Origin of the sequence: Roseovarius sp. 10 (assembly GCF_033100315.1) — a bacterium.
Taxonomy (GTDB): domain Bacteria; phylum Pseudomonadota; class Alphaproteobacteria; order Rhodobacterales; family Rhodobacteraceae; genus M30B80.
Genome location: NZ_JAWLVH010000001.1, coordinates 171594 through 285432, shown reverse-complemented (window position 1 = coordinate 285432; position 113839 = coordinate 171594). Strand labels below are relative to the sequence as shown.

At 56.5% G+C, this 113839-nt stretch carries 109 protein-coding genes and 2 tRNA genes (2 of these 111 only partly in view); 48 read left to right on the top strand and 63 right to left on the bottom strand.

All coding sequences use genetic code 11. The features are described from left to right. Positions 1-568 carry the 5' portion of an agmatinase gene (gene speB / locus RYZ18_RS01370; RefSeq protein ID WP_317654594.1) on the bottom strand. 404 nt of this gene lie to the left of the window's left edge, so 568 of the gene's 972 nt are visible here — the first part of the coding sequence; it begins with the start codon at positions 566-568; its stop codon lies off the left edge, out of view. A 136-nt stretch (positions 569-704) separates the two neighbouring features. Between speB and RYZ18_RS01365 the strand changes: the two genes are divergently transcribed. The 12 genes from RYZ18_RS01365 (at position 705) to grxD (ending at position 12004) form a co-directional block, all read left to right on the top strand. Continuing rightward, complete coding sequence (locus RYZ18_RS01365; protein ID WP_317654593.1) at positions 705-1232, top strand: flavin reductase family protein; 528 nt, start codon at positions 705-707, stop codon at positions 1230-1232. A gap of 11 nt (positions 1233-1243) precedes the next feature. Next, positions 1244-2056: a nucleoside triphosphate pyrophosphohydrolase gene (gene mazG, locus RYZ18_RS01360; RefSeq protein ID WP_317654592.1), complete on the top strand. Its 813-nt coding sequence runs from the start codon at positions 1244-1246 to the stop codon at positions 2054-2056. Positions 2057-2143: 87 nt separating this feature from the next. Continuing rightward, the gene (locus RYZ18_RS01355) at positions 2144-3040 is read left to right on the top strand and encodes a DMT family transporter (RefSeq protein ID WP_317654591.1); all 897 of its coding nucleotides are present in this window, start codon (positions 2144-2146) and stop codon (positions 3038-3040) included. A 93-nt stretch (positions 3041-3133) separates the two neighbouring features. Next, a complete protein-coding gene (locus RYZ18_RS01350; protein ID WP_317654590.1) occupies positions 3134-4267 on the top strand; it encodes an outer membrane protein transport protein in 1134 nt (377 codons plus the stop codon). Between the two features lie 92 nt (positions 4268-4359). Next, a complete protein-coding gene (locus RYZ18_RS01345) occupies positions 4360-5232 on the top strand; it encodes an ATPase (protein WP_317655781.1) in 873 nt (290 codons plus the stop codon). Between the two features lie 34 nt (positions 5233-5266). Beyond that, positions 5267-6214 carry a homoserine O-succinyltransferase gene (locus tag RYZ18_RS01340; RefSeq protein ID WP_317654589.1) on the top strand — a complete coding sequence of 316 codons (948 nt, stop codon included), beginning with the start codon at positions 5267-5269 and terminating at the stop codon, positions 6212-6214. Between the two features lie 57 nt (positions 6215-6271). Beyond that, the gene (gene ppk2 / locus RYZ18_RS01335; protein WP_317654588.1) at positions 6272-7162 is read left to right on the top strand and encodes a polyphosphate kinase 2; all 891 of its coding nucleotides are present in this window, start codon (positions 6272-6274) and stop codon (positions 7160-7162) included. After that, positions 7155-7769: a TetR/AcrR family transcriptional regulator gene (locus RYZ18_RS01330; protein ID WP_317654587.1), complete on the top strand. Its 615-nt coding sequence runs from the start codon at positions 7155-7157 to the stop codon at positions 7767-7769. The genes ppk2 and RYZ18_RS01330 overlap by 8 nt, the downstream gene beginning before the upstream one ends. Positions 7770-7912: 143 nt before the next feature. After that, a complete protein-coding gene (locus RYZ18_RS01325; RefSeq protein ID WP_317654586.1) occupies positions 7913-8815 on the top strand; it encodes a LysR family transcriptional regulator in 903 nt (300 codons plus the stop codon). A gap of 328 nt (positions 8816-9143) precedes the next feature. Beyond that, positions 9144-11306 carry a phosphoribosylformylglycinamidine synthase subunit PurL gene (gene purL, locus RYZ18_RS01320; RefSeq protein WP_317654585.1) on the top strand — a complete coding sequence of 721 codons (2163 nt, stop codon included), beginning with the start codon at positions 9144-9146 and terminating at the stop codon, positions 11304-11306. Positions 11307-11394: 88 nt separating this feature from the next. Beyond that, positions 11395-11631, top strand: coding sequence for a BolA/IbaG family iron-sulfur metabolism protein (locus RYZ18_RS01315; RefSeq protein ID WP_317654584.1), 237 nt, complete (start codon positions 11395-11397; stop codon positions 11629-11631). A gap of 13 nt (positions 11632-11644) precedes the next feature. Continuing rightward, positions 11645-12004 carry a Grx4 family monothiol glutaredoxin gene (grxD, locus tag RYZ18_RS01310; RefSeq protein ID WP_317654583.1) on the top strand — a complete coding sequence of 120 codons (360 nt, stop codon included), beginning with the start codon at positions 11645-11647 and terminating at the stop codon, positions 12002-12004. A 55-nt stretch (positions 12005-12059) separates the two neighbouring features. On the opposite strand, the gene der is transcribed toward grxD, so the two are convergent. Further along, positions 12060-13520 carry a ribosome biogenesis GTPase Der gene (gene der / locus RYZ18_RS01305; protein WP_317654582.1) on the bottom strand — a complete coding sequence of 487 codons (1461 nt, stop codon included), beginning with the start codon at positions 13518-13520 and terminating at the stop codon, positions 12060-12062. A gap of 81 nt (positions 13521-13601) precedes the next feature. Next, entirely contained in the window at positions 13602-14096 is a 495-nt protein-coding gene (locus RYZ18_RS01300) for a YaiI/YqxD family protein (RefSeq protein WP_317654581.1), read from the bottom strand. 256 nt (positions 14097-14352) lie between these two features. Here RYZ18_RS01300 and RYZ18_RS01295 point away from each other — a divergent pair, with 256 nt between their 5' ends. The 5 genes from RYZ18_RS01295 (at position 14353) to RYZ18_RS01275 (ending at position 19432) form a co-directional block, all read left to right on the top strand. Continuing rightward, entirely contained in the window at positions 14353-15537 is a 1185-nt protein-coding gene (locus RYZ18_RS01295) for an ABC transporter substrate-binding protein (RefSeq protein WP_317654580.1), read from the top strand. Between the two features lie 75 nt (positions 15538-15612). Beyond that, positions 15613-16395, top strand: coding sequence for an ABC transporter ATP-binding protein (locus tag RYZ18_RS01290; RefSeq protein ID WP_317654579.1), 783 nt, complete (start codon positions 15613-15615; stop codon positions 16393-16395). Continuing rightward, positions 16392-17111: an ABC transporter ATP-binding protein gene (locus tag RYZ18_RS01285; RefSeq protein WP_317654578.1), complete on the top strand. Its 720-nt coding sequence runs from the start codon at positions 16392-16394 to the stop codon at positions 17109-17111. Before RYZ18_RS01290 ends, RYZ18_RS01285 begins: the two co-directional genes overlap by 4 nt. 3 nt (positions 17112-17114) lie before the next feature. After that, a complete protein-coding gene (locus tag RYZ18_RS01280) occupies positions 17115-18125 on the top strand; it encodes a branched-chain amino acid ABC transporter permease (protein WP_317654577.1) in 1011 nt (336 codons plus the stop codon). Continuing rightward, a complete protein-coding gene (locus tag RYZ18_RS01275) occupies positions 18122-19432 on the top strand; it encodes a branched-chain amino acid ABC transporter permease (protein WP_317654576.1) in 1311 nt (436 codons plus the stop codon). The genes RYZ18_RS01280 and RYZ18_RS01275 overlap by 4 nt, the downstream gene beginning before the upstream one ends. Before the next feature lie 63 nt (positions 19433-19495). On the opposite strand, the gene RYZ18_RS01270 is transcribed toward RYZ18_RS01275, so the two are convergent. From RYZ18_RS01270 to pyrH, 9 genes are all read right to left on the bottom strand, one after another. Continuing rightward, entirely contained in the window at positions 19496-20089 is a 594-nt protein-coding gene (locus RYZ18_RS01270) for an OmpH family outer membrane protein (protein WP_317654575.1), read from the bottom strand. After that, on the bottom strand, positions 20089-22395 hold the full coding sequence (gene bamA / locus RYZ18_RS01265) for an outer membrane protein assembly factor BamA (protein ID WP_317654574.1): 2307 nt from the start codon (positions 22393-22395) through the stop codon (positions 20089-20091). The genes RYZ18_RS01270 and bamA overlap by 1 nt, the downstream gene beginning before the upstream one ends. A gap of 120 nt (positions 22396-22515) precedes the next feature. Continuing rightward, entirely contained in the window at positions 22516-22650 is a 135-nt protein-coding gene (locus RYZ18_RS01260; RefSeq protein WP_317654573.1) for a hypothetical protein, read from the bottom strand. A 96-nt stretch (positions 22651-22746) separates the two neighbouring features. After that, complete coding sequence (rseP, locus tag RYZ18_RS01255; RefSeq protein ID WP_317654572.1) at positions 22747-24078, bottom strand: RIP metalloprotease RseP; 1332 nt, start codon at positions 24076-24078, stop codon at positions 22747-22749. Positions 24079-24093: 15 nt separating this feature from the next. Continuing rightward, entirely contained in the window at positions 24094-25272 is a 1179-nt protein-coding gene (gene dxr, locus RYZ18_RS01250) for a 1-deoxy-D-xylulose-5-phosphate reductoisomerase (RefSeq protein WP_317654571.1), read from the bottom strand. Positions 25273-25287: 15 nt separating this feature from the next. Then, positions 25288-26076, bottom strand: coding sequence for a phosphatidate cytidylyltransferase (locus tag RYZ18_RS01245; protein ID WP_317654570.1), 789 nt, complete (start codon positions 26074-26076; stop codon positions 25288-25290). After that, positions 26073-26789, bottom strand: a complete 717-nt coding sequence (locus tag RYZ18_RS01240) for an isoprenyl transferase (protein ID WP_317654569.1) — start codon at positions 26787-26789, stop codon at positions 26073-26075. Before RYZ18_RS01240 ends, RYZ18_RS01245 begins: the two co-directional genes overlap by 4 nt. 19 nt (positions 26790-26808) lie before the next feature. Then, positions 26809-27375, bottom strand: a complete 567-nt coding sequence (gene frr, locus RYZ18_RS01235; protein WP_317654567.1) for a ribosome recycling factor — start codon at positions 27373-27375, stop codon at positions 26809-26811. A 69-nt stretch (positions 27376-27444) separates the two neighbouring features. Beyond that, positions 27445-28176: a UMP kinase gene (pyrH, locus tag RYZ18_RS01230; protein WP_317655780.1), complete on the bottom strand. Its 732-nt coding sequence runs from the start codon at positions 28174-28176 to the stop codon at positions 27445-27447. Between the two features lie 128 nt (positions 28177-28304). On the opposite strand from pyrH, the gene miaA reads away from it, so the two are divergent. Together miaA and RYZ18_RS01220 are read left to right on the top strand one after the other, a co-directional pair. Then, complete coding sequence (gene miaA / locus RYZ18_RS01225) at positions 28305-29267, top strand: tRNA (adenosine(37)-N6)-dimethylallyltransferase MiaA (protein ID WP_317654565.1); 963 nt, start codon at positions 28305-28307, stop codon at positions 29265-29267. Positions 29268-29319: 52 nt separating this feature from the next. After that, on the top strand, positions 29320-30195 hold the full coding sequence (locus tag RYZ18_RS01220; protein ID WP_317654564.1) for an AraC family transcriptional regulator: 876 nt from the start codon (positions 29320-29322) through the stop codon (positions 30193-30195). Between the two features lie 12 nt (positions 30196-30207). On the opposite strand, the gene RYZ18_RS01215 is transcribed toward RYZ18_RS01220, so the two are convergent. The 9 genes from RYZ18_RS01215 to pdxH form a co-directional block, all read right to left on the bottom strand. After that, positions 30208-31230, bottom strand: coding sequence for a glycine betaine/L-proline ABC transporter ATP-binding protein (locus RYZ18_RS01215; RefSeq protein WP_317654563.1), 1023 nt, complete (start codon positions 31228-31230; stop codon positions 30208-30210). Further along, positions 31227-32117 (bottom strand): ABC transporter permease, encoded by an 891-nt coding sequence (locus tag RYZ18_RS01210; RefSeq protein ID WP_317654562.1) that lies wholly within the window; start codon positions 32115-32117, stop codon positions 31227-31229. The genes RYZ18_RS01215 and RYZ18_RS01210 overlap by 4 nt, the downstream gene beginning before the upstream one ends. Positions 32118-32216: 99 nt before the next feature. Then, positions 32217-33230 carry an ABC transporter substrate-binding protein gene (locus tag RYZ18_RS01205; RefSeq protein WP_317654561.1) on the bottom strand — a complete coding sequence of 338 codons (1014 nt, stop codon included), beginning with the start codon at positions 33228-33230 and terminating at the stop codon, positions 32217-32219. Between the two features lie 417 nt (positions 33231-33647). Continuing rightward, the gene (locus tag RYZ18_RS01200; RefSeq protein ID WP_317654560.1) at positions 33648-37307 is read right to left on the bottom strand and encodes a vitamin B12-dependent ribonucleotide reductase; all 3660 of its coding nucleotides are present in this window, start codon (positions 37305-37307) and stop codon (positions 33648-33650) included. Further along, on the bottom strand, positions 37297-37623 hold the full coding sequence (locus RYZ18_RS01195) for a hypothetical protein (protein ID WP_317654559.1): 327 nt from the start codon (positions 37621-37623) through the stop codon (positions 37297-37299). The genes RYZ18_RS01200 and RYZ18_RS01195 overlap by 11 nt, the downstream gene beginning before the upstream one ends. A 231-nt stretch (positions 37624-37854) precedes the next feature. Beyond that, a tRNA-Pro gene (locus RYZ18_RS01190) sits at positions 37855-37931 on the bottom strand. Positions 37932-37985: 54 nt separating this feature from the next. Then, the gene (locus RYZ18_RS01185) at positions 37986-38414 is read right to left on the bottom strand and encodes a DUF192 domain-containing protein (protein WP_317654557.1); all 429 of its coding nucleotides are present in this window, start codon (positions 38412-38414) and stop codon (positions 37986-37988) included. Positions 38415-38448: 34 nt separating this feature from the next. Then, entirely contained in the window at positions 38449-38976 is a 528-nt protein-coding gene (locus RYZ18_RS01180) for a cold-shock protein (protein ID WP_317654555.1), read from the bottom strand. A 220-nt stretch (positions 38977-39196) separates the two neighbouring features. Continuing rightward, the gene (pdxH, locus tag RYZ18_RS01175; protein WP_317654553.1) at positions 39197-39808 is read right to left on the bottom strand and encodes a pyridoxamine 5'-phosphate oxidase; all 612 of its coding nucleotides are present in this window, start codon (positions 39806-39808) and stop codon (positions 39197-39199) included. 153 nt (positions 39809-39961) lie between these two features. On the opposite strand from pdxH, the gene fabI reads away from it, so the two are divergent. From fabI to gpt, 3 genes are read left to right on the top strand one after another with little or no spacing between them, the layout of a single operon-like run. Beyond that, complete coding sequence (gene fabI, locus RYZ18_RS01170; protein WP_317654552.1) at positions 39962-40777, top strand: enoyl-ACP reductase FabI; 816 nt, start codon at positions 39962-39964, stop codon at positions 40775-40777. 7 nt (positions 40778-40784) lie between these two features. Then, positions 40785-41405: a LysE family translocator gene (locus RYZ18_RS01165; RefSeq protein ID WP_317654551.1), complete on the top strand. Its 621-nt coding sequence runs from the start codon at positions 40785-40787 to the stop codon at positions 41403-41405. A 19-nt stretch (positions 41406-41424) separates the two neighbouring features. Further along, complete coding sequence (gene gpt / locus RYZ18_RS01160; RefSeq protein WP_317654549.1) at positions 41425-41943, top strand: xanthine phosphoribosyltransferase; 519 nt, start codon at positions 41425-41427, stop codon at positions 41941-41943. On the opposite strand, the gene aroB is transcribed toward gpt, so the two are convergent. Together aroB and RYZ18_RS01150 are read right to left on the bottom strand one after the other, a co-directional pair. Beyond that, positions 41940-43055 carry a 3-dehydroquinate synthase gene (gene aroB, locus RYZ18_RS01155; protein WP_317654548.1) on the bottom strand — a complete coding sequence of 372 codons (1116 nt, stop codon included), beginning with the start codon at positions 43053-43055 and terminating at the stop codon, positions 41940-41942. The two genes, gpt and aroB, sit on opposite strands and share 4 nt — an antisense overlap. After that, complete coding sequence (locus tag RYZ18_RS01150) at positions 43052-43633, bottom strand: shikimate kinase (protein WP_411567066.1); 582 nt, start codon at positions 43631-43633, stop codon at positions 43052-43054. Before RYZ18_RS01150 ends, aroB begins: the two co-directional genes overlap by 4 nt. A gap of 168 nt (positions 43634-43801) precedes the next feature. On the opposite strand from RYZ18_RS01150, the gene RYZ18_RS01145 reads away from it, so the two are divergent. From RYZ18_RS01145 to RYZ18_RS01125, 5 genes are read left to right on the top strand one after another with little or no spacing between them, the layout of a single operon-like run. Continuing rightward, entirely contained in the window at positions 43802-43936 is a 135-nt protein-coding gene (locus tag RYZ18_RS01145; protein ID WP_317654546.1) for a hypothetical protein, read from the top strand. 6 nt (positions 43937-43942) lie between these two features. After that, positions 43943-45493: a hypothetical protein gene (locus RYZ18_RS01140; RefSeq protein WP_317654545.1), complete on the top strand. Its 1551-nt coding sequence runs from the start codon at positions 43943-43945 to the stop codon at positions 45491-45493. Positions 45494-45505: 12 nt separating this feature from the next. Then, positions 45506-46456 (top strand): tyrosine recombinase, encoded by a 951-nt coding sequence (locus RYZ18_RS01135; RefSeq protein ID WP_317654543.1) that lies wholly within the window; start codon positions 45506-45508, stop codon positions 46454-46456. A gap of 8 nt (positions 46457-46464) precedes the next feature. Continuing rightward, the gene (locus RYZ18_RS01130) at positions 46465-47766 is read left to right on the top strand and encodes an HlyC/CorC family transporter (protein ID WP_317654541.1); all 1302 of its coding nucleotides are present in this window, start codon (positions 46465-46467) and stop codon (positions 47764-47766) included. After that, positions 47720-48367 carry a nucleotidyltransferase family protein gene (locus RYZ18_RS01125; protein ID WP_317654539.1) on the top strand — a complete coding sequence of 216 codons (648 nt, stop codon included), beginning with the start codon at positions 47720-47722 and terminating at the stop codon, positions 48365-48367. Before RYZ18_RS01130 ends, RYZ18_RS01125 begins: the two co-directional genes overlap by 47 nt. Here RYZ18_RS01125 and RYZ18_RS01120 read toward each other — a convergent pair. Further along, positions 48364-49020 (bottom strand): Hint domain-containing protein, encoded by a 657-nt coding sequence (locus tag RYZ18_RS01120; RefSeq protein ID WP_317654537.1) that lies wholly within the window; start codon positions 49018-49020, stop codon positions 48364-48366. The genes RYZ18_RS01125 and RYZ18_RS01120 overlap by 4 nt on opposite strands. A 617-nt stretch (positions 49021-49637) precedes the next feature. Between RYZ18_RS01120 and RYZ18_RS01115 the strand changes: the two genes are divergently transcribed. After that, the gene (locus RYZ18_RS01115) at positions 49638-50324 is read left to right on the top strand and encodes a haloacid dehalogenase type II (protein ID WP_317654535.1); all 687 of its coding nucleotides are present in this window, start codon (positions 49638-49640) and stop codon (positions 50322-50324) included. Positions 50325-50339: 15 nt separating this feature from the next. On the opposite strand, the gene RYZ18_RS01110 is transcribed toward RYZ18_RS01115, so the two are convergent. The 5 genes from RYZ18_RS01110 to RYZ18_RS01090 form a co-directional block, all read right to left on the bottom strand. Continuing rightward, positions 50340-50424: transfer RNA gene (locus tag RYZ18_RS01110), tRNA-Leu, on the bottom strand. A gap of 37 nt (positions 50425-50461) precedes the next feature. Then, positions 50462-51301, bottom strand: a complete 840-nt coding sequence (locus RYZ18_RS01105) for a YdcF family protein (protein WP_317654533.1) — start codon at positions 51299-51301, stop codon at positions 50462-50464. A gap of 9 nt (positions 51302-51310) precedes the next feature. Beyond that, positions 51311-51895, bottom strand: a complete 585-nt coding sequence (locus RYZ18_RS01100; RefSeq protein ID WP_317654532.1) for an HNH endonuclease — start codon at positions 51893-51895, stop codon at positions 51311-51313. A gap of 187 nt (positions 51896-52082) precedes the next feature. Beyond that, positions 52083-52754, bottom strand: a complete 672-nt coding sequence (locus tag RYZ18_RS01095) for an alpha/beta hydrolase (RefSeq protein WP_317654531.1) — start codon at positions 52752-52754, stop codon at positions 52083-52085. After that, entirely contained in the window at positions 52751-53377 is a 627-nt protein-coding gene (locus RYZ18_RS01090; RefSeq protein WP_317654530.1) for a DNA-3-methyladenine glycosylase 2 family protein, read from the bottom strand. The genes RYZ18_RS01095 and RYZ18_RS01090 overlap by 4 nt, the downstream gene beginning before the upstream one ends. A 100-nt stretch (positions 53378-53477) precedes the next feature. On the opposite strand from RYZ18_RS01090, the gene RYZ18_RS01085 reads away from it, so the two are divergent. Beyond that, on the top strand, positions 53478-54695 hold the full coding sequence (locus tag RYZ18_RS01085; protein ID WP_317654528.1) for an MFS transporter: 1218 nt from the start codon (positions 53478-53480) through the stop codon (positions 54693-54695). Between the two features lie 2 nt (positions 54696-54697). Here the strand turns inward: RYZ18_RS01085 and RYZ18_RS01080 are convergent, their stop codons facing one another. The 3 genes from RYZ18_RS01080 to cysS all read right to left on the bottom strand — a co-directional run bounded on the left by RYZ18_RS01080 (position 54698) and on the right by cysS (position 58549). Next, positions 54698-55474, bottom strand: a complete 777-nt coding sequence (locus tag RYZ18_RS01080) for a squalene/phytoene synthase family protein (protein WP_317654526.1) — start codon at positions 55472-55474, stop codon at positions 54698-54700. Next, a complete protein-coding gene (cimA, locus tag RYZ18_RS01075; protein WP_317654524.1) occupies positions 55471-57093 on the bottom strand; it encodes a citramalate synthase in 1623 nt (540 codons plus the stop codon). The genes RYZ18_RS01080 and cimA overlap by 4 nt, the downstream gene beginning before the upstream one ends. 88 nt (positions 57094-57181) lie before the next feature. Further along, positions 57182-58549: a cysteine--tRNA ligase gene (gene cysS, locus RYZ18_RS01070; protein WP_317654522.1), complete on the bottom strand. Its 1368-nt coding sequence runs from the start codon at positions 58547-58549 to the stop codon at positions 57182-57184. 194 nt (positions 58550-58743) lie between these two features. Here cysS and RYZ18_RS01065 point away from each other — a divergent pair, with 194 nt between their 5' ends. Further along, the gene (locus RYZ18_RS01065) at positions 58744-59112 is read left to right on the top strand and encodes an MmcQ/YjbR family DNA-binding protein (protein ID WP_317654521.1); all 369 of its coding nucleotides are present in this window, start codon (positions 58744-58746) and stop codon (positions 59110-59112) included. Here the strand turns inward: RYZ18_RS01065 and eda are convergent. The 7 genes from eda to RYZ18_RS01030 form a co-directional block, all read right to left on the bottom strand. Beyond that, on the bottom strand, positions 59109-59750 hold the full coding sequence (gene eda, locus RYZ18_RS01060) for a bifunctional 4-hydroxy-2-oxoglutarate aldolase/2-dehydro-3-deoxy-phosphogluconate aldolase (protein WP_317654519.1): 642 nt from the start codon (positions 59748-59750) through the stop codon (positions 59109-59111). The genes RYZ18_RS01065 and eda overlap by 4 nt on opposite strands. Before the next feature lie 17 nt (positions 59751-59767). Further along, complete coding sequence (edd, locus tag RYZ18_RS01055) at positions 59768-61573, bottom strand: phosphogluconate dehydratase (RefSeq protein WP_317654518.1); 1806 nt, start codon at positions 61571-61573, stop codon at positions 59768-59770. A 71-nt stretch (positions 61574-61644) separates the two neighbouring features. After that, positions 61645-62778: an ABC transporter ATP-binding protein gene (locus RYZ18_RS01050; RefSeq protein WP_317654517.1), complete on the bottom strand. Its 1134-nt coding sequence runs from the start codon at positions 62776-62778 to the stop codon at positions 61645-61647. Positions 62779-62812: 34 nt separating this feature from the next. After that, a complete protein-coding gene (locus tag RYZ18_RS01045; RefSeq protein WP_317654515.1) occupies positions 62813-64465 on the bottom strand; it encodes an alpha-amylase family glycosyl hydrolase in 1653 nt (550 codons plus the stop codon). 9 nt (positions 64466-64474) lie between these two features. Further along, complete coding sequence (locus RYZ18_RS01040) at positions 64475-65653, bottom strand: carbohydrate ABC transporter permease (protein ID WP_317654514.1); 1179 nt, start codon at positions 65651-65653, stop codon at positions 64475-64477. Then, positions 65653-66654, bottom strand: coding sequence for a carbohydrate ABC transporter permease (locus RYZ18_RS01035; RefSeq protein ID WP_317654513.1), 1002 nt, complete (start codon positions 66652-66654; stop codon positions 65653-65655). The genes RYZ18_RS01040 and RYZ18_RS01035 overlap by 1 nt, the downstream gene beginning before the upstream one ends. A 92-nt stretch (positions 66655-66746) precedes the next feature. Continuing rightward, entirely contained in the window at positions 66747-68108 is a 1362-nt protein-coding gene (locus tag RYZ18_RS01030; RefSeq protein ID WP_317654512.1) for an ABC transporter substrate-binding protein, read from the bottom strand. A gap of 337 nt (positions 68109-68445) precedes the next feature. Here RYZ18_RS01030 and RYZ18_RS01025 point away from each other — a divergent pair, with 337 nt between their 5' ends. Genes RYZ18_RS01025 through RYZ18_RS01015 form a run of 3 tightly spaced genes read left to right on the top strand, consistent with a single transcriptional unit; the run spans position 68446 to position 71820 of the window. Then, positions 68446-69465 (top strand): substrate-binding domain-containing protein, encoded by a 1020-nt coding sequence (locus RYZ18_RS01025; protein ID WP_317654510.1) that lies wholly within the window; start codon positions 68446-68448, stop codon positions 69463-69465. Between the two features lie 60 nt (positions 69466-69525). After that, positions 69526-70854 (top strand): GH1 family beta-glucosidase, encoded by a 1329-nt coding sequence (locus tag RYZ18_RS01020; RefSeq protein WP_317654509.1) that lies wholly within the window; start codon positions 69526-69528, stop codon positions 70852-70854. A gap of 15 nt (positions 70855-70869) precedes the next feature. After that, on the top strand, positions 70870-71820 hold the full coding sequence (locus RYZ18_RS01015) for an ROK family protein (RefSeq protein WP_317654508.1): 951 nt from the start codon (positions 70870-70872) through the stop codon (positions 71818-71820). Here the strand turns inward: RYZ18_RS01015 and RYZ18_RS01010 are convergent. Beyond that, the gene (locus RYZ18_RS01010; protein WP_317654506.1) at positions 71817-72290 is read right to left on the bottom strand and encodes an Lrp/AsnC family transcriptional regulator; all 474 of its coding nucleotides are present in this window, start codon (positions 72288-72290) and stop codon (positions 71817-71819) included. The genes RYZ18_RS01015 and RYZ18_RS01010 overlap by 4 nt on opposite strands. A 119-nt stretch (positions 72291-72409) precedes the next feature. Between RYZ18_RS01010 and putA the strand changes: the two genes are divergently transcribed. Beyond that, positions 72410-75892, top strand: coding sequence for a bifunctional proline dehydrogenase/L-glutamate gamma-semialdehyde dehydrogenase PutA (putA, locus tag RYZ18_RS01005; RefSeq protein WP_317654504.1), 3483 nt, complete (start codon positions 72410-72412; stop codon positions 75890-75892). Here the strand turns inward: putA and RYZ18_RS01000 are convergent. The 5 genes from RYZ18_RS01000 to RYZ18_RS00980 form a co-directional block, all read right to left on the bottom strand. Further along, entirely contained in the window at positions 75889-76614 is a 726-nt protein-coding gene (locus RYZ18_RS01000) for a VIT family protein (RefSeq protein WP_317654503.1), read from the bottom strand. The genes putA and RYZ18_RS01000 overlap by 4 nt on opposite strands. Further along, positions 76607-78022 (bottom strand): FAD-binding oxidoreductase, encoded by a 1416-nt coding sequence (locus RYZ18_RS00995; RefSeq protein WP_317654501.1) that lies wholly within the window; start codon positions 78020-78022, stop codon positions 76607-76609. The genes RYZ18_RS01000 and RYZ18_RS00995 overlap by 8 nt, the downstream gene beginning before the upstream one ends. 79 nt (positions 78023-78101) lie before the next feature. Further along, positions 78102-79580, bottom strand: a complete 1479-nt coding sequence (locus RYZ18_RS00990; RefSeq protein ID WP_317654499.1) for a carboxypeptidase M32 — start codon at positions 79578-79580, stop codon at positions 78102-78104. Then, on the bottom strand, positions 79577-80734 hold the full coding sequence (gene ctaA / locus RYZ18_RS00985) for a heme A synthase (RefSeq protein WP_317654498.1): 1158 nt from the start codon (positions 80732-80734) through the stop codon (positions 79577-79579). Before ctaA ends, RYZ18_RS00990 begins: the two co-directional genes overlap by 4 nt. 83 nt (positions 80735-80817) lie before the next feature. Continuing rightward, positions 80818-81585 (bottom strand): RNA methyltransferase, encoded by a 768-nt coding sequence (locus tag RYZ18_RS00980; RefSeq protein WP_317655779.1) that lies wholly within the window; start codon positions 81583-81585, stop codon positions 80818-80820. Between the two features lie 100 nt (positions 81586-81685). On the opposite strand from RYZ18_RS00980, the gene RYZ18_RS00975 reads away from it, so the two are divergent. Continuing rightward, positions 81686-82306 (top strand): thiamine phosphate synthase, encoded by a 621-nt coding sequence (locus tag RYZ18_RS00975; RefSeq protein ID WP_317654496.1) that lies wholly within the window; start codon positions 81686-81688, stop codon positions 82304-82306. Here the strand turns inward: RYZ18_RS00975 and RYZ18_RS00970 are convergent. The 3 genes from RYZ18_RS00970 to RYZ18_RS00960 form a co-directional block, all read right to left on the bottom strand. Continuing rightward, entirely contained in the window at positions 82278-83126 is an 849-nt protein-coding gene (locus RYZ18_RS00970) for a lysophospholipid acyltransferase family protein (protein WP_317654494.1), read from the bottom strand. The two genes, RYZ18_RS00975 and RYZ18_RS00970, sit on opposite strands and share 29 nt — an antisense overlap. A 4-nt stretch (positions 83127-83130) precedes the next feature. Further along, positions 83131-83904 carry a GNAT family N-acetyltransferase gene (locus RYZ18_RS00965; protein ID WP_317654493.1) on the bottom strand — a complete coding sequence of 258 codons (774 nt, stop codon included), beginning with the start codon at positions 83902-83904 and terminating at the stop codon, positions 83131-83133. 160 nt (positions 83905-84064) lie between these two features. Then, positions 84065-84250, bottom strand: a complete 186-nt coding sequence (locus RYZ18_RS00960; protein WP_317654491.1) for a DUF3553 domain-containing protein — start codon at positions 84248-84250, stop codon at positions 84065-84067. 14 nt (positions 84251-84264) lie between these two features. On the opposite strand from RYZ18_RS00960, the gene RYZ18_RS00955 reads away from it, so the two are divergent. Then, a complete protein-coding gene (locus RYZ18_RS00955; protein ID WP_317654489.1) occupies positions 84265-84894 on the top strand; it encodes a histidine phosphotransferase family protein in 630 nt (209 codons plus the stop codon). On the opposite strand, the gene RYZ18_RS00950 is transcribed toward RYZ18_RS00955, so the two are convergent. Continuing rightward, positions 84889-85407, bottom strand: coding sequence for a gamma carbonic anhydrase family protein (locus RYZ18_RS00950; protein WP_317654488.1), 519 nt, complete (start codon positions 85405-85407; stop codon positions 84889-84891). The genes RYZ18_RS00955 and RYZ18_RS00950 overlap by 6 nt on opposite strands. Further along, on the bottom strand, positions 85404-86081 hold the full coding sequence (gmk, locus tag RYZ18_RS00945; RefSeq protein ID WP_317654487.1) for a guanylate kinase: 678 nt from the start codon (positions 86079-86081) through the stop codon (positions 85404-85406). Before gmk ends, RYZ18_RS00950 begins: the two co-directional genes overlap by 4 nt. 238 nt (positions 86082-86319) lie before the next feature. Between gmk and RYZ18_RS00940 the strand changes: the two genes are divergently transcribed. Beyond that, positions 86320-86952: a PAS domain-containing protein gene (locus RYZ18_RS00940; protein WP_317654486.1), complete on the top strand. Its 633-nt coding sequence runs from the start codon at positions 86320-86322 to the stop codon at positions 86950-86952. A 20-nt stretch (positions 86953-86972) separates the two neighbouring features. On the opposite strand, the gene RYZ18_RS00935 is transcribed toward RYZ18_RS00940, so the two are convergent. Continuing rightward, positions 86973-88358: a class II 3-deoxy-7-phosphoheptulonate synthase gene (locus tag RYZ18_RS00935; RefSeq protein ID WP_317654484.1), complete on the bottom strand. Its 1386-nt coding sequence runs from the start codon at positions 88356-88358 to the stop codon at positions 86973-86975. A 226-nt stretch (positions 88359-88584) separates the two neighbouring features. On the opposite strand from RYZ18_RS00935, the gene RYZ18_RS00930 reads away from it, so the two are divergent. Continuing rightward, positions 88585-89583 carry a GlxA family transcriptional regulator gene (locus RYZ18_RS00930; RefSeq protein WP_317654482.1) on the top strand — a complete coding sequence of 333 codons (999 nt, stop codon included), beginning with the start codon at positions 88585-88587 and terminating at the stop codon, positions 89581-89583. 4 nt (positions 89584-89587) lie between these two features. Here the strand turns inward: RYZ18_RS00930 and RYZ18_RS00925 are convergent, their stop codons facing one another. Both RYZ18_RS00925 and RYZ18_RS00920 read right to left on the bottom strand, forming a co-directional pair. After that, positions 89588-89854 (bottom strand): hypothetical protein, encoded by a 267-nt coding sequence (locus RYZ18_RS00925; RefSeq protein ID WP_317654480.1) that lies wholly within the window; start codon positions 89852-89854, stop codon positions 89588-89590. 39 nt (positions 89855-89893) lie between these two features. Further along, the gene (locus RYZ18_RS00920) at positions 89894-92707 is read right to left on the bottom strand and encodes a bifunctional [glutamine synthetase] adenylyltransferase/[glutamine synthetase]-adenylyl-L-tyrosine phosphorylase (protein ID WP_317654479.1); all 2814 of its coding nucleotides are present in this window, start codon (positions 92705-92707) and stop codon (positions 89894-89896) included. Positions 92708-92766: 59 nt separating this feature from the next. Between RYZ18_RS00920 and RYZ18_RS00915 the strand changes: the two genes are divergently transcribed. From RYZ18_RS00915 to speE, 3 genes are all read left to right on the top strand, one after another. Further along, positions 92767-93240, top strand: coding sequence for a YbaK/EbsC family protein (locus RYZ18_RS00915; protein WP_317654477.1), 474 nt, complete (start codon positions 92767-92769; stop codon positions 93238-93240). Between the two features lie 159 nt (positions 93241-93399). Continuing rightward, a complete protein-coding gene (speD, locus tag RYZ18_RS00910) occupies positions 93400-93900 on the top strand; it encodes an adenosylmethionine decarboxylase (RefSeq protein WP_317654476.1) in 501 nt (166 codons plus the stop codon). Positions 93901-93968: 68 nt separating this feature from the next. Continuing rightward, the gene (gene speE, locus RYZ18_RS00905) at positions 93969-94832 is read left to right on the top strand and encodes a polyamine aminopropyltransferase (protein WP_317654475.1); all 864 of its coding nucleotides are present in this window, start codon (positions 93969-93971) and stop codon (positions 94830-94832) included. Positions 94833-94836: 4 nt separating this feature from the next. On the opposite strand, the gene ispG is transcribed toward speE, so the two are convergent. The 3 genes from ispG to hemA all read right to left on the bottom strand — a co-directional run bounded on the left by ispG (position 94837) and on the right by hemA (position 98706). Further along, positions 94837-95964, bottom strand: a complete 1128-nt coding sequence (ispG, locus tag RYZ18_RS00900) for a flavodoxin-dependent (E)-4-hydroxy-3-methylbut-2-enyl-diphosphate synthase (RefSeq protein WP_317654474.1) — start codon at positions 95962-95964, stop codon at positions 94837-94839. A 113-nt stretch (positions 95965-96077) separates the two neighbouring features. Continuing rightward, positions 96078-97331 carry a helix-turn-helix domain-containing protein gene (locus RYZ18_RS00895; RefSeq protein ID WP_317654473.1) on the bottom strand — a complete coding sequence of 418 codons (1254 nt, stop codon included), beginning with the start codon at positions 97329-97331 and terminating at the stop codon, positions 96078-96080. Between the two features lie 151 nt (positions 97332-97482). Beyond that, positions 97483-98706, bottom strand: a complete 1224-nt coding sequence (gene hemA, locus RYZ18_RS00890) for a 5-aminolevulinate synthase (RefSeq protein WP_317654471.1) — start codon at positions 98704-98706, stop codon at positions 97483-97485. A 271-nt stretch (positions 98707-98977) separates the two neighbouring features. Between hemA and parE the strand changes: the two genes are divergently transcribed. After that, positions 98978-100939, top strand: coding sequence for a DNA topoisomerase IV subunit B (gene parE / locus RYZ18_RS00885; protein WP_317654469.1), 1962 nt, complete (start codon positions 98978-98980; stop codon positions 100937-100939). A 30-nt stretch (positions 100940-100969) separates the two neighbouring features. On the opposite strand, the gene RYZ18_RS00880 is transcribed toward parE, so the two are convergent. From RYZ18_RS00880 to RYZ18_RS00860, 5 genes are all read right to left on the bottom strand, one after another. Then, positions 100970-102799, bottom strand: a complete 1830-nt coding sequence (locus RYZ18_RS00880) for an ABC-F family ATP-binding cassette domain-containing protein (protein ID WP_317654467.1) — start codon at positions 102797-102799, stop codon at positions 100970-100972. A gap of 51 nt (positions 102800-102850) precedes the next feature. Further along, on the bottom strand, positions 102851-103402 hold the full coding sequence (locus RYZ18_RS00875) for a peptidylprolyl isomerase (protein ID WP_317654466.1): 552 nt from the start codon (positions 103400-103402) through the stop codon (positions 102851-102853). Continuing rightward, a complete protein-coding gene (locus tag RYZ18_RS00870) occupies positions 103395-103901 on the bottom strand; it encodes a peptidylprolyl isomerase (protein ID WP_317654464.1) in 507 nt (168 codons plus the stop codon). Before RYZ18_RS00870 ends, RYZ18_RS00875 begins: the two co-directional genes overlap by 8 nt. Before the next feature lie 43 nt (positions 103902-103944). Further along, entirely contained in the window at positions 103945-104439 is a 495-nt protein-coding gene (gene coaD / locus RYZ18_RS00865) for a pantetheine-phosphate adenylyltransferase (protein WP_317654463.1), read from the bottom strand. A gap of 76 nt (positions 104440-104515) precedes the next feature. After that, positions 104516-105403, bottom strand: a complete 888-nt coding sequence (locus RYZ18_RS00860) for a LysR family transcriptional regulator (protein WP_317654462.1) — start codon at positions 105401-105403, stop codon at positions 104516-104518. 116 nt (positions 105404-105519) lie between these two features. Here RYZ18_RS00860 and RYZ18_RS00855 point away from each other — a divergent pair, with 116 nt between their 5' ends. From RYZ18_RS00855 to RYZ18_RS00830, 6 genes are all read left to right on the top strand, one after another. Beyond that, positions 105520-107019 carry a CoA-acylating methylmalonate-semialdehyde dehydrogenase gene (locus RYZ18_RS00855; RefSeq protein ID WP_317654461.1) on the top strand — a complete coding sequence of 500 codons (1500 nt, stop codon included), beginning with the start codon at positions 105520-105522 and terminating at the stop codon, positions 107017-107019. Positions 107020-107103: 84 nt separating this feature from the next. Beyond that, complete coding sequence (locus RYZ18_RS00850; RefSeq protein ID WP_317654460.1) at positions 107104-108153, top strand: enoyl-CoA hydratase/isomerase family protein; 1050 nt, start codon at positions 107104-107106, stop codon at positions 108151-108153. Positions 108154-108174: 21 nt separating this feature from the next. After that, positions 108175-109050: a 3-hydroxyisobutyrate dehydrogenase gene (gene mmsB / locus RYZ18_RS00845; RefSeq protein ID WP_317654459.1), complete on the top strand. Its 876-nt coding sequence runs from the start codon at positions 108175-108177 to the stop codon at positions 109048-109050. Positions 109051-109161: 111 nt separating this feature from the next. After that, positions 109162-109563 (top strand): DUF2852 domain-containing protein, encoded by a 402-nt coding sequence (locus RYZ18_RS00840; protein ID WP_317654457.1) that lies wholly within the window; start codon positions 109162-109164, stop codon positions 109561-109563. A gap of 90 nt (positions 109564-109653) precedes the next feature. Beyond that, entirely contained in the window at positions 109654-110085 is a 432-nt protein-coding gene (locus tag RYZ18_RS00835) for an RDD family protein (RefSeq protein ID WP_317654456.1), read from the top strand. Positions 110086-110175: 90 nt separating this feature from the next. Then, positions 110176-111024 carry an arginyltransferase gene (locus RYZ18_RS00830; RefSeq protein WP_317654455.1) on the top strand — a complete coding sequence of 283 codons (849 nt, stop codon included), beginning with the start codon at positions 110176-110178 and terminating at the stop codon, positions 111022-111024. A 92-nt stretch (positions 111025-111116) separates the two neighbouring features. Here the strand turns inward: RYZ18_RS00830 and RYZ18_RS00825 are convergent, their stop codons facing one another. Further along, entirely contained in the window at positions 111117-113474 is a 2358-nt protein-coding gene (locus RYZ18_RS00825) for a TRAP transporter large permease subunit (protein ID WP_317654453.1), read from the bottom strand. Between the two features lie 38 nt (positions 113475-113512). Next, on the bottom strand, positions 113513-113839 hold the 3' end of the coding sequence (locus RYZ18_RS00820) for a TRAP transporter small permease subunit (RefSeq protein WP_317654452.1). The gene runs 573 nt beyond the window's last position; the window shows 327 of its 900 coding nt (coding positions 574-900); the start codon falls outside the window, past its right edge; the stop codon is at positions 113513-113515.

Below are 113839 nucleotides of genomic sequence, written 5' to 3'. Positions count from 1 at the left end.
AACCTTCCTTCACCGCCTTGTAGCAGAAGGTTCCATGATCCACCCGCGCAGGCGCATCATCAGGCCATGTGTCGGTATGGGCATCAAATTGCAGCAGCGCCACGGGCCCGAATTTGGCCACATGGGCGCGCAAAATCGGCAGGGTGATCGAATGATCTCCGCCCAAGCTAATCACATTCGCCCCTTGCGCCAAAATGCCTGCGATATGCGCCTCAATTGCGGCGGGCGTCTGCGCGGGTTGCGCATAATCCAGTGCCATATCGCCGTAATCGGCGATCGCAAATTCCTCAAGCGGCGAGAAACCATCCCACCCAAAGGGCGGATCAAAAGGTTGCAAACTTGAGGCGGCGCGGATGGCGCGCGGGCCAAATCGGGTGCCTGCGCGATGCGTCACCGCCTGATCAAAGGGAATGCCTGTAATAGCCAGGTCCACCCCCGATAGGTCTTTAGACAGTTTGCGGCGCAAAAAAGAAGGCACCCCAGAAAACGCATTCTCAAACGCAAGCCCTTTGAACGATCCCGCCGTAATGGCCAGATCAATTTGGCTTTTGGCATCTTCCAGCGCCATTTTGCGCCTCTCCCTTACTGTCCTTGATCCGTTCTGTTCCAGCTTTGGGAAAAACTCAAGCCAAACCCGCCACGGCGACTGGCCTCAAGGGTGAAATTCGACTAGATCTACCCCAAAGATCAAAAAGGATGGGCAGATGACCGAGCAGACCGATAAATTGCGCCAAGATTTTATTGACGCGATGAGCCTTTGCGCGAATTCCGTCTGCGTGGTCAGCACCGATGGTGTTGCAGGTTTGGGCGGCTTGACCGTCTCAGCCATGAGTTCTGTTTCTGCAGACCCAGACACCCAAGCCGATGGCCCAACCATGTTGATTTGCGTTCATGCCAATTCGACATCGCTGCCCGTCATTCTGGAAAATGGCGTATTTTGCATCAATATCCTCGGCCAAGGATCTGATAAGATAGCAGAAATTTTTGCAGGCCGGCATGGCCTCACAGTGGCTGCGCGCTTTGACGGGGTGGCCTATGCCCCGCTTGCCACGGGTGCGCCTGTTTTCTCAGATGCTTTGGCCGCCTTTGATTGCAGCATATTAAAATCAGACACCATCGGGACGCATCATGTGATTTTCGGCGTGGTGCGCGCCGTGACCCTCTCCGATCAGACCGAGCCGCTGATTTACCACAAACGCCGCTTTCGCGCCCTTGCGCCGGAAACCAAATAAAGGGATGCGCCATGTATGATCGTGATCTGATTGAAAATGGCGGCGGTTCTATGGCCCGCCTTCTAGAGATCATGCGCGCCTTGCGCGACCCAGAGGCGGGCTGCCCTTGGGATATCGAGCAAGATTTCGACAGTATTGCCCCCTACACGATTGAGGAGGCCTATGAGGTGGCCGATGCAATTTCGCGCCGTTCATGGGGCGAATTGCGCGGCGAATTGGGGGATCTGGTTCTGCAATCGGTCTATCATGCGCAAATGGCGGAAGAAGCGGGATATTTCACCTTTGACGATGTTCTGCACGACATTTCCGACAAGATGGTCGCGCGCCACCCACATGTGTTTGGTGCAGAAAATCGCGACAAATCCGCAGACCAACAGGTCGAAGATTGGGAAAAGATCAAGGCCCGCGAGCGCGCCGCCCGTGCGAAAACGGGGGTTTTGGCCGATGTTGCACTCGGCTTGCCCGCCTTGATGCGGGCGGAAAAACTACAAAAACGGGCAGCACGCGTGGGGTTTGATTGGCCACAGATAGATCAGGTGATCGATAAAATCGCCGAAGAATCCGCTGAATTGGCCGAGGCGCGCGCGACCCTCCCCCAAGAGAAAATTGCAGAAGAAATGGGGGATTTGCTGTTTGTGATGGCCAATCTGGCGCGCCATCTCAAGGTAGACCCTGAAACGGCCTTGCGCAAAGCGAATGAAAAATTCACCCGCCGTTTCAATTATATAGAAAACGAACTTCGGGCTGTTGGTCGCAGCGCAGATCAGTCCAACCTCGAAGAGATGGAAGCCCTGTGGCAAGAGGCCAAGACCAAGCGGCTGTAACGCCGCCATCTTGCCAAGCCTGTGATTTTGGCTACCTTCCTGCCTTGGCGCGATTTTGGGGCGCCTAACCTAGGAAAGCGTGCACTGATGAGCCAAGCAAACCAACAGCGCCCCGCATTGGCGGCGCTCTGGATGACAGGGGCAATTGTCGCCTTTACCCTAATGGCCATCGCAGGGCGCGCTGTCTCCTTTGAATTGGACACATTCGAGATCATGACCTATCGCTCGGCTGTGGGGGTTGTGGTGGTTGCGATCCTTGCCACTGTCTTTGGCAAATGGAGTGAGGTCAAACGCGACAAGCTGCCGATGCATATGGGGCGCAATATCTTTCATTTTGCGGGGCAAAATCTGTGGTTTTACGCGATCACTGTGATCCCACTTGCGCAGGTCTTCGCGCTTGAATTCACCTCGCCGCTTTGGGTCATGCTTTTGGCTGCCCTGTTTTTGGGCGAGCATTTGACGCGGCTCAAGCTATTTGTCGCGGTTGTGGGGTTCATCGGCATCCTCCTTGTCGTGCGCCCTTGGGTGGCGCCCCCCTCTGCGGGAATGATCATTGCCGCAGCGGCGGCGCTTTGTTTTGCCAGCACCGCGATTTTCACCAAGCGCCTGACGCAGAGCCAAACCATCACCTGCATCATGTTTTACCTCACCATCATGCAACTGGTCTTTGGACTGGTGTGCAGCCTTGCCGATGGGGATATGGCCTTGCCGACAGGGGGCAATGTGGCGTGGATTGTTTTGATCGGCTTTGCGGGGCTCGTGGCGCATTTTTGCCTGACATCCGCCCTCAGTGTCGCGCCCGCCTCGGTGGTGATGCCACTGGATTTTGTGCGCCTGCCTGTGATTGCCCTGATTGGGGTCATGCTCTATGCCGAACCCCTTGACGCCATGGTTCTTTTGGGGGCAGCCCTTATTTTCGGGGCGAATTACCTCAATATTACAGGCGCCGCGCGGCTAGAACGCCGCAATTCCGCCATCAGCTAAATGTAACTTTTTAGGCATTTTTTATATATACAAGAAGGGTGTGCTTGCGCTTAATGATCACCAAGGGGGATCATTGTAGGAGGGACACCCATCATGACCCGTAAGCGTTGGTTGCTTGCACCCGTTTATTCACTTTTATGCAGCCTTTTCATTGGCCAAGTCGCCTATGCAGGGGGCCTAGATCAAACCACATTCTCACCGCTCATCCTGTTCGAGGATGGCGGTTATGCCGAAATCAGCGCACAGCGCCGCGATATTACAGTGTCAGGCGCACTTGTCGCCGCGCCAAACGTGGGCGCACAAAATGTCCTGCAAAACCGCACCACGCTGAATTTGGGATATAAGCAAGATTTGGGTGATCGCATGGGCGTGGCCTTGCAAATCACCACCCCCTATGCTGCCAACACCGCCTATACTGCGGCGGGCTATCCGCTGAACGGCACCACTGCCACATTGGAAAGCCGTGCGATCACGGCGCTTTTATCCTATGACATCGGCCAAAACGCCTTTGCTTATGGTGGTCTGCGCCTGTTGCAATCGGATGGTGATATTTACGTTTCGCTGAATGCAGGCTTGCCGAATGTCTTTTCCTACCGCTTTGATGGCGAAAGCGATACAGGCCTTGGCTATGTTCTGGGGCTTGCCTATAGCCGCCCTGAATTCGGCACCCGTCTGGCCCTTAGCTATACCAGCCCGATTGATTTGACGTTTTCAGGCCAAGAGGGGCGGGTATTGGGCGCGGCAGGCGCGACCCCTGCCCTCAGCGACACGCGGTTTGGCGTTGAGATGCCCGCAACCCTCAGCCTTGATTTTCAACAGGGCATTGCGACCAACACCGCCCTTTTTGGCCGCATTCAACAAAGCCGTTGGGGGGGATTTGAGATCAGGCCAAACCTCTATCCCGCAGGTGCATTGGTCACCTATCGCGATGATGTCATGCGCTATGATTTGGGCGTCAAGCATCGCCTAAGTGAGGCATGGGGTATATCGGCCCTGTATTCGCAAGAACCGCAAACGGGCGGCCTATCAAGCAACCTTGCCCCTGTTGATGGCCTATGCGGCTTCACGCTTGGGGCCGAATATACACGCGGCGGCGCGGCCATCGGCTTTGCCCTCTCTGAGGTGCGATTTGACGACACAACAACGGGGCTTGGAACCACGCCCTTTGCGCGGTTCAACGGAAACAGGGCAAGGCTTGTCACGATCCGTCTCAGCCATCGCTTTTAAGGCGGCGCGCAAAATCGCCATTGGAATTTGGCAGGTTTTCGGGATAGACCTGCCAAAACAAGGCTTTGGCAAAGGCGGCAGGCCCTATGGAAATGCTTTATAAATCCGCAAGCGATTGGCGTGCAGCGGCGCAAAAACAGGTTCTTTTTTTCGGGATGTCAGGCCTTGGCAAGACACGGCTTGCCAATTTGCTACGCGATGCAGGGGATTGGTTCCACTATTCCATCGATTACCGCATTGGCACCGCCTATATGGGCGAGCATATTGTCGACAATCTCAAACGTCAGGCAATGCAAGTGCCGTTTCTGGCAGATTTGCTGAAGTCGGATTCGATTTATATCGGTTCGAACATCACGTTTAACAATCTCGCGCCGCTCTCTACCTTCCTTGGAAAACCTGGTGATCCTGCCAAGGGAGGGGTCGGGTTTGACGAATATATGCGCCGTCAGGCGCTGCATCGGCGCGCTGAGATCAACGCCCTTTTGGACACGCCCAGCTTTATCATCCGCGCGCGCGACCTTTATGGATATGCCAATTTCGTCTGCGACACCGGCGGCTCTATTTGCGAGGTGGTTGACCCCAATGACCCGCAAGACGAGGTGCTGCGCACGCTTGCGCAAAATTGCCTGATGATTTGGATTGAAGGCAGCGAAGATCATACTGAGGAATTGATCCGCCGCTTCACCCGTGCGCCAAAGCCCATGTATTACCAACCGCAATTTCTGAACGCGCGATGGGCTGACTATCTGGCAGAAACAGGGCTGTCGCCCGATGCGGTCAATCCAGATGACTTTATCCGAAACACCTACGCGGCGGCCTTGCATCATCGCGCGCCGCTCTATCGCGACATGGCGAAAAACTGGGGCCTGAGGGTCAGCGCCGAAGATGTGGCGCGTGTGTCCGATGCCCAAGATGTGATTGATTTGATCGCCTCTGCCCTTGAGGCGCGCGGCGAGATCACCTAAATCCCCTGCTCGCGCGGAAGATACGGATCAACAAATGCCGATAACCCTGCCAACCAGCCTGCCTGCATTCTCCATCCTTCGGGATGAGGGGGTGATGGTCATGGGGCGCAGCGCGGCAGAAAGCCAAGATATTCGGCCATTGAAAATTGGGCTTTTGAACCTGATGCCCAAGAAAATTCAGACCGAGACGCAATTTGCCCGCCTGATTGGCGCATCGCCGTTGCAGACGGAATTTTCGCTGATCCGTATGAGCGAACATGAAACCAAGAACACCGCCGCAGAACATATGGCCGAATTTTATCAGCCATTTCGTGATGTGCGCGACCAAAAATTTGATGGCCTAATCATCACAGGCGCGCCGATTGAGCATCTGGATTTCGAAGATGTGACCTATTGGTCCGAGCTGTGCGAAATCTTCGAATGGACGCAAACCAATGTCCATTCCACCTTTGGCATTTGCTGGGGCGGGATGGCGATGATCAATTATTTCCACGGCGTCAAAAAACATATGCTGCCCGCAAAGCAATTCGGGTGCTATCGGCATCGCAATCTGCAATCAGACAGTCCCTATTTGCGGGGGTTCTCCGATGATTTGGTGATGCCCGTCAGCCGTTGGACGGAAATGCGCCGCCCCGAGATCGAGGCCGCGGGTCTGCCCGTTTTGCTCGACAGTCCCGAGGTTGGCCCTGCCTTGGTCGAAGATAGCGCACATCGCGCGCTCTATATTTTCAATCATCTTGAATATGATAGCACCACCTTGGCCGAAGAATATCAACGTGATCTGGGCAATGTGCAGGTGGACGGGGCCAGTATCGCCCTGCCCGTCAATTACTTCCCTCACGATGATCCAAGCCAAAAGCCACTCAACCGCTGGCGCAGCCATGCCCATCTTCTATTCGGCAATTGGATCTCGGAAATCTATCTGACGACACCCTTTGATATGGCGCGCATTGGTCAAGACAGCACCGATCTGCGGCGGTGATAGACGGGCGCAAGATGCGTCCCTATATTCACCCCAGTCTGCACTGGGAAATTGGCCATGATTGATAGAAAACCATTTGATGGCGCCATTACGCGCTATTTTGAAGACGATGCGCCCGAGGCGATCCGCGCGGCCCTAAAGACGGCCGAGACTTCCGACATTCTTGATCCGACTTATCCCTATGCTGCGCGGATGCAGAATAGTCTCTACATGGCTGGAATGACCGCCTTGCAAATTGAACTGGCAAAATTTCACGCATGGGTGCGCGAAACAGGGCAACGGATTGCCGTGATTTTCGAGGGGCGCGATGCCGCAGGCAAGGGTGGCGCGATTGCGCGCGTCATGGAAAACCTAAACCCGCGGGTGGCGCAAATTGTGGCCTTGTCGAAACCCAGCGAAACCGAAGCGGGGCAATGGTATTTCCAACGCTATATTCAGCATCTGCCAAGCCGCGGGCAAATTCGGCTCTTTGATCGCTCATGGTATAATCGGGGCGTGGTGGAACATGTGTTCGGGTTTTGCACGCCCGCGCAACGTGAGGCCTTTTTTGCCCAAGCCCCACGGTTCGAGGATATGCTGCTTGAGGATGGGATCAGCCTGACGAAAATCTGGCTCAATCTGGGCCGTGCCGAACAACTGCGCCGCTTTTTGGCGCGTGAAAATGACCCGCTCAAACATTGGAAACTGTCGCGTATCGATGTCGATGGTCTGGCGAAATGGCACGAATACAGCGCCGCGATCCGCGAAACCTTGACCCGCACCCATACCGCGACAGCGCCGTGGCATGTGATCCGTGCCGATGATAAACGCCGCGCGCGTTTGGCGGTGATCCGACAGATTCTCAGCCAGTATGACTATCCAGAAAAAGACCCCAACCTTGCGTCCGCCCCCGATCCTGCCATAAGTGGCGGGCCTGAGGCTTGGACAGATCAAGGGGACAATGCGTAAACAGGGCTATCATCACGGCAATTTGCGTCAAGCCTTGGTTGAGGCCGCTTTGCGGCTGATCACCGAAAAAGGCCCTGCAGGTTTTACCTTGGCCGAGGCGGCCAAGGATGCGGGCGTGACCCCTGCCGCCGTGTATCGCCATTTTCAAGGCCGTGAAGAATTGATCACCGAGGCAGCCTTGCAAGGTCACGCGATCTTTCGCGAGGCGATGGAGGCCGCGTTCAACAGCAAATCTGCCCCTCTGGCCGCATTCGAGGCCACGGGCCGCGCTTATTTGCGTTTTGCGCAATCTTATCCTGGTCACTACATGGCCATGTTTGAAAGCGGCCTTTCGGCCAATGCCCATCCTGATTTGGCCCGTGCATCAGAAAGATCCCGCGCGATTTTGGAACGGGCCGCCGAGGCACTTAGCGCACAATTGCCCGCCGATAGACGCCCGCCTGCATCTATGTTTACCGCACATATCTGGGCCATGAGCCACGGGGTGGTCGAACTCTTTGCGCGCGGTCGCGAGGGCGGCAATGCCCCCTTCCCCGCCGAAGACCTTCTTGAGGCAGGGATCGGGATTTATCTGCGCGGTCTTGGCCTGCTCGACAAAGACTGTTAGCGCAGGACACAGGCGGCGTCACGCAGTGCCAAAAAAAATGGCACTGGCCCGTAAAATTTACACAAATGTGACGATCTCTCTTTAAGGAACGCAAGAAAACCCTTATAGTCCAACTACTTGGATATGCGCGCAGGATAAATGCAATGGATTGGGATCGTTTACGCATCTTTCACGCCGTGGCGGATGCTGGCAGTTTGACCCATGCGGGGGACGTGCTGCATCTCAGCCAATCGGCGGTGTCGCGCCAAATTCGATCCTTGGAAGACGAATTAAACGCAACCCTGTTCCATCGTCACGCGCGCGGTTTGATCCTGACCGAACAAGGCGAATTGCTATTCGATGCCACGCGCCATATGGCAAAGCGTCTTGATGCTGCCGCCGCCCGCATTCGCGACAGCGAAGAAGAGGTATTCGGTGAATTGCGCGTGACCACCACCATCGGCTTTGGCTCGCTATGGTTGGCACCGCGCCTGCCCGCGCTTTATGAAAAATATCCCAATCTCAAGATTGATTTGATGCTTGAGGAGCGGGTGCTGGATTTGCCAATGCGCGAGGCCGATGTGGCCATCCGCATGAAGGAACCCAGCCAAGCGGATCTCATTCGCAAGCGTTTAATGAATATTCGCATGCGGCTTTACGCATCGCCCCAATATCTCGAACAAAACGGCGTCCCCCAAACACTTGACGATTTACGCGACCATCGCCTGATCAGTCAAAATGCAACGGCGGCACAGGTCTCCTCAGGTGCGCTTTTGGTGCGTCAGCTGATGTCTTATGAAATTGGCAGCTTCTTGACTGTAAATAACTATTTCGGGGTGCTGCAGGGCGTCATCCATCACCTCGGCATTGGGGTATTGCCCGATTACCTGACCCAAGACTTTCCCAATTTGGTGCGCGTTCTCGACACGGTCGAAAGCAATGATGTGCCCGTTTTCCTTGCCTATCCCGAAGAACTGCGGCAGTCCAAACGCATCGAGGCCTTCCGCGAATTTGTGACCGAAGAAATCATCGCACATCGCCGCAAAGAACGGGACGGAAACGTCTAAACTGCCCGAACTCCTGCGTGACATTTCCGCCATGACCCTGTGTGATATGCGCCACATGCATAGCGGGTTTGCATTCTTGTGGCGGGATTTTTCTTGATACTTCGCAAAGTGATCATTAATTGGGCAGCAGTGATGACATTTGCACAAAGTGTCATGACCACCTCCCTGTTGGACTTCGGCCGAGACTTGTCTCGGCCTTTTTTTTGGCCAAAGCGCAAGATGCGGCTTTTGCAAAACCTGTGCCCCGCCCCCCTTTCCCCTCGCGCGCCTATGCCGTAAAGACGGGGTGTCTGCGCGCCTTTGCGCCTCGCCACAGGAACGATACCCCATGACCGAACCCGAAATCACCCCCGAGTTGATCGCTGCACATGGCCTTAAGCCTGATGAATATGAGCGCATCCTCGAGATTATCGGACGTATCCCGAATTTCACGGAACTTGGCATTTTTTCGGCGATGTGGAACGAGCATTGCTCGTATAAATCTTCGAAAAAATGGTTGCGCACCCTACCAACCGAAGGGCCGCAGGTCATTTGCGGGCCAGGCGAGAACGCAGGCATTGTCGATATTGGCGATGGTCAGGCGGTCGTGTTCAAAATGGAAAGCCACAACCACCCCTCCTATATCGAGCCCTATCAGGGCGCGGCCACGGGCGTAGGTGGGATTTTGCGCGATGTTTTCACAATGGGCGCGCGTCCAATTGCGGCGATGAATGCACTCTCCTTTGGTGCGGTAGATCATCCCAAAACACGCTCTTTGATCCATGGGGTTGTGCGCGGTGTCGGCGGCTATGGCAACAGTTTCGGCGTCCCCACTGTGGGCGGCGAGTTGCGCTTTGACGCGGCATATAATGGCAATTGCTTGGTCAATGCCTTTGCCGCAGGTCTGGCTGAGACGGATAAGATTTTCTATTCCGCCGCCTCTGGCGTAGGGATGCCTGTTGTCTATTTGGGCGCCAAGACAGGTCGTGACGGGGTTGGCGGGGCCACGATGGCCAGCGCCGAATTTGACGACACGATTGAAGAAAAGCGCCCAACTGTTCAGGTTGGCGACCCTTTCACAGAAAAGCGCTTGCTTGAGGCCTGCCTTGAATTGATGGCCTCAGGCGCGGTGATCTCGATCCAAGATATGGGCGCCGCAGGTCTGACCTGCTCTGCGGTCGAAATGGGGGATAAGGGCGGCTTGGGGATCAAGCTGCAACTTGATCATGTGCCGCAGCGCGAGCCCAATATGACCGCCTATGAAATGATGCTCTCCGAAAGCCAAGAGCGCATGTTGATGGTGCTACGCCCCGAAAAAGAGGCAGAAGCACGCGCCATTTTTGAAAAATGGGATCTCGATTTTGCCATTGTCGGGGAAACGATTGCTGAAGACCGCTTCGTGATCATGCACGGCAATGCAGTTAAGGCGGATTTGCCGCTGTCGAAACTGTCCTCTACGGCACCAGAATATGACCGCCCTTGGGTCGAAACCCCTGCCGCCGAGGCGGTGGATTTCATCCCAGAAATCGACCCTATTGATGGGTTAAAGGCGCTTTTGTCTTCGCCAAATTACTGCGGGCGCGGCTGGGTCTATCAACAGTATGACACCCAAGTTGGCGCAGACACGATCCGCACGCCGGGCTATGGGGCGGGCGTTGTGCGCGTGGCAGGCACGAATAAGGCGCTGGCATTCACCTCGGATGTGACACCGCGCTATGTCAAAGCGAACCCCTTTGAGGGCGGCAAGCAGGCCGTAGCCGAAGCCTATCGCAACCTTGTTTCTGTCGGGGCAACACCGCTTGCAACCACCGACAACCTGAATTTTGGCAACCCTGAAAAGCCCGAAATTATGGGCCAATTCGTGGGTGCCATTAAGGGCATTGGCGCGGCCTGTTCAGCGCTCGACACCCCAATCGTTTCGGGCAATGTCAGCCTTTACAATGAAACCGATGGCAGCGCGATCCTGCCCACTCCCACGATTGGGGCGGTTGGTTTGATTGCGGATATTGACCGCGACCTGATCAATGGAACGGCACGCGAAGGTCACTGGGCGCTTTTGATCGGGGAAACCAAAGGTCATTTGGGCCAATCTGCGCTATTGGCCGAAGTGTTCCATCGCGTTGAGGGCGATGCCCCCCCCGTGGATCTTGAGGCAGAGCGGAAAGCGGGCCAATTCATTCTCGACAATCGCGAAATGATTTCGGCGTGTAATGACCTCTCGGATGGCGGGCTTGCCTTGGCTGCGTTTGAGATGGCCGCAGCCTCCGACACGGGTGTAACATTGGACGCAAGCGATGCGGCCAGCTTGTTTGGCGAAGATCAGGGGCGCTATTTGATTGCCTGCTCGACCGATAAGGCCGAAGCCTTGATGGTTGCCGCGGGCCAAGTGGGCCTTCAGATCACCACGGTTGGTAAATTTGGCGGCGACCAGATCACCATCGCCGGCTCTAGCGAAAGCCTTGATGCGCTTCGGGCCCTATCAGATGGCACGCTGTCCCGCTTGTTTGACTAACCCATAATGCGCCTCCAACAGGCCCCTTGTTTGGGGCCATATCGGGGCCTAGATTAGACGTAACAGACTGGAATTCATGAGGGCAGATATGGCAATCACAGCACAAGATATCGAGGATCTAATCCGCGCATCCTTTCCCGAAGCGCAGATTACGGTTGAGGGTGATGATGGCCAGCACTTCGCTGCTCAAGTGATTGATGCCAGCTTTAAGGGCATGAACCGCGTGGCCCAACAACGTGCTGTTTATGCCGCCCTCAAAGGCAAAATGGATGGCAGCGCGGGCGAATTGCACGCGCTCGCCCTCACCACCCGCGCCCCCGATTAAAAGGAAGACCCAGATGAGCGTAGAAGATCAGATCAAAGAGATGATCACGAAAAATGACGTGGTCTTGTTCATGAAAGGCACAAAATCCATGCCACAATGCGGGTTTTCCAGCCGTGTGGCAGGTGTTCTGAATTACATGGGCGTAGAATTTGCCGATGTGAATGTGTTGGAAGATGAAAATATCCGCCAAGGGATCAAGGATTTCTCAGATTGGCCCACGATCCCGCAACTCTATGTGAAGGGCGAATTCGTAGGTGGGTGCGATATCATCACTGAGATGACCCTCTCAGGCGAGCTGGACGCGATGTTTGACGCGCAAAATGTCAGCTATGACAAAGAGGCAGCAGATAAAATTCGTGAGGCAAACGCCTGATTTCGTTTGATATTGTGAAAAATGGCGCGTTAGGTTTTGCCTGACGCGCCATTTTTTATTTCTTCTTCGTATCCCCCTTGCGCACATGTTTGCTGAGGCGCGAGGGAATAGATTTTTTGCGATCCTTGTAGGGGTTTTTATCCGCTTGGCTGCGCATGAACAGACGGATCGGCACACCAGGCATGTCAAAACTATCGCGCAACCCGTTTACCAAATAGCGCGAATAGCTTTCAGGCAGCTTTTCTGGCATCGAACACATCACAACAAACGAGGGCGGGCGCGCTTTGGCTTGGGTCATGTAGCGCAGACGAATACGCCGACCTGATGGTGCGGGCGGTGGATGCGCCTCCACCATTTCCCCTAACCATCGGTTCAGCGTGGCTGTTGGCACACGGCGGTTCCAAATCGTGGCGGCGTTAATGATTGCCGCATGCAGTCGATCTAGCCCTTTGCCTGTCTTGGCCGAAACCGTGACCATCGACACGCCTTTTATTTGCGGCAATAATTTTTCAAGACGATCCCGCAGGAATTTTAGTTTTTCCTGCTTCTCATCCTCAACATCCCATTTGTTTACCGCAATCACCACCGCGCGCCCCTCACGCTCGGCCAGATCAGCGATGCGCAAATCTTGCGCCTCAAATGGAATGGCCGCATCCAGCAAAACCACGACCACTTCGGCAAATTTGACAGCACGCAGACCATCGGCCACGGAGAGCTTTTCCAGTTTTTCCTGCACGCGGGCGCGTTTGCGCATCCCTGCCGTGTCGAAAATCCGCATCGGCACCCCATCCCATGTCACTGGAAGGGAGATCGCATCACGGGTGATCCCCGCCTCGGGGCCAGTGAGCAAACGCTCCTCCCCCAAGATTTGGTTGATGAGGGTGGATTTGCCTGCATTGGGGCGGCCGATTACGGCGATTTGCAAAGGCCGCTCAAGCGTTAATTCGCGCAGGCCCCCTTCCTCAGTTTCATCTTCATCAAGCTCGATATCGGTTTCTGGGCTGTAATCCTCGGCTTCCTTCGCCTCGATCAGCGGGGCAAGGGCCACGGCCAATTCGCCCATACCTTCGCCATGCTCAGCGGATAGGGCTAAGGGCTCGCCCAAGCCCAGTTCATAGGCCTCAAGCCACCCTGCCTGCCCTGCCCGTCCTTCGGATTTATTTGCGCCCAAAAGAACAGTGACACCGCGCTTGCGCAGTAGATCGGCAAAGGCGTGATCGGTCGGCGTCAGGCCTGTGCGCGCGTCAATCAAAAATAGGCACGCATCCGCCATATCGACCGCCCGCTCCGTCAGGCGGCGCATACGGCCTTGCAGACTGTCATCTGTGGCCTCCTCAAGGCCCGCCGTGTCAACCACAGTGAACCGCATCGACCCAAGCCGCGCCGCCCCTTCGCGCAGATCACGGGTGACACCGGGTTGATCATCAACCAAGGCAAGGCGCTTGCCCACCAAACGATTGAACAAGGTGGATTTGCCCACATTGGGCCGACCAATAATGGCGAGGGTAAAGCTCATGATCTCGACAGTGTAAAATTCCTAAGACCCGTCCCCTATCTTAAGGCAGGGACGAAGGAAAGCCCAAGCAAATCTCGACTGCTATTTTGCGCGGCGCAGCATCAGATCGAACCGCTCGAGAAACCGCGAACGATCCGCCTTGGCAAAGGGGCGCGGGCCAGAAGGGGCGCCCTCCTGCGGCAGGCCAGCCCGCAAATCAGCCATAAGCGCGCGTGTTGCCACCTGCGCGCCGATTGTGTCCATTGTATAAGCATCCCCCTTGGGCGAAATCACCTGTGCGCCTGATTTCAACGCGCGTTCCGCCAAAAGAATATCGCCAGTCACCACAATATCACCCGCTTCAAGCCCGGCTATGATCGCATCATCAGCGGCATCAAACCCGTCCCCCACCAGATGCATCGCCAAAAGCGGGTGATCGGGCAGACGCAAATATTGATTGGCCACAAAGCGCAATCCAATCTTGTGGCGCAGCGCCACGCGAATGGCCTCTTCGCGCACGGGACAGGCATCTGCATCCACAAAAACCATCGGAGAGCTTGGCCTTGGCATTTCAGTCTTGGGGGCATCTTCCGTCATTTTCACGTCTCCCGCGCCTGCTGTGCGCGAATCTTCCAATTTCCGCCCGCGGGAAAAAAATCGTCTAGCGGGGCATTTTGCAGAAAAATGTAAGGCGAATTGGCTCAATTCCCTCCATCCACAGGCGAATGATCCGCAAATCCGCGAAAATGCGGTTCAATTCTCCGCCGTTATGGGTCGTTTTCTCTTTCCAACCCCGTAAGCTGGCATTAATTCTTATCCATCTGGGGTAATAACAACAACTTGGGAGTTCTTCATGAAAAAACTTTTGCTGGCTTCGGCCGCCTCCTTGGCGCTTGCGTCCATGGCAACCGCACAAGAGGTAAAGATCGGCACTGTTGTGGGCTTTACAGGCCCGCTTGAATCGCTTGCGCCTGACATGGCTGGTGGCTCGGAATTGGCGATGAACGAAGTGAACGCAAGCGGCAATTTCCTGAACGGCGCGACTGTTGTCTCCGTGCGCGGCGACAGCACGTGTATTGACGCGGCCGCTGCAACCGCTGTTGCAGAACGCCTCATCACATCTGATGGCGTCAGCGGGATTGTCGGCGCGGATTGCTCGGGCGTCACCAACGCAATGCTGCAAAACGTAGCTGTGCCAAACGGCATGGTCATGGTGTCCCCATCCGCCACTTCGCCTGCGCTGACCACCGTTGAAGACAATGGCCTCTTCTTCCGCACCGCGCCTTCTGACGCGCGTCAGGGTGTTGTGATGACCGAAGTGATCATGGATCGCGGCATCAAATCCGTGGCTGTGACCTATACCAACAACGATTACGGCCAAGGCTTGGCTGATAGCTTTGCCGCAGCATTCGAAGCTGCAGGTGGCACTGTGACCCTCGTTGCAGCGCATGAAGATGGCCGTGCGGATTACTCTGCAGAGGTAGGCGCCTTGGCGGCTGCGGGCGGTGACGCATTGGTCGTTGCAGGCTATGTGGATCAGGGCGGCTCGGGCATCATCCGAGCGGCGCTGGATTCTGGCGCGTTTGAAACCTTCGTCTTCCCTGACGGCATGGTATCTTCTGCCCTCGTTGAAAATTTTGGCAGCGAGATTGATGGCTCCTTCGGCCAGCACCCTGGCACCGATAGCGAAGGTGCATCGATTTTCGAAACCCTCGCCGCTGAAGCAGGGTTCGATGGCACCCAGCCTTTCGCAAAAGAATCCTATGACGCAGCAGCCTTGATCATGTTGGCCATGCAGGCCGCAGGCTCAAGCAACCCTGCCGATTACGCAGGCGAGATCATGGATATCGCAAACGCCCCAGGCACACCAATCCTGCCTGGTGAATTGGGCAAAGCCTTGGAATTGATCGCAGCGGGCGAAGACATCGACTATGTTGGTGCCTCTGCCGTTGAATTGATCGAGCCAGGTGAATCCGCGGGCAACTATCGCGAGATCGAAATCTCTGGCGGCGAGATCACAACAGCACGTTTCCGCTAAGTTGATCTAATCAAGACCAACGGGCAGCCCGGAGTGATTTCCGGGCTGCTTCGTTTAAAGGATGCGGGACAAGCGATGATTACTGTCGAAAATCTGCACAAACATTTTGGCGGCTTTCACGCCGTGGATGGCGCAAGCCTGACAATTGAAACAGGCTCTATCACCGGTCTGGTTGGCCCCAATGGCGCGGGAAAGACCACGCTGTTTAACGTGATTGCGGGCGTTTTGCCCCCGACATCGGGCCGCGTTGTCATGGATGGCGAGGATATTACGGGCCTTCCGCCCCACGCGCTATTTGGCAAGGGATTGCTGCGCACATTTCAGATCGCGCATGAATTCTCATCCATGAGCTGCCGCGAGAACCTGATGATGGTGCCAAGCGGTCAATCGGGGGAAACCCTGTGGAACACATGGTTCGGGCGCAAACGCATCGCCGAAGAAGAGCGCGCGCTTAAAGCCAAGGCCGATGAGGTGTTGGAGTTTCTGACCATTTCCCATCTCGCAGATCATCCGGCAGGCGCGATTTCTGGTGGTCAAAAGAAGCTGCTGGAACTGGGTCGCACGATGATGGTTGATGCAAAGATCGTGTTTCTGGACGAGGTGGGTGCAGGCGTTAACCGCACGCTGTTGAACACGATCGGCGATGCGATCATCCGCCTGAACAAAGAGCGCGGATATACATTCTGCGTCATTGAACATGACATGGATTTCATCGGGCGGCTTTGTGACCCTGTGATCGTTATGGCCGAAGGGCGCGTTTTGGCCGAAGGCACATTGGACGAGATCAAAGCCAATGACGATGTGATTGAGGCCTATCTTGGGACAGGTCTAAAAAATAAGGACAAGATCGGGGCATGAGCGAGACATCACCCTTTTTGATCGGCGAGGCGATGACGGGCGGATATGGCAAAGGGGCCGATATCCTGCACAGTTGCACCATCGCGGTCGAGCGCGGCGAGATCGCCGTCATTGTGGGCCCTAATGGCGCGGGCAAATCGACCGCCATGAAGGCGGTCTTTGGCATGCTGTCGCTGCGCGAGGGGCGTGTTGTGTTGGACGGGGATGATATCACCGCACTTTCGCCGCAAGATCGCGTTGTGCGCGGGATGGGGTTTGTGCCGCAAACCAATAACATCTTCACCTCTATGACAGTCGAAGAAAATTTGGAGATGGGTGCCTATATCCGCCGCGATGATTTTCGCGACACGATGGAACAGGTCTATAGCCTCTTTCCAATCCTAAAAGACAAACGCCGCCAAGCGGCGGGCGAATTATCAGGCGGGCAGCGTCAACAAGTGGCCGTGGGTCGCGCGCTGATGACCAAGCCGAAAGTGTTGATGTTGGATGAGCCGACCGCAGGTGTTTCGCCCATTGTTATGGACGAGTTATTTGACCGCATCATCGAAGTGTCCCGCACGGGCATCCCCATTTTGATGGTCGAACAAAACGCCCGTCAGGCGTTGGAAATCGCGGATAAGGGCTTTGTTTTGGTGCAAGGGCGCAATGCCCATACAGGCACAGGCAAAGAACTGTTGGCAGATGCGGATGTGCGCCGCTCCTTCTTGGGGGGTTGAGGAATGGATCTTCTAAACGCAATTGTCGCTTTGTTGAATTTCGTGATTGTGCCTGCCACCGCCTATGGCGCGCAATTGGCGCTTGGGGCGCTTGGGGTGACGTTGATTTACGGCATCTTACGCTTTTCCAATTTCGCGCATGGTGACACGATGGCCTTTGGCACGATGATCACCATTCTGGCCACATGGGGCCTGCAATCTTTGGGCGTCACGGCGGGGCCTTTGCCAACCGCCCTCATCGCCCTGCCCCTTGGCATCGCTGCCACAGCCGCCTTGGTGGTCGGCACGGATAAGATGGTCTATCGCTTTTATCGCCAAACCAAAGCCAAGCCTGTGATCTTTGTGATTGCCTCAATTGGCGTGATGTTCGTGATGAATGGGATCGTGCGCTTTATCATCGGGGTTGATGATCAAAACTTTGCCGATGGGGCAAGGTTCCTAATCTCTGCTCGTGATTTCAAAGACATGACAGGCCTTGACGAAGGGCTTGCCATCCGTTCGACCCAAGCGATCACGGTGATCGTGGCGATTTTGGCGGTGGTGGCCCTGTTTTGGTTCTTGAACAAAACCCGCACGGGCAAATCCATGCGCGCGTTTTCCGATAACGAAGATTTGGCACTGCTCTCAGGCATCAACCCTGAGCGTGTTGTGATGATCACATGGTTGATTGTGGCGGCTTTGGCGACCACGGCGGGCGTGCTTTATGGTCTCGACAAAAGCTTTAAGCCCTTCACCTATTTCCAACTGCTCTTGCCCATATTTGCCGCCGCGATTGTGGGCGGGCTTGGCAATCCTCTGGGGGCAATTTTGGGGGGCTTCCTGATCGCCTATTCCGAAATCGCGGTCACCTATGCCTTCCGTAAGGTGGTTGGATATATCGGCCCCGAAGGCTGGAGCCCCGAAGGAATGCTGCAGCTTCTATCGACCGATTATAAATTTGCCGTCAGCTTTACGATCCTTCTGATCGTGCTTCTGTTTAAACCCACAGGGATCATGAAAGGAAAATCGGTATGAACCTGACACTGGATCGCAAGGCGGCAGTTCTCTTTGCGTTGGTGGCTGTGCTTTATATCGGCACAGGCTTTGTTCAATCTTGGAACACCGCGCTGTCTATTCTGAACATGGGTCTGATCTCGGCCATCATGGCGCTTGGTGTGAATATCCAATGGGGCTATGCGGGCCTCTTTAACGTGGGTGTAATGGGCTTTACCGCGCTTGGCGGTTTGGCGGCTGTTTTGGTGGCCTCTGACCCTGTTGAGGGGGCATGGGGGGCCACAGGCGGATGGCAAATCTTGCTTGCCCTGTTGATGGGCGGCGCAACCATTGCCGCCGCGATTGCGCTATGGGGCAAGATGAAAGGTCACAAATTGCGCGGCCTTGCGATGGCGGGCTTGTTAATCGCGGGCTTTTTCATCTTCCGCGCGGTGTTTGACCCTGCTGTGGCCACGGTTGAGGCCATTGACCCTGCCTTGACGGGCAATATCGGGGGCCTTGGTTTGCCCATCATTCTGGCATGGCCTGTGGGTGGGCTGCTTGCCGCAGGGGCCGCATGGATCATCGGGAAAACCGCGCTTGGTCTGCGGTCGGATTATCTGGCGATTGCCACTTTGGGTGTGGCTGAGATCATCATCTACATCCTGAAAAACGAAGATTGGTTGGCGCGCGGCGTGAAAAACGTCATCGGCCTGCCCCGCCCTGTGCCTTACGAGGTTGACCTACAAGCCAACCAAGCCTTTGTTGGCGCAATGCAAGGATTAGGCGCTGACCCTGTCACCGCCTCCTCCATCGCGGTCAAGCTGTCCTATGCGGTGTTATTCTCAATCGTTCTGATTGCCCTGATCTGGCTGACACAGCGCGCGCTCAACTCGCCTTGGGGGCGGATGATCCGCGCCATTCGCGACAACGAAGTTTCTGCCGCCGCGATGGGAAAAAATGTCACGGCGCGGCATTTGCAGATTTTCATCCTTGGTTCGGCCGTTTGTGGCCTTGCAGGCGCAATGATGACCACGTTGGACAGCCAACTTGTGCCAAGCACCTATCAACCGCTGCGCTTTACCTTCCTGATCTGGGTGATGGTGATTGTGGGCGGATCAGGCAACAATATCGGCGCGGTCTTGGGCGGCTTCTTGATCTGGTGGTTCTGGATTCAGGTCGAACCTTTGGGTCTGTTGCTGTTGCAGGGGATCACGGCGGGCATGGCCGAAGGATGGCTGAAAGATCACCTGATGGATGCCGCCGCGCATATGCGCCTTTTGACCATGGGTCTTATCCTGCTATTGGTCTTACGCTTCAGCCCGCGTGGCCTGTTGCCAGAACGCTGAAAAAACAGCGCCCGCGGAGCGAAGGGGTCCCCTTGGGCTGCGCGGGCGCGTCAAAACCACGCTTCAAAGCTGAGGTTCAGGTAACTCAGCGAGGATCTCATCAATGCGATCTGCCAAGGCCGCGTCAATCGCGGCAATCGCCTCATCGGTGATATCAATATCATCTCGGGCAAAGATCACAGCGCGGCGATCCATCAGCACCTCAGCCCCGCTGCGCTGCACCAGATCAATAAGAATTGGCCCCATAATTTCAAGGAACCGCTGTCGCGCCGCTTCCGCATAGGCGCCAAGCGCGCGGTTTTTCGCGTCTTGCTCGCTGCGGATTTCAACGACACGGGCGTCAAATTCAGCAGCACGCAGGCGGAAATCCTCGATGCTGAGGCTGCTGCGCAATTCGGTCAACCGTTGTTCTTCTTGGGTCAGAACATCTTCAATCTCACGGTTCTGTGCCGAAAGATCACGACCCACGCGATCAATCACCCCCCCGACCGCTTGACCAAAGACCGAGCCAGAAAACAGGCGGTCTTGATCAATCAGCAACACCTGCGCGGGTGCTTGCGGGGGTTGAACGGTAATATCCTGCGCCCTCGCCCCTGCCCCATAGATGGCAAGCACAAGGGCACATCCACCCACGCGCAGCCAAGCGCGCAAAGGCATCAGAACCGCGCCTCAACCGTAAAGTCGAAGTTGCGGGTGCGGTCATAGGATTCATTAGAAACAGGCCGCGAGAAGTTAAACCGCAGCGGGCCGATTTGCGTATCCCAGAAGATCGAGAAGCCAATCGTGCTGCGCAGATAGCTGTCATCGTCAACGAGGTTGCCACCTGTGCCCAAGACGTCATCCAAGCCCCATAGCGTGCCAACGTCATAAAAGACGCCGCCTGAAATGCCATATTCGGCGGGCACCCCGATGGGGAAGCCTGCCTCAAAGCGCGCAACGGCGAATTGGTTGCCGCCAAGCGCGTCTTGGTTCGCAGAATTGCGATCCCGTGGCCCGATCCCGCCTGCATCAAAACCACGCATTTGGCGCGACCCGAGGAAGAAACGATCCGTAACGCGGCTATTGCCATCAAGCATATTCACCGAGCCAAGCTCGAACGCGGCACGCAACGAGACCTCTTCACGGAAGGCCGTGGTCTCCCCCTGCACAAGCGCAGTGGTGCGCAGGAATTGATCATCACCCAATCCCCCCAATTCAGCATTGGCGCGCAACAATACGCCCGAGGTTGGGTCAAGCCCCACGCCGCGTGTGTCGTAAATATAGCCCAGACCGATGGAGCTGCTGTCATAGCTGCCCGCCTCGCGCCGCAGAATATCCGATGATGTGGTCGGAACATTGGTCAATTCTGACTGCGCAATCCGCAAAGAGGGGCGCAAACGTCCGTATTCACTGACAGGAAATTCCAACGCACCGCTGACACCCACTTCATTGGTGTTATAGGTCGCATTTTGTTGGTCGGTCGAACTGCTGAAAACCGACAGAGCCAATTCCAAATCACGGCGCAAATAGGCGGGTTCAATAAAATTCGCCTGCAAGGAACGCGAGCCAGAGGTGGTATCAAAGGACAGACCCACGGTCTGACCCCGCCCGCGCCAATTGCGTTCGTTAAACTGAACCGCAAGCCCGGTGCCAACATCGGTCGAATAATTGACCGAGAAGCCAAGCGTGCCTGTTGGCGTTTCTTCGACATTCACATCCACGATCACCTGATCGCTGCCTGTGCCTTCGCGCGCATTCACGTCAACATTTGAAAAGAAATTCAGCGCACGGATCCGTTCGGCCGCTTGGCGAATTTCGCGTGGATCAAACGGATCCCCTTCGACCATATCGAATTGACGCCGCACAACGCGGTCAAGCGTGGTTGCATTGCCCTCAATATCAATCCGCTCTACGAAAACACGCGGGCCGCGGACAATGGCAAATTCCACATCCAAGGTGAGATCTTCGTCATTTCGGGTGATCCGCGGTTCAACACGGATGAAGCGCAACCCCTGCTCGGTCGCCAGATTTTCAAGCCGCGAAATCGTGCGATCCACCAGACGCGGAGAATAGGTTACACCCTCGTCCAGGCCGATTGCCGCTTGGAATTCTTCGACATTCACTTCGGGCAAGTCACTGCTTGCGGTTAATGCACCGAAGGAAAAGCTTTGCCCTTCAACGATGTTAAAGGTCACAAAGAACCCGTCCCGCGCACGGGCAAGTTCCGATGTGACAGATTGCACTTCAAAATCAACATAGCCGCGATCACGATAGAAATCGGTCAAAAGCTGTTGATCAAAGGCCAGTCGATCCGCCACGAATGTATCGCGGCTGATAATCGCGCGGAAAAACCCCGCTTGGGTGGATTGCAGAACACGGCGCAAACGGCGGTCTGAAAAGGCGCGGTTGCCGACAAAGGTGATGCTTTCGGTTTCCACCACGCGGCCTTCGGTAATCTCAAAGGCTAGATCAACGCGGTTGTCGCTGCGGCGGATGATCTGCGGGGTCACGGTTGCACTCAGGCGGCCTGTCTGGCGATAGGCATCCACGATGGCCTGTGCATCGGCCTCGGCGATGGCGGGACTATAGACGCGGCGCGGTTGTGATGTCAGCAAAGCTGAAAGCGCATCATCATCAAGAAGATCATTTCCCTCGATGCTGATCTCGTTGATCGTAGGGTATTCTTGCAACTCGATAAACACCGTGTTGCCCTCTAGGCGCAGATCAACTGTTTCAAACAGACCTGTATCCTGCAGGCGGCGCAAGGCATCATTGGCTTGGCCTGCTGTGATTGTGCCGCCGGGCGTGATGCCTGCATATGAGAGGATCGTTGCCTCCTCGATGCGGATATTTCCGTCAATAACAATCGCGTCCAGCGCAATATCCTGCGCAACCGCAAGCCCTGAAAGGGCCATCCCCATCGCCAAAACCGAGGCTGTCATCAGCCCGCTGCGATATTTGCGATTGTTTGATTTACGCGACATACTGCGCCCGCCTTTTTTGCTTTAGCAAATCCTAAAGCATCCCTAGCGATTGCAGGGGGCAATGTCAAAAAAATGCGCGCAAAAACGGGCGAAACTTACGCCCTTTTCAGCCTCTCGGTGTTAGCTTTGCACAATCGGTGCAAGCATCACCGCAAAACCCAAAGCCAAAACAACGATACTGGGGCCAAGGATACGATCCCCAAGAATCGCCGACAGATAGCTGAGGCGCGGCAATTGGCGCTGTAAAAATTTCATCGGTCTTTGATCCCCGAATATGTGAAACACATATTAGCGGATACCAAAACACTTGGGCAGAATTGGGGCGAATTCAGGGGAATTCAGCGGCCTGCCTTAGGGGCAAAGCAGAACATCATTGAATACCGCGAACACCATCAACCCCATGATCAGGGTCAACCCAACCGTCATAAAAACACGCATGAACATTTCAGGCGGTTTGCGTCCTGCAACGGCCTCAAAGGCGTAAAGCATCAGATGCCCACCATCCAGAATTGGGATCGGGAAAAGATTCATCAAACCAACCGCGGTGGAGAGAACCGCAATCAGCCAGATAAAGCTTGCAATCCCTTGCGCGGCGGCGGCACCTGAGGTTTCCGCAATTCCCACTGGGCCTTGCAGATTACAGGTCGAAATTGCCCCTGTGATCATATGCCAAAGCCCCGATAGCGATGAGGTGATGATGAACCCTGTTTGCGACACCCCATAGGAGAGCGCGGCCAATGGCCCCACCGCCTCGGTTTGCGGAACAAAGAGCATGCCCCCCGTGACGCCGATCAGGTAACGCGTTTCAAACCCACCCGATGCGACAGGCAAATCGGTGCGCCGCGGCGACAGGGTCACAGCGATTTCCTGCCCCTCTTGGGTGCCATTCGCCCGCCAAAGCGTCAAATCAATCGGCGCACCCTCCGCCTGATCAACCGCCGCGCGGAGTTGCGAAAAGCTCCAGATATCCGCGCCATTCACGGCCAAAATCACATCGCCCTCGCGCAAGCCCGCTTCCATGGCCGCCGATTGCGGCTGAACGCCATCAACGACAGGCGGCAGCGGCGCTGAGGCCTCGACCAAAATGGCGCGATCATCGCGCAGCACTTCATAGCTCACACGCGGACGAGGCGGCAGGTCAGAGGCGATTTGCAAAAGCGCCGCAAAACTTTCAATCTCCTGCCCCTCAACGGCAAGGATCAGATCCCCCGCCTCAAGCGATTGATAGACAGGCGGCAGGGCGCGCGGCGCCCCAACACGGGGCTCATCCGTTGCTTGACCCGAGACCAAGACCACGCCTGCGAAAATCGCAATGGACAGGATAAAATTGAACAACGGCCCTGCCACAACCGTGGCCGCGCGGGCCCAAAGGGGCGCGCCATGCATCGTATTGCGCGCAGGCGTAACCGCCACATCCGCCCCGACCGAGGCGGCATTCGCATCACCTGCAAATTTGACATAACCGCCAAACGGCAAAGCCGCGATTTGCCATTGCGTGCCCCGCCGATCTTTGCGCGAGAGCAGCACAGGCCCAAACCCGATAGAAAACACATCCGCACGGATGCCAGACCACCGCCCGACAATATAGTGACCATATTCATGGATCGCTACGATGATTGAAATCGCCGCAATAAAGGCCAACATGGTAAAGGCAAAACTGCCGAATTGGGGGAGGAAATCCATCACTTGCCCTGTATTTTATGTCTTTTTGATCTGCACAGAAATCACTGACCGCGCCCGCACCCTTGCGAGATGGTTCATCGCGAGAACATCTGCAAGGGTTTCAAGCGGATTTGACAGGGTTAATTCCTTGGAAAGCGCGGCAAGTGTCTCTTCAACCACCGCAGCCATGTCCATAAATCCAATCTCGCGCGCCAAAAACGCGTCAAGCGCCACTTCCTTGGCGGCGTTGAAGGCGGCCCCAGCCCCCCCGCGCATCTCCATCACATCGCGGGCAAGGCGCAAGGCAGGAAAACGCGCCAAATCTGGCGCCTCGAATTGCAGTTGCGCAATCTGCGCCAGATCAAGCCGCGCGACAGGAAGATCCTGACGCTTTGGCCAATATAAGGCATAGCCAATCGCATGGCGCATATCTGGCGGGCCAAGATGGGCCATCAACGCACCATCGCGAAACCCCACCAAAGCATGGATTAAGGATTGCGGGTGGATGATGGTTTCTATCTGCGCGGGCGAAATCCCAAAATATTCTCGCGTTTCAATGAGTTCCAGCGCCTTGTTAAACATTGATGCGCTGTCGATTGTAATCCTTTGCCCCATATCCCAATTCGGATGCGCCCCCGCATCTTCGGGTGTCGCATGGGCCAATTTCTCAATCGGCCAATGCCGCAAACCGCCGCCAGACGCGGTGATGATCACGCGCTCAACCTCGGCAATATCTTCACCGACAAGGGCTTGAAAAACGGCGGAATGTTCGCTGTCTACGGGCAAGATCCTTGCACCATGGGATGCGGCCGTTGCCAAAAGCAATTGCCCCGCCGCAACCAAGCTTTCCTTATTTGCCAAAGCCAGCGTCGCGCCTTGTTCCAGCGCCGCAAATCCAGGCGCGATGCCCGCCGCGCCTACAATGGCCGACATGACCCAATCGGCAGGGCGCGATGCGGCCTCGATCAACGCGGCCTCGCCTGCGGCGGCCTCAACCCCCGTTCCTGCAAGCGCAGATTTCAGATCAGGCAGCCGATCTTCATAGGCGGTTACCGCGATTTCGGCACGATGTGAGATGGCATCCCGCGCCAATTGGTCAATATTGCCCCCGCCCGAAAGTGCCACAACCCGATAGGCATCAGGGGCGCGCGCGATCAAATCGAGGGTGTTCTGCCCGATGGAGCCAGTGGCCCCAAAAATACTGACACGGCGCATCTGAGCAATTTTCCCTTATTGCGGTGGGAAGCTTGTTAAGCTTTCAACCAAGAGTAGCAAAGCCGCAGCGCCAATCATACCATCAAAACGGTCAAAAACTCCGCCATGTCCGGGCAATAATCGCGAGCTGTCCTTGACCCCCACATGACGCTTAATGGCGCTTTCCGCCAAATCCCCCATCTGGCTGGCAAAGGCCAAGGCAACTGAAATTGCAATAATCCCTGCGCCTGCTTCTGTTTGGGTCATATAGGCAACCCCAACGCATCCCGCACCAATCCAGCCTGCAATCGTTCCAGACCATGTTTTCTTTGGGCTAACACGCGGCCAAAACTTTGGCCCACCCACAACGCGGCCAACGAGATAGCCCGCAATATCGGTCGCAACCACAACCAAAACGAGCCATGTCATCCAGACAAAGCCAAAGGTCTCGCGATGTGCCAAAAGGCCGTAAGCGGCAAAGCTGATCAACAGCGCGAAGGGCATATATTTTTCGCGCCGCTCTTGCAGCAAAACAAGGCCAAGAAAGGCAGGCAAAAACAAAATAGGCAGCGCATAGGCAGGTGGCAGAATATGGGCGGCATAAAGGCAGGCAATCATCCCTGCCCCAAGCCCCGCCGAGCGCATCAACGAGGCGCCCAACATCACGGCCAATTCCCAGATCAAAATCCCTGCGATCAGGAAAATCATGCCAACATAAACGGGGCCACCCAACCAAACCGCATAAAGACCCGTCACAGCCATCAAAAGCCCTGTGATCATACGCGGCCAGAAATCAGAAAACAGGCTTTGGGGTTGATCGCTCACGCAGTGACCCCACCAAAACGGCGCTCGCGCAGACCATAGCGGGCAAGAATTTCGGCAAATTCTTGGGCAGTGAAATCAGGCCAAAGCGTATTGACGAATTCATATTCAGAATAGGCAGATTGCCACAAAAGAAAATTCGAAATGCGCGCCTCGCCCGATGTGCGGATCACCAGATCAGGATCAGGCAACACATAGGTGTCGAGATATTTGGGGAAGGTTTCGTCATCAATATCAGCGGCTTTGATTTTCCCCGCGGCCACATCATGGGCCAAACGCTTGGCGGCGCGGCTCACCTCATCGCGGCCGCCATAATTCAAGGCAACCGTCAAATGCAGCTTGTCATTTTCAGCGGTCATCAATTCAAGATTGTCCATCATCTCGACCAAAGACGGCTCAAGGCGCACGCGATCCCCGATGAAACGCACCCGCACCCCTGCCTTGATCAAGGCCTTGGTTTCATTGGTCAGATACCGCCGAAACAGGCGCATGAGGCCCGCAACTTCTGTTTGGGTACGTTTCCAGTTTTCGGTCGAAAAGGCGAAAATCGTCAGGTATTTCACACCTAAATCAGGGCAGGCCCGCGCAATTTCCTTGACCCGCGCAGCGCCCGCATGATGGCCAACAAGACGCGGGCGGCCGCGCATCTTTGCCCAACGACCATTGCCATCCATGATAATGGCGACATGGGCAGGATTGCTTCGGCTCATCCGCATATCCCCTTTTTTACTTTGCCTAGACCTGCATGATCTCGGCTTGCTTGCCCTCAAGCGCCGCGTCAACTTTGGCGATAAAACTATCGGTCAACTGTTGCACTTCGGTCTCCCAGAATTTCTGGTCATCCTCACTCAGGCCCGCTGATTTGGCTTTTTTGATTTGATCCATCCCGTCACGGCGCAAATTGCGCACGGCCACACGGGCGTGTTCGGCATATTGCGCAGCAACTTTGGTCAATTCGCGGCGGCGTTCTTCGTTCAATTCGGGGATCGGCAGCATGATGATCGTGCCGTTCAGTTGCGGGTTAATACCCAAGCCCGATTCACGAATGGCTTTTTCCACCTTACCGACCATTGCCTTGTCCCACACATTGATGGTGACCATGCGCGGCTCTGGCACGTTTACGGTGCCCACCTGATTGATGGGGGTCATCTGGCCATATGCCTCAACCATAACAGGTTCGAGCATCGTGGCGGAGGCGCGGCCTGTGCGCAGAGAGGCGAATTCCGTTTTCAGGGCGGAAATTGCGCCCTCCATCCGGCGGGTCAGATCATCTAGATCAAGTTCGAATTCATCTGCTGACATTGCCTCACTCCTCGCTTGTCAGGTCGCTTTGGCCCCATATAACCTGCGGGGCTGCCTGTTTCTATGGCTTTAGCGCACTTTTGTATAGGTTCCCTGCCCCGACAAAATCCCCCGAAATCCACCTGGCTCATCAAGGCTAAAGACAATGATCGGGGTGTCGTTTTCGCGCGCAAGCGCGATGGCCGAGGCATCCATGACGCCAAGATGCTGTGCGAGAACCTCATCATAGCTGATCTCGTCAAAGCGTTTCGCATCGGCGTGTTTTTTGGGATCTTTATCATAGACCCCGTCCACCTTGGTGCCCTTAAAGATTGCATCACAATGCATCTCATTGGCGCGCAATGTGGCGGCTGTATCTGTTGTGAAATAGGGGTTTCCTGTGCCTGCTGCAAAAATACAGACGCGCTTTTTCTCCAAATGACGCACCGCACGGCGGCGGATATAAGGCTCGCAGACCTGATCCATCGGAATGGCCGAGATCACGCGGGTAAAGACCCCAAGCCCCTCAAGCGCGCTTTGCATCGCAAGCGCGTTCATCACCGTGGCCAGCATCCCCATATAATCGGCTGTGGTGCGCTCCATCCCCTGCGCGCTGCCTTGCAAGCCGCGAAAGATATTGCCGCCCCCAATGACCATGCAAATCTCCACCCCCAAATCATGCACCGATTTTACCTCGCGCGCGATCCGCTCGACTGTGGGCGGATTGAGGCCAAAGCCCTTATCGCCCATCAAGGCCTCGCCCGAAATTTTCAGCATGACGCGTTTATAGGTTGTTGTGGGGGTGGCATCGCTTGCGGCCATGATATCCTCGTTCAAACGGGTGGCAGGCCGCAGATCGGGCCAAAGCCACCAATGGGTGATTGAGCTTGGCGCATCATCGTCTAAAATGCGGATCACTTCAACGGTCGCGCCTGCCCTAGCGACTAAATATGCCAAAGCACGCCCAAGCGAAACCAGATATTGCTAGGCGCGCCGCAAAAGATCAGGAAAAAGGCACGGCATTGGACGCATTTAATTTGGAATTCGCAAAAGACATTGCGCCTGATCGTCCGATCCTGATTGCGGGGGCCACGGCCAGCGGGAAATCTGCGCTTGCCCTTGCCTTGGCTGACAGGTGGGGTGGGCAAATCATCAATGCAGACGCGCTGCAAGTCTATGACGGATGGCGCCTCTTGACCGCCCGCCCCAGTGCCGCGGACGAGGACAGATGCCCGCATCATCTCTATGGGCATGTGCCGTTTTTGGGCGATTATTCCGTGGGGGCATGGCTGCGCGATTTGGCGCCGCTGCTGCGCACAGGGCCGCGTCCCATTATCGTGGGAGGCACAGGGCTTTATTTTCGTGCGCTAACCGAAGGTTTGGCCGAAATCCCGCCTGTGCCAAAGGCCGTGCGCATCGCGGCAGATGGACAAAGCCATGCGGACCTTTTGGCCGATTTAGAGCAATCCGACCCCGTGATTTATGCAAAGATTGACAGACAAAACCGCGCCCGCGTTCAGCGCGCTTGGGAGGTGTGGCGCGCCACAGGAAAACCCCTCTCGCAATGGCAGGCCGAAACGCCTGCCCCCCTTCTGCCTCTGGATCAGGTGGCGGCGTTCAAACTCATGGCCGATCGAGATTGGCTCAATGACCGCATCGCCCGCCGCTTTCATACAATGATAAAAGAGGGCGCATTGGATGAGGCGCGGGCCGCCTTGCCCCATTGGGAGCAGCTGCAAGGCGCGGCCAAAGCCATCGGCGCACCTGAATTAATCTCCCACCTTCGCGGTGACATTTCGCTTGAGACAGCCATAGAGGCCGCCATTATCGCCTCGCGCCAATATGCAAAAAGGCAACGGACGTGGCTGCGCGCGCAGTCCACAGGATGGACAGATATATATATTCCTGTCTAAATTTTAGGTGCCTATACATTTGGGGACATAGGCACGAATCGGATAGGGGATAATGTCGGATCAGCAAGAGGTGGGCCCTACCAACGCGCCCGCCTATGCCGCACGAACGATTGGTCAAATTCGACTTCATGGCGCTTGGCGGCATGAATTGGCGCATCACTGCCTCAAATCGCGCTTGTTTTGGCTGACGCGCGGCACAACCCGCATCACGGCGGATTTGCACCCGATCATGGCCACAGGCCCCAAGATTTTATTCATTCCAGCCTCAATGCTGTTATCGATTGAATTGCCCACGCAATTACAAGGCCATGTGGCCTATTTCCCAAATCTTGCCGATTTGGAATTGCCGCAAACATCCCTTTGCCTCACCCCCAGTTCCGCCGAAGCGCAGGTAGAGTTGACGGGCCTCATTGAGCGGATGGCGCGGCTAGAAGATCAAGACACCCCTTCAGCGAGACGCATGAAACGGGGATTTGGTCTGCTGCTCTCAGCGATGCTTGAGCGTGAAACACTCATTTCAAACCAACGTGACCGCGATGCCACCCACAGATTGCGCACCCAAATCAAAAAGCCCAGCAAATCGGCGCAGCTCCTCTCGCGTTTTGCGGCGCTCTTGGCGCAAGGGTTCAACGCGCAATTGGGCGTGTCCGACTATGCCGCACGCCTTGATGTGACGCCCACCCATCTCACGCGCATCTGTCGCGAAATCACAGGGCGCACGGCCCTTGCCCTGATCAATGAGGTGCTGATGGCCGAGGCCCGCCGCCGTTTGGTCGATACCCATGACAGCGCCGCAAAAATCGCGCGCGATTTAGGCTATTCGTCACCCGCCTATTTCACGCGCGCCTTTGGTCAAGAAACAGGCACAACCCCCACCGGATATCGCGATCAAAAACAGGGGCAATGGCACAGCATGCGCCACCGATAGCCCCTGTTTCCCTTAGCCATGCAGCGCCTCAATGACAGCGCGGGTGGTGATTTTTCCCTTGGGCTGACCGCGTTCTTCAACAATTACGGTGTTGCCCTTTGATTGCGCGACCACCATCAGCGCATCTTGCAAAATGGTGTCAGCATCCAAGCGCGGTGCAGAGTCAGGCAATTTCCCGCGACCCAGAGGTTGCATGATGGAACCCAATTTGATCACGCGGGCGCGGTTGATGTCCTTGATGAAATCCTCAATGTAATCATCGGCAGGACGCAACACGATATCTTGCGCGCTGCCTTGCTGCACCAAATGACCATCGCGCAAAATCGCGATATTATCGCCAAGGCGCAGCGCCTCGTCCAAATCATGGGTGATGAACACAATCGTTTTGTGCAGTTCCTTTTGCAAATCAATCAAAATGGATTGCATATCATAGCGGATCAACGGGTCGAGCGCAGAAAACGCCTCGTCCATCAGCAAGATATCCGCATCCGTTGCCAAACCGCGCGCCAGACCCACGCGCTGCCGCATGCCGCCCGATAATTGCCCAGGGTAATTGTTTTCATACCCCTCAAGCCCCACGCGGGAAATCCATTGCTTGGCCCGCTTTTCGGCCTCGTTCTCATCCACGCCTTGCACGATCAAACCATAGGTGACGTTTTCAATCACACGGCGATGCGGGAAAAGACCAAAATGTTGAAACACCATCGACATCTTGAAACGCCGCAGATCCCGCAAAGCATCCTTGTCCATGGTCAGAACATTTTCGCCATCCACCAAAATTTCACCTGCGGTCGGCTCAATCAGGCGGTTGATATGGCGGATTAGGGTGGATTTACCCGACCCAGAAAGACCCATCACCACCTGAATATTTTGCGGCGCAATATCAAGCGAGACGTTATCCACGCCCAGAACATGCCCCGTTTCTTCGCGCAAAGCATCCTTGCCCATGCCAGATTGGACGGATTTCAACGCTTTTTGGGGCGATTTTCCAAAAATCTTATAAAGGTTTTTGATCTGAATTTTGGGATCGCTCATTTTTCGCCCCCCTCACGATGCGCCTGTAGGCGTTTGCCATAGGATTGGCTGACGCGGTCGAAGATGATGGCCAACGCGACAATCGCCAAACCATTCATCAAACCAAGGGCCAAATATTGGTTGGAAATCGCGCGCAATACAGGCACGCCAAGACCCCGCACCCCGATCATTGACGCAATTACAACCATGGCCAAAGCCATCATGATCGTCTGGTTCACGCCTGCGAAAATATTGGGCAGAGCCAAGGGAATTTGCACATCAAAAAGCTTCTGCCGCGGGCTTGCGCCAAAGGCCTCGGCGGCTTCTAAAACCTCGCGATCCACCAGTCGGATGCCGAGATTTGTCAGACGCACGATGGGGGGAATAGCATAGATGCAAACCGCAATCAGACCAGGCACCTTGCCAATACCAAGCAGCATAACCACGGGGATCAAATACACAAATGACGGGATTGTCTGCATCACATCCAAAATCGGCGTAATCGCGCCCTGCAGCCTGTCAGATTTTGCCATCAAAATCCCCAAAGGGATCCCCACGATGATACAAACAAAGGTTGCGACCGAGATGATCGCCAAAGTCGCCATCGTATCTTCCCACATTCCAAAATAGCCAATTACGGCAAAGGCAAGGAATGTTCCGATGGTGATTTTCCATGACCGTGAGCCAAGCCATGCAAGCCCGCTGAGAACGACCAAGATAATTGGCCAAGGCGTGGCCAGAAGCAGTTTTTCAAACCACACCAAGAAATGCAAAAGCGGGCTGAAAAATATCTCAAGCGCCTCGCCATAGGCACGCGAAAAGGCGCGGAACCCGTCATCAATGCCCTGTTGTAATTGGCTCAGATCGCGGCGCCCGATGCTTGGAAATTCGGCAAAGAAATCCCACATTTAGATGGCCTCGTATATTTTAATGAATTGAAAAAGCGGAAAGAGCAGCGCCCTTTCCGCTTGGATGTCTATGCCCGTCTCAATCGCACAGACAGCGTTTTACAGCGCGCTGCGAATTGCAGCGGCGGCATCCTCAGTCACCCATTGCGTCCAAATATCCTCATGGGTGGCTAGAAATTCAAAGGCCGCAGCCTCGCCCGTGGCTTGGTTATCGGTCATGTAGACCAACATCGCGTTCATCGCTTCGCCGGGGAAGATGCGGTTGGCCAGATAATCCACCGCGATACCACCCTCCTGCATCAGGCGATCTGTGATGACCGTATGCACCTCGGATTCGGTATAAGAGGTTGGCTGTGGATCAAGGCATTCCTGCTCTGGCTTCACGATACAGCCATCCCAGTTTTCAGAACCGCCCCACGGGGTTTCCCACTCCAACATCACAAGGTTGTATTTGCCGACAACGGCGGTAGGCGACCAGTAATAGCCGAACCAATATTCGCCCCGATCCACCGCACGGGCGATTGAGCCATCAAGCCCTGCCGCAGATCCAGGATCGACCAAATGCCACCCCATATCTTCCATACCAAAGGCGCGGAATAGTTGCGCATTCGACAATTGGCAGCCCCACCCTGCGGGGCAGCCCATGAAGGCCCCCATATCTTCGTCTTCCGCCCATGGGAACAGATCAGGCCGCGCCAGCACTTTCTCGACTGTGTCTAATTCGGGGTGATCAATCGCAAATTGCGGATCAACCCACCACCCTTCACCAAGGCCAGTAATCGGGCCTTGCACCACGGAATGCAGGCTGCCTTCGGCAATCGCAGTGTTCAGCGGGTCGCGCACCGCGTTGATCCACAATTCAGGCGCGACATCAGGTTCCGCCTTTTCATTCATCGAGGTGAAAGTGGTCATGGTCGCACCAGGGATCAGCTCGACATCGCAGCCATAGCCTTCCTCAAGGATGATCTTGTCGACATTTGCCATCAATTCGGCAGATGCCCAGTTCATTTCAGCAATGGTCAATGAACCACAATCTTGCGCAGATGCAGCCCCCCCAAACCCAAGCGCGGCAGCGCCAACAATGCCAGCGGCAAGTGGTTTTACGAATTTCATATGATCTCTCCTGTCGGTCGTTTTATTGTGGGCCACGCAAAGCGCCCCAGACGAATTATGTCGTTATCGTTCTATATCGACTTAAAATTCTCAAGCACTTATTTCTAAAATCGCCCTAAGGCACTGAAATAATGTGATTAAAAATATGTCACAACCCAAGGATGAATATCGCAAAAGCGACATTTCTATGCTTTGCGACATCATTTTACAATTCAGTTACAAACCAAACGCCACAAAAAATGGGGGTGCCGATGGCACCCCCAGTTTCGCTGATCAAGCTCACTCTATTTACCGCCCGTTGTTTCTGCCTGCGGCTTGATCCGCGTCAGGGGCGAGCGCACCCGCCCCGTGTTCCCCTCCCGCTGCGCGTGATCGTGGGCAAACGACCATCAGCGCGGCGGGATGGAAAATCTGTGCTTAACTGCAGCCCGATGTGCCGCCGCAGGTGTTGCACTTCATGCATGTGCCGTTGCGCACGAGGGTGTAGTTGCCACATTCCCCACAAGCCTCGCCCTCATAGCCTTGCATCTTGGCCTTTGTGCGCGCGTCAATCTCAACGGCGCCTGTGGTGACAGCAGCAGCTTGCACCGCCTCGGCCACGACCGCACCAGATTGGCCGACCGCCGTAGCGGCAAGGCTAGAGACACCCCCCTGCAACACGACCAAATCCTGTGGGACACGCTTGCGCAAATAGCCTGTTGAGCTGATCTGTTTGAGCACTTCCAAGGATTTTGACGCCGCGCTGTCGGACAGTTCCTTGACGTTCGAGACACCCTCTTCGACACCGCGGCCCATATCGTCAAAGCTTGCGCCTTCTGGCTTTACATGGGCCAGATCGGTTCGGTCGAGATAGGACACCGCCAATTCGCGGAAGATATAGTCAAGGATCGAAGTTGCATTCTTGATCGAGTCATTGCCCTGCACCATGCCCGAAGGCTCGAACTTGGTGAAGGTGAAGGCATCCACGAATTCCTCAAGCGGCACACCATATTGCAGTCCAACCGAGACTGCGATGGCGAAGTTGTTCATCATAGCACGGAAGCCTGCGCCCTCTTTGTGCATATCGATGAAAATCTCACCAAGCGCGCCATCGGCATATTCACCTGTGCGCAGGTAGACCTTGTGACCACCCACAATTGCCTTCTGGGTGTAGCCTTTGCGGCGCTCAGGCAGTTTCTCGCGCTTGGCGCGGGCCACTTCCTTGATCACAATCTTTTCGATCACCTTCTCCGCCAAAACAGCCGCTTTTTCTTGCGGGCTGCCGCTTTCAAGGATTTCTGCCGCCTCGTCATCATCTTCGACCAAGGCCGCTGCCAAAGGCTGGCTCAATTTGGAGCCATCACGATACAGCGCATTTGCCTTGATCCCCAAAGACCAACTCAATTCATAGGCCTCTTGGCAATCTTCGATTGTCGCCGAATTTGGCATGTTGATCGTCTTGGAAATCGCGCCCGAGATAAAGCTCTGCGCTGCAGCCATCATATAGATATGGCTGTTGACCGAGAGGTAACGCTTGCCCTTCTTGCCGCATGGGTTGGCGCAATCGAACACGTTGTAATGCTCTTCCTTGAGGAAAGGTGCGCCCTCCAAGGTCATGGTGCCGCAGACATGATCATTGGCAGCTTCGATGTCCTTCTTCGAGAAGCCCAAATGTTGCAGAAGATTGAAGCTCGGATCATTCAGCTTGGCCTGCGGAATGCCCAAGGTTTTGGTGCAGAATTCCTCACCCAAGGTCCACTGGTTGAACACAAAGCGGATATCAAAGGCCTGTGGCAAAGCCGCTTCGATCTTGTCCAATTCAGCCTGACCAAACCCATGCCCCACCAAGGCGGTATGGTTGATACCAGGCGCATTGCCAAGCGTGCCATGGCCGACCGCATAGGCAATGATTTCTTCAATCTCGGAGGAAGAATAGCCCAGTTTTTCCAAGGCGGCAGGCACAGAGCGGTTGATGATTTTGAAGTAGCCACCACCGGCCAGTTTTTTGAACTTAACCAGTGCGAAATCGGGCTCGATGCCTGTTGTGTCGCAATCCATGACCAGACCGATTGTGCCCGTTGGCGCAATCACAGTGGCCTGAGCGTTGCGATAGCCATGCTTTTGGCCCAAATCCAACGCCTCATCCCATGCTTGTTTGGCCAGATCGACCAGACGCGCATCAGGGCAGTTGGCGTGATCCAATGGCACAGGGGTGACGTTGACGTCTTCGTAACCATCCGTCTCGCCATAGGCCGCACGGCGATGGTTACGGATGACGCGCAGCATGTTATCCGCGTTGCGCTTATACCCTGAGAATGGCCCCAGTTCAGACGCGATTTCCGCAGATGTTGCATAGGACACGCCCGTCATAAGTGCCGTCAATGCACCACATAATGCGCGCCCCTCATCACTGTCATAGCCCAAGCCCATATTCATCAACAGGCCGCCAATATTGGCATAACCCAGACCCAAGGTGCGGAAATCATAAGAAAGCTGCGCGATTTCCTTTGAAGGGAACTGCGCCATCATCACCGAGATTTCCAAGGTCAATGTCCAAAGCCGGGTCGCGTGCATGTACCCATCTGCATCAAACTTGCCATCCTTGTAGAAGGTCAGCAGGTTCATCGAGGCAAGGTTACAAGCCGTATCGTCCAAGAACATGTATTCCGAACAGGGGTTCGACCCACGGATCGGCCCGTCTGCAGGGCATGTGTGCCATGCGTTAACGGTGTCATGGAACTGGATGCCAGGATCGGCACAGGCCCATGCAGCATGACCAACCTTTTCCCACAGATCACGGGCCTGCAGGGTTTTGGTGGGCTTGCCGTTCACGCGTGATTTCAGATGCCATTCCGCATCATCCTTGATCGCCTGAAGGAAATCATCCGTCACGCGGATCGAGTTGTTGGAATTCTGACCCGAGACGCTGGCATAGGCCTCGCTGTCCCAATCTGTGTCATAGGTCGGAAATTCAATCGATGTGTAACCCTGACGCGCATAATCCAAGACGCGCTTGATATAGGTTTCGGGGATCGACACTTTTTTCGCCGCGCGGATTGCATCCTTCAGCGCGCCGTTTTTCGCAGGGTCAGTCGCATCCGCGAGATCCCCGTCCCATGTCTTGACCGCCGCAAAGAGGCCGTTGAGCATTTTCTCATGCATCTTCGAGCCAGCAACAAGCGAAGCAACCTTCTGTTCTTCGATCACCTTCCAATCGATGAAGGCTTCGATATCAGGGTGGTCTGCATCCACGATCACCATCTTTGCCGCGCGGCGTGTGGTGCCGCCCGACTTGATGGCGCCCGCCGCACGGTCACCGATTTTCAAAAAGCCCATCAGACCGCTGGATTTGCCGCCGCCCGACAGTTTTTCACCTTCGCCCCGCAGCATCGAAAAGTTCGTGCCTGTGCCAGAGCCATATTTGAACAGGCGCGCTTCGCGCACCCAAAGATCCATGATCCCGCCCTCATTCACCAGATCGTCCGCAACGGATTGGATGAAGCAAGCATGCGGTTGGGGATGCTCATAGGCCGAGGCTGATTTGGTCAGCTTACCCGTTTTATAATCAACATAGTGGTGGCCTTGGCTTGGGCCATCAATGCCGTAAGCCCAGTGAAGGCCTGTGTTGAACCACTGCGGGCTGTTTGGCGCGGCCATCTGGCGCGCCAGCATCAATTGCATTTCTTCGAAATAGGCGCGCGCATCGGCCTCGGCCGAGAAATAGCCGCCCTTCCATCCCCAATAGGCCCATGCCCCTGCCAAACGGCGGAACACTTGCTTGGCTGATGTTTCGCCCACAATGCGCTGATCTTCGGGCAGCTCGGCCAAGGCCTCATCATCCGCCACATGGCGCCAAAGAAAATCAGGCACACCCTTTTCTTTCACGGGCTTCAGCCGTGCAGGAACGCCTGCTTTGCGGAAATATTTCTGTGCGATCACATCCGACGCTACTTGGCTCCACGATTTGGGAACCTCTACTTCGTCTAGTTTAAAGACGATGGTGCCGTCTGGATTGCGAATTTCAGAAGAAGTGAGAGTGAATTCGAGATCTGCGTATACATCTGCGCCGTCGCGGGTGAACCTACGTTCAATTTTCATGGCTGCCTCTTTTGTTACTAGCCCTGTTCCAACTAACGCGGCCTGCCAGCGTCTTACGCGCTCTGACCGTCTTTTTTTGCGGAACCAGCCCTACACACCCAAACAAACTTGCCCGCACCGCCAAAAGAGGTTCGCTATGACAAAGGTTGAGGAACTGCCCCGCACCGAGACCACTAGATATTGTAGTAACATTCTCAGCCCCCACAACCTGACGTAGGGACACATATTTGGTCAATCGGTTTTTTTGTGAATTTTCAAAATTTTCAGTCTTGAAATCTGCCCAAACTGCAAAACCACAAGAGGCGCTGTGATTCATCAAATCCCCTACAACGGGCTCAATTTGTGAAAGAATTGTTACAGCACGACAGGTTAGACCATGAAACGAAAGCCATGGATCAGGCCGCGCGCATCGTGGCGTGGTCTGTAAATAAAAACCTTGGCCTCAAGATCTGCCTACAAAATATAGTATGTCTTTTAGAGGTAAATTCACGCCAAACGCAAACCACGCCCCATCTCAGGCTCAAATGACGATCTGCTTTTGTGGAAGTGGTCGGGGCGATAGGATTCGAACCTACGACCTACGGTACCCAAAACCGCCGCGCTACCAGGCTGCGCCACGCCCCGACTGCGTGCCTCTTAGCGCCTCTTTTCACGGATGAAAAGAGCACTCATGCACTTCTATTGAACTTCACAGGGCCACAAAGCGCCCTGTTGTGGCATTTGCGGGTGGCGGATCACCGCACCGACCTGCAAATTCAGCATTTCTGACATGCCACCATTGATTTCAAGCACTGCGAGAATCTCATCACCGCCACGGATGGGCGTGCGATCAAGGGGAATCGCGTTTTCATGGATGTGAACCACCTGCCCGCGCGAATCGATGAACAACATATCGAGAGGGATCAGGGTGTTTTCCATCCAAAAGCTGGCGGGCTGCGGACGCTCGTAGATGAACAACATCCCCGCCATACGCGGCATTGCGGGGCGATTCATCAAACCGACTGCGCGCTCTTGCGGCTCGTCTGCGATTTCCACTGTAAAGCGTGCCGTCCCGAAATCACCTTTGATCTCGACCCGTTCGGGGCGGCAAGCTGCCTGCGCAGACATCGCAGTGAACGCCAACCCAAGGGCCGCCGCCGTGTTAATCCAAATTCTCGTGCTGCACATAATCCCACGCGCGCACCTCTGCGGCCATCTTACCGCGCGGGCCATCGACAATGCGAACGGCAAGCGCCTCGCCCGGCTGCAAATCGGCAAAGCCAAAGCGGCGCAAAATCTCGACATGGATAAATATGTCATCGGCAATGCCAAATTCATTCGCAAAGCCAAACCCCTTTGCCTTGTCAAACCATTTCACCCGCGCCGCAACGAAAGGTGCATCTGTCTGCGGTATATCAATACGCGGGTGAAAATCCACCTCTTGCTCGCTTGGCGGTGTTAATGACAACACCTCCTGCGCTTGCGCACCGCGGTCTGTGTAATTCACGACCACCTCGACATATGCATTTTCAGCAATCGAGCTTTGGCCAAAATTTCTCAATACATTCGCGTGCAATAAAATGTCTGGGCCACCGTCATCGGCAAGGATAAATCCATACCCTTTGGTGGCATCAAACCATTTCACTTTGCCACGAACCGCCACCCCCATGTAGCGATCGACTTCCGTCATTGTGGTGCATCCTATGTCTTCGGGCCTAAGCCCATCCGTCCCTGCCTAAGGGTTTGGCCCGAAGCGAATATATCTGCAAGAAGAAATTAAAATTTATGTCGAAAAAAGATAATTATTGGTGATTTATGCAAAATCACCACCTAAAAATAATCAAATTAAGCATTTTCTGATGGCGCAGTTGATGCGTTTCTCAACAAGAAACGTCCCGCCCTCGCGCAATTTAAGGGTTTAACCGCTGCACGGTCCAATTCGATGCATCTGCCCCGAGATCACGCGTCCACCGAAACCGATCATGCAGACGAAATGCACCATCGGCCCAAAATTCAATTTCCACAGGTGTGATGCGAAATCCGCCCCAAAATGGGGGGCGCGGTGGGTTTGGGCCTTTCTCAACGGTGATTTTAGCAACATCCGCCATCAATGAGGCGCGACTGTCCAAGGGTTGTGATTGACGCGAGGCCCATGCCCCAAGCCTACTTTTCAGAGAGCGTGAGGCGAAATAATCATCCGCCTGCGCCCCATCCTCACGGGTCACTATGCCCCGCACCCGAATCTGACGGCGCAAGGATTTCCAATGCAGCACAAAGGCCGCCTTGCCACTCGCGCTGATCTCTTGGCCCTTTTTACTGTCGTAATTGGTGAAAAAAACAAAAGCGTCATCTTCAATTTGACGCAGCAAAACCATGCGCACATTGGGCAGGCCATGCGCGTCAACCGTGGCCAAAGCAATCGCATCAGGATCGTTGAGTTCGCTTTTCTCAGCCTCCTTCATCCATGCGCGCGCAATGGCGAATGGATCATCCCCTGCAAAAATTCCTGTGCGATCGGTCATGCTATGCCTCATTTATTATTGCGGCATTTCTGCCGCGTCTCAACCTAGAGCGCACACGCCCCCCCTTCAAGGCTGACGGGACATCTTGAAGCTGTGACCCCAAAGGTCTAAACCCTTCCTAACCCAACAATAGCGACAAGGATTGAGGGCGGCATGGGGATTATGACTGGCAAGCGCGGGCTGATTATGGGCCTTGCAAATGACAAATCCATCGCGTGGGGGATTGCAAAAGCCCTTGCAGAGCATGGCGCCGAATTGGCGTTTTCATATCAAGGCGAACAACTGCTCAAGCGGGTGCAACCATTGGCGGCGGAACTGGGTTCCGATGTGGTGCTGCCTTGCGATGTGACCGATAATGACAGCCTAGACGCGGTTTTTGAGTCTCTCAAAGACAAATGGGGCAGTCTCGATTTCATCGTTCACGCTATTGGATTTTCCGACAAAAACGAATTGCGTGGCCGCTATGTGGACACAAGCGCCGCGAATTTCGAAATGACGATGAATATATCGGTCTATTCTTTCACCGCTGTGATGCAGCGCGCCGAAAAGCTTATGACCAATGGCGGCTCGGCGCTGACGCTGACCTATTATGGCGCGGAACAGGTGATGCCGCATTACAACGTCATGGGGGTCGCGAAAGCCGCGCTTGAAGCGTCCGTGATGTATCTGGCCGAAGATCTGGGCAAACAGAATATCCGCGTGAATGCTATTTCCGCGGGGCCGATCAAAACCTTGGCCGCCTCGGGCATTGGCGATTTCCGCTATATCCTCAAGTGGAACGAGCTGAATTCGCCGCTGCGCCGCAATGTCTCCATCGAGGATGTGGGCAAATCCGCGCTTTATCTGCTGTCTGATCTCGCCTCTGGTGTGACGGGCGAGAATTTGCACGTGGATGCAGGATATCACGTGGTGGGCATGAAAGCGGTGGATGCGCCTGATATTGATGTCGTGACGGGGCGCAAGGACTAGGGGCGCCATGACAGTCGCGGCATTTCTCGCGATTTATTTGGTGCATCTGGCCGCCGCCATGAGCCCCGGCCCCACAACACTTTTGGCGGCCCGCAGCGCGGCGCGCGATGGGTTTGATCGCGCAATTTTCCTCGCCATTGGTTTTGGCGTTGGGGCCTGCTTGTGGGCCGTAGCCGCGATTTTTGGCCTTGCGATTCTGTTCGAACACGCCCCTGCCGTGCTTTTGGGGTTAAAACTGGTTGGGGCGGGATATCTCTTTTACTTGGCTCTCAAGGTATGGCGCAGCGCCGCCCTGCCCTTTGAGGTCACGCCAATCCCCGCGGATGAGGCCCCAAAATCGGCGGCGAAATTGATCTGGTTTGGCATTGCGACACAGCTTGCCAATCCCAAGCCCGCCGTGTTTTTCGGCACGATCTTCCTCACCTTCCTGCCCGCCAATCCAGTTCACTGGGTCTATGCGGTGGTGTTGGGCATGATCTTTGTAAATGACGCAGGCTGGAACCTGATTGTGGCGCGTATTTTCTCGCTATCGGGGCCACGGCGTGCCTATTTGGGTTTCAAACCCGTGATTGAGCGTATATTTGGCGGGCTTCTGGCACTTATGGGTGCCAAGCTTGCCCTTGGTTGATCAAAGGAGAAACAGTGCCATGGATCGTTTGCCGCATGAGAAAGGCTTTCATGTCTCGTGGGATCAATTGCACCGCGATGCGCGCGCGCTTGCGTGGCGCTTGGACAAACGCGGGCCAGGGCCTGATGGGTCGTGGCGGGCGGTGGTTGCCATCACACGCGGCGGCATGGCCCCTGCAATGATTGTGGCGCGCGAATTGGATATTCGCACAGTGGATACGATCAGCGTCAAATCCTACCATTCTGGCGGCGGCAAGGCCGATCAGCGCCGCGAGGCAGAGGTGCTCAAAAGCCCAGATGTCGACATGATGGGGGATGGTGAGGGCGTCCTGATCGTGGATGATTTGGTCGATACAGGAAAAACCCTTGAACTGGTGCGCAAACTTTACCCCAAGGCGCATTTTGCTACGACCTATGCCAAACCCAAGGGCGAGCCTATGGTCGACACGTTCATCACAGGTGTCAGCCAAGATACATGGATTTTCTTTCCATGGGATATGGCCCTGCAATATGTCGAGCCTTATCGCGGCAAGGATTAATCGCGCGCGCCAAGCGCCTCATTTAAAAGTGTTTTAACGGCATCAGGCGGCACATCTGAGGTCACAAAGGATGTGCCAATGCCGCGCATCAAGATAAAGCGCAGCTGCCCTTCAAGCACCTTTTTATCTTGCGCCATCAGCGCAAGCAGCGCGTCTGCATCGGGCAAATCGCCCTCAATATCCGCCAAATCGCGCTTCATGCCCATCTCGGCCAGATGCGCGCGGATGCGGGATGGTTCTTCCTGTGGGCACAACCCCAAGCGCGCCGATAATTCCGCCGCCAAAGCGCACCCAATCGCCACCCCCTCGCCATGCAACAGGCGATCAGAATATCCCGTGGCTGCCTCAAGCGCATGGCAGAAGGTATGGCCCAAATTTAGAAGTGCGCGATCCCCCTGCTCTGTCTCATCGCGGGCCACGATATCGGCCTTCATCTGAACTGACCAACGCACCGCCTCTTCGCGCAAGGCCAAATCACCTGCGGCCATGGCGGGGGCGTTTTCCTCAAGCCAGTCGAAAAACGCGGCATCGCCAAGCAAGCCGTATTTCACCACTTCGCCATAACCCGCCAAAAAGTCACGCGGGGCCAAAGTGGACAAAAGATCAATATCTGCCAAAACAAGGCTAGGTTGATGAAAGGCACCAACGAGGTTTTTGCCGTGCCGCGTGTTGATGCCCGTTTTGCCACCAACCGAACTGTCGACCTGCGCCAGAAGCGAGCTTGGCATCTGAACGAAGCGCACGCCACGGCGCAGGATTGCAGCGGCAAAACCAACCAGATCCCCGATCACACCGCCGCCAAGTGCGATCACGATATCGCCCCGTTCAACCTTTTCATCGAGCAGCCATTCAACGGTCTGCGTCAGATATTGCCATGATTTTGTGCCCTCGCCCGCAGGCAAAGTCAGCGCGCGTGCGGCAATCCCGCCTGCGCTCAAGGCCGCCTCAAGATGGGCCAAATGCAAGGGTGCCACCCGATCTTCGGTCACGATCCAAACTTTTGGACGCCGCAACAAAGGCGCAAGATGGGTTGCCGCCTGCGCAATCAGACCAGAGCCAATTACCACATCATAGCTGCGACTGTCCAGATTTACCCGCACTGTGGATGTCATGTTGCGACCTCCGACAAGACATTATGAGCGTGAAGCAAACGCAGCACATGATCGGTCGTATCCTCAATCGACCAATCATGCGCGATTTCAAGGCGCAATTCAGCCTGCTCATAGGCAGGGCGGCGCGCCACCATCAAAGCCTCAAGCTTGCCGCGCGGATCAGGCCCATGGAGCAGCGGCCGCGTGGTTTTGTGGCGCACCCGCGACCACAAAAGCTCAATATCGGCATCCAACCACAAGACCGCCGCTTGCGCTGAAATCAAATCGCGGTTTTCAGGCGACAGCCACGCCCCCCCGCCAGTAGACAGAACTGCAGGCGCGCCCGTCAGTAGCCGTGCGATGACTTTGCTTTCGCGGTCACGGAAAAACGGCTCGCCGAAGCGTTCGAAAATCTCGGCGATGCTCATCTGTGCGCTTTCGACAATTTCGGTATCAGAATCGCGCAACTCGACCCCAAGGCGTGCGGACAAGGCCCGCCCGACAGCGGTTTTGCCCGAGCCTGGCATCCCGACCAAAACCACGGTTTTGTGCAAATTATAGGCGGTTTCAGCCCGTGTTTGCCCGTTCACCCTGTGCATCCTTTATGCATTTGCGAAGATTTTGCAAAATTCCCCCAAGAAATTCTGCGCGAACTCCCCTATATTGGCGCAAGATCGTCTATTATTCCACGCAATACGCGTTGAGGGACAGACACGCAAGCAAGCAACCGCGCGAGAATAAGCGCAGAAGGCAGAGGCACGAGAAATATGGTTAAGCTGTTCATGGGATTGGTGATTTTAATCCTGCTCACTGCTGTTGGCCTGTTGGGATATGGCTATTCGGGCCTTATGCAACCCGAGACAGTAGAATTGCGCGACACAATCTCGATCCCGCTTGAGTAACAGATCATGCGCAGGCTGAGGGGCGGAACATTTTGGGGGCTTGTGGCAGGTCTGATTTGGCTTTTGCCTGCGCTGCCACTGGCGGCACAAACGCCGCAAATGTCGCCGCAGGATATTGCGCCCACTTGGCTTTCCGACACGATTGCGCCGCGCAGCCCCGATGTTGCCGCAGAAATTGTCACCGAAGATATCCGCGTGATGCCGATAGGGCCGATCACGCGCAACGCCGTGGGACTTTTGCCTGCGCGGGTTACGGGCTTTCCCAGTGGGCTTTGGGGCCAATCTGACAGTGCCGAGCTTGCAGGCCTGTTTCGCCGCCTGCCGATGACAGGGCTGCCCGCCATTTTGGATTTAACCGAACGTTTGGCCCTGTCCGAGCTTGATCCCCCTCTTGGGGGCACTGATGCGGCGGCGGATGATCTGTTTTTGGCGCGGATTGACATGCTCTTGGCGCGCGGCGCGCTTGAGCCTGCCCGTGCATTGATCGAACGCGCAGGGGTAGAAGACGGCGAGGTATTTCGGCGCTGGTTCGATGTCTCGCTTCTTTTGGGGCAGGCAGATCGTGCCTGTGCCGCGATGCGCGCAAGCCCTGATATCGCACCGACATATCCCGCACGGATTTTTTGCTTGGCCCGTTCAGGCGATTGGTCAGCGGCGGCGCTCTCAATGGGCACAGGCGTTGCCTTGGGGTTCATCACCGAAGATGAGGCGGATTTGATCGCGCGCTTCCTTGATCCCGAGCTATTCGAGGGGGAGCCGCCCTTGCCCCTAGACCCCGATATAACACCGCTGCGCTATGTGATGCGCGCGGCCATTGCAGAGCGCCCCTCCTCGCTTGGGCTGCCTTTGGCCTTTGCCCATGCCGACCTCGCCCCGCAGGCGGGGTGGCGCGCACAGCTTGATGCCGCAGAACGCCTGTTGCGCGCAGGCGCGATTGAGCCAAGCCAATGGTTGGCCATTGCCACCTCGCGCCGCCCCTCCGCCTCGGGCGGGATATGGGAGCGCGTTGCAGCCGTTCAGGAATTTGATGCAAGTCTCCTTGCGGGTGATGTGGCGGGCATTGCCCGCAGCCTTGCGCGCGTGGTGGATGCCCTTGGCCCCACAGGTCTTTTGCCCGCTTTCGCGCAGCTTTACGCCGACCCGCTTGGCCGCCAACCTTTGGTGGGTGAGGCGGCGATCCTCGCCCGCAAAATCGAACTCCTCTCCCGCAATTACGAAAGCCTTGCCCTGCGTGCGGTGCCGCAATCCGCAGATGAGGCGGTGGCCTTTGCCTTGGCGCGCGGGCAGATGCCCAATTTGCCCGCAACGGCAAGCCCACGGGTTATGGCCCTTGCGGCGGGATTTGACGAAATTGCGCTGCCTGACCGCTATGCGCCCCTGATTACAGGCAATCGCGCGGGAGAGGCGCTTTTGCTCGCAGCCCTCACCCTATCAGGGGATGGTGCAGATTTAGACGATCTCTCGGATGCCTTGCGGGTCTTGCGCTATTTGGGTCTAGAAGACAGCGCGCGGCGCGCGGCACTTCAGCTATATCTCCTGCCCGATAGAAACGGATAAGAGCGCCCGATCATGACAGATCAAAGATTGATCACCCAATTCCTTGAGGCGCAAGCAGCCGAGTTGAACGCAGCGCAAAACACGCTCTTGGCTTACGCCCGTGATTTGGACGATGCGCGGGCATTTTTCACCGATCACGGCGCAGATTTCCTCAGCGTCACGCGAGATGGGATCGAAACCTATCTTGCCGATCTAGAGGTTCGGGGGCTGTCACGCGCCACGCGCGCGCGGCGCTTATCTGCGCTGAAACAAATGTGTCGATTTCTGTTTGAGGAAGGCCTGCGTAACGATAACCCAAGCCTCAAAATCAAGGGGCCCGCGCGCGAGAAATCTTTGCCCAAAACCCTCAGCCATGAGGCCGTGGATCAGCTTTTGGCACAGGCTGAAATCCATGGGCGCAGTGCCGATGATCGGTTGCGCAACCATTGCATGATGCAAATTTTATACGCGACAGGGATGCGCGTAAGCGAGCTTGTCACCCTGCCCGTGGCCGCCGTGCGGGGTGACCCCAAGCTGATCTTAATCAAGGGCAAAGGCGGCAAGGAACGCATGCTGCCACTGACGCAATCCGCGCGTTTGGCGTTGCAATCTTGGCTTACCCGCCGCGATGCATTGGAAGAGCTTGCAACACGCGAGGGGGGGGCAAAACCCTCGCGCTACCTGTTCCCCAGCCGCAGCAAAGAAGGCCACATGACGCGGGTTCGGTTTTACACGCTGATCAAGGAAATTGCCCGTGATGCAGGCGTGCCACCGCTATCGGTCACCCCGCATCGTATGCGCCATGCCTTTGCCACCCATCTTTTGGCCGGTGGCGCAGATTTACGCAGCATTCAGGCCCTTTTGGGTCACGCGGATATCGCAACGACCGAAATCTATACCCATATCCTAGATGAGCGGTTAAAAGCCCTCGTGCTCGAACATCACCCTTTGGCGGATCAGACATCTGCCTCGACTGAAAATTGATAGGCCCCATGACTGAAACGATTTCGTTTGATTCTGCCCTTTGGATAAGCGCCGCCTCGATTATGGGGCTTTTGGTGCTGTCCGCGTTTTTCTCAGGTTCTGAAACGGCATTGACCGCTGCCTCGCGCGGGAAATTGCGCGCACAGGCGGATCGGGGCTCAAAGGGGGCTGAGCGCGCCTTGCGCATGACCGAAGACAGCGAGCGGCTGATCGGATCGGTTCTATTGGGCAATAATGTGGTCAATATCTTGGCTGCTTCTTTGGCGACCGCCCTATTCACGCGCCTGTTTGGGGAATCGGGCGTGGCGCTTGCCACGCTTGTCATGACCCTATTGGTTTTGATCTTTGCCGAAGTGCTGCCCAAAACCTATGCCATCACCAATGCCGAAAAGACCGCCGCCCGCGTCTCGCCCGTGATTGCGGTGGTGATTTTCTTGTTTTCGCCGATTGTGGGCGCGGTGCGAATTTTGGTGCGCGGGGTCTTACGCCTCTTTGGCGTGCAAACCGACCCTGACAGTAAAATCCTGTCCGCGCGCGAGGAAATCGCAGGGGCGATCACGCTGGGCCATTCCGAAGGGGCGGTGGAAAAAGAACATCGCGACCGCTTGCTTGGCGCGCTGGATTTGCACGAGCGGATGGTTGAGGAAATCATGTTGCATCGCTCGAAGATCGAAATGATCAATGCTGATGCCACGCCTGAGGAAATCTTGAGCCAAGCATTGCAATCCCCCCATACCCGCCTGCCCGTCTATCGCGGCGAGACAGAAAATATAATTGGCGTGATCCATGCAAAGGATTTGCTGCGCGCCATGGATGGTCTGACGCGCGGTGAAAACGCGAAGGGGATCGAAAATTTCCGTATCACCGATGTGGCCATGAAACCCTATTTCGTGCCTGACACCACCACATTGGACGAACAGATGCGCCAATTCCTGCGCCGCAAAACGCATTTCGCGTTGGTGGTGGACGAATACGGCGCTTTGCGCGGCTTGATCACGCTTGAAGATATCCTTGAGGAGATTGTGGGCGAAATCACCGATGAATTTGATGTGGATGAAGCGCCGCAGTTGAAACCTGGCCCCGATGGGCATTTCTTGATTGATGGGGCAATGACCATTCGTGATTTCAACCGCGCCACAGATTGGAGCCTTCCCGATGAAGAGGCCAACACTGTGGCAGGGTTGGTGATCCACGAGGCGCAAACAATTCCTGTCATCGGTCAGGCATTTTCCTTTCATGGCTTCCGCTTTGAGGTGGTGGCCCGTGAGAACAACCGTCTCACCCAGATCAAAATTCGCAAACTTGGCTGATCCGATCCCGCATAAAGCGCCCGCAATCGTGGTTCTCGCGGCAGGCAGGTCAAGCCGCATGCGGGGCCGCGACAAGTTGTTGGAAGATGTCGATGGCCAAGCCTTGCTGCGCCTCATGGTGGCGCGGGCACGCAAGGCGGGTGCATCTGCGGTGCGTGTGGTTCTGGCTGAGGGTCAAACAGACCGCGCCGCAGAACTGAGGGATTTCACGGATATCGAGATCATCCACCTGCCCGCAGGGCGCGACATGAGTGACAGTTTGAAAGCAGGGATTGCGGGGCTTGACTGCGCGGTGATGATCCTGTTGGCAGATCTGCCCGATCTGACCGCACATGACCTGTATCTGATGCTCACCTTCGCACAAATGCATCCAGATGCCATTTTGCGCGCGGCTGACAATAAAGGCCGCGCAGGACATCCAATTGTCTTTCCCCGCGATCTTCTGCCCGAACTTGTGAAAGTGACAGGGGATCAGGGCGCCCGCGCGGTGCTAGAGCAACATGGGGCGCGCATTGTGCATATCCCCCTGCCCGAAACCCGCGCGACAACAGACCTCGATACGCCCGAAGATTGGGCGGCGTGGCGCAAATCGCGGGCTTAGATAATATTGCGCATCATCCGATCCGTCCGAATATCGGACGCATAATCAACAATCGGGCGGGCGGCGGTTGCCTGAGCGCTTTGGCCTTCTTCTGTCTCTAACTCTGGGAAGAGAGACAAGATCTCACGCCGCTGCGCCGCATCCATGCCCCGCAATGTTTTGGTTTCTGCGTGAAAGCTTTCTGTCCAAATGCTGTCAGACATCACGATTTGATGATGCTCGAACATGATATGGATGTAATTCACCCGCACCGTATCGACCGCCATCACCTCGCGGTGGTCAATCAGATCGCGCGCGGCAATCAGGCTTTCGCCCGCCAATGCGGCGGGATGTTCAGGCATCAACAAAATGCGGTGACTGGGCGAAACCAACATATCACGCACGGGTAGTCCATGTCCCAAACAGCCCGCACGCAAAAGGACGGGGCGTAAGCTTGCGGCGCGCTGCATATCTGCACGCCCCAAAACACGGCCACCAATCCAAGCAATTTCTTGCACACCATTGTCACGGGTGACGATTTTATCCCCCTGCTGCAATGTCTCCACCGCGCGTTCGCCACGCAACGTGGCAATCATCGTGCCCGGCGTAAAGCAGGGCGTTACGGCAGTATGCGCGTCTTGTGCATGAAAATAGGATTGGGGCTGTGCTGTCATTTTTTTACTCAAAAATTCATTACTAACTCGATGGCACGGCTTAGACTCAGCCGAGGCGCCAAATTTTGACGGCCACATGCCTGTTCTCTGCCTCAATTGCTGCGATTCTAGGGCGCTCTTGCGGCGCTTTCATGACCATTTGAAATCCATGCCCCCGATTCCGTATGGCCGATACCTGTATATATTCTTCATGCAAAATATTAACACATTTTTTTCACCTCTTCGCCCCACCTAGGACGGTCTGGCTGCAAAACAAAGACGCCCGCCTGCAACGGGCGCAAAAGCGTGAAGATGCAGCAAAGGATAACCAAACCCATACTTTCGACAACTGGTGTCAATAGCAGTAAAACCCTAAACATAAAGGCACCCCTAATACCCCGCTGCTCTCAATGTGGCTTCCCCTAGGCGACATTGAGAGCAGCCCCCAAATCCCAAATGTTGCCACGGGATTCAGCCCCGCATTCCCCCAACGTGGCTGAAGAGAAACAGAATGTTTCTCACATGGGACAAGTTTGACGGGCCCCCTCACACGTAAAACATCGAAGGCTGACTTGGTTTTGCCATGGCGCAGATCACACGCTAGGCTGATTGCGCCCATTCCCGCTTTGTGAGGCCCCATGCAAACCACCGACCGCCCGACCCTCGTCTTTGACGTCAATGAAACATTGCTTGACCTGACCACGCTTGAACCTGTGTTTGCCCGCGCCTTTGGCGATGAGGCCATGATGCGGGTCTGGTTTTCTGAATTGATCCTTTATTCCCAAACCCTAACATTCGCGGGTCACTACCGCCCGTTTGGTGAACTGGGCATGGCGGTCTTTACAATGCTGGCCACAGTAAAAGGCATCGCTGTTCACAAGGATGATACAGCGGCGCTTGGCCATGCCCTCACCCATATGCCGCCCCATGGGGATGTTGAGGCAGGATTAACGCGCTTGCGTGCGGCGGGGTTTCGATTGGTCACACTGACCAACTCGCCCCTTGGCGCAGAATCGGCCCTGTTTCGCGCGGGGCTAGACCGCTTTTTTGACGGAAATTTCAGCGTGGCCGAGGTTGCAGCCTTCAAACCCGCCCCCGCGGTTTACGAACATCTTGCCACATCGCTGAACCTAGCCCCTGCTCAGTTGTGTATGATTGCCTGCCATATCTGGGATACGATCGGCGCACAGGCCTGCGGCTATCGCGGCGCGTTTTTGCATCGCACAGGCAATGCGCCCTTGCCGATTGCGGAAATACCGCAACCCGACATCATCGCGCGCGATATGACCGATCTAACAGATCAAATCATTGCGCGTTGGGGATAAGGGAAAAACAGAGCTTGGTACCCGAGGCCGGACTCGAACCGGCAAGCCGTTAGGCGGTGGATTTTGAATCCACTGCGTCTACCAATTCCGCCACTCGGGCTCTGTGCGAAGCGTCCTATACCGCGCACGGGGGCGCGTCAACGGGTCAACACGCAGCCAAGCGCGAAAGTTTGATCTTCGCTTACCGCGCGCCCTGTAAAGCGATAGACCAAAGACCCGACCCGCTCATGCAATGCGCGCCGCATAACCGCCACCTTATCGCGATATTCCCCAGAAAACCACTGATCCGCCATCGGACTATGATCCACGGGATAAGGGATCAAACTGCGCCACCCCGCCGCACAAAAGCTTGAGATCGCGCGCGGCATATGCATCGCCGATGTCACGATGATCCAATTCTGATTGGCCAAATCGGGGGTGATCTCACGGGCAATCGCGGCGGCATTCACCGCTGACTCGGCTGAATTGCGACTTTGCGATTCGAGGGTGAGGCGCTCAGCTGCAATCCCCGCCTCACGAATGGCCCTTGCGCTGACTTCAGCCTCACTCAAAGAATGGCCTTGAAGATCAAGCCGCCCCTGCCCACCTGCCACAATCACGGGCACATTCGGCAGGGCATGGGCCAAGGCAATGGTCGCCAAAATACGATCCGCCGCCTCGCCCGTATTGACGAGGCCCGTGCGGGCGGTGCGATCCGTATTCTCGGCGCCCGTCATCAGCACAACACCGCGCGCCCCTGTCAGATCAGGATTGGCCATAAAACGCGCCTCAAGCGGCCCTGCAATCCAACGATCCACCGGCGCGGCCATCACAAACCCCACAAAGCCAAGCGATAAGAGCCAGAACCAAAGCGCAGCACGCCGCCACCGCACAAGCAGCGCCAGCACCCCAAGCGCCCCCAAGATATGTGGCCATAACTCAACATAGAGCGCGAACCGCATCAGTTTAGACGCGTGGTAAAAAAGGTCTTCCCCCATCTCAGCCTTTCACGCTTCGAGTTCTGCATCCCAATACAGGAAATCCAACCAACTTTCATGCAGATAATTGGGTGGAAATTTTCGGCCCAGATTGCGCAGCTCCTCAGCCCCCGGTTGACGCGGGGCTTGGCGCAGGCTCATACCCGCCTGACGCAGGCTTTTTGCCCCTTTGCGCAGGTTACACCGACCACAGGCCGCCACAACATTTTCCCAAGATGTAACGCCACCCCGCGCGCGCGGCACAACGTGATCAAAGGTCAAATCCCCGCGCGAGCCGCAATATTGGCAAGAAAATTGATCCCGTAAAAAAAGATTAAAGCGCGTGAAGGCCACGCGCTTTTGAGGTTTCACATAATCTTTGAGAACAACCACAGAGGGGATTTTGATCTTGGTCGTTGGCGAATGAACGAAGGTGTCATACTCAGCCACGATATCCACCCGATCCAACCACACCGCCTTGACCGCTTCCTGCCACGGCCAAAGGGATAAAGGATAATAAGAAAGGGGGCGGTAATCCGCGTTCAGCACCAAAGCAGGATGTTGCTTTAGCGATGCGGGTTCGCGCGTAAATTCCGTCCTGAAATCGCCATCCATGAGTGACTCCGTCTCCGCTCTGTTTGCCTGCGCCTCAAGCACCAGAGCGGGAGCCCCGCTCCAGCATTGACCCCACTATATATGGGCATTGCAATCTGGCAAGCCCCTTCATCTATGTGGTCACAATCCCAAGGGTAACGAAACTGAACGTCACTTTTGTGACATTGGGGGCACTCACCCCGCCTGTCTAATCTTCCAGCCCGAATTTATCGCGCAAAAAGGCCAGACAAACCTGCAACCCATCAGGCGCAATCCCATGCCCTGTGCCCCGCATGATATGGGCATAAACCTCGCGCCAGCCTGCTTCTTGCAGCGCCTCTGCGGCTTCGGGCAAGGCTTGTGGGGGGACAACATCATCTTGATCGCCATGGATCAGCAATACGGGCGGGCGACACTCCGCCTCCTCTTTCAGGCGTTCTGGCTCCAACAAACGGCCCGAAAACCCAACCACTGCGCGCAGGCTATCTTCCAGGCGCGGCGCAACATGTAAGCTCAACATCGTGCCTTGCGAAAACCCAACCAAGGCTACATCGCGCGCCGTCAGATTGTTCTCTTCCATCACCTGTTCCAAAAACGCGTTGAAATCATCAAAGGCCCGCGCAAGCCCTGCGCGGGCATCCTCCTCGGATGAGCCATCAATCCACGGGATCGGGAACCATTGATACCCCATCGGATTAACCGAACAGGCCTCGGGCGCATTAGGGGCGATGAAAATTGTGTCAGGCAGATGTGGGGCCATCGGATCGGCCAATCCCAAAAGATCAGCCCCATCCGCGCCATAGCCATGCACGAAAATCACCGCGCGGGCGATATAGCCTGACTGCGGCTCGCTGCTTTTGTAATCCAATGCGCGCGTCATGCGACCCCCTCACGTTCTTTGACCATGTGGTAGTAGCCCCAGAGCGCCCGCGCGGCAATGGCCCGATGCGGCGTCCAAGGCGCCGCCATGGCGCGCAAGCGCCGCTCATCTGGCCGCTGCGGCAGATCAAACAAAACGCGCGCCGCCTCTTGCAGGGCCAAATCACCCGCGGCGAAGGCATCGGAATGGCCAAGGGCAAACATCGCGTAAATTTCTGCCGTCCAACGGCCAATCCCTTTGACAGCGGTCAAAGCGGCCACCACCTCATCGGTGCTTTGGCTGTGCAGCCGCGCATAATCAATCCGCGCCTCGGCCAAAGCGCGCATATACCCTGCCTTTTGACGGCTGAGGCCAAGCGCGCGCAAATCGGCCTCGGATGCAGCCAAAACCGCATCTGGCTGTAACATTCCCGCCTCTGCAAGGCGCGCGGTGATCGCATTCGCACTGGCCACTGAAACCTGCTGCGAGATAATGGCCTTGGCGAGGGCCACAAACCCCGCCTCTCTTGATCGCAAGGTAACGCGGGCAGGATCAACACGGGCAAAAGCAGGTTCAATCTGGCACAGGGCGGCCAACCCATCAGACAGCAAATTTTCGTCTTTGAGATGATAAGCCTGATCCATTGTTCAACCTGTCGCAGCAAAATCTTGCATTCCACCCTAGACCTGATGCGCAGAAAGGCCTAGCCCTGTGGCCATATGTGCCAAAGAATGAATATATCCCATGACCACCGCTCAAATTGATGATCGCGCCGCCAAACGCAATGTTTTCGTTTTGATCCTTGCGCAGGCCTTCCTTGGCGCGCAAATGCCGATGATCTTTGTGGTGGGCGGGCTTGCGGGCCTGATGATCGCACCAAGCCCCGCATTGGCCACAATCCCGATTTCTTTGATCGTCTTTGGCTCGATGACCACTGCACCGTGGTTGTCGGCGCTCATGCAGAAATATGGACGGCGGGTTGGGTTCTTTGTTGGCGCGCTTGGCGGGGCCTTAGGGGCGGGCATTGCCAGTTTGGGCCTCTATCTCGACAATTTCGCGGTCTTCCTAATCGGCTCCTATCTGACGGGCATTTATATGTCGGCGCATGGGTTTTACCGCTTTGCCGCTGCCGATAGCGCCTCGGACGATTTTCGCCCGCGCGCCATTTCCTACGTTATGGCGGGCGGCCTTCTGTCGGCATTGATAGGGCCGCAATTGGTCAAATTCACCTCCGATGCCACTGTTGTGCCCTTTCTGGGCACTTACCTTTCTGTGGTTTTGATCAATCTCATCGGTGTCACTTTGTTCTTCTTCCTCGATGTGCCACCCCCCAAAGCCCCAAGCGCGGATGCGCCGCAGGCCCGCAGTCGCCGCGAATTGCTGCGCGACCCGAAAATCGCCGTTGCGATTATCTGCGGCATGGTTTCCTACGCTTTGATGAATTTGATGATGACATCGACCCCCTTGGCCGTGGTCGGATGTGGATTTCCAACCGGAACCGCCGCAGATATCGTCTCGGCCCATGTGATCGCGATGTATGCCCCCTCGTTTTTCACGGGCCATGTCATCGCGCGATTTGGCGCGGTGCGGGTTTTGGCGCTTGGCCTATTCTTACTCGCGCTTGCGGGCGTGGTAGCCTTGATGGGCGTTGAATTGACGAATTTCTTCATCGCGCTTGTTCTCTTGGGCATTGGTTGGAATTTTGGGTTTATCGGCGCAACCGCCATGCTGACCCAAGCCCATCCTGCGCATGAGCGGGGGCGCGTGCAGGGCTTGAATGATTTTCTGGTCTTTGGCTGCGTCACCCTTGCATCGCTGTCATCAGGGGTTTTGATGTCTTTGGGGGAAACCACCCTTGCAGGGTGGAATGCGGTAAATATCGCAATGATCCCGTTTTTGGCCCTCGCAGGCGCTGCCCTAATCTGGCTTGTGCTGCGCCCCGCTGATGAGGCCGCCGCCTGATCCTACCAGCGCCCTGTCAGGGAAACATAGGCAAGGCGCAGACGCTTACCTGCCTCTGATGGCTCTAGCCCGCCTTGCGCGACAAGGGCAGGATGGGCAGCCGCCTTTTTCAAAATAGGCTCTGCCAGCCATGCCGCGTATAGCGCGGGCGTCACATGGGCGGGGATCATTCCCCGCTCTATGCGCGCGGCGCGCAATTTACCAAGCCCCATTCGCGCCAAATGGGCCACAGTGGACGGGCGACCATCATGTAAAGGGGCATGCCCCTTTTCCTCAAGCGCGGGGATCGCGCGCAGATAATTGGCCAACCCCATGGCCCAACCAATCGCACGAATGGCAGGCTCGAACATGTCCTGCGCCCCCAAACTGCGCGCAGCCATCCACAAAAGCCCTGCCCCCGTGGCCTCGATATAGGCGCTGAACGCGGCCTCATCCGCGAAGCCATCCTTGGTGGTGTCGCGCATCCGTGCCGCCACAAGATCGGACAAAAGCCCTGCATCGCGCGCGGGCAAACTGGCCGCCAAAGGGGCCGCCCATTCATGCGCAGGCAAGGCCCGCCCCGCCTGCAATGCATCGGCCAGATCCGCCCAAAATTGCAAGCGCATCTGTGCCACCAATGGCTCAGGCGAGGCATAGGGCGCGCGCGCAATTTCCAAATTTACCGCATAAATTGCAAAAAGACGGGCGCGCAGATCGGGCGGTGCGGCCATCACGGCCAAGAACCGCTCGGGATCGCCACGCTCGATCACGCTTGCAAGCCGCGCCAAATCTTGGCTCATGATGCAGGCGCCCCGTCTTGGATCAGTTTCCAATGTACCGCATCCAAAAGCGCCTCGAAACTCGCATCCACGATATTCGCAGAAACACCCACAGTCGACCAACGCCGCCCTGTATCATCTTCGCTGTCAATGATGACACGCGTAACCGCCTCGGTGCCCCCTTGGGTGATCCGCACTTTGAAATCAACCAGACGGATCGTGTCGATATAGCTTTGATACGGCCCCAAATCCTTGGCCAAGGCTTTGGAGAGCGCATTTACGGGGCCGCGATCTGATCCTGTCTCATCCATGCTTTCAGAGACAGACAACATTTTCTGATCGCCAATTTTCACAACCACGACCGCCTCGGAAAGGCTGACCATCTTGTCATATTTGTTTTTGCGCCGCTCAACAGTCACGCGATAGCGTTTGACCTCAAAAAAGCGGGGCATCTGGCCAAGGGCGCGCCGCGCAAGCAATTCGAAACTTGCTTGGGCGGTGTCATAGGAATACCCTGCCGCCTCGCGCGCTTTGATCTCCTCTAGGATTTGGCCAAGCGCGGGGTCACCATCATCCACCATAATCCCCGCCTCGCTCAGGCGGCGGCGCAGATTGGATTGTCCCGCTTGGTTTGACATCGGGATCACCCGCGCATTTCCGACCAACTCGGGCTGGATGTGTTCATAAGTGGTGGGGTTTTTCAGGATTGCCGAAGCATGCAAACCCGCCTTATGCGCAAAGGCGGAGCTGCCCACATAGGGGGCTTGGCGCTGTGGCACGCGGTTGAGAATTTCATCCAACAAGCGCGAGGCACGGGTCAGGTTTTTCAACCCCGCTTCGCTGACGCCAATTTCATATTGGCTGCAATAGGGGTCTTTCAAAAGCAGGGTCGCAATCAGTGTGGTCAGATTGGCATTGCCGCAGCGCTCGCCCAAACCATTGAGCGTGCCTTGAATATGGCGCGCGCCCGCATCTATCGCGGCCAAACTGCCCGCAACGGCGGTTTCGGTGTCATTGTGGGTGTGAATGCCCAAACGATCCCCCGCCACGCCAGAGGCGATTACCGCCCGCGTGATATGGCCAATCTCATCAGGCAAAGTGCCGCCATTCGTATCGCACAGAACGATCCACCGCGCCCCCGCATCGTGCGCCGCGTGAATGGCGGCCAATGCATAATCTGGGTTGGCCTTATAGCCATCAAAGAAATGTTCTGCGTCAAACAGCGCCTCGCGCCCTGCTTCCACGAGATGGGCGATGGAGGCGCGGATATTTTCAAGGTTCTCTTCAAGGCTGATCCCAAGCGCCTCGGTCACATGGAAATCATGGGTTTTGCCCACCAGACAAACCGCAGCCGTGCCCGCATTCATCACGCCCGCCAGAACATCATCATTCGCGGCAGAGCGGCCTGCGCGTTTGGTCATACCGAAGGCCGCCATGGTCGCACGGGTCTCAGGCACCGCTTCGAAAAAGGCACTGTCCGTAGGGTTGGCGCCGGGCCAGCCCCCTTCGATATAATCCACGCCCAGATCATCGAGCATCGCGGCGATGCGCAGCTTGTCTTGGGTGGAGAATTGCACCCCTTGGGTCTGCTGCCCGTCCCGCAGGGTGGTGTCATAGAGATAGAGGCGATCGCGGGTCATGTTGCCCCCCATGTTTTGCCTGCGCAAAGCGCAGGCAGCGCCCGCACCGCCCCCCAAGGGGCGGGCGTAGTTCTGTTCCAAAGGCCACTCACAAGAGGCCCTCCAATTTCAACGGGTCAAATTTCGCGGTCGGGATCAACTCGACCCCCTCCTTACTCATCCGCACCTCGACCCCCGCATCGCTCAGGGCAGATTTCAGCGCGTCAACAGGTGCGAAATCTTTGGTCTCCATTGCAGTCTGCCGCACGGCAAACAACTGCGCCTCCAATGCCGAAAGATCAACATCGGGGGAGGCTGCCCAATCAGGCACTCCGACAGAGGCTAGACCCAAAATCGAGAGGCCCGCACGCAAGGATGCAGCATCCCCAGACTGCGAAATCTGATGCAAGGCCGTAATCGCAAGGGGTGTGTTCAAATCATCAAACAGCGCCGCAAGCATCGCGTCAGGCACAGGGGCCTGCGGCGCATCAGCGGCCTGAGCATACCATTTGCGCAGCGTCTTCTCCGCCTCCGCCGCCTTCTTCGCGGTCCAATCCATGGGCTTCGAATAATGCGTGGACAGCATCACGAAGCGGATCACTTCGCCCGGCACACCCTGATCCAGCAAATCGCGCACGGTGAAGAAATTGCCCAAGGATTTGGACATTTTCTTACCCTCGACCTGCAGCATTTCATTATGCATCCAAATATTGGCAAAGCCCGCGCCTTGATGGGCGCAGCAGCTTTGCGCGATCTCGTTCTCATGATGCGGGAACATCAGATCATTGCCGCCGCCATGGATGTCGAAATGCGGCCCCAGCAATTCGTGGCTCATGGCCGAACATTCAATATGCCACCCCGGACGGCCATACCCCCATGGGCTGTCCCATCCGGGCGTGTCCGCATCAGATGGTTTCCACAGCACGAAATCCATCGCATCGCGTTTATAGGGGGCCACCTCGACCCGCGCGCCTGCGATCATATCCTCGACTGTGCGCCCTGAAAGGCGGCCATAATCAGGATAGGAGGCAACAGAAAAGAGCACATGCCCTTCAGCCGCATAGGCGTGACCCTTGGCGATCAGATCTTCGATCATCGCGATCATCTGCGGGATATATTCGGTCGCGCGCGGCTCATGGGTGGGGCGGCTTACGCCGATAGCATCCATATCGGCGTGATACCAACCGATGGTTTCCTCAGTGATCTCGCCAATCGCGCGCCCTGTTTCACGGGCCTTCGCGTTGATCTTGTCATCCACATCGGTGAAATTGCGCACATAGGTGACATGATCTTTGCCGTAGACATGGCACAGCAGCCGATACAGCACATCAAACACAATCGCAGGGCGGGCATTGCCGAGATGGGCGCGGTCATAGACAGTTGGCCCGCAAACATAGAGGCGCAGATTCGTTGGATCAATCGGGGCGAAAACCTCGATTTTGCGCGTCATAGAATTGCGAAGCTTGATCTCACCCATCGCTTAGATTGCCCCTCTCCCTGAGCCTGACGCGGCACTGCGGCCACAGCAGAATTAGCGCCATTGCCCTATCAGGTTGTTTTGGAATTGAAAATAACCCTTCGCGCGCCCGTTCCCGTCAGCGCGACCCAACCCTCGAGCAAGTGCCGCATAAATTCCTTGCATTCGATAAGAAATTGCACATTTTTAGGGCCATGTTTGAAGAGTTTGTCGAGCGCCATTGCAAATCCCTGCCTGGTGCGCGCCTGGCTGAACCATTTGGCCCAGACATGTATGTCTGGACAGTGGCCGAGAAGATGTTTGCTGCTTACACCAAAGGCAGCACGGGCGTGTCTATTCGCGCCAGATCGGCCCAAGAGGCGCAAAAAATGATCCAACAAGGCAAGGCCGTCTCTGCCCCCTATCTCAAAAGCGGGGGCTGGGTGATGGTTGAGTGGCGCAACACAAGCCCGCATGAGCTGCGCCGCTATATCACGCAAAGCTATGCCCAAGTGCGGGCAGAATTAAACCCAAACCAACAGGCCAGCCTGCCGCCCTTTGATGCGGCGCAATTCAAGGGTTAACGGGGCAATGCCGCCGCTTCGCGCGCAAGGCTGGTGATTGCCTCCCAATCCCCTGCGGCCATGGCCGCCTTTGGCGCGACCCATGATCCGCCTGCGCACAGCACATTGGACAGGCTCAGATAGCTTTGCGCATTGGCAAGGCTGATCCCACCCGTGGGGCAAAAGGCCACTTGCGGGATTGGCCCGCCGATGGATTTCAACGCAGGCGCCCCGCCAACCGCCTCGGCGGGGAAGAATTTCAGCATATCATAGCCTCGCTCATAAAGCGCCATCACCTCAGACGCGGTGACAGCGCCTGGAAGAAGCGGCAGCGCCTCATCTTCTGCCGCGGCCAAGACACGATCTGTCGCGCCGGGGCTAACCGCAAAACGCGCCCCTGCGGCCTTTGCGGCCTTCATATCGGCAGGGGTCAAGATCGTGCCTGCACCTACAATCCCACCCTCAACCTCAGACATGGCGGCGATGGCATCCAAGGCACAGGCGCTGCGTAATGTGACCTCTAGCACAGGCAGACCACCCGCAACCAAGGCACGGGCCAAAGGCACCGCATGGGCGAGATCCTCGATCACCAAAACGGGAATTATGGGGGCGTGGGCCGCAAGGCCCCGCGCGAATTTTGATTGATCTTGCGGTGTCATGGGACCCCTTCCCTTTGTTACACGACAACACCAGCACCGCTTGAGGCGGGGCCAGCATGGGCGCGGAAGATTTCAAACAATTCACGGCCAATCCCGTGGCCATTGGCGCCAAGATCAGGTGTGACGGCGGCGCGATCTGCCAAATCAGGCACCAGAGCCTCAAGCACGCCTTTGACAGCATCCACGCGGATCATATCGCCCTCCTGTAACCGCGCAAGGAAACCACCATCCAACGCCTCGGGGCTGACATGGATTGCGGCAGGCACTTTGCCCGATGCGCCCGACATACGGCCATCCGTCACCAAGGCCACCTTGTGGCCGCGATCCTGCAACACCGCCAAAATCGGTGTCAGGTTATGTAATTCTGGCATCCCGTTGGCCTTTGGCCCTTGGAACCGCACCACGACCACAACGTCGCGGTTCAAATCGCCTGCCTGAAACGCCGCTTTGACCGAGGCTTGATCATGGAAAATTGCGGCGGGGGCCTCGATCACCTGACGCTCAGGGGCGACAGCGGACACCTTCATCACACCTTCGCCCAAATTGCCCTTAAGCGCCACAAGCCCGCCTGTGCTTTGGAAGGCATCCTTCGCAGGGCGCAGAATTTTTTCGTTCAGCGTGGTCTTGGGCCCTGCCTGATACACCACCCCGCCATCGCTTAGTTTTGGCTCTTGCGTGTAATGGGCCAAACCCTGCCCCATCACTGTCTGGGTGTCGGGGTGCAATAAGCCCGCATCGAGCAATTCGCCAATCATAAAGCCCAAACCGCCCGCAGCGTGGAAATGGTTCACATCGGCCAACCCATTGGGATAGACCCGCGCCATCAGCGGCGTTGCAGCAGAGATATCCGCGAAATCCTGCGGCTCTAGGATAACACCCGCCGCGCGGGCCATGGCGACCAAATGGATGACCAAATTGGTCGACCCGCCTGTGGCCATCAACCCAACAAGACCGTTCACAAAGGCCTTTTCATCCAGAATATCGCAAACAGGGCGATACTGATCCCCAAGCGCGGTGATCTTGGCCACCTGCGCAACCCCAGCATCGGTCAGCGCATCGCGCAAGGGCGTATGCGGGTTCACGAAACTGGCGCCTGGCAAATGCAGACCCATAAATTCCATCAGCATTTGGTTGGAATTGGCCGTGCCATAAAAGGTGCAGGTGCCTGGCCCATGATAAGAGGCCATCTCGGCCTTCATCAATTCCTCGCGGCCGACCTCGCCTGCGGCGAATTTCTGGCGCACCTTCGCCTTTTCATCATTGGGTAGACCACTGGTCATCGGCCCTGCAGGCAAAAAGATGGATGGCAAATAGCCAAATGTCGCCGCTGAAATTACCAAACCCGGAACGATTTTATCGCAAACGCCCAAATAAATTGCCGCGTCAAAGGTATTATGGCTTAACGCGACACCCGCGGCCAAGGCGATTACATCGCGGGAGAACAAGCTTAGCTCCATCCCCACCTGCCCTTGGGTGACCCCATCGCACATGGCAGGCACACCGCCCGCAACCTGCGCCGTGGCCCCGTTGGCCCGCGCTGCGGCCTTAATCCGTTCGGGGAAAGCCTCAAAGGGCTTATGCGCGGAAAGCATATCGTTATAGGCGGTCACAATCCCAAGATTTGGCGCGCGTGCCGCCACCAAAGGATCCTTGTCCCCCTCCATCGCCGCATAAGCATGGGCCTGATTGCCACAGGTCAAATGCGCACGGCGCGGGCCATCGGCGGCCGCTGCACGCATCCGATCCAGATAGGTCTTACGCGGCCCTTGCGAGCGCGCAATGATCCGCGCGGTGACAGCTTCGATACGGGTATCCAAGGACATAGACAAAAACCTCCATCTTCTGAGGCTTGCTATAATATGTTAGCGCTAACTATGCCAGAGGGAAATCGCACTCAATGCGGGGCTACATTCGGCAAAAACACCTTTTCACCGCGATAAAGCAGCGAAATTCCCTTGTGGAAAAGGTGAATTTTCTCAGGTGCTGCACCCAGTCGCAGAACTTCCCCGCGCTTTGAGGGGTGAATCCCCGAAAGTTTTGCAATCACAGGATCATCGCCCGTGCTGCTTTTGCTGTCGAAATAGAGAAGCGTCACTTCGCCAAGCGCCTCGGTGATGCCGACACGCCCCTCAAAAGCGAAATCATCCCCTTCTGCGGCGACAAAATCTTCGGGACGGATGCCGATCTCAACCTTCATCCCTTCATCGCCCTTTTGGGTCGGGATGGCGGCTGTGATGATCCCGCCGCCTTGATCCGTGCGGATCTTGGTGGTTTTGCCTGTGCCAACCACCTCACCCGAGAGCAGGTTCATCGCGGGGCTGCCGATAAACCGCGCCACGAATGTGGAATTGGGCCGCTCGTAGAGATCAAGCGGCGCACCGACCTGCGCAATACCGCCACCTGCTAAGACCACGATACGGCTTGCCAAAGTCATGGCTTCAACCTGATCATGGGTCACATAGATCATGGTGGTTTCTGGCATCGCCTCTTTAAGCTGCGCGATCTCAAGGCGGGTCGCCACACGCAAAGCCGCATCTAGGTTCGACAGAGGCTCGTCAAAGAGGAACACTTTGGGGTCGCGCACAATGGCACGGCCAATTGCCACGCGCTGCCGCTGACCGCCTGACAATTCCTTGGGCAGGCGATCAAGCAAGCTGCCAAGCTGCAATTTCTCGGCAGCGGCGCGCACCGCCTTGTCAATGGCCTCTTTCCCCTGCCCTGCAATCCGCAGGGAAAAGGCCATATTATCATAGACGCTCATATGCGGATAAAGCGCGTAGGATTGGAACACCATCGCAATCCCACGTTGCGAGGGCGGCATATCATTGACGCGCATCCCGTCAATTTCCAACGTGCCGCCCGTGATCCGCTCTAGCCCCGCGATCATCCGCAACAGCGTGGATTTCCCGCAGCCAGAGGGGCCAACGAAAACAACCAATTCGCCCGTCTTGATCTCAAGATCAATGTCAGACAGCACCTTGACCTTCCCATAGGCCTTTTCCACGGCACTCAGTTTCAAATCGGTCATCTTCAGCCCCCCTTTTGAACAGCCTTGCCGCGCCTTAGCGGTTCTGCGCGCCAAACCATGCTTGATAGGCGGGCAAGGTTAACATGCCCCCCGCAACCGTTGCATGGAATGGTGCGGTAATATCGTCATACGCGCCCTCAGGCAGTGGCAGCTCGCGCGTCTCGCCACTTAGGTTGAACGCACAAAGGACCGCGCGCCCCTGATATCTGCGCCAGAACGCGACCACATCTTGCGTATGGGTGACAAATTCAAACTCCCCTTTGACCAATTCAGGCAAAGATTTCCGCAAAGCGATCATGTTGCGATAGAAGGCCAAAGTGCTGTCTTCAAGGCGGGTCTGCGCCTCGACCGAGCGCTGCAAATGCTCCACCGCGACAGGCAGCCATGGCTTGCTTTGGCTAAACCCGCCATTGTGATTGTCGCTGACCCATGGGATCGGCGTGCGACAGCCATCACGGCCCTTGAATTTTGGCCAAAAGCGGATGCCATAGGGATCCTGCAATTCTTCAAAGGCGACATAGGCCTCGGTCAGCCCCAATTCCTCGCCCTGATACAGGCAAACCGAACCGCGCAGCGACAACAAAAGCGCCGCAAAGACGCGCTGCCCTGCCTCATCCAAATTCCAACGGGTTGGATGGCGCACCACATCATGGTTGGAAAAGGCCCAACAGGCCCAACCATCGCCAATGCTGGCCTCTTGCTTTTCAATGACCGCGCCCACGGTTTCCGCGCTTGGCGTCTCCCCTGAGAGGAAGTCAAAGCTATAGCACATATGCACCTTATCACCGCCTGAGGTGTATTGTGACTGTATCTCAAGGCCATATTGCGCATCACCCACCTCGCCTACAGCGGTGGCAGCAGGATATTCGTCCATCACCGCGCGCATACGGCGCAAGAAATCCAAATTCTCGGGTTGGTTTTTGTCATAAAGGTGATCTTGCCAATTATAAGGGTTCACCTCAGGCGCGATGGTGAAATTCCGCCGCTCGGGCGCAAGCGCGGGGTTATCGCGCAGCAGCTTGTCATGGAAATAGAAATTGATCGTATCAAGGCGGAACCCATCAACCCCCCGATCCAACCAGAAGCGGCACACATCCAAAAGCGCATCCTGCACATCTGGATTATGCAGGTTCAAATCTGGCTGCTCGACAAGGAAATTGTGCAGGTAATATTGCATCCGCTCGGGCGACCATTCCCACGCGCTGCCGCCGAAAATAGACAACCAGTTATTGGGTGGGCTGCCATCTGGCTTGGCATCGGCCCACACATACCAATCCGCTTTTGGATTGTCGCGGGTTTCGCGGCTTTCGATAAACCAAGGATGCTGATCCGAGCTGTGCGACAGCACCAAATCAATCAGAACCTTCAGGCCCAGATTATGCGCCTTTTCAATCAACGCATCGAAATCACCCAATGTCCCGAACATCGGATCGACATCGCGGTAATCCGAGACATCATAGCCGAAATCAAGCATGGGGGATTTAAAGAATGGCGAGATCCAAATCGCGTCCACCCCAAGGCTTGCGATATGATCAAGGCGGTGAATGATCCCCGCCAGATCGCCAATCCCATCATCATTGCTGTCTTGATAGCTGCGCGGGTAGATCTGATAGATCACCGCACCACGCCACCAATCCTTATCAATGCCAAGGATATCGTTGGGGTTAATTTCAGGCATGATTGTCATTTATATCTCTCATTTTACAGAGCCAGCCAAAAGGCCGCGCACCAAGTAACGTTGTAAGGAAAAGAAAACCACCAAAGGCACCGCGATGGATACAAAGGCAGAGGTTGCCAATATTTCCCAATCGCCGCCGCGTGTGCCCATCATTTCGACCAATTGCCGCGTCATCACCGTGGTTTCACCCGAACTGTCGATCAAGAACACCATCGCGACCAAAAGGTCATTCCATGTCCAAAGAAATTGGAAAATCGCAAAGGACGCCAAGGCGGGAAAACTGAGCGGCAGGATAATGCGCGTGAAAATCTGAAACTCGGTCGCGCCATCCACGCGCGCGTTTTCAATCACCTCGCGCGGCAGGCCCACCATGTAATTGCGCAAAAGGTAAATAGCCAAGGGCAAACCAAAACCCGTATGCGCCAACCAAACACCCAAATAGCCTTTGCCAATACCGATATCATTATGCAGCTTCAGCAGTGGAATCAGCGCCAATTGCAGCGGCACAACCAACAACCCCACAACAGCCGCAATCAGCAGCGCCCGCCCTGGAAACTCCATCCACGCCAAGGCATAGGCCGCAAAAGCCGCGATCAAAATGGGAATAATCGTTGCAGGAATTGTCACCGTCAGCGTGTTGAAAAACGCCTTTGACATCCCCTCGCGGTTCGAAGGGTCGAACAGAACATTTTGATAATTGCCAAGGGTGAAATCAGGGGGGGCAGAAACAGTCACGAAAATCCGCGCACCGCGTCCCTCAATCTGATCCGCAGTGCCGCGCCATTCATAATCGCCGCGCGCCGTGACGGTCAGGGTTTCCCCCTCGCCCAGATCAGCGACCTCATCGGGTTGATAGGCGTCAATCGCGCGCGAGGATGCACCCCATACGGTGATCTCTCGGACGATCTCATCCAAGTTTGCGGCGGCCCCGCCCTCGACAAAAATATTGCCAGAAACGAGATAGAAACCATCGCCCAAATCCACCCGCGCCTCGTCAGGATCTGCGGTGCGATAGGTTTCGTTTTGCACCGCAGGAAACAGCGCAGCCCACCATCCCGAACTGCGGATTTGATCCGTTGTGCGGAAGGAAGACACCAATAGCCCCAGTGTCGGCAACACCCATACGATCACAAGGGCCAAGGCCGAAAAATGCACCGCCCATGACAGGCCCGATTTGCGCCCCGCAACATGATCCATCAGCGCATCTCCCGTCTGGCGTTATAGACGTTCCACACAAGGATCGGCAGCACCAAGATCATGATCACCATGGCAGCGGCCGAACCCACCCCCCAATCATTGGCGCGGAACAGTTTGTCATACATGTAATTCGCCAAAACTTGGGTTTCCCATTGTCCATTGGTCATCGCAAAAACGATGTCGAACACCTTGAGAACCACAATCGTAATGGTCGTCCAAACCACGACAATCGTGCCCGCGATTTGCGGCACTTTGATTTTGAAGAAAATTTGAAATGGGTTTGCCCCGTCCACGATGGCGGCCTCAATGGTTTCCTCAGGAATACCGCGCAAAGCCGCAGACAGGATCACCATGGCAAAGCCTGTCTGAATCCAAATCAAAACGATGATCAGGAAAATATTGTTCCAAAAGGGCACAGTCAGCCAAGTGATTGGGCTATCGCCGCCAAGCTGCAAATAAACGGCGTTAAGAATCCCGATCTGTGCCACATCCTCGGGGCGGGCATCATAGACCAATTTAAAAATCACCGCCGCGCCAACAAATGAAATCGCCATCGGCATAAAGATCAGGGATTTCGCGATATTCCCCCAACTGATCCGATCTGTCAGCTGCGCCGCCAACAAGCCAAAGGCAGTCGAGGCCGCAGGCACGATCAAAAGCCACAGGAAATTGTTGCGCAACGCCTCCCAAAACTTGGGGTCATCCGTCATGCGTGCGTAATTCTCAAGCCCAACAAAGGCGCCACCAAGGCTGCGGTCAGTCAAGGACAGACGCAAGGTCTCAAAGACGGGATAGGTCAAATAGAGCGCTAGCGCGAAAAGAGCGGGAAATAGAAAAAGCCATGGGCGTATCGCATTGGCGCGATTGATATTGCGCCCTGCATTTGCCCCGCGCGCAGGAAACAGCACGCGATCAAGAATTTGGTTCGAGAGGTAAAAATAACCCACGCAGCCCCCCACCCCGATCAGGATGGTCAATGCCGCTTGCATGATTGGTGACATGGGTGCCCTCCCCCGATGCGCACGAAAAATCCGCGCAAACACAGATAGGATCAGCCCGCGATACGCAGGCTGATCCAAAACCTAGCGCGATCTTATTTAATCGCGTCCCAGCTTTGCTGGATGGTGTCTGCTACAGCCGCCGCATCTGCGCCGCCTGCATAATCCACCATACCCGTCCAGAAGCTGCCTGCGCCAATCGCGCCGGGCATCAGGTCGGAGCCATCAAAACGGAAGGTCGTTGCGTTGAGCAAGATTTCCCCCTGACCGCGCAGTGTATCGGTTTCATATGTGGCCAAGTTCACGCCAGAATGGGGCGTCAAGAAGCCACCCTGCGCCATCATGATCTCATGGGCGACAGGTGTTTTGAGAAACTCGATAAACGCCATGGTCGCGTCAGATGGATCTGTGATTGCCATCAAAGTGCCGCCACCCAAAACTGGGCTGCCAAGGTCTTTTTCCGCGAATGCAGGGAAGTAGAAGAAATCAGCATCCTCGCCCACAACCGTGCCATCAGGGAAGAAGGCAGGAATAAAGCTGGCCTGACGATGCATGTAGCAGCCGGGAGGGGACTGGAACAAGCCCGCAGGGCTATCACGGAAATCGGTGGTTGCAACTGCGCCAGCGCCGCCCATCACATAGGCATCATTACGTGCGAATTGACCAAAGGTTTCGATCGCCTCAACAACGCGCGGGTCATTGAATGGGATCTCATTGGCAACCCATGCGTCATAGACATCAGGTGTCTGTGTGCGCAGCATCAGGTCTTCAACCCAGTCAGTCGCAGGCCAGCCTGTAGCGGCCCCAGAACCCAGACCAATACACCAAGGCGTGCCCCCATCTGCAACGATCTGGTCAGAAAGTGCGATCAACTCTTCCATGGTTGTTGGCACTTCGTAGCCTGCATCCTCGAAATTCTCTGGCACATACCACACCAAGGACTTCACGTTGACGTTGAAGAAGAAGCCATAGAACTGATCCGCGCCCGATTGATCGGCATATGTGCCCAGATCAACCCATGATGGGCCTGCTGCAAAATTCTCAGACACCCATGCGGCATTATCCGCGCCAAGCGGGGTCAAAAGACCATTGGCCGCCATATTGGCCGCAAGGCCAGGCTGAGGGAAAACCGCGATATTGGGGGCAGAGCCTGCCTCAGCGTCAATCACGATTTGCTGCTCAAAGCTATCCGACCCTGTATAGGTCGCATCCGCGCCTGTTGCCGCCTCGAAATAGGCCAAAAGCGCATCAAAGCGATCCGCCTCAGGCGAAAGCCAAGGGCCAGAAATCGTGACAGTCTGACCTGTCAAATCATGCGCCGCTGCGAATGCCTCGTAGCTGGCCCAATTGAAATCCCCCTCACCCACGGGGAACACCAAACCACCATGCGCGTCAGCCATCGCCATCCCTGAGGACAGCGCAAGGGCTGCGGCGCTTGCGTAAAACGAACGTTTCATAAGTAACCTCCCAGAACCGCACCCCCTGAGTGAGGATGCTTAGAACCTGCATTTCAAAACCTATTCCGCGATTCCGTCAAGAGTGTTTCAAAGCGCTTTGGAAAAGAAATGTCGTTAAATGCCCAAGACGCTGAAAGGACAAGAGAATTACAATATATTTGATTTTGCATTTGTTTTTCGCAGATACAGCGCGCCGCAATTTTAAAAATTTACTTTTGACAAGCCGCATAAAATTCGCCTAGCTGAGAAGAAATTTGAAAGCGCTTTGAAGGCAATCGTGTCGCGCCAGACGATGAAACGACCCAGCGCCATGCGCGACAAAGGAAGGAGGGAGGCGATGAATTTAAAAGAATTGGCATCATCGCTTGGGCTGTCTCAAACCACAGTCAGCCGTGCCTTGAATGGCTATCCCGAGGTGAACCCTGAAACCCGCGCCCGTGTCGAGGCTGCGGCGCGCGCGGCGAATTATCAACCCAATTCCCGCGCCCGCCGCTTAGCTACAGGGCGCGCGATGACCATCGGCCATGTGATCACGCATACGGGCGAAACTGAAATGGTAAACCCGATTTTTGCAGATTTTCTTGCAGGTGCAGGCGAGGTTTATGCCCGCGAAGGATATGACCTGCTTTTGTCTATCGTGCATGAGGGGGCCGCCGAACGCGCCTATCGCCAGATGGCAGCGAATGGCTCGGTTGATGGGGTGATGGTGCAAGGCCCCCGCCAAGAAGACCCGCGCATTGCGCTGCTACAGGAATTGGGGCTGCCGTTTTTGGTGCATGGCCGCACGGGGGATGCGCGTGGCTATAACTGGCTAGATATTGCCAATTTGCGGGCCTTTCGCCGTGCGACCGAATTCTTGTTGGATTTGGGGCATAGCCGCATCGCCCTGATCAATGGCCAAGAGGCGATGGATTTCGCCGCCCGCCGCCGCCGCGGATATGAAGAGGCGCTGCGCGCGCGCGGCATCACCCCTGACGCAAGCCTGATGTATGCCGATGTCATGACCGAAGGCTATGGCCACCGCGCCGCGGCACAATTGCTTGACCGGGAAAACCGCCCCACCGCCTTTTTGGTGTCATCGGTGATTTCTGCCATTGGGGTGCGCCAAGCGGCATGGGAGCGCGGGCTACAACTGGGCCGCGATGTCTCGATCATCACCCATGATGATGTGCTTTCCTATCTCAACAATGATGCCGAAGGCCCCGCATTTACCTCAACCCGCAGTTCAATTCGTTTGGCGGGGCGGCGCTGTGCAGAAATTTTGATCGAAAGGATCAAACAGCCTGACGCGCCCTTTGTGCATGAATTATGGGAGGCTGAATTGATGGTCGGGCGCTCGACTGGCCCTGCACCATAACGCCTGTCTCTGCCCGCACTGCTTTAACCCCGCTGCCGCATTTCAATGAGTTCTCTCACCATGACCACCCCCACCCTTCCCGCGCGGTCGGATTTTCCGCAAGATTTTCTGCTTGGTGTCGCCACATCGGCCTATCAAATCGAAGGCCACGCTCAGGGTGGCGCGGGCCAGACCCATTGGGATACATTCGCCGCTACGGGCAATAACGTCACCCGCGCTGAAAATGGCGCGCTTGCCTGCGATCACCTGAACCGATGGGAAGACGACCTTGACCTGATCCGTGATCTTGGCGCCGATATATATCGCTTCTCGCTGTCATGGGCGCGGATCATGCCCGAGGGGCGCGGCGTGGTGAATAAGGCGGGCTTGGATTTCTATGATCGTTTGATTGACGGGATGTTGGCGCGCGGGCTGCGCCCTGCAGCCACGCTGTATCATTGGGAATTGCCCTCGGCCCTCGCGGATCAAGGCGGTTGGGTGAATGGCGATATGCCAAACTGGTTTGCCGATTACACCGAGATTGTGATGGCACGCCTTGGCGACAGGCTGTGGTCGGTCGCCCCCATTAACGAGCCGTGGTGCGTCTCATGGCTATCGCATTTCGAGGGGCATCATGCGCCCGGTCTGCGCGATATTCGCGCCGCAGCCCGCGCTATGCACCATGTCCTCTCCTCGCATGGCCGCGCGATTGAGGTGATGCGCGCGCGTGGCATGTGCAATCTGGGTGCCGTGTGCAATTTTGAGGCCGCCCTGCCCGCCGATGAAAGCCCCGCATCAAAGGCCGCCGCCGCGCGTTACGATGCGATCTATAACCAATTCTTCCTGTCAGGCCTGTTTCATGGCCGCTATCCAGATCTGGTGCTTGAGGGGTTAGAGCAACATCTTCCCCAGAATTACCAAGACGATTTTGCCCATATCACCGCCCCGCTCGATTGGTTGGGGCTGAATTACTACACCTGCAAACGCCTGACCGCAGGATGTGGAATTTGGCCGAATTACCAAGGCGTTGAGGGGCCATTGCCCAAAACCCAAATGGGCTGGGAAGTTTACCCCGAGGGGTTGCATCTTTTCCTGACCCATACGGCGAAAACCTACACGGGCGACCTGCCGCTTTATGTGACCGAAAACGGCATGGCGAATGACGATACGCCCGAACAGCCAGATGTGGCGCGCATCACCTATCTTGATGCCCATATGCGCGCCTGTTTGCGCGCGATTGAGGATGGCGCACCTTTGAAAGGCTATATCGCGTGGTCGCTGATGGATAATTACGAATGGGCCTTTGGGTATGAAAAACGCTTTGGCCTTGTCCATGTTGATTTCGACAGCTTGCAAAGACGACCAAAAGCGTCTTATCACGCGCTCGCACAGGGCTGGCGCGCGGGCTAAATAAGGCAGGACAGGATGACATCTTCCCCCGATTTGGATTTGGTCGCAGATATCGGCGGCACCAACACCCGCGTGGCTTTGGCGCGCGCGGGCGTCATTGACCGCGACAGCATCCGCCGCTTTGCCAATAAAGACGCCGCTGATTTGCGCGAGATATTGGCGCAATTCATGGAGCAGGCGGGCCTCCGTTCTGGCGCGCTCTCGGGCATTTGCGTGGCCGCCGCAGGCCCCGTGCGCGATGGCGTGGCCAAAATGACCAATTTGGATTGGCATATTGACCGCGCGATGTTGGCTGATGTCTCGGGCGCATCACGCGTGGCTGTGCTCAATGATCTACAGGCGCAAGGCTATGCGATTGGCCATATTTCCGATACGGAATTGCGTGTAATCCTGCCCCATGATCCCGCCTCTGCCCATGCGGCGAAATTGGTCATCGGGCTTGGCACGGGGTTTAACGCCGCCGCCGTATTTGACGGGCCGCGGGGCCGCGTGGTGCCCCCTTCGGAATCGGGCCATATCACCCTGCCCACCCCTGATGACCAAACCCGCGATCTTGCCCGCTTCTTAGCCGAAAAGCATGGCTTCGCCGCAGTCGAGGAAGTTCTCTCGGGGCGTGGGATCAGCCATGTTCACGCCTTTTTGCACGGGATTGCTCAGCCCGCCCAACAGATCATGGATGCGCTTGAGCAAGATGATGCCAAGGCCCGCGCTACTGCTGCGCTCGTTGCACAGGTTCTGGGAAATGTCGCAGGGGATCTGGCCTTGGTGAACCTGCCTTTTGGTGGGGTCTATCTGATTGGCGGCGTCTCGCGCGCCCTTGCCCCCTATTTGATGCAATTCGGATTTGCCGAGGCCTTTGCGAATAAAGGCCGCTTTGGCCCGTTTATGGCGCAATTCGGGGTCAGTGTGGTGGAAGATGATTTTGCCGCGCTCACAGGCTGCGCGCAGGCCTTGATCGAGCTTTAGAACGCGCGGTCTTTCACGGCCTGCATAGAGACATGTGTCGAGGTTGAGGCGACATGCGGCAGGGCGGATATGACCTCGCCCAACACGCGGCGATAGGCGCCCATATCGCGGCAGCGCACCTTGACCAAATAATCAAACGCCCCCGCAATCATGTGGCATTCTTCGATTTCGGGCACGGCAATGGTGGCTTTGTTAAAGGCTGCCAATGCCGCCTCGCGCGTGTCGGACAATTTCACCTCAACAAAAGCCACATGTTCGCGGTCAAGCTTTACGGGATCAAGTTCCGCGCGGTAGCCACGAATATAGCCTTCCTGCTCAAGACGGCGCAGACGCACTTGGGTTGGGCTTTTCGACAGCCCCACGCGATCCGCCAATTCCGTGACGGAAATTCGGCCATCTTCTGAGACTTCCTTCAGAATCTTCCGATCAAACCCATCAATTTGCCCGCGTTCTGGCGATTTTGATACCATCAGACCCACCCTTTTCCTGTTTAATCAATTTATTTTCCCGCCAAACTACAAAGTCAAGGCGGATTTCCCGCCAATATCTTCGTATTGTAATTCATCTTCATTTTACCCGTGGTGTCCACATGACCGACCTTTCTGTGCTGCGCGATGCGATCCGTGACGATCACTTGGCCGATGAGGCTGCTATTCTCGACCGCTTAATAAAATCGCATGGCCCCGATCAGGCGACGCGCACAGCCGCTAAGGCGCGTGCAACCCGCTTGGTCACATCCATCCGCAATGACGCGGACGCAGGGTTGATGGAGGTGTTTTTGGCCGAATATGGCCTCTCAACCCGCGAAGGCATTGCACTGATGTGTTTGGCAGAGGCGTTGTTACGCGTGCCAGATGCGACCACGATTGATGCTTTGATCGAAGATAAAATTGCCCCTTCAGCCTGGGGCGAGCATTTGGGAAAATCCTCCTCCTCGCTTGTAAACGCATCCACTTGGGCGCTGATGCTGACGGGGCGCGTTTTGCAAGACGGCGAAGGCATGGATCGCGTGTTGCGCGGGGCCTTGCGCCGTTTGGGCGAACCTGTGATCCGCACAGCCGTGGCGCGCGCCATGCGCGAGATGGGGCGGCAATTCGTGTTGGGGCAAACCATGCCAGACGCGATGGCCCGCGCCGCCAAGCAAGAGGCAAAGGGATATAGCTATTCCTATGATATGTTGGGCGAGGCGGCGATGACCATGGCCGACGCGGATGCCTTTTTTGCCTCTTACAAAACGGCCATTGCCAAGATCACGCCGCGCTGTAACGCTGGGGATATCCGCAGCAACCCTGGAATTTCGATCAAACTCTCGGCGCTGCATCCGCGCTATGAGGTGGCACAAAAAGATCGTGTTATGTCCGAACTTGTGCCGCGCGTTTTGGAATTGGCCCTTAATGCGCGTCAGGGCGGGATGGGTCTTAACATTGATGCCGAAGAAGCAAATCGTCTTGATCTGTCGCTTGATGTAATTGAGGCGGTCTTGGCTGATCCACGCCTTGCAGGATGGGACGGGTTTGGTGTTGTGGTGCAGGGCTATGGCCTGCGTGCAGGCGCGGTGATTGACTGGCTTTACGCCCTTGCCACCAAACTTGATCGCAAGATCATGCTGCGTCTGGTCAAAGGCGCCTATTGGGACACCGAGGTGAAATTGGCGCAGGTTGAAGGGCTATCTGGCTTTCCTGTCTATACACGAAAATCCGCCACCGATGTGGCCTATCTGTGTTTGGCCAAAAAGCTGCTGGGTCTGACGGATCGCATCTATCCGCAATTTGCCACCCATAACGCCCATTCTGTGGCGGCCATTATCGAAATGGCAACAGACCCTACCCTTTTTGAATTCCAACGCCTGCATGGGATGGGCGAGGCGCTGCATGATCTGGTGCTGAAGGGTAACGCCACGCGCTGCCGCATCTATGCGCCTGTGGGGGCGCATAGGGATCTTTTGGCCTATCTCGTGCGCCGCTTATTGGAGAATGGCGCAAATTCTTCCTTCGTGAACCAAATCATGGATGAAAACACGCCACCTGAGGTGGTCGCAGCCTGCCCCTTTGAACGGCTCGAAGGCGCAGGGCCAAATCTTGCTGTGCGCCACCCAAGCGCGCTTTTTGCGCCCGAGCGCGCAAATTCACGCGGGTTCGACCTTAGCGATCCTGTCACCTTGGCCGAGCTAGACGCGGCGCGCGCGCCATTTCGAACGCATCAGTGGCAGGCAGGCCCTATTTTGGCCAAACCTGCGACAGGGGCCGATGACATCACCCAAACCTGCCCTGCCGATCCCACCGACATCGTGGGCCGTGTTACCGAGGCCGCCGCAGGTGATATCGAGACTGCACTGACATCTGCGCAGGCTTGGGACGCACCTGCCGCAGAACGCCGCGCCTGCCTTGAACGGGCCGCCGACCTTTATGAAGCGCATCATGCCGAATTATTTGCGCTTCTGGCCCGCGAGGCGGGCAAAAGCCCAGCCGATGCAGTGGCCGAACTGCGTGAGGCGGTGGATTTCTTACGCTACTACGCGGCCCATGCGCCGCTTTTGCAGCAGCCCGCGCGCGGGGTGTTTACCTGTATCAGCCCATGGAATTTCCCCTTGGCCATTTTCACAGGGCAAATCGCTGCCGCGCTTGCGGCGGGAAATGGCGTTTTGGCAAAGCCCGCTGAGACAACCACCCTCATCGGTGCGCGGGCCGTGGAATTGCTCCATGCCGCAGGCGTGCCACGTGGCGCCCTGCAATTTTTGCCAGGGCAAGGGGCCAAGGTCGGGGCGGCCCTTGTCAGCGATGCGCGTGTTGCGGGCGTGTGCTTTACGGGATCAACGGCAACTGCCCAAGGGATCAACCGCGCCATGGCGGCCCATCTGCACCCCGCAGCCCCTTTGATTGCAGAGACAGGCGGCCTGAATGCCATGATCGTGGACAGCACAACCCTGCCCGAACAGGCCGTGCGCGACATTGTCGCCTCGGCCTTTCAATCAGCGGGTCAGCGTTGCTCGGCCCTGCGGTTGCTCTATGTACAAGAAGATATCGCAGAGGGCCTGTTACAGATGTTGCAGGGCGCGATGGAGGAACTCTCCCTCTCCCACCCATGGAACATATCCTGCGATGTGGCCCCCGTGATCACGGCAAGCGCGGCGGCAGAGATCAATGCCTATGTCCAACAGGCCCAGAGAGAGGGGCGTTTGATCAAACAGATCACCCCGCCCAGCACGGGCCATTATGTGGGGCCTGCCTTGATCTCATTGCCCGGTGGGATCAACGACCTTGAGCGCGAAGTCTTTGGCCCTGTCTTGCATGTGGCCACTTATAAGGCCCGCGATCTTGCGCGGGTTGTGGCGGATGTGAATGCAAAGGGCTATGGCCTGACCTTTGGGATGCACAGCCGCATTGATGACCGCATCGCCGAGGTGGCGAGCCAGATCAAGGTTGGCAATCTCTACATCAACCGCAACCAAATCGGTGCCATTGTGGGCAGTCAGCCCTTTGGGGGCGAGGGTCTGTCTGGCACAGGGCCAAAGGCGGGCGGGCCGCACTATTTGCCGCGCTTTACGACCCCCGACCTCGCAGCAGAAGGCCCAATGGGCGATGCGCCCCCCTGTGATGAGGCCAAAGTGACCCGCGCCCTGGCAGCACTTGCGCACCCCTCTGACAGGCCCCTTTCCCAAACAGAAATGCCTGGGCCTACAGGTGAATCAAACCTCTTGTCACGCTATGCGCGCGGGCGGGTTCTGTGTCTTGGGCCAACGGCGGAAGCGGCCATGATGCAGGCGCAAATGGCCAAAGAGGCAGGCTGCACCGCCCTTGCGATTGCGCCCGGTGTTGGCGCGCATGGAGTTGAAGGGCTACTTCCTGCTGACATGCTGCGCAGTCTCACGGGGTTTGATGCCGTGATCTTATGGGCAGACCCCGAAGAGGCCCGCCCCTATCGCGCGGCTTTGGCTGCGCGCGAGGGCGCCTTGATCCCGCTGATTTGCGAGAGCGACCCTAAACCGCGCCTGATCCTTGAGCGGCATATCTGCATTGACACCACGGCGGCGGGCGGCAATGCGCGGCTTCTGGCAGCGGCAGGTGAGGCTTAGATCGCCAACCCCACGGCACGGCCAATTAGGGATGTGGCTACCATTGCCAACACGCCCCAGAACATAACACGGAATGCGGCGCGCCCTTTGGGGGCGCCGCCCGCCTGCGCACCAAGCGCCCCAAGCGTGCCAAGGGCCGCCAATGTGGCCGCCCCCACCCAAATCTCCACCTGATCATGCGGGGCCACGACCCCCATCAGCAACGGCACCAAAGCACCGCCTGCAAATGTCGCGGCAGACACCACCCCTGCCTCTACAGGCTTGGGCGGCGAAAGATCAGTCAGCCCAATCTCATCGCGCAAATGTGCGCCAAGCGCGTCTTTGCGGGTCAATTCGCGCGCCACCTCATCGGCCAACTGCTCCGACAAGCCGCGTTGACGATAGATCGCCGCCAATTCGGCCAATTCGCCCGCTGGGTTCAATTTCAACTCGCGCTTTTCGCGCTCGACATCGGCGCGCTCAACATCGGCTTGGCTTGAGACGGAAACATATTCCCCCGCTGCCATCGACATCGCCCCTGCAACCATGCCTGCAATCCCCGACAAGAGGATCGTGCCTTGATCCGCACCGCCCGCAGCAACCCCCACGATCAATGACGCTGTCGACAAAATCCCATCATTCGCCCCCATCACCGCCGCGCGCAACCATCCTGAGCGTTGCGACAAATGCGGTTCCTCATGGGCCGAGGGGACATTGTGGGTATCAGGTCGGTGTTCAGCCATAATTGGGCAATCCCATTTTTCCTGGGTTAAAAATATTTTGCGGATCAATCCCGCGCTTGATTGTGGCCATGACCTCCATCGCTTCTGGCCCCAATTCGCGGATCAGATAGGCGGCTTTGCCTTGGCCGATGCCATGCTCACCTGTGCAGGTGCCCTCCATCGCAATCGCCATATCATTCAGCCATGCAACAAACCCTTCGGCCATCTCAACCTCGGCAGGACTGTCCGTGTCGATCAACATCAGCACATGGAAATTTCCATCGCCCACATGGCCCACAACGGGGGCGATCATGCCCAATTCTGACGCACGCGTCTGTGCCTTTGTCACAGCCTCGGCCAGACGGCTGACGGGCACGCAAATATCGGTGGAAATCCCCTTTGCCCCAGGGCGCAGGGCCAAACCCGCCCAATAGGCATCATGGCGCGCTTGCCACAGTTGATTGCGCTCCTCCTCAAGGGTGGTTGCGGCAAAACCCGTGCCGCCAAAATCAGCTGCAATCTCGCCAAAACTTGCCGCATCCTCGGCCACGCCTGTCTCACTGCCATGAAATTCCAATAACAAAAGCGGCGTTTCTGGCAGGGCCAGTTTGGAATAACGATTAACGGCCTCAACCATCAGCTTGTCGAGCAATTCAATGCGCGCCACGGGCAATCCATATTGCACAGTCGCAATGACACATTCGCAGGCAGCCTCGACCGAAGGGAACGAACAGGTCGCCGCAGAAATGGCCGCAGGGATACCGCGCAGACGCAAGGTTAACTCGGTGATCAGGCCAAGCGTGCCTTCAGAGCCGATCATCAGATGGGTCAAATCATACCCTGCCGAAGATTTCCGCGCCCGCGCGGCGGTTTTTACAATCTCCCCCGATGGCAAAACCGCCTTCAGCCCAAGGATATTTTCCTTCATCGTGCCGTAGCGCACGGCATTCGTGCCGCTTGCCCCCGTGGCCGCCATACCGCCAAGCGTTGCATCTGCTCCTGGATCCACAGGAAAGAACAGCCCCGTGTCGCGCAAATGCGTGTTCAACGCCTTACGCGTGACACCTGGCTCAATCACGACATCCATATCCTCGGCACTGACCCGAAGAATGCGGTTCATCTGACTGAAATCAATACAAATTCCCCCTGCGGACGCATTCACATGCCCCTCAAGGGATGAGCCTGCCCCAAAGGGGATCACAGGCACATGATGACGCGCGCATAGACGCACAACATCTTGGACTTCCTCGGTCGATTGCACAAACACCACAGCATCAGGCGCTTGGGTGCGCAGCCATGTGGTGGTGTGGCCATGCTGTTCGCGCAAGGCGGCACTGGTCGCAAGCCGCGCCCCAAATTGCCCTGCAAGCGCCTCGATTACGGCGGCAATGCCATGCTCATTGCGCGGAAGATCTAAAATTTCAGCCATGGTGATGCACTTTCTCTGTTGCTGCCTTTATGTTTAGCGACAGCCGCATAGAAGAAAAAGGGGGCGCGCGCCCTCGGGGCTAAAGCCCGTAAAGGGCGCCAAATTTTTCCTCGAGATAGCGCAACAGCGGCTCAGGGGAGACAGGCCCACCGATTGCATCCTCAATCGTCTGGCGCGGCGGTTTCAGGCTGCCGTGGCGTTGCAATCTTTCGCGCAGCCAATCGGTTGCAGGGCGTGGATTGCCCTGTGCCAATGCCACATCCAAATTCGGCACATCCGCGCGCAAAGCCTGCATCAAGCAGCCAGCATAGACATTGCCAAGCGCGTAGGTGGGGAAATATCCAAACAGGCCCGCCGACCAATGCACATCTTGCAACACCCCGTGGCTGGGGCGATCCACGGCGAACCCAAAATCAGCCATAAAGCGATCATTCCATGCCGCCTCAAGATCACCCAGGGCCAGATCACCGCTGATCAATGCCTGCTCTAGATCAAACCGCAGCATGATATGCAGGTTATACTGCACCTCATCGGCCTCGGTGCGGATATAGCCTTTGGCAACTCGATTGATCGCCGCGTATAGCGCAGCGGGGCTATCAGTTGAAAGCCCACCAAAGGCCGTCTGCATCTGCCCATAAAGCCATGTCACAAAAGGCAGGGACCGACCAAGTTGATTTTCATAAATGCGGCTTTGGCTTTCATGCACCCCCATCGAGGCGCCCTGCCCCAATGCGGTCAAATGATAGAGCGGATCTATGTTTTGCTCGTAGCAGGCATGGCCCACTTCGTGAATGGTCGAATAAAGCGCATTAAACGGGTCATCCCGCGCCACCCGCGTGGTGATGCGACTGTCACTGCCTGAGCCAGAAGAAAAGGGGTGAACGGCAAGATCAATCCGCCCTTTATCGAGATCATAGCCAAAGGCCAAAGCAATCTCGCGCGTCAGGGCAAGCTGCGCCGCCTCGTCAAAATCACCCGATATCGCCGCAGGCATCGGCTTTTCAAGGATCGCCGCGCGCAAAGCCACAAGGCGCGGGCGCATCGCATCAAACAGGGCCGCGATTTCGCTGGCGCGCATCTCAGGTTCGTAATCGTTCAACAGCGCATCGTAAAGGGCCGCACCACGCGTCTCGCCTGACAGACAGGCAGCCTCTTCGCGGCGCAGGGCGATGAGTTGCTCAAGAACCGGTAGAAATCCCGCAACATCATCTTCGGCGCGGGCCTTGGCCCAGACCCCATGGGCGAGCGAGGCCGTCCGCGCCAATTCCGCCGCCAAACGCGCAGGGATTTTTGTAGCACGCTGATATGACCGCGAGATCAGCCGCAAAGAGGATGCTTCAAAATCCGTTTCAGCCTGTGCGGTTTCCAGCAGTTCGCCAAGTGCAGGGTCAGTGCGGCGGGCGTGCAGAACCCCCTCCATCGCTGCGATTTCCTCGGCGCGCAGTGCCGCTGCACCTTTGGGCATCATGGTTTCTTGATCCCAATGCAACCGCCCCGCGACCTGCTCAAGCGCGGCGGTTTGCGCTGCATGCGCCAAAAGATCCCCCATCGCGCTCATGCGGCTGCCCCACGCAAGGATTGCTCAGGCGGATAAATCGCAAGGAAGCGCGCGCGCAAAATCAAGACGACCAAGGCCACCGCGCCAAGCTGATGGGTCAACCCAAGGGCAATTGGCGCAGAATGCATCACCGTTACGATCCCGATCACCACCTGACCAAACAGCATCACCGCCATCCACGCATAGGATTGGCGCACCAGCGCATTGCCCGATTTGCGCCCTTTGAGCCAAACCGCAATCCCATAGGCAAAGACCAGATAGCCCAGCATCCGATGGATGAATTGGACGGTGCCATCATTTTCGAACAGATTGCGATACCAAGGGTCAATCGCCCACATATCAGGCGGGGTGAACCCGCCCGCCATCAAAGGCCAATCAATATAATTGCGCCCTGCATCGATCCCCGCGACCAAAGCCCCAACCAAGACTTGCAAAAAGGTGAGATGCAAAAGCCCCGTGGTCATACCAAAAAGGCGCTTATCGCCCGCACGCCGCGCCGCCAATAACGCGGGCGCAGGTCGGCTGAGCTGCAAAATAAACCATGTGATAAGGGCAAGGATGAAGAACGCGACACCCAAATGTGTCGCCAATCGATAGGAGGCAACATCAAACATGCCAGGCGCAAGACCTGAATAGACCATCCACCATCCGATGGCCCCTTGCAGACCACCAAGCGCCCCAAGCGCCACGATTTTTGGAACCCACCCTCTGATCAGATTGCCAGAGAGCGCAAGCGCGGCAAACCCAAGGGCCCAAACAAGACCGATTGCGCGCCCCCATTGACGATGGCCCCATTCCCACCAGAAAATATACTTAAACTCGGCCATCGACATGCCGCGATTTTGCTGTTGGTATTCGGTTGTCTGCTGATAGGCGGTGAATTGCTCTTGCCACTGGTCATCACTGAGCGGCGGAATGGCCCCCGAAATCGGCGCCCATTCAACGATAGACAACCCTGAATCGGTCAGGCGCGTCATGCCCCCAATGGCAATCATTGCCGCAACCATCACAAAGAGAACCGCCAAATAGGCCCGCATCCATCTGCGCGCCGCGCCCGTGTCGCGGGAAATCCCCGAAGGGTTCGGGCCTGTTTTCCCCGCCCCAGAGGGCCCTTTGCCGGATTGGTCGACCTCTTCGAAAATATTGCGGCTCATGGCGCGGCCCCTTCTCGATCTTCATTTGGCAAAAGACCTAGCGCCTTGGCAAAGGCTTCGCAAGAATGCGCGGCAGTTTGGCGCTAGGGCCGATCGCGCCAACGCTGCATCTGTCGCAAAATGCCGTGAAACAGCTGAACATCGGCCCGCGTCAGGGGCAGACGCCCCCACAGATTGCGCAAGACCAGCTTCATGCCTGCGGCCTTTGTTTCAGGAAAGAAATAGCCCATTTCATCAAGCTTTTCTTCGTAGTGATCCGCCAGTTTTTCCACCTCAATCGCGGTGGCAAAATCGCTGCGGGCAAATTCCATGCGCATTTCCACCACCTCGGTGGTTTGGCGGCGCCACTCATAAGCGCAGAGCAGCACAGATTGCGCCAGATTGAGCGATGGAAAATCAGGGTTCACGGGCACAGTTATAATCGCATCAGCCCGCGCGATATCGTCATTTTCCAAACCTGCGCGCTCGGGGCCAAAGATCACCGCAACCTTGCCGCCCGCGGCATGGATGGCCCGCGCCTGCGCCATCGCCGCCTCGGGGCTAAGGATGGGTTTGGTCAGGCCCCGTTCGCGGGCAGTGGTCACAAACACATGGGTGCAATCGCCAATCGCCTCGGGCGTTGTCTCCACCACCAAAGCAGGATCAAGCACCACGCCTGCGGCGCCACTGGCCAAGGCCACCGCGCGTTCATTCGGCCACCCATCGCGCGGGGCCACAAGGCGCATATGGTTCAGGCCGAAATTCCACATCGCCCGTGCCGCCGCGCCGATATTCTCACCCATCTGCGGGCGCACAAGCACGAAACAGGGCATTGGATGGGCGGTTGCGGGAATTTGGCTATCGTCACTCATGATCCTGCCATAGCGCGCGGCGGCATTCTTGCCAAGCGCCCCATTGCTGAACACGAAGCAAACCATTAGGAACAAACAAAGACTGACAAGAGGCAGCCCTATGTCCGACATGGATATTCCACAGATTTACCTTGTGACCCCGCCAAATTTCGAACTGACGGGCTTTGGCGCACAGCTTGCGGCAGTTTTGGATGCCTATCCTATCGCCTGCCTGCGCCTTGCTCTGGCAAGCCGTGATGAAGATGACCTCGCGCGCGCGGCAGATCACTTGCGCGAAATTGCCCATGCCCGCGACATCCCCTTGGTGATGTCAGAACATATCAAACTGGTCGAACGCTTGGGGCTTGATGGCGTGCATCTCTTGGATGGGTCGCGCAGCACCCGCAAAACCCGTGCGGATCTTGGCGGCGATGCAATCATCGGCTGCTTCTGTGCCAATTCCCGCCATGATGGGATGAATGCAGGGGAAATGGGGGCGGATTACATCAGTTTCGGCCCTGTTGGCGACACAAGCCTTGGCGATGGCAGCCGCGCCGAAGACGATCTTTTCGCATGGTGGAGCCAGATGATCGAACTGCCAGTCGTGGCCGAAGGCGCGCTGACGCTTACAGATATCGAACGCCTTGCGCCGATCACGGATTTCTTCGCCATCGGTGAGGAAATTTGGCGCAAAGACGACCCTGTGGCAGCCCTTAAGACGCTTCTGTCCCCTCTGGGCTGAGGGCCTGAGCAAGCCCTGCACGCACGGCCGTTTCGGCGGCCTGCGCCAGTGCCTTGCGCGATGCAAACTGTGAGACGCGCAAAGGCGCGTGATAGATGACTGTGACATGGCCATTTTTGCGGACAGATAGCACCCGCATCAGACCCGCACCAAAGGATTGATCCCCCCACCACCCGTAAAAGGCGGGATTTTCGCCTGCGGGGGCGTGATAGGCGATGGTGACGGGCTGAACAGTGATATCCCGTGGCAGATCAGCCGCAAAAAACGCCTCAAACAGGCTTGAGCGGAAGGGTAAAACGCGCAACCCATCGGTGGATGTGCCTTCTGGAAAAAACACCAAACGCTCGGCGCCCTCTGTAAGGCGCATATGCAACAGGCGATTTTGATCTTTTGCCGCCATGCGCCGCCGCTCGATGAAAACGGTGCCTGCTGCGCGCGCCAAAATCCCAATACCCGCCCAAGCGCGCACTTCGGATTTCGCCACGAATACCACAGGCCCGCCCGAATTGAGCGGGAAAATATCAAGCCAAGACACATGATTGGCGACAATCGCGCCCGCAGCTTGTGCGGCATTTCCTTTGCGCGTCACCTTGAGGCCCAAAATCATACAGACAAAGGCGCAGACGATTTGCGTGATCCGCGCAGTTAGAGGGCGGCGCAAAGGCCCCGCTATGACGCGCTCTGGCACGCGGCACAAAAGCAGGGTCAAAAAGCCAAATCCAATGACCAGAATGATCGCTGCCCCGCGCAGACAAGCGCGCAGAAGACCCAAAACCCCAACAGATGCGGGCGTGACCTGAGGGGCGCCATCCCAGCGCATGGGCCTATATCCCCCGACCCCGCGCATAGAGCGCGCGGTGTTTTTCCGACATCAGGGCCGTATCAAGGATCAAACAAATATCCGTGCAATTAAAGGCGTGATCGACAAAGGCCCCCTGCCCAACTGCACCGCCAAGGCGCAGATAGGCCTTGATCAACGCGGGCAGCGCACGCGTGGCAGCCGTGCGCTCAAGCGCGTCTTCGGCAATGAGGTTCATGTCCTGATAACCCGCTGCCCGCGCCTTTGGGCGCAGCCCCTCAGGCGCAAGATGGCGGTGATGCAGCAGCGACAGAGGCGCGGCCAATTCGGCCACATCAGTGCCATGCAGTGACGCCACACCAAATAAAATTTCAATCTCATGGGTCACGATATAATCAGCCAGCCCATTCCATAAATGCATCAGCGCCGTGCCCCCGCGATAATCGGCATGCACGCAAGACCGCCCCAATTCCAGCAAACGCCGACCCGAAGATTTGAGCGGCGCGAGATCATATTCGTCCTCGGAATAGAATTGACCTGCGGCTTTGGCCCCGTGCTCCTGCATCACGCGGTAAACGCCCACAACTTGCTCGCCCACAGCGCGGCGATGATCCAGAAGCATGAGATGATCAAAAAATGGGTCAAAGCGATCTGCCTCAAGCCGCGCCTCGTGATCCACCAAGGCCCCATCAGCGCCCAATTCCGCCACGAATACCTCATAGCGCAGGCGCTGTGCCGCGCGAATATCCTCTGGGCTTGAGGCCAATCGCAGCTCAAAATGCGGCTCTTGCGACACCATAAGGCGGGCTTTCCTGTCTTGGCTGTGCCTTTCGCGCCGCAATTTTGCGGCCTTTGGGGCAAATGCGTTTATCTGTGCAGCGCGATGCGCCTTTCCAAGATACGATCTTCGTTATGCAGAATTAGGGTATTGTTAACCATCATTCCAGTAGACCGAACCCTTAAGCGCCCCATTCGGGCAGCAATGTCACATGGCGGGAGTCGATCACTTGTTTGCCTTGATGCTCGAAATTGACGGTCACCTTGCCGCCAATATTGGATTGCACCTGTCCCAACCCCCAATCGGGTTGCGCAGGGTTGCGCACCAACATTCCAGGCTCAAGCAGCGCATTCAACTCTTCGGTCATCGGAGGCCTCATTGATGGATCAAATCGTCTTTAGCCCAAATTCACAGGATTTGTCAGCCCTGGTTGCATCACGGCTCTGCCATGATTTGGGCAACCCTTTGGGGGCTGTGTCAAACGGGGTTGAACTTCTGCAAATGAGCGGCATGGCCAATAGTCCTGAAATGGCCCTGATTGCCGATGCGCTGCGCGATACCGAAGCGCGGTTGCGGTTTTTCCGGATCGCCTATGGCGCGGCGCGGCCTGATCAGCATATCTCTGAACGCGAAGCGCGCAATATTCTGAGCCAGATGTATGGCGCGGGCCGCCTGACAGTTGACTGGCTTTTGACGGGGGATTTACCGCGCCATCATGTAAAAAGCGCCTTCTTGATGATCGCTTGTACCGAAGCGGCCCTTCCTATGGGGGGGCATATTACAATCGCACAGCCAGAGCGCGGCACGCTTACAGTCGGCGCTGACGGGCCACGGATCTTGCACGACTTATCAGGTCTGGCATGGCTCGGCGGGGCCAGTCACAGCACCCCAAGCCCGCGCGAGGTGCAATTCCTGATGCTGTTAAAGGAGGCCGCTGACATCGGGGCTGAGATTTCCCTTAGCCTCTCGGACACCCGTGTGCAGATCAGCCTGCAGGGGTCGCAGTTATAAGGCCTGCAATCCTGCGCGAAACCGCGCGGCTTTGGCCACATACCCCGCCGCCGATTGAATAAGCCCTGCGCGCGCCGCCTCGTCTAGCGCGCGAATAACACGGCCTGGCATCCCCATCACCAAACTGCCGTCAGGAATAACTTTGCCCTCGGGGATCAAGGCCCCTGCCCCGATCAAGCAGCCCTTTCCGACAACCGCACCGTTCATCACCATCGCGCCCATGCCAATCAATGTGCCATCGCCAATCGTGCAGCCATGCAAAAGCGCACGATGCCCAATGGTGCAATCCTCGCCCACAGTCAGGGGCAGACCTGGGTCTGTATGGCAGATCACATTTTCCTGCAGATTGCTGCGCGCGCCAATGGAAATCAGTTCATTGTCACCGCGCAACGTGGCCCCAAACCAAATGCTGCTTTCGGCAGCAAGGGCAATCTTGCCGATGACATTGGCATCATCGGCAACCCATGCATCGGCGGCAATATCGGGCTGATGCCCCTCAAATGCGTAAATCATGGCGCGCGCATCCCCTCATATTCACTTTGCAAACCCCGCAAAAACCCTGCAAGGCTTGGCTGTTGAATGCGGCGCATCCGTTCAGCCATTATGATTGTAGTCAGATTGTCAAAGCACGCGTCCAGATCATCATTGACGAGAACGTAATCATAGCCATCCCAATGGCTGATCTCATCCCAAGATTTTGCCATGCGTTTGGCAATGGTTTCGGCATCATCTTGTGCGCGCGTCACCAGACGTTCGTGCAAGGCTGCAATGCTCGGCGGCAGGATAAAGATCGACAGTGCATGTGCGCCCAGCGCCGAGTTACGGATTTGCTGCGCCCCCTGCCAGTCTATGTCAAATAAGACATCACGCCCCGCATCAATGGCCGCACGCACAGGTGGCATCGGGCTGCCGTAAAGATTGCCGAACACCTCGGCATGTTCCAGCATCGCGCCCTCATCCACCATCCGCTCAAACCCAGCGCGGTCGAGGAAATGGTAATGTTCCCCATCCACCTCGCCCACACGCGGCGCACGCGTGGTGGCGGATACTGAAAACCGCAACGACCCGTCCCATGCCATCAAACGCCGTGCCAATGTGGATTTCCCCGCGCCCGAAGGCGAAGAAAGAATGATCAGCAAGCCACGGCGTGTAGCAGCGTTGAGAGATTTTGCATCGGTCTGAGACATCAGGCGCGTCTTTCTATAGCGATCTTTACTGTGCGCGCGCATCTTGAGGATCAGACCGCAGAGGTCAAGCCAAAGCAGCGCCCATGCCCCATTAACCAATTTCTGTCATATGGGCTGAATTTTCCGAAAATTTGCCGTTACTATGCCCGAGGTAACACACCTCAGCACATAAACCTTCGATCCGCCGCATAGGGGTATGCAGCAGGCGTATCGAACCCGTTGAGGATAGGGGAAAACGATGGGGAATTATTATTTTGGCGATGCCGCGCGTGACAAGGACGACAGCCTTGATCACCATATGGCCTTCACGCGATTGCGGCAGCATTGGAACAGTTTGCGTGACACCGTCCACCAACCACCCAAAGCACGCGATGTGCAGCCGCATATCTTAGGCGCGGCCCTACCATTCGTGTTTTTGGTGGAAAATCTCGGCGGCGAAATTTTGCGCCTGAAACTGGGCGGCACGCATTTATGCGATGTTATGGGGATGGAACTGCGCGGAATGCCGCTGCGGTGTTTTTTTGCCTATAATGAACGCCCGCGCTTTGCCGCTGCGGTCGAGCCTGTTTTCACGGGGCCTGCGGAATTGGATATAAGACTGCAAAGCAGCTATAGCGGGATTGAGCCACCCGTTTTGGCGCGCATGATCCTTTTGCCCTTGCAAAGCGCCTCGGGCATGATTGATCGCGCCATTGGGGCTTTTGTAACCAAAGGGCCGCTTAACCATGCGCCCTATCGGTTTGAGATTGAGCGCACGGATCTGCACCCGCTTCATGCAGAAACGGCGGCTGTAACGCCGCCGCCCCATATGGACATGAAACCCACCAAAGTGCCCTATCTACGCGTCCTGTCAGGGGGGCACGCAAGCTAGCGCATCAGCGCGGCGGGGTTTTATCCCGCCGCCGCTGCCGCCGCATCACGGCGGGTTGAGGACAATTCCTCCGCCACCAAGAAGGCCAATTCAAGCGACTGGCTGGCATTGAGGCGCGGGTCACAGGCCGTGTGATAGCGGCTTGAGAGATCCTCATCGGTCACAGCGCGCACGCCACCTGTGCATTCGGTGACATCTTTGCCTGTCATCTCGAAATGCACCCCGCCCGGAATGGTGCCTTCGGCGCGGTGTATGGCAAAGAATTCCTGCACCTCCCGCAAAACCGAGTCGAATGGCCGCGTCTTAAACCCACTGGCCGATTTGATCGTATTGCCGTGCATCGGATCACAGCTCCAGACCACATTTGCCCCATGCGATTGCACCGTGCGCACAAGGCGTGGCAGATGATCGCCAACCTTGCCCGCACCAAAGCGCGCAATCAATGTCAGGCGGCCTGCCTCATTTTCTGGGTTCAACTTATCCATCAGGATTTTCAGATCATCCTCGGTGGTGGTTGGGCCGCATTTCAGACCAATCGGGTTTTGCACCCCTGCACAGAATTCAACATGGGCACCCTCTGGCTGACGGGTGCGGTCGCCAATCCAGATCATATGACCCGAGCCTGCAATCGGTTTTCCGGTGGTCGAGTCAATCCGACACAGGGCTTCCTCATATTCCAACAACAGCGCCTCATGGCTCGTGTAGAAATCAACACTGTGCAATTCATGTGTGGTCTGTGGGCTGATGCCAGCCGCGCGCATGAAATCAAGGCTATCTTGGATATGATTGGCCATATCGCGGTATCTCTCCGCGTCATCGTGATCGGTAAAGCCCAAGGTCCAGCTATGCACCCGTTCGATATCTGCAAAACCACCCGTTGAGAAAGCCCGCAACAGGTTTAGCGAGGCGGCAGCCTGCGTATAGGCCTGCAACATCTTGGCAGGGTCAGGAATGCGCGCCTCGGGCGTGAAGGCCAACTCGTTGATGATATCACCGCGATAAGAGGGCAACTCGACCCCGTTGATCACCTCGGTAGGCGCTGAGCGCGGCTTGGCGAATTGCCCTGCCATACGGCCCACTTTGACCACGGGAACCTTGGCGCCATAGGTCAAGACCATCGCCATTTGCAGCATGACTTTGAAGGTGTCGCGAATGGAATCTGCAGAAAATTCAGCAAAGCTTTCGGCGCAATCGCCCCCTTGCAGCAAAAACGCCTCACCACGGGCCGCTTTGCCAAGTGCGGCTTTGAGGCGGCGCGCCTCACCCGCAAAAACCAAAGGAGGATATTTCCCAAGCTGCGCCTCGACCGCCGCCAATGCTGCCTGATCAGGATAATCAGGCATCTGCACGCGCGGCTTGCTGCGCCAGCTAGATTTCGTCCATGTTTGTGCGGCTTCAGCACCCATGGGAGCCTCCTTCGGTCTTCCATAAAAATTTACGATTTCGGCCTGCTTATAGACGCGGAAACCCCCCGCGTCCAATGGCAATTTCGCAAGCTATGGATCAAAAGGGGGGCTTGCGGCGCGCGCAATTTGGTGGTTTCGCTAGAGAAACGATCACGTAAGGTTGTATGGTGATATGCGCCTCGGTGCGATGTTTAATGATTGTGGCTTTGTTCAAAGGACTTTGGAGATGAGCAGACCAACACCCCGCGATGCAGACGCCGCGAAACGCTATGTTTTCGTGCTGTTGGATCGCTTTACGATGCTCTGCTTTGCCTCTGCGGTCGAAGCCTTGCGCATTGCCAATCGGATGTCGGGACGCACTCTCTATGAATGGGCCTTGGCGGGGGATGGGGGCGAGGTTGCGTATTGCTCTGCGGGGATCGGCTATAAGCTAGATATGGATCTCGAAGAGCTGACCCGCGAAGACACAATCATGCTGTGCGGCGGGATTGATGTGCAATCCGCGACAACGAAGCGCATTCTCAACTGGTTGCGGCGCGAGGCGCGGCGCGGGTCTGTTGTGGGCGGACTTTGCACCGCAGGCTATACCTTGGCCAAGGCGGGGCTGTTAGACGGCAAACGCGCCACGATCCATTGGGAAAACCAAGACAGCTTTTCCGAAGAATTCGAAGACGTCACCCTGACAAAATCGGTCTTTGTGATTGATGGCAACCGCATCACCACCGCAGGCGGCACCGCCTCGATTGATTTGATGCTGAAAATCATCGCCAATGATCACGGCGAAGAATTGGCGAATTTGGTGGCGGATCAGTTGATCTATACCTCGATCCGCACCGACCAAGACACGCAGCGCCTGTCAATTCCAACCCGCATCGGCGTGCGTCATCCAAAACTCAGCCAAGTTATTCGGATGATGGAGCATAATATCGAAGACCCGATCAGCCCGGCAAGTTTGGCCAAAGAGGTCGGAATGTCCACGCGCCAATTAGAGCGCTTGTTCCGCCGTTACCTGAACCGCAGCCCCAAGCGGTATTATATGGAATTGCGCCTTGCCAAAGCGCGCAATCTACTGATGCAAACCGATATGAGCGTGATCAATGTGGCATTGGCCTGCGGCTTTGCATCCCCCTCGCATTTTTCAAAATGCTATCGGGCGCAATACGACACCACCCCCTATCGCGAGCGGGGCACCCATGCGAGCAAACCTGACATAATCGTCAAATAATACCTTATTGCCCCACCCTTGCGGCGCGTCCCCCACGGCGCACAGCGCGCGGGGCTTGCTCAAGCGCCTCGCGCAGGGTTTCGCTCATCGGGTGCCCTTTATCTTCGGCTGCATATTGCTCAAGCAGATGGCGAATATAGGTTTTGGGGTCATCCGCGGTGATGGACAATGCCCAATCCATGAAAATCGTGCGGCATTCGCCCCGCGTGATCCCCTCGATGCGATAGGCCTCGCGGATCAGCGCCTTTGGATCATAGATATCGCCCTTCATAACACCGAAACTCCTGCATCCCATATGCCCTTGGCCGATCTAGGGCTTGCGCGTCAAAGCGGCCTCGATAATTGCGACAGATTCCACGCGGCCAGCGTCAAGCGCAGTTTCCAAACTGGCGCGATCCGCGTGGCCCGTGGCGCGCACCAGAAATTCTAGCCCACCCTGCCCGATATCACTTGGATCAAGCGGCGCATCCGTCAAGAGGCGTGCAGCCTGCGCCGCACGAGAAAAGAGCGCATGCGCGGCAGATAAGGCCTCCGCTTCGGCTTGGGTCAGCCAACCGCATTTGGCTGCTGCGCGCAGATGGCGCGCAGTGGCGCGGGCCGCACTGCCCGCGATCAGCGCGCCCGCCTGCCCGATCAGATCAATATCCTGCATACCGCCCATGCCCGCCTTGACGTCAAAGGTGCTGCCCTTGCGCCCTGCCGCCGCAAGGCGTTGGCGCATGTCGGCCAAATCCGCGATGATCGTGCTTGGCTTGCGAGGGGATTGGATCACCTGCATCCGCGTGGCTTCGACATCTGCGCCAAGGCTTGCATCGCCTGCAACAACCCGTGCGCGGGTGAGCGCCATATGCTCCCACCCCCATGCCTCATTCATTTGATAATGCGTGAAGGCCTCCAAGGATGTCGCAACAGGCCCCTTGCGGCCTGAGGGTCGCAGACGCATATCAACCTCGTAAAGCCGCCCCTCTGAGGTCGGTGCAGAGAGTGCGGTGATCAGCATTTTTGTTGCCTTCGAAAACCACCCCCGCGCGTCCAATGGGCGCGGGCCATCCGTCATCTCAACACCGCCCGCGTCATAAATAACGATCAAATCCAAATCCGACCCCGCCGTGAGCCGCGCAGCCCCAAGGCTCCCCATGGCCAAAACAACCCCGCCGCGACCTGGCGCGACCCCATGTTTTTTTGCCAATTCCGAACAGACCAAAGGCCAGAAACAGGCAATCACCACATCGGCCAAATCGGTATATTGCTTGGCCGCTTCTTCAGCCTCAATCAGGCCGCGCAGGTGATGCACCCCAACACGGAAATGCCATTCTTTCAGCCAACGGCGCGCAGCGTCCAACTGTCCTTCATAATCAAGCCCTTCAAGCGTGCTGCTGAGAGATTGCAGCAATTCGCCCCGTGCGGGCCATCGCGCAAAGAACCCACCGCTTAGAACCGCATCTAGAACTTTAGCATTGCGCGATAAGTATATGGAAAGCGCAGGCGCCGTTGCACAGATATCAGCCAAAAGATCAATCAATGACGGGTTTGATTGGAATAAAGAAAATAGTTGAACACCCGCAGGCAAACCTTTGAGAAAGCTATCAAAATTCGAAAGACTTTCATCTGGATTTGCGGATTTCATCAGCTTGCTCAAGAGGGCGGGTTTGATCTGTTCGAAAATCTCGCGCCCGCGTGAGGCGCGCAAACAGGAATAGCCCGGCCAACGCGATAAAATCTCTATTTGTGAGGGGGTAAGAGTGACATCTTCATGTTCAATCTCAGCTTGCTTTTGCGGGGTGTAAAACGGCTCGCAGGCGTCATCAACTGCGTGCAATCGCGCCAGAAGCGCGGCACGAAATGCGGCGACATCGCCCTCGCCCATAAAGGCCGCAAGCCGCGCAAACCCTTCGGGCGATTTGGGCAAGCTGTGCGTCTGCGCGTCATGGATCATCTGCAAACGATGCTCAACCTCGCGATGCGCGATGTAATGCGCGGTCAGACTTTCTGTGACTTCTGGATCAACCCATGATTTCTTGGCCAAGGCGGCCAAAGCATCAACCGTGCGCCGCATCCGCAAATCGGGATCTCTGCCACCTGCCACCAATTGGCGGGTCTGGGCAAAAAATTCGATCTCACGAATGCCGCCCGCCCCCAGTTTCATATTATGCCCCTCAAGGGTGAACCCATGCAGGCCCTTATGGTCGCGAATACGCTGGCGCATGTCTTGGGTGTCACGGATGGCGGCGAAATCCAAATGCTTGCGCCACACGAAAGGCGTGAGGGTTTTCAAGAACCGCTCCCCTGCCGCAAGATCACCGGCGGCAGCGCGCGCCTTGATATATGCGGCGCGCTCCCAATTTCGCCCCTCCGCCTCGTAATAGCGTTCAGCCGCAGCCATTGAGATAGAGACGGGCGTCACAGAGGCATCGGGGCGCAGCCGAAGATCGGTGCGGAATACATAACCCTCGGATGTGATTTCCCCCAAACTTGCGGCAATGCGGCGGGTTGCGCGCACGAACCCTGTGCGCGCCTCCATCTCATCCCCTGCATCGAATCTTGTTTCATCAAAGAGACAGATCAGGTCAATGTCAGAGGAATAATTCAATTCCCCCGCCCCCATTTTCCCCATCGCAAGCGCCACCATTCCCGCGCCATCGCGCAGCGCATCCTCCTCGGTTTGGGTGGGAATGCGTCCGCGCCGCGCCTCGGCCCCGACATGAACCCGCAGCGCCGCCTGCACACAGGCATCGGCGAATTGCGACCAGAGGGCCGTGGTGGTCAACAAATCCCAAACACCGCCACAATCGGCCAAAGCCACAAGGATCGCGGCGCGGCGCTTGAGGCGGCGCAGCCCCGCATCGAGATCACTAGCCCCTAAGGCGGCCGCCTCTGCCAAAATTGCAGCCATACCCGCCTCAGGCGCGGCGCTGAGGGTGGGGATCAACCAATCGATTTCGCGGCGGATCAGGCCCGCCAGATACGGCGCACATCCGGCCACGCCATGGATGACCTCACGCAGTTCAGGCGCAAGCTCGTTCAATTGGGGCAGATCCGCGAATAGACCTGTCGCCAAGGCACCGTCATAGGCAAGGGGCGCGCGGGTGATCCGAGCGGCAAAGGGGGCGGCGTTTTGGGTCATCTTGTCATTATCATGCGTTTGCGCTCAAAGGTTGTGACAGATGATAGAAGGGAATGCGCATGAGCAAAAGCCTTGCCCGCGTGGCCCATGCCCCAGAGAGGGCGGGGCTAGAGGCTGTGATCCTTGAGATGGCCGAAGGCACCCGCACCGCCGAAGATGCGGCGCGTGCGGCGCAATGCCAAATCGATCAAATTGCGAAATCAATCATATTCCGCGAGGTCGCGAGCGGTGAGTTGGTTTTGTTCATCACCGCAGGCGGCAATCAGGTCGATCCCTCGCGCGCCGAAGCCCTGACTGGGTGCGCCTTGGCGCGGGCGGATGCCGACACGATTCGCCGTGTCACGGGCTTTGCAATCGGGGGCGTGGCCCCTGTCGGGCATCTGCGCCCCTTGCGCATATGGTTTGACCCGCGGCTTTTGGCCTTTGATTTGGTATACGCGGCGGCAGGCACACCGCGCCATATTTTCGGCATCTCCCCCGAACAGCTTTTGCGACTGACCGGGGCAAAACAGGCCGATTTCGTGGCCGAATAAAAAGAATCGGAACAGATGCCAAGATTTTCCTTGAAATGGGAAACATGACGCACTAGGTGCCCCCCTTACGAACCGGGTGCCGATCCCAACCTCGCTGCCATCAGCGGGGGGGCGCTAAGGGCCCACCACATCAATCTGCTGGTAAGAAGGGGGCGTGCTATGTCTAGCGCCGACCTCTTCCAACTGGGGACTGGTCTGGAGACAGGCGCCCATGCGGAAGACACTCACAGCCTTTCGGCTGACCGAAGCGTGTTCGATGAGACACGCGATGATCACTTCATTCGCCGCGATGGCCGCGTTTTCGCGGGCACGCATCTGATCCTCGAAGTCGTCAATGGCCATGGCCTTGATGACGAGGCGCGGATTCAAACTGCATTTCGCGACTGCGTGCGCGAATGTGGGGCAACGCTTCTGCACATTCATACCCACAAATTCAGCCCCCAAGGCGTGTCGGGTGTGGCGGTTTTGGCGGAAAGCCATATCTCGGTGCATACATGGCCCGAGATTGGCTATGGCGCATTTGACGTCTTTATGTGCGGCGATGCCGAACCATGGCGCGCGGTGGATGTGCTTAAAGCGGCCTTTGGCACGCAAGATGTGCGCGTCAAAGAATTGCTGCGCGGCGAAGGTCTGGTGACCGAGGCGATTGCCGCAGCATAATTGCGCTTGCAGGGGCGGTGAAACCCCGCCCCTCCCCCTGCCCCAAACTGCCCGAAAGGAGGCCGCCGATGAGCGATCCTGAAACCATGCGCGATTGGAGCGTTGAGCGTCTGCACCAAGATCACGGGCAAGCCTTGCGCGTGGCGCAGATGCATTATGACAGCGAAACCGATCACCAACGCCTACGCGTGTTTGAAAACCCCACTTTCGGGCGCATCTTAACGCTTGATGGCGTGGTGCAGGTGACCGAAGCGGATAATTTCATCTACCATGAAATTCTGACCCATGTGCCGATCTTGGCCCATGGGGCCGCCAAGCGCGTGCTGATTGTGGGCGGCGGCGATGGTGGTATGGCGCGCGAGGTGCTGAAACATGACAGCATCGAACAGGTGACCATGGTCGAGATTGACGCGGGCGTGGTGGATTTTTCCAAGAAATATCTGGCCGCCATTTCAGATGGGGCCTTTGACGACCCGCGCCTTGATCTGGTGATCAATGATGGTGCCGTGTTCATGAAACAAAACGCGGATGTCTATGATGTCATCATCATCGACAGCACCGATCCCGTTGGCCCCGGTGAGGTTCTCTTTACCGATCATTTCTACGGCCACGCCAAGGCGCGTTTGGCCGAAGGCGGGATTTTGGTCACGCAAAACGGGGTTCCGTTCCTGCAAGGAGATGAGCTGACAGGCACAATGCGGGCCTTCAAGACGCTATTTTCTGATTACAGCTGCTATCTGGCGAGCATTCCGAGCTATGCAGGCGGGCCTATGGCCTTTGGCTGGGGCAGTGATAGTAACGCGCGGCATGTTGATCTTGCCACCCTTGAGGCGCGGTTCAAAGCGGCAGGGATCAGCACAGAGTATTATACCCCCGAGGTGCATCGCGGCGCGTTCGCCCTGCCCCCCTATGTGGCGCGTCTGATCCCCTAAGGGGTTATTCCGCCGCTTCGGTTTTCTGGGCCGCCTCAAGTTGGGCGGCCTTTTTTTCGACCTGCTCTACGATATGGTCGATCATTTGGTCATTGTTCAGCTTGTGGCTTTGTTTGCCTGCAAGATAGACCATACCTGACCCAGCACCGCCGCCTGTAAAGCCCACATCGGTCATCAGCGCCTCGCCCGGCCCGTTGACCACACAGCCGATAATCGAAAGGCTCATTGGGGTTTTGATATGCTCAAGACGCTTTTCCAAAGCCTCGACTGTTTTGATCACATCAAAGCCCTGACGCGCGCAAGATGGACAGGAAATAATATTCACCCCGCGATGGCGTAGGCCCAAGGATTTGAGGATCTCATAGCCAACTTTCACCTCTTGCACAGGATCGGCCGAAAGGCTGACACGGATCGTGTCGCCAATCCCCATCCACAGCAGGCTGCCCAAACCAATTGCAGATTTGATCGTGCCTGAGGTCAAACCGCCTGCTTCAGTGATGCCCAAATGGATGGGGGCATCGGTGGCCTCAGCCAGACCTTGATAGGCCGCAGCCGCCAAAAACACATCGGACGCTTTGACCGAGATTTTGAACTCGTGAAAATCGTTATCCTGCAAGATCCGAATGTGATCGAGCCCTGATTCAATCATCGCCTCAGGGCAAGGTTCGCCATATTTCTCAAGCAAATGCTTTTCCAAGGAGCCTGCATTCACCCCGATACGGATCGAACAATTATGATCACGGGCGGCCTTGATCACCTCACGCACGCGGGTTGCATCGCCAATATTACCAGGATTGATCCGCAAACAGGCCGCGCCTGCCTCTGCCGCCTCAATGCCGCGTTTATAATGGAAATGGATATCTGCAACGATTGGCACGGGGCTTTCGCGCACAATCTCTTTCAGCGCCTTCGAGCTGGCCTCATCTGGCACAGAGACGCGCACGATATCGGCGCCTGCCTCGGCACAGGCCTGAACCTGTGCGATGGTCGCCTTTATATCGGTGGTGGGGGTGTTGGTCATGGTTTGCACGGAAATCGGTGCATCCCCCCCAACTGGCACAGAGCCTACATGAATCTGACGGCTTTTGCGGCGGTCGATATTGCGCCAAGGGCGGATCGGATTATGAGACATGGGGAGTGTGACCTTTATCTTGTCGCATCGCAAAGACGTTTCACCGCGCAAGATAAGCCCTTGCCACCGATTGCACAATGCTTGGACACGCAGAGCGCGAACAGGCCCCCGATTTATTCGCCTTGCGCGAGGCGCTCGAGAACCAATTGCGCCACTTCGGGCAATTGCGGATCAGAGGCCGCGCTTGCAATGGAATAGCGGGTTTGAATCTCATCGGCAGAAATCGGCACATCCTTGATCACACTGCTGCCTTCACCTGCAGGGCCAAAGGTGACAGAGTTCAGCGCAAAATAAAGCGCACTTGAATTGCCTGCGCGCAGCACGGGCACCTCATCCATGACGGGGACGGTATAACTATCGCCCGCATTCAGCGTGCCCTCAAAAAGAACGGTGCCATCGGTCGTGGTGATCCTGATCCATGAGGGGCGCACAGCAAACAGGACAACCTCATCGCGCGGCTCTTGGGTCACGGGCGGATTGCTGGTTGAGGCGGTCGGTGTGGCCTCCCCCCCTCCTGCGGCGGCAATCGCGCGCGAGATATCATCGGGGCGCAAGACGGGGCTGTTATCGCGGGCAAAGGCCCCTGTGGTTGAGGGGTTCAAGGTGCTGATGGCGCGGTCACGCGGCACCAAGACGGGGGCCTCAAGCAAGGTGGGGCGATACAGACGCTCCATCGCGGCACTGTCGCGCGTCTCTTCTTGGGCGGGCAGAGCGGGGCTTGCATCGGCCAAATCGCTGGTTGTGTTTTGCGGCAAGGGCAGCGGGTCAAGCGCTGTTAATGCAACGGGCGTATCAGCGACAGGGGCGAATTGAACGCGCTGAAAATCATTGAGCAAGACCCACGCGCCATAGCCCACGCCAAGCAAAACCACCGACAAGACAAAAAGCGAGCCAAGCGCGCCCGCCTCAAGTCGAGGGAGAAACCCGTCATCCGTGTCGTATAAAACATGGCGTTTTGAAAAGCGGCGGTCTTCTTGCAGGCCGCCCATCTGGCCTTTGGGCATTTCAATTTTCTGCGGTCTGCGCGCGGTACGATCCACCTCGGGAGAGAACCCGCTGACACCTGAAAACCCTGTTTCCTCGCAAAACCGCGAAAACACCCATTCAGGGTCAAGACCCAGATACCGCGCATATGACCGCACATAACCCGCGATAAACCCGCGCGAGGTAAAGACCGTTAAATCTGCGTTTTCGATAGCGGCGATATATGAGGCACGGATCCGCAAATCCGCCTCAACATCCTGTAGCGATTTACCCATGGTTGCGCGTTCACCGCGCATCAGATCGCCCAAAGGCACATCCATCAGCAATTCGCTGTGCAATTCTTCTGTTGATGCCCCCATCATCCCCGTCTCATCATGCCCCATTTGGCGCCCCGCTCAACCTGCCCTTGGATGCAGTTTCTGGCCAAAACTGCTTTTCCGTTGCCCATATATCACAAGGCCGATTCGTATCGGCCCCGTCATCCCCCAACGACAGAATAGCATAAGCTAGGCTAGGTGATAAACTTATTGTGTATTAACCCGCCAACTCGGCACGATTCAGCGCACAATGGCTCCAGAGGCGATCCATGGCATGCACCAAAGCATCCATCATTTTGGGGTCATGCACAGGGCTTGGGGTAAAGCGCAACCGCTCTGTCCCGCGGGGAACAGTTGGGAAATTGATGGGCTGCACATAAATCCCGTGATCCCGCAAAAGCATATCCGAGATTTTCTTAGTATGAACAGGGTCACCTACGATCACAGGCACAATATGGCTGCCGTGATCAATGATGGGCAGGCCCATTCCCTTTAGGCGCAGTTTCAGAACTGCTGCGCGCTCTTGATGCAGATCCCGCAGGGCCTGATCCGTCTTAAGATGCGCAACCGAAGCGGCAGCGCCCGCTGCAACCACAGGTGGCAGGGATGTTGTAAAAATGAAACCCGGCGCATAGGAGCGCACAGCATCACACATTTTGGCCGATGCCGCGATATATCCGCCCATCACACCATAGGCTTTGCCAAGCGTGCCGTTGATAATGTCGATACGATCCGACAAGCCCAGTTTTTGGGCCACCCCGCCCCCGCGTGGGCCATACATCCCCACCGCGTGAACCTCGTCCAAATAGGTCAAAGCGCCGAATTCCTCGGCCAATTCTACGATCCCCGCAATCGGGCCAAAATCGCCATCCATCGAATAGACCGATTCAAAGGCAATCAATTTTGGCGCAGCAGGATCATCTGCCGCCAGTTTGGCGCGCAAATCAGCAAGATCATTGTGTTTGAACACGCGCTTTGCCCCGCCATTGCGGCGAATGCCCTCAATCATAGAGGCGTGGTTCAACTCATCCGAATAGATGATCAGACCCGGAAACAACCGCGGCAGGGTCGAGAGGGTGGCATCATTGGCAATATAGGCAGATGTGAATACAAGCGCCGCCTCTTTGTCGTGCAAATCGGCCAATTCCGCCTCAAGGCGTTTGTGATAGACAGTGGTGCCTGAGATGTTGCGCGTGCCGCCAGACCCTGCGCCTGTGGCGTCAAGCGCCTCGTGCATAGCGTTCAAAACGACAGGGTGCTGCCCCATGCCCAAATAATCGTTGCCACACCAGACCGTGATATCCTGCTGGCTGCCATCGGGCCGCGTCCAAGTTGCGTGCGGAAATTGCCCCTTGCGGCGTTCAATATCAATGAACGTGCGATAGCGACCCTCGTTGTGAAGGCTATCCAAGGCATGATTAAGGGCGTTGTTATAATCCACACTCGTCTCCTTACATTTCCGCGCGCAGGCCGTGGTTTCAGGGATAACGGCCAGCGTTGCGTGTCAGATAGTCCCTTCGCTGTTGAAAATCCAAGTAACAAATTGACGCGCGCCTGTATTTGATCTGGCGCAAATTTAAATTTGGTTGACATGCAAACACGCGCAAGCGCCCAAGATGTAGTGGTTTGCAAGGCCGTTTTTGGCTTTTCGCCGCGAGATAAAGCTGCCAATATAGGCAAAATCGTAAAGCAAAAATGTGATTGAGCAGAGCATGGCGGATGATCTTTTGGGCCAAGCGGCCTCGGAACAGGCCTATGACGCCTCATCTATTGAGGTGTTGGAAGGGTTGGAGCCCGTCCGTAAGCGCCCGGGCATGTATATTGGCGGCACCGATGAACGCGCCTTGCACCATTTGGTTGCAGAAATCCTTGACAACTCGATGGACGAGGCTGTCGCGGGTCATGCCAATCGGATTGAGATTGAACTGGCCGCAGATTACACCGTCACAATCCGCGACAATGGCCGCGGGATGCCGATTGATCCGCATCCCAAATTCCCCGACAAATCCGCGCTTGAGGTGATTTTATGCACCCTCCACGCGGGCGGTAAGTTTTCGGGCAAGGCCTATCAAACCTCGGGCGGTTTGCACGGGGTTGGGGCATCGGTCGTGAATGCGCTTTCCGATCATTTGCGGGTCGAGGTGGCCCGCAATCGCACGCTTTACGCGCAAGAATTCTCGCGCGGCCTGCCCCAAGGGGGATTGCAGAACCTTGGCGCGGCCCCCAATCGGCGCGGCACGCAAGTCAGCTTTCATGCCGATGAACAAATCTTTGGCAGCCATCGCTTTAAGCCTGCCCGCCTGTTCAAAATGGTGCGCTCTAAGGCCTATTTATTTTCAGGCGTGGAAATTCGTTGGAAATCTGCAATTGACGATGGCGAAACCCCACAGGAGGCCACGTTCCATTTCCCGGGCGGCTTGGCCGATTATCTGGGCGAGGTTTTGGGAAATGCCGCGACCTATGCGCAAGCCCCCTTTGCGGGCAAGGTAGAGTTTCAAGAACGCTTCGGTGCGGCGGGTTCGGTCGAATGGGCAATCAATTGGACACCTGCGCGCGATGGGTTCATCCAATCTTATTGTAATACCGTTCCCACGCCTGAGGGCGGCACCCATGAGGCTGGATTTTGGGCGGCAATCCTGAAGGGCATTCGCGCCTATGGCGAATTGGCGGGCAATCGCAAGGCCGCGAACATCACCCGCGAAGATCTGACTGCGGGCGGATGTGCGTTGGTGTCATGCTTTATCGCAGAGCCCGAATTTGTCGGGCAAACCAAAGACCGCCTCGCCACCACCGAAGCGGCGCGCATGGTCGAAGGGGCGGTGCGCGACCGCTTTGACAATTGGTTGGCCGCCGATACCAAATCGGCGGGGGCGATCCTCGATTTTCTGATCCTGCGCGCCGAAGAACGCCTGCGCCGCAGACAAGAAAAAGAAACGCAGCGCAAATCTGCCACCAAGCGCCTGCGCCTGCCGGGCAAATTGGTGGATTGTTCGGCCACGAACCGCGAAGGCACAGAATTGTTCATCGTGGAAGGCGACAGTGCGGGCGGGTCTGCCAAAATGGCCCGTGACCGCAAGACCCAAGCCCTGCTGCCTTTGCGTGGTAAAATTTTGAACGTGCTTGGTGCGGCCTCCTCCAAAATGGGCCAAAACCAAGAGATCAACGATCTGTGTCAGGCGCTTGGCGTGTCGATGGGCACGAAATTCAATATTGAAGATTTGCGTTATGACAAAATCATCATCATGACCGATGCAGATGTCGATGGGGCGCATATCGCCTCGCTCTTGATGACATTTTTCTTCACCCAGATGCGTCCGATGATTGATCAGGGTCATCTCTATCTCGCCTGCCCCCCCTTGTTCCGCCTGACCCAAGGCGCGCATCGGGTCTATGCCCTTGATGAGGCCGAGAAAGAGAGTTGGATGACGCGTGGCTTAGGCGGGCGCGGTAAGATTGATGTGAGCCGATTTAAGGGTCTGGGCGAGATGGACGCCAAAGACCTGAAAGAAACCACGATGGATCCCGCCTCGCGCAAGTTGATCCGTGTCACAGTGGATGAGGACACGCCCGGCGAAACCGGGGATCTGGTGGAACGTTTGATGGGCAAAAAGCCCGAATTGCGGTTCCAATATATCCAAGATAATGCGCACTTTGTTGAGGAATTGGACGTTTAACCCTGTCGAATATTGGCACAGTTTGGGCGCTCACGCCCCTTGCGCCTTCTCCTCAAGCAGCAGCCATTCTTCTTCGGCAGCCGCAAGTTTGGCCTGACGTTCGGCCAAGGCCTCGGTCGCTTTGGCGAATTTGACAGGCTCACGCGTGTAGAGATCAGGGTCAGACAGCAATTCAGACAGCTTACCCATTTCCGCCTCAAGCCGCGCAATCACCGATGGCAATTCCTTAAGACGATGAGTTTCCGTGAAACTGAGACCTGCAGCGGGTTTTGCACCTGCATTTGACACCACCCGGTCAGGGCCTGATTTTGCGGCAGGCGGTGCTTCGCGATCCTCCGGCGCGGCCCCGATCCGCGCCCCTTGGGCCAAGGCATCGCTCCATCCGCCCGCATAGGCCTGCGCACGGCCCTGCCCCTCAAGGACAACCGTGCTGGTGGCAACCCGATCCAGAAAATCGCGGTCATGGCTGACCAAAAGAACCGTGCCCGCATAGTCACCAAGCAGATCTTGCAGCAAATCCAATGTCTCGACATCGAGATCATTGGTCGGCTCGTCCAAGATCAAAAGATTGCTTTCGCGTGCCATGATTTTGGCCAACATCAACCGCGCCCGCTCGCCCCCCGAGAGGGAGCGCACAGGCGCGCGCGCTTGCGCCTCGTCAAACAAGAAATCTTTGAGATAGCCCATCACATGGCGGGGGCTGCCGCGCACCATGACCTGATCAGAGGATCCATTCACGGCAATCTCACGATCCAAGGTCAGGCTGTCCCACAGACTGGCCTCAGGGTTCAATCCTGCGCGGTTTTGGTCAAACACCGCCATCTCAAGGCCTTTGCCCAAGGTGACATGCCCTGTGTCAGGGGCAAGTTGGCCTGTCAGCATATTCAAAAGCGTGGTTTTGCCTGCGCCATTTGGGCCGACAAACCCCACCCGATCCCCGCGCAAAATGCGCAGATCAAAGGGTTTCAGAATTTGCGTGTCTCCAAAGGATTTTGAAATTCCCTTGGCCTCGATCACCTTGCGGCCAGATTGCGGCCCCTCCTCCAACACCATGGCGGCGGTGGATTGGCGGCGGATCATTGCAGCGCGTTCTGCGCGCAAATCGGCCAAAGCGCGCACACGGCCCTGATTGCGTTTGCGCCGCGCACTGATCCCTTCAACGGCCCAACGGGCCTCGGATTTGATTTTGCGATCCAATTTGTGGCGCGCTGTGTCTTCTTCGTCCCAAACCTTATCGCGCCACGCCTCGAAGCTGGCAAAGCCTTGCTCATTGCGGCGCACCTGCCCGCGATCCACCCATAAGGTGGCGCGGGTCAGGGCGTTCAAAAACGCACGATCATGCGAGATCACGACAAAGGCTGTGCGGGTTTCTGCAAGCCGCGCCTCGAGCCATCCGATGGCCTCGATATCAAGATGGTTGGTGGGTTCGTCCAAGAGCATGATATCAGGCTCTTCGGCCAAAAGCCGTGCAAGGGCTGCGCGGCGGCGCTCCCCGCCAGACGCCTTGGCAGGATCAGCGTCAAGGCGCAGCTTAAGACCATCGGCCAAGGCCTCGACCCGCCACGCTTCGCTTGGGCCAAGCGTGGCCGTGGCAAAATCACCCAATGTGGCAAAGCCCGTAAAATCGGGCTCTTGTTCCATATAGCCGACCGAGGTGCCTTGCGGGCTTGTGATGCTGCCTGTGTCAGGTTCGGTCAACCCTGCCATGACCTTCATCAAGGTCGATTTGCCCGACCCGTTGCGCCCAACGAGCGCCACGCGATCCCCCTGATGCACAACCAAATCCAACCCATCAAAAATGGGATCACCGCCAAAGGTCAGTGAAATATCCGAAAGCTGCAAAAGCGAGGGGCGGGCCATGGGGGCTATCTTTCACGCAAGCCCGCCTGAACACGGCGGGCTTGTCTTTGGTCAATCACGAATGGCCCGAACAGCCGCCATCTGATCAGGTTCGCCAATCACAGCGCCATTTGGCCCAAGCCCACGCTTGATCTGATCGACAATCTCCATCCCCGATGTGACCTCGCCCACAACGGTGTAATCCCCATTCAATTGCGGCACAGGGGCAAACATGATGAAGAATTGCGAATTGGCGCTGTCTGGGTTCGCGGCGCGGGCCATGCCGACTACGCCCCGCTCAAAGCTGAGATCAGAAAACTCGGCAGGCAGGTCTGGATATTGAGATCCGCCCCGCCCTGCAAAGCGCATATCTTGCCCGATGCGGCCATATTCCACATCGCCCGTTTGTGCCATGAGCCCATCAATCACGCGGTGAAACACCACGCCATCATAAGCGCCATCTTCGGCCAGTTGCAGCATCCGCGCCGTATGTTCTGGGGCGACATCCTCGAACAAGTCGATGACGATGGTGCCATTCGCCTCGCCCGCGATATCAATCTCTAGCCCCGCCCCAAAGGCAGGGCTTGCCAGAAGCAAGGCCATCGCTGCGCCAAGCTTACGCATCTGCGGCCACCTTCACGCTGATCATTTTATCAGGGTTTGCAGGCGGCTCGCCGCGAGTGATCGCGTCAATATGCTCCATCCCTGCAATCACGCGGCCATAAACGGTGTATTGGCGATTGAGGAAATGGTTGTCGTTAAAATTGATAAAGAACTGGCTGTTTGCCGAATTGGGGTTGGAAGAGCGCGCTGCCCCCAATGTGCCGCGATCATGCGGAATGCCAGAGAATTCAGCAGGCACATCAGGCTTGTCCGAACCGCCCGTGCCCGCCATGCGGATATTCGCGCCCTTGTCGGCATTGCCATGTTCAACATCGCCCGTTTGCGCCATGAACCCGTCAATCACGCGGTGAAAGATCACACCATCATAGGCGCCTTCACGCGCCAATTCTTTCATGCGCGCGCAATGCGCAGGCGCAATGTCGGGCAGCAATTCGATGGTGACAGTGCCGTCTTTCAGCTCCATCAGGATGGTGTTTTCGGGGTCTTTGATCTCGGCCATGCCTTTATTCCTTTTGCGGATATCTGACTTTGGCCTTGACCTATCAGGATGAGAATTTCGCGTCTAGCGCTTGATGCACAGCGGGCGGCACGAAATGGCTGACATCGCCCCCAAGCCGCGCGATTTCTTTTACCAGTTTTGAGGCAATCGCCTGATGCTCGGCCTCTGCCATCAAAAAGACAGTGTTGATCTCATCATCCAGTTTGCGGTTCATGCCGACCATCTGGAATTCATATTCGAAATCAGCGACCGCACGCAGGCCACGGATGATAAGCCCCGCCCCAACCTCGCGCGCGCAATCAATCAAAAGATTGTCGAAGGGATGCGCGACAATCTCAATGCCCGTAGCGCGTGACAGTTTCGCGCTTTCAGCCTCGACCATAGCCACCCGTTCCTCAAGGGTGAACAGCGGGCCTTTATCGCGGTTGATCGCAACACCAATCACCAATCGATCAACCAATGTGGCCGCACGGCGGATAATATCGACATGGCCCAATGTGATTGGATCAAACGTGCCCGGATATAGGCCTGTGCGCATCTGCAAATCTCCCAAACTTGGCATATGCTGCCGCAATTACGGGGTCACGCAACATTATTGCGCCGCGAAACGCAAGCTAAAAGCAGCGCGCGGCAGCCTCCGCTTCAAGCCGCGCCACCTCGGCGCGCAGCCCCGCTGACAAAGCCTCAACCAAACGCCCCAACCTGTCAGAGCACCGATCTTGCTCGTGGCGCACAAGATAAAAGGCCCGTTTCAGGCTGATGTCATCCTTCAGCACAATCCGCAATTCGGGTGCGAATGGCAGTGCAAAATCATGCACAAATCCAATCCCGCCTTGCCGCAGCATTTGCAACTGCACCGCGACAGAATTTGACGCCATCTGCACCCGTCCGCGCCCCAACAACCCAAGATAGTCCAATTCTTTGTCGAAAATCATATCGGGAATATAGCCCACCACCGCATGATCCCGCGCCTTGGCCAGATCATCTGGCGGCGTCAGATCGGCGCGCATTGCCAAATGCAAATGATAGTCGGTGATCTTTTGCACCAAAAGCCGCCCCGCATCGGGTGGGCTGACAGTAATCGCCAAATCCGCTTCGCGCTTGGACAGGTTCACAACCCGCGGCAGGGCCAGAATTTGGATGTCGAGATCAGGGTTATCGGCGCGAATGGCCGCGCAGACCTGTGGCAGCAAATAATTGGCGCAGCCATCAGGCGCGCCGATCCGCACCGTGCCAGACAACCCCGCCTGCCCCTGCCCGCCTGCAAGCGGAACGGCAAGGGCCGCCTCGGCAGCCTCGGCTGCGGGCAAAAGCTCCTCCCCGACACTGCTTAGGACATACCCTTGCGGGGATTTCACAAACAGCTCGGCCCCCAGCTGCGCCTCAAGACGTGCGATACGCCGCCCGATTGTGGCCGCATCAAGCCGCAGGGTTTTCCCTGCCCCTGTCAGGCTTTCGGCGCGCGCAACGGCCAGAAAGACACGGATATCATCCCAATTCATCGCCCCATCCATTTTGCAAAAATGCAAGACTAATTTGGATTTCTGCCTCTTTTCCCGACAGGATTGCAAGTATAGAACGGCCACCAAGTGTAGATTTTCAACAAAAGGGTGGGATCATGGAACAGATCGGTCACTGGATTAACGGCGCGCATGTCGCGGGCACATCGGGCCGCACAGCGGATGTCTTTAACCCCGCAACAGGGGAAGTGCAGGCGCAGGTGGCATTGGCCTCGCAGGAAGAAATGGATCGCGCGATCGCCTCCGCCGCAGAGGCGCAAATTGCATGGGGCGCCACAAACCCACAACGCCGCGCGCGCGTGATGATGGAATTGGTGCGCCTTCTTAACCGCGATATGGACAAACTGGCCGAGGCCATCAGCCGCGAACATGGCAAGACCTTCCCAGATGCGAAAGGCGATGTTCAGCGCGGGCTGGAGGTGATCGAATTTTGCATCGGCGCACCGCATCTGCTGAAGGGTGAATTCACAGATGCCGCAGGCCCTGGCATTGACATGTATTCCATGCGCCAACCTTTGGGCGTTGTTGCAGGGATTACGCCGTTCAATTTTCCAGCGATGATCCCTTTGTGGAAATTGGGCCCTGCCTTGGCATCGGGCAACGCGATGATCCTCAAGCCTTCGGAACGTGATCCGTCCTGCCCGATGATGTTGGGTGCGCTTTTGAAAGAGGCGGGTTTGCCTGATGGCGTGTTCCAAGTGATCAATGGCGATAAGGGTGCTGTGGATGCCATCTTGGACAGCGAGATCATTCAGGCCGTTGGCTTTGTTGGGTCGACCCCAATTGCGCAGTATATCTATAGCCGCGCGGCCGAAACAGGCAAACGCTGCCAATGCTTTGGCGGGGCGAAAAACCATATGATCATCATGCCCGATGCCGATATGGATCAGGCCGCTGACGCCTTGGTCGGCGCGGGCTATGGGGCGGCAGGCGAACGCTGCATGGCGATTTCCGTGGCCGTGCCAGTGGGTGACGAAACCGCAGATCGGTTGATCGAAAAACTTGTCCCTCGGATCGAGGCCTTGAAGGTCGGCCCTTATACCGCAGGCAATGATGTCGATTTCGGGCCAGTTGTTACCAAAGCCGCCAAGGAAAACATCCTGCGCCTTGTGCAAACAGGCGTGGATCAGGGCGCGGAATTGGTTGTCGATGGCCGCGATTTCAATCTGCAAGGCTATGAAAACGGGTTCTTTGTGGGCGCGCATCTCTTTGACCGCGTCACCCCTGACATGGATATCTATAAGACCGAGATTTTCGGCCCCGTTCTGTCGACTGTGCGCGCCGCTTCTTACGAAGAGGCCTTGGGTCTTGCGATGGATCACGAATATGGCAATGGCACCGCGATCTTTACCCGTGACGGCGATGCAGCGCGCGATTTTGCGTCCCGCGTGAATATCGGGATGGTTGGCATCAACGTGCCAATCCCTGTTCCCTTGGCCTATCACACCTTTGGCGGTTGGAAGCGGTCAGGCTTTGGCGATTTGAACCAGCACGGGCCAGATTCCTTCCGTTTCTACACCCGCACCAAAACCGTGACCTCGCGTTGGCCAAGCGGGATCAAGGAAGGGGCTGCGTTTAACTTCAAGGCAATGGATTGATCCTGCCGCGAAAATCACCAAACTTAAGACAAGCCCCCGCGCAGACCTTGCGCGGGGGTTCGCTGTGACACTAGGGAGGGGGCCATGAGCGAGACAGAGTTTCTCAACATCCGAAAAGACGGGCGCGCAGGTCGTATCACGCTGACGCGGCCACAGGCCCTGAATGCGCTATCGCAATCCATGTGCGCGGAAATTGCCGCAACGATTGACGCATGGGCCACGGATGAGACAGTCGAGATTGTGATCCTAGATGCAACGGGCGAGCGGGCCTTTTGTGCAGGCGGGGATATTGCCGAAATTTACGAGGCGGGTCGCGCGGGCGATATGGAGATTGGCGCACGCTACTGGGCCGATGAATATCGCATGAACGCAAAGCTATTCCACTTCCCCCGCCCTGTGATCAGCTTCATGCAAGGCTATACGATGGGCGGCGGCGTTGGGTTGGGCTGTCACGCCTCGCATCGTATCGTGGGCGACAGCAGCATTCTTGCCATGCCCGAGGTTGGAATCGGCCTTGTGCCAGATGTCGGCGGCACTTTGATCTTGAGCCGCGCCCAAGGTCGCTTGGGCGAATATCTGGGCGTCACGGGCGCGCGGATGACAGGGGCCGATGCGATTTACGCAGGCTTTGCGGATTATTATATTCCTGAGGCGGATTGGCCCACATTGATTACCCAGCTTTGCGAAAGCGCGAATTATGATTTGGTAGATCAGGCCGCCGCAGGCCACAGCTCCCCTGTGGCCCCGCTTGCCGCCCTGCAAGCCGAGATTGACCACCATTTTGGTGGCGAAACCCTACGCGATATTCTCAATGCGTTGGAATTCTCTGACAGCGATTTTGCAAAATCCACCTTAGCCGAGATGGGCAAGAAATCACCCCTGTCGATGGCCTGCACGGTGGAACTGGTGCATCGTACGCGCCTGCGCGACACAATCGAAAATGCGCTAGAGCAGGAATACCGCTTTACCTCGCGCGCGGTGGAAAAGGCCGATTTCCTAGAGGGTGTGCGCGCGCAGATCATCGACAAAGACCGCAACCCGAATTGGATGCATAGCAGCCCGCGCGATGTGCCGCCTGCGATGGTGGCATCGCTGCTCTTGCCATTGGGGCCACGGGCGCTGAAACTGGATTAAGCGAGAATAAGGGGCCAAATCATGCAGATCGCATTCATCGGATTGGGCAATATGGGTGCACCCATGGCGCTTAATTTGCAAAACGCAGGTCACAGGGTCACGGGGTTCGACACGGCTGCCGCACCTGACGGGATCGCCTGCGCCACATCGGCAGCGAAGGCCGCCCAAGGGGCTGAAGTGGTGATCACCATGCTGCCCAATGGCAGGATTGCGCGCGCCGTGGCGGATGAAGTTTTGGCCGTTCTGCCACAGGGCGCGCTGGTGATTGATTGCTCAACCATTGAGGTTGACGCGGCCCGCGCAATTGCCGAGGCCGCCGCCGCGAAAGGGATCGGATTTCTCGATGCGCCCGTCTCAGGGGGCGTTGGTGGGGCGGCGGCAGGCACGCTGACATTCATGGTCGGCGGGAATGAGGCGGATTTCACCCGCGCCGCGCCCCTGTTCGAAATCATGGGGCAAAAGGCCGTGCATTGCGGTGCAGCGGGAAATGGTCAGGCGGCAAAGATCTGCAACAATATGATCCTAGGGATCACTATGATTGGCACATGCGAGGCTTTTGCGCTGGCCGATAAGCTGGGTCTTGAGCGGCAGGCGATGTTTGATGTTGTCTCGACCTCATCGGGTGCCAGTTGGTCGATCAATGCCTATTGCCCTGCCCCCGGTGTTGGGCCGCAAAGCCCCGCTGATAACGGCTACAAGCCTGGATTTGCGGCGGAATTGATGCTGAAAGATCTGCGCCTGTCGCAGGATGCCGCAACGGCCGCGGATGCCGCCACCCCGCTTGGCGCATTGGCCGAGGCGATCTATACGCAATTTGTCGAAAACGAAGATGGGCGCGGCAAAGATTTCTCTGCCATGCTGCCACGCTTGGCCGCAATGGGCAGAAAAAGCACCTAATTTACAAAAATATTTCCCCGCCCTCTTGTGGCGGGGTTTTTTCTGCCCATATGTGTTAATGTAATTAACATTAACATTATGGCGCGGCTGCGCAGCAAAGGAGAAACGCATATGCAAAGCCAAACACTTATGCCCCCTGCCCCTGTTCAAGGTTGGTTCTCGCGGGCCGAGGCGTTTTTGGATCAACGTGGCAAACCCGCATGGATTGCCGCGATGGTTCTGGGGTTCATCCTATTTTGGCCCGTAGGTCTGGCCCTTCTATTTTATATGATCTGGAGAAAAGACATGTTCAAAACCTGCAAAAAATCGCGCCATGCTCACATGGGTGGCAGCACAGGCAACAGCGCCTTTGACGCCTATAAGGCCGATACGCTTAAGCGCCTTGAGGAGGAGCAGCGCGCTTTTGAAGGGTTTCTTGGACGTCTGCGCGACGCCAAGGACAAAACCGAATTTGACGCCTTTATGAAAGAGCGTGATGCAAAAACAGGCGCCCCGGCCCCACAGGCCGAGTGATCCATAAATGCAACGCTTACCCCACCCTGCGCTTTTGGGTGGGGTATGGTTCTTCTCACCCTGCCCCGAAGCCATTAGGTTACACCCATCATGTCTCACCTGCCCGATCCTTACGCGCAAAGCGAATTTTATTCTTATGTCGCGCTCAAACGCTTTGGCGCTTGGGTGATTGATGTTCTGGTGATCACTGTGATCTTGCTGATTGCAGGGATTTTCACAGTGGGGCTTGCGTGGTTTTTCTGGCCCGTATTCTTTGTGGCGCTTTCTTTTGTCTATCGATGGTTTACCATTGCCAGCCAATCCGCCACATGGGGGATGCGGATCATGGCGATTGAATTGCGCAATGCAACGGGCGCGCGGCTCAATAGTTTCGAGGCGATGATGCATACGTTTTTGTTCATGCTCGCCTCTGGCTTTGTTCTGCCGCAAACGATTTCTGCCCTCATGATGATTTTGGGCCCGCGCAAACAGGGTCTGCACGATCTTTTCTTAGGCACAGTCGCCATAAATCGCCCGCAATAAGCGCGCAGTTTTCGCGGTATGGTTGCAATTTACTTGCCCATGCCCCTACATTGAGGCAGGCTATATTCAAATTTTCGCCGCTGAGGATCCATGCGCCACACTTTACCGATTGCACCGCAATTCTATGTGACTGCACCTCAAACCTGCCCTTACCTTCCAAATCGGCGGGAAAGAAAGCTTTTTACCGCATTACAGGGCGATCATGCGACTGAACTGAACGATAGCCTATCGAAGCAAGGCTTTCGCCGCTCGCAAAATGTGCTCTATCGCCCCGCTTGCGCTGATTGCACCGCCTGTCTCTCTGCGCGGATCAGGGTGGCGGATTTCGTACCAAGCAAAAGCCAAAAACGCACCAAAAAGCGCAATCTGGGGATGACCCGCAATGCCCGCGCCCCTTGGGCCACGGAAGAGCAATTCACCCTTTTCCGCCGCTATCTAGATGCGCGCCACGCCGATGGCGGCATGGCCGACATGGATGTGTTCGAATTTGCCGCGATGATTGAAGAAACACCCGTGCGCTCGCGCGTGGTGGAATATCGCGATGCGGGCAAGGATGCGGGATTAGCGGCGGTCTGCCTGACCGATATTCTCGATGACGGTCTCAGCCTTGTCTATTCCTTCTTTGATCCTGATTTGGATCACAGATCACTTGGCACGCATGTGATCTTGGATCATATCGATCTCGCACGCGAGGCAGGGCTGCCCTATGTCTATCTCGGCTATTGGGTGCCGGGGTCGGATAAAATGGCCTATAAGGCGCGGTTCTCAGCCCTGGAAATATATGTTTATGGCGCGTGGCAGGATATCGGAAATCCTGATGAATATTCCAACCAGACGCACCCTTTGTCGGTTGATCCGATTGCGCAACAGGTGGCGCAGATTTCCTTGCCAGACTTGATGGCCCCGCAGACAGCGAAATCTTCGCAAGACACGCCCTGAGGCCAACCCGTTTCACATCAGTATAAGCACCAAACGCAAACGGCCCCCCAAATTGGGGGGCCGCGCTTTTTCATGCACCCTGTCCTCTGCCCTTAATTGTTGGGCAGAAGGTCAGGCACGATGGTCACGATGTCAGGGAACAGCCACAACAGGCCCAGTCCCACAACTTGGATCAACACGAAGGGGATCACGCCGCGATAGATGTTGCGTGTCGTCACGCTGGCAGGGGCAACCCCGCGCAGATAGAACAACGCAAATCCAAAGGGCGGTGTCAGGAACGAGGTCTGCAGGTTCACCGCGATCATGATGGTCACCCATTTCGGATCCAATGTGCCGCCATAAATAACAGGCCCCACGATTGGGATCACGATGTAGATGATCTCGAGGAAGTCGAGAACAAAGCCCAAGACAAACAAGATCAGCATCACCAAGAGGAACACGACCATCTCATTGTCGAAAGCGCGCAGGAATTGTTGAATGTAATGCTCGCCCCCGAAGGAGATCAGAACAAGGTTCAACAACTGCGACCCGATGAGAATGGTGAACACCATCGAGGTCACTTTTGCCGTTTCCCGCACCACAGGCGTCAGAACGCTGCGGCGATAGAGAACATAGCAGCTGTAAAGCAGCCCGCCGAAGGCGAAGTGATAGGCAAATTGCGCGATGAAATAAGCAATCCAATCTTGCAACGGCACCTCAGAGCGGCTGATGCGCAGATCGAAATTGACACCCACCAAGATCAGGATGACCAGCGCGAAAGACGCCCAGATCACGATCTTTGATTTCTTGTCTTCTTCGCTCAGCTTACGATGCGCGGCGAGCATGATCGCCCCTGCCGCACCCAAAGCCGCCGCAGGTGTCGGGTTGGAAATACCGCCAAGGATAGATCCCAAAACCGCAACGATCAGAACGAGGGGCGGGAACACCACGCGCAACAGATCATTTTGCGACATCCGCATCATTGCAATCCGACAGCCATAAATGGTGAGGGCAAACGGAAGGGCGAGGTAGATCCACGCTGCACCCGAACTGGTCGCGGGCGTGATGAACAACATATCCACCGCAAAGGCCAAGGCCACGCCGATCCCACCGATCAGCAACGGACGCGCGTTTTCATTTGGCGCAACACCGCGTGCCGTGGTCAGGATCAGTGCCAAGAGGATAAAGATTGTCGCCACGCCAGACCCGATCGGTGCCGCATTGGCAACCGCCGCCTCGCGAGCTGCAGCCATTTCCTCTTCGGACAATTCGCGGGTTTCACCTGTTGCACCTGATGCTGCAATCTCGGCCGTCTCAACCACGGCTTGATCCCATGCCTCTTGGCCATGCAGCTCAATCATCGCCGCTTGGCAGGTTTCGCTCACATTCGTGCGCAGGCTGGCGGAACGGCTGTTGTTTTCCATGTTGGAAACAAAGATCGACTGGCTGCCAATCACACCGCTACTTGCCCCAAGAACCGCCGCAAAGATAAGGGCGGCAGGCGCGGCCAAGAACCATGTCAGCGCCTCATTGCGGGTGATCGGGGTCGCATTGGTCGAGCCCATCTGAACCGCAGGCGCCTTGCTTGGATTGAACAAGGCAAAGCCGAAGGCATAAGCAGCATAAAGGAACGCCAAGAAGATACCTGGCAAAATCGCGGCTTGGAACAAGGTGCCCACAGAAAGAACCGCAGGCTCGCCCAGATAGGTCAACGCATCGGTGCAACCCGCCACTTGGGCACGGGTTTCTTGGCCCGTAGCATAGAGGTCACCCACCAATGTGCCCAGAAGAACAATCACGATAGAGGGCGGGATAATCTGGCCCAAAGTGCCAGAGGCCGCAATCACACCCGTTGCCAGTTCGGGCGAGTAGTTGTTGCGCAACATTGTTGGCAAAGCCAAGAGGCCCATGGTCACCACAGTCGCCCCAACGATCCCCGTGGAGGCCGCAAGGAACGCACCCACAATCACGATGGACACCGCCAAGCCACCGGGCAGCGGGCCAAAGACGCGCGCCATGGTGGTCAGCAGGTCATCGGCGATCTTTGAACGCTCCAGCGTGATCCCCATCAAAACGAACATCAAAACGGCCAAAAGCGTTTCGATGGACTGACCCGCGATCACACGCTCGTTCATGCGGTTCACGATAAAGGAGATGTTGCGATCCATCGCCATTTCCCACCCGCCGGGGAAGAGATGTTCCTCAATCCGCGGCAATTCGGGGTATCGGAACACCGATATGGTTTCGCGGGCAATCCCGCTTTCGACCAAGGCGTGATACTGGTCAGAGGCCGTATCAATCGCTTGGTGGATCAATAACCCCGCCGAGTCGAGCGCAGCAATAATCGCAAAGGAGATGATCCCCGCCCCGCCAATAGCAAAGGCAACGGGGAAGCCTGTCATGATCCCGCCAAACAGCGTCAGGAACACGATAATCAGACCGATCTCAATTCCATCCAATCCAAAAATCATTTTCTTTTCTTTCCTTCAGGCACGTCTAGGCGTGGATCTTAATGGCCCGCAGCATGCAGGGCTTCAGTCTCTGCATCTTGCGGGTCAAGGTCACGATACTTGTCTGCGCTTTCTTCACCCTCGACATATTCGAGGAAGGCGCGCCAAAACACCGCCAGCGCATGGACGAAAACCATGACGCAGAAGATGACCAACAAGACCTTGAAGATGAAATAGGCGTTAAACCCGTTGGGGCTAAAGCCGATGGTTTCCACGTTCCACCGCAACACACGCGCTTGCATGATCATACGATCCAACTCGCTTGAGGCGGAGGGGTTTGGCACCACAAGGTGACGCCACATGAAGAACCATGCGTAAAGGTAGGT

Excerpts from the sequence above, each read along its gene's own strand:
- RYZ18_RS01365 (WP_317654593.1), top strand. The coding sequence starts at position 705 with ATGACCGAGCAGACCGATAAATTGCGCCAAGATTTTATTGACGCGATG.
- mazG (WP_317654592.1), top strand. The coding sequence starts at position 1,244 with ATGTATGATCGTGATCTGATTGAAAATGGCGGCGGTTCTATGGCCCGC.
- RYZ18_RS01355 (WP_317654591.1), top strand. The coding sequence starts at position 2,144 with ATGAGCCAAGCAAACCAACAGCGCCCCGCATTGGCGGCGCTCTGGATG.
- RYZ18_RS01350 (WP_317654590.1), top strand. The coding sequence starts at position 3,134 with ATGACCCGTAAGCGTTGGTTGCTTGCACCCGTTTATTCACTTTTATGC.
- RYZ18_RS01345 (WP_317655781.1), top strand. The coding sequence starts at position 4,360 with ATGCTTTATAAATCCGCAAGCGATTGGCGTGCAGCGGCGCAAAAACAG.
- RYZ18_RS01340 (WP_317654589.1), top strand. The coding sequence starts at position 5,267 with ATGCCGATAACCCTGCCAACCAGCCTGCCTGCATTCTCCATCCTTCGG.
- ppk2 (WP_317654588.1), top strand. The coding sequence starts at position 6,272 with ATGATTGATAGAAAACCATTTGATGGCGCCATTACGCGCTATTTTGAA.
- RYZ18_RS01330 (WP_317654587.1), top strand. The coding sequence starts at position 7,155 with ATGCGTAAACAGGGCTATCATCACGGCAATTTGCGTCAAGCCTTGGTT.
- RYZ18_RS01325 (WP_317654586.1), top strand. The coding sequence starts at position 7,913 with ATGGATTGGGATCGTTTACGCATCTTTCACGCCGTGGCGGATGCTGGC.
- purL (WP_317654585.1), top strand. The coding sequence starts at position 9,144 with ATGACCGAACCCGAAATCACCCCCGAGTTGATCGCTGCACATGGCCTT.
- RYZ18_RS01315 (WP_317654584.1), top strand. The coding sequence starts at position 11,395 with ATGGCAATCACAGCACAAGATATCGAGGATCTAATCCGCGCATCCTTT.
- grxD (WP_317654583.1), top strand. The coding sequence starts at position 11,645 with ATGAGCGTAGAAGATCAGATCAAAGAGATGATCACGAAAAATGACGTG.
- der (WP_317654582.1), bottom strand. The coding sequence starts at position 13,520 with ATGAGCTTTACCCTCGCCATTATTGGTCGGCCCAATGTGGGCAAATCC.
- RYZ18_RS01300 (WP_317654581.1), bottom strand. The coding sequence starts at position 14,096 with ATGACGGAAGATGCCCCCAAGACTGAAATGCCAAGGCCAAGCTCTCCG.
- RYZ18_RS01295 (WP_317654580.1), top strand. The coding sequence starts at position 14,353 with ATGAAAAAACTTTTGCTGGCTTCGGCCGCCTCCTTGGCGCTTGCGTCC.
- RYZ18_RS01290 (WP_317654579.1), top strand. The coding sequence starts at position 15,613 with ATGATTACTGTCGAAAATCTGCACAAACATTTTGGCGGCTTTCACGCC.
- RYZ18_RS01285 (WP_317654578.1), top strand. The coding sequence starts at position 16,392 with ATGAGCGAGACATCACCCTTTTTGATCGGCGAGGCGATGACGGGCGGA.
- RYZ18_RS01280 (WP_317654577.1), top strand. The coding sequence starts at position 17,115 with ATGGATCTTCTAAACGCAATTGTCGCTTTGTTGAATTTCGTGATTGTG.
- RYZ18_RS01275 (WP_317654576.1), top strand. The coding sequence starts at position 18,122 with ATGAACCTGACACTGGATCGCAAGGCGGCAGTTCTCTTTGCGTTGGTG.
- RYZ18_RS01270 (WP_317654575.1), bottom strand. The coding sequence starts at position 20,089 with ATGCCTTTGCGCGCTTGGCTGCGCGTGGGTGGATGTGCCCTTGTGCTT.
- bamA (WP_317654574.1), bottom strand. The coding sequence starts at position 22,395 with ATGTCGCGTAAATCAAACAATCGCAAATATCGCAGCGGGCTGATGACA.
- RYZ18_RS01260 (WP_317654573.1), bottom strand. The coding sequence starts at position 22,650 with ATGAAATTTTTACAGCGCCAATTGCCGCGCCTCAGCTATCTGTCGGCG.
- rseP (WP_317654572.1), bottom strand. The coding sequence starts at position 24,078 with ATGGATTTCCTCCCCCAATTCGGCAGTTTTGCCTTTACCATGTTGGCC.
- dxr (WP_317654571.1), bottom strand. The coding sequence starts at position 25,272 with ATGCGCCGTGTCAGTATTTTTGGGGCCACTGGCTCCATCGGGCAGAAC.
- RYZ18_RS01240 (WP_317654569.1), bottom strand. The coding sequence starts at position 26,789 with ATGCGGATGAGCCGAAGCAATCCTGCCCATGTCGCCATTATCATGGAT.
- frr (WP_317654567.1), bottom strand. The coding sequence starts at position 27,375 with ATGTCAGCAGATGAATTCGAACTTGATCTAGATGATCTGACCCGCCGG.
- pyrH (WP_317655780.1), bottom strand. The coding sequence starts at position 28,176 with ATGGCCGCAAGCGATGCCACCCCCACAACAACCTATAAACGCGTCATG.
- miaA (WP_317654565.1), top strand. The coding sequence starts at position 28,305 with ATGCCAAAGCACGCCCAAGCGAAACCAGATATTGCTAGGCGCGCCGCA.
- RYZ18_RS01220 (WP_317654564.1), top strand. The coding sequence starts at position 29,320 with ATGTCGGATCAGCAAGAGGTGGGCCCTACCAACGCGCCCGCCTATGCC.
- RYZ18_RS01215 (WP_317654563.1), bottom strand. The coding sequence starts at position 31,230 with ATGAGCGATCCCAAAATTCAGATCAAAAACCTTTATAAGATTTTTGGA.
- RYZ18_RS01210 (WP_317654562.1), bottom strand. The coding sequence starts at position 32,117 with ATGTGGGATTTCTTTGCCGAATTTCCAAGCATCGGGCGCCGCGATCTG.
- RYZ18_RS01205 (WP_317654561.1), bottom strand. The coding sequence starts at position 33,230 with ATGAAATTCGTAAAACCACTTGCCGCTGGCATTGTTGGCGCTGCCGCG.
- RYZ18_RS01200 (WP_317654560.1), bottom strand. The coding sequence starts at position 37,307 with ATGAAAATTGAACGTAGGTTCACCCGCGACGGCGCAGATGTATACGCA.
- RYZ18_RS01195 (WP_317654559.1), bottom strand. The coding sequence starts at position 37,623 with ATGAATCACAGCGCCTCTTGTGGTTTTGCAGTTTGGGCAGATTTCAAG.
- RYZ18_RS01185 (WP_317654557.1), bottom strand. The coding sequence starts at position 38,414 with ATGTCTGCGCAGGCAGCTTGCCGCCCCGAACGGGTCGAGATCAAAGGT.
- RYZ18_RS01180 (WP_317654555.1), bottom strand. The coding sequence starts at position 38,976 with ATGACGGAAGTCGATCGCTACATGGGGGTGGCGGTTCGTGGCAAAGTG.
- pdxH (WP_317654553.1), bottom strand. The coding sequence starts at position 39,808 with ATGACCGATCGCACAGGAATTTTTGCAGGGGATGATCCATTCGCCATT.
- fabI (WP_317654552.1), top strand. The coding sequence starts at position 39,962 with ATGGGGATTATGACTGGCAAGCGCGGGCTGATTATGGGCCTTGCAAAT.
- RYZ18_RS01165 (WP_317654551.1), top strand. The coding sequence starts at position 40,785 with ATGACAGTCGCGGCATTTCTCGCGATTTATTTGGTGCATCTGGCCGCC.
- gpt (WP_317654549.1), top strand. The coding sequence starts at position 41,425 with ATGGATCGTTTGCCGCATGAGAAAGGCTTTCATGTCTCGTGGGATCAA.
- aroB (WP_317654548.1), bottom strand. The coding sequence starts at position 43,055 with ATGACATCCACAGTGCGGGTAAATCTGGACAGTCGCAGCTATGATGTG.
- RYZ18_RS01150 (WP_411567066.1), bottom strand. The coding sequence starts at position 43,633 with ATGCACAGGGTGAACGGGCAAACACGGGCTGAAACCGCCTATAATTTG.
- RYZ18_RS01145 (WP_317654546.1), top strand. The coding sequence starts at position 43,802 with ATGGTTAAGCTGTTCATGGGATTGGTGATTTTAATCCTGCTCACTGCT.
- RYZ18_RS01140 (WP_317654545.1), top strand. The coding sequence starts at position 43,943 with ATGCGCAGGCTGAGGGGCGGAACATTTTGGGGGCTTGTGGCAGGTCTG.
- RYZ18_RS01135 (WP_317654543.1), top strand. The coding sequence starts at position 45,506 with ATGACAGATCAAAGATTGATCACCCAATTCCTTGAGGCGCAAGCAGCC.
- RYZ18_RS01130 (WP_317654541.1), top strand. The coding sequence starts at position 46,465 with ATGACTGAAACGATTTCGTTTGATTCTGCCCTTTGGATAAGCGCCGCC.
- RYZ18_RS01120 (WP_317654537.1), bottom strand. The coding sequence starts at position 49,020 with ATGACAGCACAGCCCCAATCCTATTTTCATGCACAAGACGCGCATACT.
- RYZ18_RS01115 (WP_317654535.1), top strand. The coding sequence starts at position 49,638 with ATGCAAACCACCGACCGCCCGACCCTCGTCTTTGACGTCAATGAAACA.
- RYZ18_RS01105 (WP_317654533.1), bottom strand. The coding sequence starts at position 51,301 with ATGGGGGAAGACCTTTTTTACCACGCGTCTAAACTGATGCGGTTCGCG.
- RYZ18_RS01100 (WP_317654532.1), bottom strand. The coding sequence starts at position 51,895 with ATGGATGGCGATTTCAGGACGGAATTTACGCGCGAACCCGCATCGCTA.
- RYZ18_RS01095 (WP_317654531.1), bottom strand. The coding sequence starts at position 52,754 with ATGACGCGCGCATTGGATTACAAAAGCAGCGAGCCGCAGTCAGGCTAT.
- RYZ18_RS01090 (WP_317654530.1), bottom strand. The coding sequence starts at position 53,377 with ATGGATCAGGCTTATCATCTCAAAGACGAAAATTTGCTGTCTGATGGG.
- RYZ18_RS01085 (WP_317654528.1), top strand. The coding sequence starts at position 53,478 with ATGACCACCGCTCAAATTGATGATCGCGCCGCCAAACGCAATGTTTTC.
- RYZ18_RS01080 (WP_317654526.1), bottom strand. The coding sequence starts at position 55,474 with ATGAGCCAAGATTTGGCGCGGCTTGCAAGCGTGATCGAGCGTGGCGAT.
- cimA (WP_317654524.1), bottom strand. The coding sequence starts at position 57,093 with ATGACCCGCGATCGCCTCTATCTCTATGACACCACCCTGCGGGACGGG.
- cysS (WP_317654522.1), bottom strand. The coding sequence starts at position 58,549 with ATGGGTGAGATCAAGCTTCGCAATTCTATGACGCGCAAAATCGAGGTT.
- RYZ18_RS01065 (WP_317654521.1), top strand. The coding sequence starts at position 58,744 with ATGTTTGAAGAGTTTGTCGAGCGCCATTGCAAATCCCTGCCTGGTGCG.
- eda (WP_317654519.1), bottom strand. The coding sequence starts at position 59,750 with ATGACACCGCAAGATCAATCAAAATTCGCGCGGGGCCTTGCGGCCCAC.
- edd (WP_317654518.1), bottom strand. The coding sequence starts at position 61,573 with ATGTCCTTGGATACCCGTATCGAAGCTGTCACCGCGCGGATCATTGCG.
- RYZ18_RS01050 (WP_317654517.1), bottom strand. The coding sequence starts at position 62,778 with ATGACCGATTTGAAACTGAGTGCCGTGGAAAAGGCCTATGGGAAGGTC.
- RYZ18_RS01045 (WP_317654515.1), bottom strand. The coding sequence starts at position 64,465 with ATGACAATCATGCCTGAAATTAACCCCAACGATATCCTTGGCATTGAT.
- RYZ18_RS01040 (WP_317654514.1), bottom strand. The coding sequence starts at position 65,653 with ATGGATCATGTTGCGGGGCGCAAATCGGGCCTGTCATGGGCGGTGCAT.
- RYZ18_RS01035 (WP_317654513.1), bottom strand. The coding sequence starts at position 66,654 with ATGTCACCAATCATGCAAGCGGCATTGACCATCCTGATCGGGGTGGGG.
- RYZ18_RS01030 (WP_317654512.1), bottom strand. The coding sequence starts at position 68,108 with ATGAAACGTTCGTTTTACGCAAGCGCCGCAGCCCTTGCGCTGTCCTCA.
- RYZ18_RS01025 (WP_317654510.1), top strand. The coding sequence starts at position 68,446 with ATGAATTTAAAAGAATTGGCATCATCGCTTGGGCTGTCTCAAACCACA.
- RYZ18_RS01020 (WP_317654509.1), top strand. The coding sequence starts at position 69,526 with ATGACCACCCCCACCCTTCCCGCGCGGTCGGATTTTCCGCAAGATTTT.
- RYZ18_RS01015 (WP_317654508.1), top strand. The coding sequence starts at position 70,870 with ATGACATCTTCCCCCGATTTGGATTTGGTCGCAGATATCGGCGGCACC.
- RYZ18_RS01010 (WP_317654506.1), bottom strand. The coding sequence starts at position 72,290 with ATGGTATCAAAATCGCCAGAACGCGGGCAAATTGATGGGTTTGATCGG.
- putA (WP_317654504.1), top strand. The coding sequence starts at position 72,410 with ATGACCGACCTTTCTGTGCTGCGCGATGCGATCCGTGACGATCACTTG.
- RYZ18_RS01000 (WP_317654503.1), bottom strand. The coding sequence starts at position 76,614 with ATGGCTGAACACCGACCTGATACCCACAATGTCCCCTCGGCCCATGAG.
- RYZ18_RS00995 (WP_317654501.1), bottom strand. The coding sequence starts at position 78,022 with ATGGCTGAAATTTTAGATCTTCCGCGCAATGAGCATGGCATTGCCGCC.
- RYZ18_RS00990 (WP_317654499.1), bottom strand. The coding sequence starts at position 79,580 with ATGAGCGCGATGGGGGATCTTTTGGCGCATGCAGCGCAAACCGCCGCG.
- ctaA (WP_317654498.1), bottom strand. The coding sequence starts at position 80,734 with ATGAGCCGCAATATTTTCGAAGAGGTCGACCAATCCGGCAAAGGGCCC.
- RYZ18_RS00980 (WP_317655779.1), bottom strand. The coding sequence starts at position 81,585 with ATGAGTGACGATAGCCAAATTCCCGCAACCGCCCATCCAATGCCCTGT.
- RYZ18_RS00975 (WP_317654496.1), top strand. The coding sequence starts at position 81,686 with ATGTCCGACATGGATATTCCACAGATTTACCTTGTGACCCCGCCAAAT.
- RYZ18_RS00970 (WP_317654494.1), bottom strand. The coding sequence starts at position 83,126 with ATGCGCTGGGATGGCGCCCCTCAGGTCACGCCCGCATCTGTTGGGGTT.
- RYZ18_RS00965 (WP_317654493.1), bottom strand. The coding sequence starts at position 83,904 with ATGGTGTCGCAAGAGCCGCATTTTGAGCTGCGATTGGCCTCAAGCCCA.
- RYZ18_RS00960 (WP_317654491.1), bottom strand. The coding sequence starts at position 84,250 with ATGACCGAAGAGTTGAATGCGCTGCTTGAGCCTGGAATGTTGGTGCGC.
- RYZ18_RS00955 (WP_317654489.1), top strand. The coding sequence starts at position 84,265 with ATGGATCAAATCGTCTTTAGCCCAAATTCACAGGATTTGTCAGCCCTG.
- RYZ18_RS00950 (WP_317654488.1), bottom strand. The coding sequence starts at position 85,407 with ATGATTTACGCATTTGAGGGGCATCAGCCCGATATTGCCGCCGATGCA.
- gmk (WP_317654487.1), bottom strand. The coding sequence starts at position 86,081 with ATGTCTCAGACCGATGCAAAATCTCTCAACGCTGCTACACGCCGTGGC.
- RYZ18_RS00940 (WP_317654486.1), top strand. The coding sequence starts at position 86,320 with ATGGGGAATTATTATTTTGGCGATGCCGCGCGTGACAAGGACGACAGC.
- RYZ18_RS00935 (WP_317654484.1), bottom strand. The coding sequence starts at position 88,358 with ATGGGTGCTGAAGCCGCACAAACATGGACGAAATCTAGCTGGCGCAGC.
- RYZ18_RS00930 (WP_317654482.1), top strand. The coding sequence starts at position 88,585 with ATGAGCAGACCAACACCCCGCGATGCAGACGCCGCGAAACGCTATGTT.
- RYZ18_RS00925 (WP_317654480.1), bottom strand. The coding sequence starts at position 89,854 with ATGAAGGGCGATATCTATGATCCAAAGGCGCTGATCCGCGAGGCCTAT.
- RYZ18_RS00920 (WP_317654479.1), bottom strand. The coding sequence starts at position 92,707 with ATGACCCAAAACGCCGCCCCCTTTGCCGCTCGGATCACCCGCGCGCCC.
- RYZ18_RS00915 (WP_317654477.1), top strand. The coding sequence starts at position 92,767 with ATGAGCAAAAGCCTTGCCCGCGTGGCCCATGCCCCAGAGAGGGCGGGG.
- speD (WP_317654476.1), top strand. The coding sequence starts at position 93,400 with ATGTCTAGCGCCGACCTCTTCCAACTGGGGACTGGTCTGGAGACAGGC.
- speE (WP_317654475.1), top strand. The coding sequence starts at position 93,969 with ATGAGCGATCCTGAAACCATGCGCGATTGGAGCGTTGAGCGTCTGCAC.
- ispG (WP_317654474.1), bottom strand. The coding sequence starts at position 95,964 with ATGTCTCATAATCCGATCCGCCCTTGGCGCAATATCGACCGCCGCAAA.
- RYZ18_RS00895 (WP_317654473.1), bottom strand. The coding sequence starts at position 97,331 with ATGGGGCATGATGAGACGGGGATGATGGGGGCATCAACAGAAGAATTG.
- parE (WP_317654469.1), top strand. The coding sequence starts at position 98,978 with ATGGCGGATGATCTTTTGGGCCAAGCGGCCTCGGAACAGGCCTATGAC.
- RYZ18_RS00880 (WP_317654467.1), bottom strand. The coding sequence starts at position 102,799 with ATGGCCCGCCCCTCGCTTTTGCAGCTTTCGGATATTTCACTGACCTTT.
- RYZ18_RS00875 (WP_317654466.1), bottom strand. The coding sequence starts at position 103,402 with ATGCGTAAGCTTGGCGCAGCGATGGCCTTGCTTCTGGCAAGCCCTGCC.
- RYZ18_RS00870 (WP_317654464.1), bottom strand. The coding sequence starts at position 103,901 with ATGGCCGAGATCAAAGACCCCGAAAACACCATCCTGATGGAGCTGAAA.
- coaD (WP_317654463.1), bottom strand. The coding sequence starts at position 104,439 with ATGCGCACAGGCCTATATCCGGGCACGTTTGATCCAATCACATTGGGC.
- RYZ18_RS00860 (WP_317654462.1), bottom strand. The coding sequence starts at position 105,403 with ATGAATTGGGATGATATCCGTGTCTTTCTGGCCGTTGCGCGCGCCGAA.
- RYZ18_RS00855 (WP_317654461.1), top strand. The coding sequence starts at position 105,520 with ATGGAACAGATCGGTCACTGGATTAACGGCGCGCATGTCGCGGGCACA.
- RYZ18_RS00850 (WP_317654460.1), top strand. The coding sequence starts at position 107,104 with ATGAGCGAGACAGAGTTTCTCAACATCCGAAAAGACGGGCGCGCAGGT.
- mmsB (WP_317654459.1), top strand. The coding sequence starts at position 108,175 with ATGCAGATCGCATTCATCGGATTGGGCAATATGGGTGCACCCATGGCG.
- RYZ18_RS00840 (WP_317654457.1), top strand. The coding sequence starts at position 109,162 with ATGCAAAGCCAAACACTTATGCCCCCTGCCCCTGTTCAAGGTTGGTTC.
- RYZ18_RS00835 (WP_317654456.1), top strand. The coding sequence starts at position 109,654 with ATGTCTCACCTGCCCGATCCTTACGCGCAAAGCGAATTTTATTCTTAT.
- RYZ18_RS00830 (WP_317654455.1), top strand. The coding sequence starts at position 110,176 with ATGCGCCACACTTTACCGATTGCACCGCAATTCTATGTGACTGCACCT.
- RYZ18_RS00825 (WP_317654453.1), bottom strand. The coding sequence starts at position 113,474 with ATGATTTTTGGATTGGATGGAATTGAGATCGGTCTGATTATCGTGTTC.